The following is a 111,135-nucleotide window of genomic DNA, read 5'->3' as shown; positions in this document are numbered from 1 at the left end:
AGGACTTCCTGAAGGATGCCCGCACAGGTCTGATCCTTGTGCTTTTGGGGATCTTCCTGACGCTGGCTTGGAATCTTCTCAAGCTGGACACGGCCGTTGGTGGTGATGTCGATCATCCCCTTCGGATTGGTCGGCGCAATCTTCGGGCATGTGCAATGGGGCGTTCCGCTTTCCATGTTCTCGGTCGTGGGGCTGATCGGGATGACGGGGATCATCATCAACGATTCAATTGTGTTGGTTACAACAATTGACGAATACGCCCGCGAGCGAGGGATCATTCCAGCAATCATCGAAGGCGCAGCAGATCGGCTTCGCGCGGTGATGTTGACCACCATGACGACCGTGCTGGGTCTAATGCCGTTGCTTTATGAACAATCCCGTCAGGCGCAGTTTTTGAAACCCACAGTGATTACACTGATCTACGGGCTTGGATTCGGGATGGTGCTGGTGCTGTTGATCGTACCGTCGCTGATCGCCATTCAGACGGATATCGGGAAGATGTTGGCGACCCTACGGCGTTTGTGGCACGGCCGAACCCGTAAAGCGGCAAGGCCCGCCGTCCTTGTGACCGGGTTGGCTGCGGGCGCTATGCTGATTGCCTTTGGACTGTCATTGGCGCTTTGGGGGGCCAACGGCGGCGCAATTTTGCGAGCGGTCCTGATTTGTGCGGGGATCGCCGCTGCCAGCATGGCGATGGCCGTGGCGCTGAACAGAAAAGCTTCAGGCGTTTAGTCGAACGTCCCCGTGACGCGGCCCAGCAGCATGAAAGCACGTGCCGTGCGGGTATCCGCCATCGCGGCCAAATCCGCATCCGAAGCGTTCTTTTCAAACTGCGCGAAGGTCTGATCAAAGCGGCGCAAAAAGTGATGCGCCGTATCGCGGAAGATCGGATCCTTGCGCATGCGCCCCGCAGTTAGTGCCAGCGACGATCGATCACGCACGCCACCAAGTGCCGCAACCCCTTTTCCGCGTTCACCCGCGGCGAACTTTCGCCAAATCTCGGGACGTGCACGGTCGGGGCGCAGATCATCCATATAGATCCCGTCTTGCGACATCAGGGTCAGAATATCCTGAGCGGCCTGAATCAAACCGGCGACCTGCCGATCCTCAAGGGCACGACGCAGGGCACGGAAACCCTCGGCGTCTTCGGCGTGCTCGGGAAAATGCATCGCGCGGATAAAGTCTTCGACCGACAGGGGCGGGGTCATATCTTCGGCGGGGGTGCCAAGCGCCAGGCTGGTCTGATCATCCGGGTTCTTAGAAGGCTGATCAGCACCAAGTGCCGGGGCAATCGGGGCTGGATGCGGATTGGTCAGGCTTGGCATGCCCGGACGGATCGACACAAAAGTTGCCAGCGCGGTTTCTGTCCGGCGCGACACCTTGGCGATCTCTTCCAGTTTCTGTTCAACCTTCGAGACTTGCATCCCGTTGCCACTGACGCCTTGCTGTTGTTGCAGATAGGCGGTGCGCATACCGTCAATGGCCGCTTTCAACCGCGCGCTTTCCTGCCGCATGATCCGCGCCGAGCGCATGGCGGCAACGGCCACCCAGATCATCGCTACAGGCATGGCGATCGCCACAACAACCATCACGAAACGAAGGGGGTTAAATACACCATCCGACGGACCTGTGCCCAACACGATGAAGAACATCGCGCAGGCGGCCACCCAAACCAAGGACAGCGCCAATCCGATCACTTCGGCCGTGCTTAGCGACGGCACTTCATTCAGAAAACCCAAGGGCGATGCCCCTTTGGGTTCTGGTTTGACGTGCTTGTGCTGGGGCTTGTCTGCCACGATCAGATCCAGTCGATGTTCAGGATTTCATATGCTTTCTCGCCACCCGGCGTGCGCACTTCAACGCTGTCGCCTTCTTCTTTGCCAATCAGGGCACGGGCAAGGGGTGACTTGATGTTCAGCTTGCCGCTTTCGATGTCCGCTTCCGGCTCGCCCACGATCTGATAAGTCTTTTCTTCATCCGTGTCTTCATCAACGATGGTCACGGTGGCCGAAAACTTGACAGTGCCGGACATGTTGGCCGGATCGATCACCTCAGCCAGCGACAAGATTCCCTCAAGCTCTTTGATGCGACCTTCGATAAATCCCTGCTTTTCCCGTGCGGAATGATACTCGGCGTTTTCTTTCAGATCGCCCAATTCACGTGCGGATGCGATCGCCTCGATAATAGCGGGGCGCTCAACAGACTTAAGCTGTTTCAACTCGTCATTCAGCGCGGTGTGGCCCGCGCGGGTCAAAGGTATCTTGTCCATCAAACCTGTTCATCTTTTGTCGCCACGCGCAGCAACAACGCTACGGGGTGGTGTTTTCATTGCGGCTCGGTCGTGTCGAAAATCTAGCAATCTGGCGCGATTTGCAACGCCATTGTTTGACGGCTTGATTGTATCCAAAATCGACACCCTTTTGATACAAATCCTGCGTGTCAGCGCAAACAGAGCCATAGTTCGGCAATTTTGTCGGAAACCTTACGTCCAAACGTCGCGTCTTGATTGACCCGCCTTCTGTGCCAAGCTAACGATCTTGCGAAACGGACTATCCGGGGAAAAGATTATGAGCGACATCGAACGCGAAAGCATGGAATACGACGTGGTCATCGTGGGCGCAGGCCCAGCAGGCCTGTCAGCGGCCATTCGCCTGAAACAACAGGATCCAGACCTAGAAGTCGTGGTTCTGGAAAAAGGGTCGGAAGTTGGTGCGCATATCCTATCCGGCGCAGTGCTGGACACATGCGGGCTTGATAAGCTGATCCCCGATTGGAAAGACAAAGGCGCGCCGATCAAGACCGAGGTCAAGAAAGACAACTTCCTTGTGCTTGGACCAGCAGGTCACATTCGTGTGCCAAACTGGCCGATGCCGCCGCTGATGAACAACCACGGCAACTACATCGTTTCGATGGCGAATGTCTGCCGATGGATGGCGGAACAGGCCGAGGCACTGGGCGTCGAGATCTTCCCCGGCATGGCCGCATCCGAGCTTGTTTACGGCGAAAACGGCGAAGTGAAGGGCGTTGTCGCTGGCGTCTTCGGCTTGGAAGAAGACGGATCGATCGGTGAAAACACCGAGCCGGGCATGGAATTGCACGGCAAATACGTCTTTATCTCGGAAGGTGTGCGCGGGTCTCTTGCGAAAGAGATCATCGGCAAATACGACCTTCAAGCCGGCCGCGATGTTCAGAAGTTTGGCCTTGGCATGAAAGAGGTCTGGGAGATCGATCCTGCCAAACACCGCGAAGGCACTGTGACCCACACGATGGGCTGGCCCTTGGGCAAAAATGCAGGTGGCGGTTCGTTCATCTATCACTTGGAAAACAACCAAGTCTTTGTCGGTTTCGTGGTTCACCTGAACTACAAGAACCCGCACCTCTACCCCTACATGGAATTCCAACGTTTCAAGCATCACCCCGAGATTACGAAGCTTCTGGAAGGCGGCAAACGCGTGGCTTACGGCGCGCGCGCGATCACCGAAGGTGGCTATCAGTCGATGCCGAAAGCATCGTTCCCTGGTGGCGCCCTACTGGGTTGCTCGGTCGGTCTGGTGAACGTGCCGCGCATCAAAGGCAACCACAACGCCATGCTGTCAGGCATCGCGGCGGCTGATGCGGCTGTGAAAGCCCTTAAGGCAGGTCGTTCGGGCGATGAGCTGAATGATTACGAAGAAGAACTGCGCACCGGTGAGGTCGCCAAAGACCTGAAGAAGGTTCGCAACGTGAAACCGCTGTGGTCGAAGTTTGGCCTGACGGCATCGCTGATGCTGGGCGGTGTGGACATGTGGGTCCAGTCGATCTTCAAGTTCTCGCCTTTCGGCACCGTGAAACACGGAAAGAACGATGCACAAGCCACAGGCAAAGCCGCCGATTACCCGGAAATCGACTATCCGAAACCCGATGGCAAGATCAGCTTTGATCGCCTGACCAACGTGTCTTTTGCGGCCACCAACCACGAGGAAAGCCAGCCTTGCCACCTGAAGCTGGGCAATCCGGACTTGCCGATCTCGGTCAATCTGCCCGAGTTCGCCGAACCCGCGCAGCGTTACTGCCCCGCAGGTGTCTATGAAGTGGTCGAGGAAGACGGCAAAGATTCACGCTTTGTGATCAACTTCCAGAACTGCGTGCATTGCAAAACCTGCGATATCAAAGACCCAAGCCAAAACATCACCTGGACGGTTCCGCAGGGTGGCGACGGGCCAAACTATCCGAACATGTGATCACGTGTGATCAACAATTCTACAATCGGGGGTGGCCATGTGCTGCCCCTCATTGTTTTCGACCGTCAGGCACACTAGGTTTCTGAAAACCTGCGGCGACAAAAGGAATCCCTGCCCTTGTTCAGCCTTAAGACTTCTGCGGTTCGCCGCTTTGCTATACCTACCCTTCTGGCCGCACACTGCGCCATGGGAACTGCTGCATATGCAGACAATGCGGCAGGGGCCTACCTTGCTGCACGGCATGCCGATCTGACCCGCAACTTTCCGGAAATGGTCGACTACGGTACGCGTGCCATTGCGGAAGATCCCGAAAACCTGGACGTCATGGAAGGCTTAATCGTGGCACAGATCGCGTTGGGCAAGCTGGACGATGCACTTCCCTATGCCCGGCGGCTAAATGCGGTGAGCGAAGACAACCAAATCGCAGCCTTGGTACTTCTAGGGGACGCCTTGGCCAACGATGATTGGGAAACAGCGACTGGACTGGTTGGAGATAAAGTTTCGATCGCACCGATAATTGACCAGATGATCCAAGCGTGGATCAGAATCGGTCAGGGCAAAATGTCCGATGCGCTGAAAATCTTTGAAACCCTCGGGGAAGACGACACAAGCCTAGGGTTCACCTTGTATCAAAAGGCCCTTGCTTTGGCGTATGTCGGGGATTTTGAAGGGGCAGCCAGTATCTTGGGTGGAGATGACGGCGAGCTTCACCTTAACCGTTCAGGTTTGTTTGCTCACGTCCAAGCCCTCAGCCAGAGTGATCGACAGGATGAAGCGCTCGAGCTGATTAAAAGCGCCCAATCCGGCATGACCGACCCCGAGGTCGATCAGATAATCGCAGATCTTGAAGCGGGTAGAACACTTGAGTTCAACATTATCCGGACCCCGCGTGACGGCATAGCTGAGCTGCTTTTCGCTGTTGCCGAAACCGTTGGCCCCGAGGGTGATCAAACCGGCATATTGCTATACAATCGCGTAGCCGAACATCTTGCACCGACCCACGCAGGTGTTTTGATACTCTCAGCTCAACTTCTTGAACAAATGGAGCACCTTGATCTGGCAATCGAGACCTATGGTCGTGTTCCACAGGACAATTTTGCTTATCAGCATGCCGCGCTTGGGCGGACAGATGTGCTGCGCCGTGCAGACCGGCTAGAAGAGGCGGCAGGAGAGCTGCGCACCCTAGCCGAGACCTTTCCTGACACGTTGCGTTTCCGTGTCGCGCTTGGTGACACCCTTATGCAGCAGGACCGCTTTTCCGAAGCACGCGATGCCTATGACCACGTCATCGATCGATTTGAAGTCGACTTGGCTGCGCAATGGCCGACCTATTTCCAACGCGCCATCGCGGCTCACAAGCTGAAAGATTGGACATCCGCCGAAGCTGACTTCCGCAAAGCGTTAGAACTGAGCCCCGAACAACCCACTGTCTTGAATTACTTGGGGTATTCGCTGGTGGAACGGCGCGAAAAAATGGACGAAGCGCTCGGCATGATCGAACGCGCCGTCGCAGCGCAACCAAACCGCGGGTACATCGTTGATAGTTTGGGCTGGGTTCTGTACCGCCTTGGACGTTATGGTGAAGCCGTTCAGAAAATGGAACGTGCGGTCGAACTTGAGCCGATTGATCCGATCCTGAATGACCATTTGGGGGACACCTTTTGGGCTGTTGGTCGCGAACGCGAGGCCGAGTTCCAATGGAGCCGCGCGCTGAGCTTCATCACAGACGACACCGATCTGACCGAAATCGATCCAGACCGCATCCGACGCAAGCTTGAAGTTGGGCTGGACGTGGTGTTGGACGAAGAAGGGGCCGACCCCCTACACGCCTCGGAATGAGCATTGCCAAGGTTTTCGCCCCTGCCAAGGTGAACCTAACCCTGCATGTGACCGGGCAGAGGAAGGATGGGTATCACCTTCTGGACAGCCTTGTCGTGTTTGCCGATGTTGGTGACCGCATTACTGTCATGCCTGCCGCGCAAAACCGTCTGGAAGTGATTGGCCCACGTGCCGAAGGCGTCCCAACGGACGGAAGCAACCTTGTCGCACGCGCTGCGGATCTGTTTGGCGTTCCCGTACACATAATCCTGTCGAAACACCTGCCCGCCGCTGCGGGGATCGGGGGCGGAAGTTCGGATGCGGCCGCAACGATTCTGGCACTATCAGATATCGTCGGAGACACCCGGCTTCCCGAAGGAGTGGCTGAGCTTGGGGCAGATGTCCGCGTGTGTTTACTAAGGCAAGCGGCCCGCATGAAAGGGATTGGCGACGATGTTGTGCCTTGCCCCGGCTTGCCCCCTTTGTTCGCGGTTTTGGCAAATCCTGGCGTTGACGTCCCAACGCCCAGCGTTTTCAAGGCACTTGAAAACAAACAAAACTCACCGATGCCTAAGAAGTTGCCTCAGGGCCTGAAAACGGCGGCTTTCATCAACTGGTTGTCCACACAACGAAATGATCTGGAAGCCCCAGCCATCGCGTGCGCGCCAGTGATACAAGATGTGTTAACCGCATTGTCTGCTTTGAACGGCACACGCCTTGCACGCATGTCGGGTTCAGGGGCGACCTGCTTTGCCCTGTTCGAAACCGAAGCTGAGGCAAAAATCGCCGCGCAATTGCTGTCACAATCCCACCCGGATTGGTGGGTGGAAGCAGCAAAGCTGCAGTAAGCTTTTCTATTAAGCGCTGGAAGAGCTTCCCCTGAACAACCCAATGGGTCAGTTAAGGCGCGCCACAACGTAATCTGCGATGTCATGCAGCATATGGCGGATGGGTGCATCTGGCAGAGCGGTCAACGCAGCTTTGGCCTTGTCAGCCCAAGCGATGGCCTCGGCCCGCGTATCCTTAAGCGCGCCGTGTTTGTTCAAAAGCACCAACGCGTGTTCCAGATCGCCCTCTTCCTGCCGACCCTTTTCGATCGTGCGGACCCAGAAGGCGCGTTCTTCGTCATCAGCCTTTGCAACAGCTTTGATCAATGGAAGTGTCAGCTTGCGTTCACGGAAATCGTCGCCGATGTTTTTGCCTGTGGCATCACCGCCCCAGTAATCCAGCAGATCATCAACAATCTGGAATGAAATACCCAACGCATCGCCGTAATCGAACAAAGCCTTCACCTGTTCGGGGGGGGCATCAGCGATCACACCACCTACTTCAGTCGCCGCAGAGAACAGCGCGGCTGTTTTGCCACGTACTACTTGACGGTAGACATCCTCGTCCGTGGCCAAGTCCTGCGCTGCGGTCAGCTGAAGCACTTCGCCTTCTGCAATAGTTGCCGACGCGTTTGAAAGAATGCGCAGCACATCAAGTGACCCGGTATCGGTCATCAACTGGAACGAACGCGAGAATAGGTAGTCGCCCACCAGAACGCTTGATTTGTTATCCCACAAAAGATTTGCCGTCGGGCGCCCACGTCGTTGGGCGCTTTCATCGACCACGTCATCATGTAGCAGCGTTGCGGTGTGAATAAACTCAACAGTGGCTGCCAGATGGATGTGATACGGACCGTCATAGCCACATAGCCGGGCAGCCGCCAAGGTCAGCATCGGGCGCAGACGTTTCCCGCCCGCATCAACCAAATGTGCCGTAACCTCGGGAATACGGGGGGCGTGTTTCGACACCATCCGTTCGCGAATCAGCGTGTTCACAGCCTCCAGATCGTCGGCCAAATGTTGGCCCAAACGCTCATGGGGTTTATGTGCAGCTTCGATCAGCATCTTCACCTTCCCGTCAACCGGCTCGACAAATGGGCGAGGTTGCCCTTATGTCCGAAAGCATGAAAGAGCTTCTCAGGACCACGGATCCAACCATGATCCCCTTCGTAACCGCCCTTCTTACAGGCGAGGATATAGCTTGCTTTGCAATGGACGTCCATATGAGTGCGCTGGAAGGAAGCATTGGCATATTGCCGCGCCGCCTCATGGTACGTGATCAAGATTTGTTCATGGCGCAAGCGATCCTACGCGACCATGACATCGCATTTGAAAGCTAGGGAAGCCGATGGCGCATGATGGCCTGACACAGGATGATTTTCTAGGTGGACAGCTTGTGCTGTCTCAACCCAAGGACGGATACCGCGCAGGCGTGGATCCGGTTTTTCTGGCCAGTGCTGTACCCGCCAGTTCAGGGCAATCGGTGCTAGAGCTGGGCTGTGGAGTAGGCGCAGCGTCCTTGTGTCTGGGAACGCGGGTGCCGGGTTTGGAATTGCACGGGATCGAGCGACAGGCCAGCTATGCTGACCTTGCACGAAAGAATGCCGAGACAAACGAAGTGCCAATGACCGTCCATGTTGGGGATTTGGAGCAGATGCCCGAAGCCCTTCGCGCGCTCAACTTCGATCACGTGATCATGAACCCACCCTATTTTGATCGGTCGCGCGGCAGCATGTCTCCGGATGAAACACGTGAACAAGCGCTGGGGGAAGAGACGCCACTGTCAGTCTGGATTGATCAAGCCACACGCCGATTGAAGCCACGCGGGTTTCTGACTCTAATCCAGTCCGCCGAACGACTGCCGGATGTGTTGAAAGCGCTTGATGATCGTTTGGGCTCGGTCATCATTCAGCCTCTGTCACCTCGTAAGGGACGTCCTGCCAAGTTGGTTTTGATGCAAGCCCGTAAAGGCGGTCGCGGCGCATTTCGATTGGCTGCCCCGTTGATCTTGCACGAAGGGGACGAACATCCCGCGGACCGTGATCATTATACCAAGACAGTGCAGTCCATTTTGCGCGACGGGGCTAAGCTGCCCTTGAACTAAAGGGCGACGTCGCAAGGTTTGGTAAGGTGCGATCAACCACAGTGGCAATTCCCCGCAAAGTTTCACAACGTTTTCGTGACAACCCGATAAATATGTGGTGCACTCCTAGTATTCATTAAACCCATAGGAGGATCGCCATGAGCATGAGTTCGCATCTTGAAGAGCTGCGCAGGAAACACGAGGTCCTATCGGAGAAAGTGGAAGCCATCCAGCGCGCGCCCGGCACAAGCGATGCCGAGATTACCGAACTGAAAAAGCAAAAGCTTAAGCTCAAGGAAGAAATCGAACGCCTGACTGAAGCCTGACGCTATCGGCCGGGTCAGGTCTGTTCAGATGAACCAGCGCTGGCCCGCGCCGCCATCAAAGCGCCTGCCGTGATCAGCAGGCCTGCGATCAACAAAGACGGGTGCGGCTCTGCAATACCCGCGATGATCAGCACTAGCGTGGACAAAAGGGGCGCCCCATAACTGGCGACGCCCAACAATTGTATGTCGCCACGCTTCACCCCCACATCCCACACATAAAAAGCAAGCCCAACCGGACCCAGGCCAAGTCCTGCGACCGACGCCCAGCCAAGTGCGCCGTTGGGCCAGACTGTGTCTTCCCAGATCAAATGCGCAACCGTGGAAAGCGCCGCGGTCAGCAGGCAGAACACCACAACAGACGCGGTTGGCGTGTTGCCCAAGCGACGCGAAAGGACCGAATAGCCCGACCACGTCAGCGCACATAAAAATGCCAGCCCGAAACCGGGCAACGCACTGACATCAAAGCCCTTCGCACCCCCCAACACAATCAACGCGGCCCCTAGGAACGAAACCAGTGCTCCGATCACATGCATTGGGCGAAGGCTTTCCCCGGGAAGCAATCCCGAGAACAGCACGATGAACAAAGGCCACAGATAGGCGATGAGGCCCGCCTCGGCAGCGGGTGCCATGCGCAGGGCTGAGAAGTAGAGTGCGTGATAGCCAAAAAGACCCAATGTCCCGAACGCATAGACCCGCCAGCTGATCGTGCGAAGGATGCCAAGCCCTTCGGTCGAGGTAATCCATCCCACACCAAGCGCGCCGCCAATCAAAAAGGCCATCGCAGAAAGCTGGAATGGGGGCACGGGGGCCGTGCCGACCGTAAACAGCGCGAGCAAAGACCACAGAAGCACCGCGATGAACCCGACGAATGTGGCTGTTTTTCGCGTCATTTGGTTCCCTCGGGCGGAATGATTTTCAAACCTTCGGACACATGCGTGTTCTTTTCGATCTCAGCAAGCACCCAGTCACGAAATGCTGCAATCGCCGGACGGCTTTCCTGACCGTTTCGGCACAGAAACCTAAACCGCGCCTTTGTTGACAGGGCAAGGCCGTAGGGTGCAACAAGACGCCCTTCAGCCAGATATTTAATGACGAAAGCACGACGCCCCAGCACAATCCCCACCCCGGCCATGGCGGCGTCCAGCGCGTGATCCGGCTGGGAAAACACAGACTTGATACGCGGGGTGCCCTTTACCCCTGCAGCGCGCAACCATGCAGGCCAATCGCATGGTGGGTTCAAGAAGTCATCTGACGTGTTGTGGATCAATGGGGCCGACAACAGGTCTTTTGGATCGGGATATTTCTCAGCCATCGAAGGCAACATGACGGGGGTTAGCCATTCACTTGCAAGCGGATGAGAATACAGCCCGTCATCTGGACCATAGCCAAATCGGATGGCCACATCGACTTCGTCCCGGTTCAAATCAACGAATTTCAAACCTGCGGCAAATCGCAGCTCGATCTCGGGATGATCCTGCGCGAAGGCATAAAGACGCGGCGCAAGCCATTTGGATGTGAATGCGGGGCCGGCAGTTACGGTAAGAGTGTTGCTGTCCAGACTGCGCCGCGCCGCACGCCATGCGGTTGTGAGGGTCTCGAAGCCATCTGCTGTGCCAGGGGCCAAGATACGTCCAGCTTCCGTTAGCTCAACCGCGCGATTTAATCGGTGAAACAGAGGGGCACCAAAGTGATCTTCAAGCGACTTAATCTGAAACGACAAAGCCGCAGGGGTCACATTCAGTTCAGCCGCAGCTTTCTGAAACGACATGTGGCGTGCTGCGGCATCAAATGCACGTAGCGCTGTCAGTGGGGGCAAACGATCGCTCATTTCAGTTAAGTATCACTTGCCTGAAGCCTTTGAAAGTCTCGTTTGTCTGTTGGCAATCAATAGACCACATTCAATACAGGCAAACATAGCTTAACAGGAGTAAAGCCATGCTGGAAACAGCCACCACACAACCAGATCAGCGCGCAGCCTTTGATCGTGCGCACGCGGAACGAGCTCAGGCATTCAAGCATGCCACGATGTGGGTTCGCGGTTTTTTGGTTGGCTTGATTCCCAAGCCACAAACAAAAAGGGCTGACCAAACAGGCCAGCCCTTGAATTGTGATTGTCCTGCGTGATCAGACGAAGAACTGCGCACCATTGGCTGAGATGGTTGAGCCGTTGATGAAGCCCGCATCGTCAGACGCAAGGAATGCTACGCAGCGTGCAATCTCTTCCGGCTCACCCAGACGTCCCGCAGGGATACCTGCCACAATCGAATCACGTACTTTTTCCGGGATTGCCATAACCATTTCAGTCGCGATATAGCCCGGGCAGATTGCGTTGGCGGTGATGCCAGCGCGCGCACCTTCTTGAGCCAACGACTTCACGATGCCCAGATCGCCCGCTTTGGTCGCAGCATAGTTTACCTGAGCAAACTGACCTTTCTGACCATTGATCGAGCTGATCACAATGATACGGCCGAACTTGCGTTCGCGCATGCCGGGCCAGATCGGGTGAACAGTGTTGAACACGCCAGTCAGGTTGGTGTCGATCACCTCTTGCCACTGTCCGGGGGTCATTTTGTGGAACGGGGCGTCACGGGTGATGCCAGCATTCGCAACAACCACGTCGACTGGGCCAAGGTCTGCTTCGACCTGCGCAATACCAGCTTGGCTTTCCTCATAGCTGCCAACATTCCACTTGTAGGTTTTGATGCCGGTTTCGGCTGTGAAGGCTGCGGCTTTCTCTTCATTGCCGGCATAGGTCGCTGCGACCTCGTATCCTTCTGCCTTCAACTTTTTCGAAATTGATGCGCCAATCCCGCGCGATCCTCCGGTGACAAGTGCTACTCGGGCCATGTATTCCTCCATCTCGAATCTTTGGGTCTGAAACTCTATTACATTTTCAATATACCCTGCGCAATATTATTGCGCAAACATTTTGCCGCAATGCAGAGTTTATTTTGCAACTGCAACAAGATCGCGACAAAAATCATAACAAAAAAGGCGCCCGAAGGCGCCTTTTTGATCGATATCTGCGAACTTAGGGACGCTCAAGGCACATGGCCACGCCCATGCCGCCACCAATGCAAAGGGTCGCCAGACCCTTCTTGGCGTCGCGACGCTTCATCTCAAACAACAGCGTGTTCAGGATACGGCAACCAGAAGCGCCAATAGGGTGACCAATGGCGATGGCGCCGCCGTTCACGTTCACCACTTCCGGGTTCCAATCCATGTCCTTGTTCACCGCGCAGGCCTGTGCGGCGAAGGCTTCGTTGGCTTCAACAAGATTCCAGGATCCTGAGCTTTCCAGCCAGCCTTATCCAAGGCTTTACCCGATGCGTGGATCGGGCCAACGCCCATGATCGACGGGTCGAGACCGGCGGTGGCGTAGGACGCGATGCGCGCCAACGGTTCCAGCCCGCGTTTCTCGGCTTCATCTGCGCTCATCAGCAGCACGGCAGCAGCGCCATCGTTGATGCCCGAAGCGTTGGCTGCGGTGACCGAGCCGTCCTTGGCGAAGGCTGGGCGCAGCTTCTGCATGGCTTCCATTGTGGCGCCGTGCCGGATGTATTCGTCTTGGTCCACAACGGTCTCACCCTTACGGGTTTTAACAACAAACGGCATGATCTCATCCGCGAACTTGCCAGCTTTCTGCGCAGCTTCCGCCTTATTTTGCGAGGCTACGGCAAATTCATCCTGCATCTCACGCGTGATCTGCCATTGTTCGGCCACGTTCTCGGCGGTCTGGCCCATGTGGTAGCCGTTGAACGCATCCCACAGGCCGTCTTTGATCATGCAGTCGATAAACTTCATGTCACCCATTTTGTGCCCAGCGCGCAGGTGCGCGACATGGGGGCTGAGCGTCATGTTTTCCTGTCCACCGGCCGCAACGATTGCGGCGTCACCGAGCTGAACATGCTGTGCGCCCAGCGCGACAGTGCGCAGACCCGAACCACACACTTGGTTGATACCCCAAGCCGATGCTTCTTTGGCATAGCCCGCATTGATATGAGCCTGACGTGCCGGGTTCTGACCCTGTCCGGCCTGAAGCACCTGACCCAATATGGTCTCGCTGACCTCGGACGGGTCGATACCAGCACGGGCGACGATTTCGGCCAAAACAGCGGCACCCAGATCATGGGCCGGGGTGTTTGAAAACGCTCCCGAGAAACTGCCGACTGCGGTCCGTGCAGCCGATACGATTACGACATTGGTCATGATGCTTCCTTTTCCTCCAGACTGACGAGCTGCAGTAACCCGGGCGCTTCGGATGTTTCCGAAACGGCCGATTTACCGCAAGTTCATTGCTGGGCGCATCCTGTGCTGCATTGCAGAGAAAATCAAGCTTGGAGAGTGAGCCAACCCATTTCAGGGACCTAAGCCGCGGTCCGCCAATAGGGATCAAGCGTCGGAACACCGAAGTAGTAACCCTGCATGCAATCGACCCCGATCTGGGTCAAAAACGCTGCGTCCTCGGCGGTCTCAACGCTTTCGGCAACGGTGAACATGTCGAAATGTCGTGCGACCGACACCAAGGCCTGAGTAAGTATTTGATTGTCAGGATCACGATGGATTCCACGAACAAATTCGCCGTCGATCTTGATGATGTCGAAATAGAAATCCTTGAGATATTTGAATGACGTATAGCCTGCCCCAAAGTCATCAAGGGCAAAGCTGATCCCATGCCCCTGCATCTCAGCCATGAAGACCTGAACCAGCTCTGGCATGGTAATCGCTGTTCGCTCTGTGATCTCAAGAATAAGGCGCTCCCCTAGATGCGGGTCATCTTCCAGCCCGCGCTCAAGCACCTTCTTCCAACCGGGATATCCGATTGAACGGGCGGACATGTTAATGGACAGACGCAGGTTCGGTTCAGCCTGCAAAGCCTCAAGCCCCTTTTCCAGCGCCAAAGCATCCAAAATGCGCCCAAGCTCCTGATCCTCGACGGCACCAATAAAGTCTTTTGCGGGAATCACTCGGCCATTGCGATCAAGAACCCGAACCAGTCCTTCGAAGAACGCGCGGCGATCGGGTTGAGTGGTTTGAACCACTGGCTGAAACGCAAGCCTGACTCGTTTTTTGCGCAGTGCTTCGCGGACAAGACTGATTGCGTCTTTATCCTGAATCCCTAAGGCCGAGCTTAGGGGATCGCCCGCCGGGCCGGTGCCGGTATCGTCCGCTTGTTCGTCTGGTGATGTTTTGTTTTTGAAGTTAAACATAGCCTCGCCTTTGCTGCCACGGGTCCATGAGTGGCGATTCTATGCTAACGACAGGTAAACTAAATAAATTGCCTAAATTTCGATGGGATTGCCCTTTATGACCTCTTCCTCGCGCACAGAACCTGACCTTCGCAGCTGCCCCTGGCATTCATCCGAACCAATATATCAGGAATATCATGACCTTGAGTGGGGCGTACCCGAATGGGATGGGCGTGCGCTTTGGGAGAAGCTGATTCTTGACGGATTTCAAGCCGGGCTAAGCTGGCTCACAATCCTTAAAAAGCGAGACAACTTTCGGGCAGCTTTCGAGGGCTTCGATCCAGAACGTATCGCAACTTGGGGCGACGCCGAGGTTGAGCGTCTGCTTCTGGATAAGGGCATTATTCGCCACCGCGGCAAAATCGCTGCCACCATCACCAATGCACAGGCTTATCTCGATATCTGGGCGGGGCCGATGCGTTTCGTGATATGATGTGGGGGTATGTCGACGGGGCGCCTTTGAATGGCAAGTACAAGACACAGGCGGACGTGCCCACCATGTCCCCGTTGTCCACGCAGATTTCAAAAGACCTGAAGAAAGCAGGATTCAAGTTTTGCGGCCCGACCATCGTCTATGCATGGATGGAAGCCTGCGGGCTTTTCAACAACCATCTGATCAGTTGCCACCGCCACGATCAGGTTTAACGAAGTCCCGCCAGCAATTGGACACTGGGCACGCCGGTCACTGACATCCCCTGAGATTGCTCATAGGCGCGAATGGCTGCACGACCTTTTTCGCCGATGACACCATCGGGCCGCCCTGCTTTGAACCCAAGGTCATTCAATCGCTTTTGCAAAGCTTGTCGTTCCTTGGTGCTCATGCCCCACGGTTTTTTGGGATAGTCTGCCTGTATCGCACGACCGCCAGCCAAACGATCAGATAAGTGTCCCACTCCAATCACGTAGCTGTCCGCATAATTGTAGGTTTTCAGCACATGAAAGTTCTGGAATATCATGAAGACGGGGCCAGAGGGACCTGCTGGCAAAATCAACGCGCCGCTTTCGGACCCAGAAAAAGCACGTCCCTTCACATCCATAACGCCCAGCTTCCCCCAGTCGCGCAAACGGCGTGTGAAAACCCGACCTGTCAGCGCCAGATCAAACCCCTTCGGCAACCGAACCTCGATCGCCCAGGGCTGACCTTGCTGCCATCCCTTTGTCTGTAAATAGGCGGCGGTAGAGGCTAGCGCGTCCGTCGGATCATCCGACCAGATGTCACGCGCACCGTCCCGGTTAAAATCCTCGGCATGGAGCAAATAAGAGCTGGGCATAAACTGTGTATGCCCCATTGCGCCAGCGTATGATCCTTTCATACGCGACGGGGAAACATCGCCTGAAGACAGGTGATCTGAAGCGCGGCAATAAGCTCGGATTCGAACAAGTCCCGGCGGCGGCCTTCATAGGCAAGTGTCGCCAATGTGGACAGCACAGGAGTAGAGTCCACGCACCGCGCCAAAGCTGCTTTCCATACCCCAGATCGCAACGATGATTTCCTTCGGGACGCCATACTGACGCTCGATCTTCTTCAAAAGCGTCGGGTAACGCGAAAGAACCTTCTGTCCACCCTTAATACGCTGAGGGGACGCGGCCGAACTGATATAGTCCTGTAAACTGCGCGAGGTTTCAGCCGGGCGGCGGTCAGATTTGATCACCGAAGACAAGTACTTCGCCTTACCCAACGCCTTCAGTGCCTCATTACTAGCCCCCGCAGCTTGGGCCTTAGCAGAAAATTCTGTCAGCCATCGGTTAAAACCACTGTCAGCCAAAAGCCTGCTTGGCGCCAAAGTGGCGGCGGCCATCAAAGTCATGGCCATCCTGCGATCAAATCGGGCAGATGATCGGGGCATGTGGGCTCCTGTTCACGGCTATTCGCGCAGGTCACTCTAAGGACCGGGCGGCGTAGCTCAAAGCCAAACTACTGGGATCGGCAAATCCACGCCGTGTCGGGGCAATTGCACCCATCCGTCGGGCCGCGTATAGCATGCAGGAACTGAACTATGTCCTGAAAGGCAGATCATGAGCGACGACACGAAATCCGCGAATGAAATGTGGGGTGGCCGCTTCTCGGCTGGTCCCGATGCGATCATGGAAGCGATCAACGCCTCAATTGGCTATGATCAACGCATGGCGCGACAGGACATCGAAGGCTCGCGTGCGCACGCCGCCATGCTGGCAGCAACAGGTGTGATCACCGAAGACGATGCTAAGGTCATTCGCGAAGGTCTTTTGACCGTGCTGGCCGAGATCGAGGGCGGAAAATTCGCTTTCTCAACCGCGCTGGAAGACATTCACATGAATGTGGAAGCGCGTTTGAAAGAGATCGTCGGCGAACCCGCTGGCCGTCTGCACACCGCACGGTCACGCAACGACCAAGTTGCCACTGATTTCAAACTTTGGGTCCGCGACCAAATGGATGCGGCGATTGATGGGCTTGAAGCCTTGATCCGCGCCCTTTTGGGTCAGGCCGAAGCAGGGGCAGACTGGGTGATGCCCGGCTTCACGCACCTGCAAACCGCTCAACCCGTCACGTGGGGCCATCACATGATGGCCTATGTCGAGATGTTTGGCCGTGACATGTCGCGCTTTCGCGACGCACGCGCACGGATGAATGAAAGCCCGCTGGGCGCAGCTGCGCTAGCCGGCACGTCCTTCCCAATTGATCGTCACATGACCGCCGAAGCATTGGGCTTTGATCGCCCCGCTGCGAATTCTCTGGACGCTGTGGCAGATCGTGATTTCGCACTGGAATTCCTATCATCTGCCACCATCTGCGCCATGCACTTGTCGCGCTTTGCAGAAGAGCTGGTGATCTGGTCGTCCGCTCAGTTCCGCTTCGTGCGCATGTCGGACAAATGGTCGACCGGGTCGTCGATCATGCCACAAAAACGCAACCCGGATGCGGCCGAGCTGATCCGCGCCAAGATCGGACGGATAATGGGCGCTAATATTGGTCTGATGACCGTGATGAAGGGCCTTCCGCTGACCTATTCCAAGGACATGCAGGAAGACAAAGAGCAGGTTTTTGACGCCGCCGACAATCTGATGCTGGCGCTGGCTGCCATGTCAGGCATGGTGTCAGATATGACCGCGAATACTGAAAGCCTTGAGGCTGCGGCTTCGTCCGGGTTCTCGACCGCAACTGATCTGGCCGACTGGTGTGTGCGCGCGCTGAACATGCCGTTCCGTGACGCACATCATGTAACCGGGTCACTGGTTGCGATGGCCGAAAAACGCGGCTGCGACCTGCCCGACCTATCGCTTGAGGATATGCAGTCCGTAAACGCGCAGATCACCGACGAAGTCTTTGGTGTCTTGGGCGTTCACAACTCGGTTGCCTCGCGCACAAGCTATGGCGGCACCGCCCCATCCGAAGTACGCAAACAAATCGCACGTTGGAAAGAGGTGCTGGCATGATCCGCGCCCTTCTGATCACAGCGCTTCTGGGTCTCGCGGCCTGTGGGGCCGATGGCGAACCTATTCGTCCCGGCTCGCCCGAAGACACAAGCGCGCAGTAACGCTTAAGCACAAAACTTCAAAACGCCGGTCACAACGACCGGCGTTTCTTGTTTCCAACATGGGCCGAGGGTTGAGCGTCGGACGCAGTTCCGCTAGGGCAGTCAGAAAGCGCAGACAGACGAGGCCCAAAATGGACCATTTCCTTTACCGCGATGGCGTGTTGCACGCCGAAGATGTGTCGATTGAAGAGATCGCTGCCGATGTTGGCACACCGTTCTACGTCTATTCGGCGGCCACGCTGAAACGGCATATTGGCCTTTTCAACGAAGCGCTGGGCTGGGCTGATCACCTTGTCTGCTTTGCGGTTAAATCCAATTCCAACCTCGCCGTTCTGAAGCTGCTGGGTGAAATGGGCGCGGGCATGGATGTTGTGTCTGGCGGCGAATACCGCCGCGCGATTGCCGCCGGTGTGCCGGGCGAACGCATTGTCTTTTCCGGCGTCGGCAAGACCCGCGACGAAATGCGTCTGGCTCTGACGGGCGGCATCCGCCAGTTCAATCTGGAAAGTGAACCCGAAATGCGGGTGCTGTCCGAGGTCGCCACGGAACTGGGCGTCGAAGCCCCCGTGACCGTGCGTGTGAACCCTGATGTGGATGCCAAGACCCACGCCAAGATCTCAACCGGGAAGTCGGACAACAAGTTCGGCATCCCTATTGCCCGTGCGCGCGAAGTCTATGCCGAGATTGCCACCCTGCCCGGCCTGAAAGCTGTGGGGATCGACGTGCATATCGGCTCGCAATTGACCGAACTTCAGCCCTTCCGCGAGGCTTACGAGAAAGTCGCCGAACTGACCGAAGCCTTGCGCGAAGACGGTCACGAGATCACCCGACTTGATCTGGGCGGCGGTCTGGGCATTCCTTATGAGCGTTCCAACGACGCGCCACCCCTGCCGATTGAATATGGGCAGATGGTGAAGGAAACCGTAGGCCATCTGGGGTGCGAGATCGAGATTGAACCGGGCCGTCTGGTGTCGGGCAACGCAGGGATCATGGTCACCTCTGTCATCTATGTGAAAGAGGGCGAAGGGCAGGATTTCCTGATCGTGGATGCTGCGATGAACGACCTTGTGCGTCCCGCCATGTACGAAGCACATCACGACATCATCCCGGTCATTGAAAATGCCCCCGGCGAGGAAAAGTCGCGCTATGACATCGTCGGCCCGATCTGCGAAACCGGTGACACCTTCGCAAAAGGGCGCGATCTGGACAGCTTGAAACCCGATGATCTGATCGCCTTCCGATCGGCAGGGGCCTATGGCGCTGTGATGGCATCGGAATACAACTCGCGCCCCCTGATCCCTGAAGTGCTGGTGATGGATGATCAATATGCCGTCATCCGCGCACGTCCCACCTATGAAGAGATGCTAGGACGCGATACCATCCCCGCATGGCTGTGATCTTCCCACGGGTCCGGTGACCCGGCCCAACATACCTGACGGGGCGCGAAAGCGCCTTGCTAAGCCCTTGGCGCTGACAAGGGGCGGGATGATTCTGGAACGGCTCTGGCAAGCTGGCTGGCCCTTGGCAACAGTATTGCTTGCAGGTGTGGCAGTTGCAGGGTTCGGCGGGCTTCAAGGGATTGTACCCCGTGTTCTTCTGACGATTGCAGCGCTGATTTGCTTAGTCATTGCCGCACGGCGGTTTGATTGGCCGCAAACAGATCAGGCCCTACGTCGGCTTGATGACAGTCTGCCCGGCCACCCCATTTCCGCTATAAGCGATGATCAGGCAACTGGGCTGGATGATCCAGCCTCGTCCGAACTGTGGCAGGCTCATCAAAACCGAATGCTAAGGCGTTTGGAAAAGGTCGATGCTGTGGCGCCGAACCTTCGCGTAGCCCAGAAAGATCCATACGCCCTGCGGCTGATCGCCATAACAGCGGCCGTGATGGCGCTGGGATTTGGGTCTTGGCGCACCATCTCACCCCTTGGGGCTGGCGAGGCAACGGCCGCAATCGCGGCTGCCAGCTGGGAAGGCTGGATCGAGCCGCCTTCTTACACGGGTCAACCAAACCTGTACTTGGGTGACCAGCCGGATGGACTACTGTCTGTACCCAAGGACAGTCGCCTGACCCTTCGGCGATATGGCGATCTGCAAGCGCTGACGTTTGATGGCTCAATTCTGGGCGCTCAACCGGGTGATAGCCCAAGTGTCAGTCAACAGATTGAAACAAGTGGGTCCTTATCCATCGCCGGACCAAATCCGCGCAGCTGGTCGATCACGGCGATCGAGGATGCCCCCCCAGAGATTCGCACGAATGGGCCGCTGACCCGACAGCTTAGCGGAGAGTTCACTCTCGGCTTCATTGCCACCGATGACTATGGCTTGACCAACGGCGAAGTCGTCATGCAACTGGCGTTGGATCAGGTTCTCCGCGAACACGGACTGACTATCGCGCCAGAGCCGCGTGGCGACCTGACCGTGGACCTGCCCCTTCCTTATCGCGGGGCACGCACAATGGTCGAAGGAAACCTGCAAGAAACTCTTGTGGAACATCCGTTTGCGGGCCTGCCCATCATCCTGACATTGCAGGCACAAGATGGCGCTGGTCAGATCGGTGAAAGCGCCCCCTTTCATATGATCCTACCTGCGCGCCGCTTCCTTAACCCCGTTGCAAAAGCGCTGATCGAACAAAGGCGCGACTTACTATGGAACCGCGCCAATGCGCGCCGTGTCGCGCAAGTTTTGCGCGCAACACTTTTCTATCCAGAAGACTTGTCCCTGCCTGAAGGGATTTACCTGCAACTGCGTGGTGTGATCCGGCGGATCGAAGCGGGGGTCGCTTTTTCTGAGGTCTCGGACGGGATGCCAAGTGATTTGCGTGACGAGGTTGCACAGGTTCTTTGGGACGTTTCTGTAGAATTAGAAGACGGCCAACTGGACGATGCAAGGGACCGCATGCGCGAGGCACAACGCAGGCTGGAACAGGCCGTGCAGGATGGGGCCACGCCAGAAGAGCTGGCAGAACTGATGGAGGAGTTCCGCGAGGCAACGCGTGATTATCTGGATCAACTGGCCCAGCAGCAACCCCGCGAAGACGACCCAAACGCCCCGCAAAATGAAAACGTGATTGAGCTGAGCCAATCTGATCTGGACGAAATGATGGACCGGATTGAAGAGCTGATGCGCGAAGGGCGTCAGGATGAAGCGATGCAGATGCTCGATCAGATGCGGCAGATGATGGAAAACATGCAAATGGCGCAGGGCGGTGAAGGCCAGCAACCCGGTGACCAAGCGCGTGAAGAACTGCGCGAAACCATGCGTCAGCAACAAGGGCTTTCGGATCAGGCTTTTCGTGACCTGCAAGAGCAAGGTCAAGGCTCACAAGCCGGCGAGTCCCAAGAAAACGAAGGGCGCGATGGCGGTCAGGGTCGGGGGCAAAGCCATGATGGTACTGGCGGTGAACAGGGTAACTCTGGCGACGGCGGGGCACAGGATGATCCCTCTAGGCAACAGGGTGGCGATTTGGCTGGCCAACAGCGTGCATTGCAAAATCAGCTTGATGCCCAAAGGCGTAATTTGCCTGGTGCAGGCGATCCGTCCGGTCAAGCCGCACGCGACGCATTGGACGAGGCTGGGCGCGCCATGGGGCAAGCTGCAGATGCGCTGGAAGAAGGCGACGTTCCCGAAGCCCTAAACCAGCAAGCCGACGCAATGGAAGCTATGCGTGAAGGGCTGCGCCGCTTTGACGAAGCCATGACCAACGAACAAGCGCGTCAAGAGGGTGAACAAGGTGGCAATCCCGGTGAAAGCCAGAACGCAGGCAATCAAGATCCCTTGGGACGCAACCAATCGGGCGGGCGCGGCGCAAACGCCTCCGATAATCCGCTGGGTGACACAGAAGAAACTTATCGACGCGCCGAAGAACTTATGCAGGAACTACGCCGCCGGTCGGGCGAGTTTGACAGGCCGGAATTGGAGCGTGATTATCTGGAACGGCTGTTGGATCAGTTCTGATCCATGCGAGATGCCCTATGGCTACATCCGCTTGCGTGCAGCCAGTGCCGCGGAAATCGTGCCTTCGTCCAGATAATCCAGCTCGCCCCCAATTGGCACGCCTTGTGCCAGTGAGGATACCAGACACCTGTCTTCAAGTTCTTCTGCGATGTAATGCGCCGTGGTTTGTCCATCTACGGTAGCGTTCAGCGCTAAGATCACCTCGGTAACCTCTTCATCCACAACACGTTGGATCAGGCGCGGAATGCCAAGGTCTTCTGGCCCAACCGCATCCAGCGCGGACAGGGTGCCCCCCAGAACATGGTAACGCCCCTTGAAAAGACCGGCACGTTCCATCGCCCAAAGATCAGCCACATCCTCGACCACGCAAATCTCACCCACTGCGCGTTTTTCCGAGGTGCAAATATCACAGCGATCTGCGGTCGAGACATTGCCGCAAATCACGCATTCACGCGCAGTTTCAGCCACAGCCTGCATTGCGTCTGCCAAAGGCGTAAGGACAAGCGCCCGCTTTCGGATCAGGTAAAGCACAGCCCGACGCGCGGACCGAGGCCCCAGCCCCGGCATTTTCGCCATAAGCTCGATCAGGTTCTCGATGTCACGCGGGGCTTCACTCATCAGGGATCAGAACGGCAGGTTCATGTCTTTGGGCAAACCCAATTCTTCGGTCAGACGGGACATTTCACTTTCCGAACGGGCTTGCGCTTTGGATTGTGCATCTTTGATCGCCGCAAGGATTAGGTCTTCCACCACTTCTTTTTCATCCGGATTGAAAATGGTCGGGTCGATATCAAGGCTTGTCAGAACGCCTTTGGCGGTGGCGGTCGCTTTGACCAGACCTGCGCCGCTTTCGCCGACCACGGTCATGGTCTCGAGGCTTTCTTGCATCTCGGCCATTTTGGTCTGCATTTCCTGCGCTTTTTTCATCATCCCGGCCATGTCGCCAAGACCACCCAAACCCTTGAACATCTGATGCTCCTACTGTTTCAACTTGGGAATTAGATACGGGCGCATGCCGCGCGATACAAGATGCGGGTTAGTCTTCTTCGAACGGGTCCCATTCATCTTCGACCTCGGCAAGGCCCGCTTCTGCAGCTTCCTGCACCATATCCTCGGCCGATCGGATTTCAGTAATTTGCGCCTTTGGGAAGGTCGCAATTACGGCCTGCACCAGCGGGTGGGCGCGAGCCTCTTCCTCCAGCGCCAGCTTTTCGCCATCGCGGATTTCGGTGATGGTCGCGGCCTCACAGCCATTGACCAGTGTCACGCCCCAACGCACGCCGGTCCAACCATGCAAGCGCTGCGCCAGGCGGGCCGCCAAATCCTGCGGCGCAGAATCAGACGGGGTGAATTCGATCCGACCCGGTTGATACGACGCCAAACGAACGCCGCCTTCGACGTCGACCAACATCTTCACATCGCGGTTGGTGCGGATCAGCTCCACTACATCTTCAAACCGTGCATAGCGCGCCAACGAAGGTTCGGATTCCGTCGCGACGGCTAAAGCGGTGGCTCCGCCGGTTGGTCCTGACGGCATTGATTGCGTAGACACGGCGGAAGCACCCGTTGTGGCGCCGCCCCCAGCGGGCATCCCACCTCCGCCGCCCGGACCAGATGGGCCCGCAGGCGGAACAGGAGTGTCCTTCAGTTTGCGCACCAGCTCTTCGGGCGAAGGCAAGTCCGCCACATGTGTCAGGCGAATGACTGCCATCTCGGCCGCCATCATCGCGTTGGGCGCACGGCCCACTTCCTCGATCGAGGTCAGCAACATCTGCCACATCCGCGCCAGCACCCGCATTGGCAAAGCTTGCGCCATTTGCTGCCCGCGCGTGCGTTCGTCAGGCGAAACCGTTGGGTCTTCCACCGCCTCGGGCGTGATTTTGATGACGCTGACCCAGTGCGATACCTCGGCCAGATCACGCAATACCGCCATTGGGTCGGCACCATCAGCGTATTGCGCGCCAAGTTCGGTCAACGCACCAGCCGCGTCACCCTTCAGGATCATGTCAAACAGGTCGAGCACCCGCCCCCGATCCGCCAGCCCCAACATGGCGCGGACTTGGTCGGCGGTGGTTTCTCCGGCCCCGTGGGAAATGGCCTGATCCAGCAGAGACTGCGCATCACGTGCTGATCCTTCAGCCGCCCGCGTGATCAACGCCAGCGCGTCATCCGCAATCTCGGCCCCTTCGGCATCGGCAATCCGGCGCAGCATGGCCAACATGTCTTCGGGTTCGATCCGACGCAGGTCAAAGCGCTGACAGCGCGACAGCACCGTGACCGGCACTTTGCGAATTTCGGTCGTCGCAAAGATGAACTTTACATGCGCGGGGGGTTCTTCCAGCGTCTTCAGCAGTGCATTGAACGCACTGGTCGACAGCATGTGAACCTCATCGATGATATAGATTTTGTAACGCGCCGAGGCCGCCCGGTAATGCACGCTTTCAATGATCTCGCGGATATCACCCACACCAGTGCGCGAAGCCGCGTCCATCTCCATCACATCTACATGGCGCCCTTCGGCAATGGCCACGCAATGTTCACATTCGCCACAAGGCTCGACCGTCGGACCGCCCTGCCCATCTTTTCCGATGCAGTTCATGCCCTTGGCGATAATGCGTGCAGTCGTCGTCTTCCCGACCCCGCGAATGCCCGTCATGACAAATGCTTGCGCAATCCGGTCAGCCTCAAACGCGTTTTTCAGCGTGCGCACCATAGCCTCTTGCCCCACCAGATCGGCGAAAGTCTCGGGGCGGTATTTACGTGCCAATACCTGATAGGCAGGCGCGTCGGTCTGGGTGTCGGTCATGGAAAGCCTTCGGGCCGGATTCGTGTCCGGGTCAGACTAAGGCGATGTCGGCGCGGCGTCTACCGAAAGCCAATTGGTTCGCGCTGTTAGTCGTGCTAGGCCATGCTTATGGAACCACTATTTCCCATCGCCTCGCTTAACGCTGGAAACGGAACACTGGGCATCTGCCCTTTGCCCGGTCGAACTGGCGACTATCGCGAGGACCTTGAAACGCTGATCCAATGGGCACCCGATATGGTCTTGTCCATGACGACGCAAAGCGAAATGGACAGCTATGGCGCGGGGCATATGAGCGAAGACCTACATTCCAGTGGCGTGATTTGGCATCACCTGCCGATCCGTGATTTCGGTGCACCATCCGACAAAATCGCTGCGATGTGGCCAGCCATTTCGAATGAGGCGCGTGAAATTTTGGATCGCGGCGGAAAGGTTCTGGCCCACTGCAAAGGCGGGTGCGGGCGGTCTGGCATGGCCCTGCTTAGACTATTGTGTGAACAGGGGGAGACCCCGGATCAAGCTTTGACCCGCTTGCGTGATGTGCGCCCTTGCGCGGTGGAAACCGACGCGCAAGAGCTGTGGGCAAGCACAGTCGAAGCCACGACCTCGCCATCGTAACGAAGTAGCTTAACGCCCTTTGCGTTTACCCGCCCCACGTACATGTGTGTTGACCATCTTCGAGAATTTCTTCTCGCGTGAACGAGACTGAGCAACGGTTTCCGTGTTCTTCGCTTCGCCACGCCGAAGTTTCATCCAGCGATCCAACCGCTCTAGGTCCAACGATCCCTCGGCGATTGCAGCCTGAACGGCGCAACCGGGTTCGGTCTCGTGCGCGCAGTCTGAAAAGCGGCATTGCGCTTCCAGCTCGGCCAAATCGTCAAACACGTTGTCGATCCCTTCGCGGGTATCCAACAAACGCAAAGCGCGCATGCCCGGCATGTCGATAATCCAACCGCCAGCAAGCATTGGCCGCATCGATCGCGCGGTGGTCATATGCCGTCCCTTCGCGTCATCCTCGCGAATGGCGCTGGTGGCTGCGTCGCCCCCGGTGAGCGCGTTTGTCAGAGTGGTTTTCCCCACGCCTGACGACCCGATAAAGGCGGCGGTCTGGGGTGATTTGCACCAAGCCGCGACGGATGCAGCATCCTCAGGATCACGCGAATTTACCGATATGATCGACAGCATCGGGTCCAACGCCTGTGCCTCACGCTCGTATTCGCTTGGATCATCGCAAAGATCCGCTTTGGTCAGCACAACAACCGGATAACATCCAGCCTCATGCGCAAGCGCCAAAAACCGCTCTAGGCGGGCGATATTGAAGTCATCATTGCACGATGTGACGATGAAAAGCGTGTCCACGTTTGCTGCAATCAACTGTACATGCGCATCAGTTCCTGCACCGCGCCGCTGCAAAATAGACTGACGGTCAAGAATATGCTGAATGCGCATTTCCGGATCTGCCAGCACCCAATCGCCCACGGCCAGTTCGCCAGCCGAGTACTTAGGTGTGGTAAGGGTAACGACACCTTTTTCGCCCAGCGCGGTCATCTGCGCACGGTGAATTTCGGTCAACCGGTAAGGGGTCAGGGTATCGGGATGTTCGGCACGTGCTTGTTCGAAGGATGTCGACCATCCAAGGTCTATGAGAGTCTTTGTCATTGGTCTGCCTGATTTAGCATAAAATCTCACCCGTCGCGCAGACGCGGCGTTGGGTGCATGGGGTCAGGCAGGGCCGGATCAATCCGACGGGCGACAACCTGCCTGCAAGGCGGTGACGACACTCATAAAATCCCTCCGTTCAAATGCGTGGCCAATTGTTGGAAGGGCCGCGCGGGCTTGGTCCGACATTTTGAAACAGCGTTTCATGTGCCGGGTAAACTTTGATCCCTTGCGGGGAAAGGTTGTTTCCCCTGTCGGGTATTTCAAATCCATCGGGTTTGAAATCTGGTGAGAGGCTGAACACGACCCAAACGGGACTCGTTGTGGCTGCTTCCTTCCGGATCTGACCAGATTGGCGAGGCGCCTGCCCGCGCCAACCTCTCGACCCTCATATATGAGCCTGTGCGCGTGGATGCAAGCCTTACAGCGCAAGCTCGTAACAAGCGAAACCGCGGGCGTCTTTCGCCTCAAGTTCAGTTACCTTGAGCCAAGGATAGGTAACAGCGGCGCTCGCCCCATGGGGCGACGAGCGGAACCATATTGAGGCATCTTTCACCGGCGAAAAGCGCCAACTTGGATCGGAATCAACGTCGATCCGGTTCTGTTGCGCGACATAATCCGACAGAAGTTCGCGAATTTCGACTGGGACGACAGGCAGGATGTCTTCCGCATTTGGTATCGGATAATTTCCACCCCCCAGCACGCGGTAATCCGAGGTTGCCAGCAAAAACTTCTGATCGTCTTGCACTGCATGCCCATTGAAGCACAGGGACTGAATTCGGCCGCTTCCCGAACCAGTATGCACTCCGGCGGGGGAGAAGCGCGAAGGTTGGGTCAGATCAACTTCGTAGGTCAGCCCCAGAACGCTTTCATGAATATATCCCGGCACACCATCGTCTTTCAGCTGTATGGCACGCTGACCAGGCAGAACCTGATTAAAAATACTACATGACCGCTCTAACCAATTTCGCAGAAATGCCCCTGTGACTTTGACTAAGGCAAAGCTATTTGGAAACAAATACAGGTCCGCCAAAGATCGCTGTGTCATGCGCCCCGCGGGCAATGAGGTATAGTAGTCAGGCCCACCAAACCCCCCGGATTTGAACGCAGCACCTGCTGCCAGAACGGGAAGATTCTCTAACCCCAATGCCTTTTGACAATTGCGCGCATGATCCATCATGGCCAACTGAACCAAACGGGTTGCACTATCTGCACCAACCAGCGTAAAGAAATTATCCAGCGGCTTTGTGGTCTCACCCACACCTGCCTGCATGGCGGCGCGTGTCGCGTCATGGAGATCAGCGAATAGCGATTCCAGAGTCCCGGTCCGAGCTTTCGACGTTACCTGGGCGTCACGCGCAGATTGCTCCTCAACAGCTTTCAGACTGGCGGCTTTACTGCATACGTTCCAGCGCCCGTCGCCGAACTCGACCCCAAGGTCCACGATGCCCAAATGAGATCCCCAAAATCCAGGCATCACGGTTGGCACACCGTTCAGCAGCCCAGAGCTGTTGCCATCAGTTTCTGGGTGCGGTTTTTCGCCATCTTCGACAGGAAACACCTGATGCGTGTGGCCACCAATAATAGCGTCAATGCCGGGCACCCGTGACAGGGGCCGCAACACGTTCTCCATTCCCGGAACATGTGCGTCGGAACCCAACCCGCTATGCGCCAAAGCGATGATCACATCCGCCCCAAGCATCTTCATTTCGGGAATGTGGCGCTGTGCCGTTTCAACGATGTCGGCGGTTTGAATTTTGGCTTGCTGCAAAGAGTTCGGCGGTAAAAAACCAATCACCCCGATGCAAAGATCGTGCGTGGCACCAATCTCATCCATGACCTGACGTCGTAGCAACGTGTAAGGCTTGATCGTGGAATCGCTTCGGATTCTCGTGGATTCTGGCGTTTGCAGACAGAACCGGAAAGCTTGCGTTTCGTACCGCGTTGATGACTGCTTCGCGCCCGCGATCAAAGTCATGATTTCCCAAATTCACCGCATCATATTTTAAGTGATTCATTGCACGGATCATCGGATGAAAACTGGTTTCATTTTCAATACAAGGCGCAATGCCTTCACCCAAAGCCGATCCGTAAAGTGAATCCCCGTTGTCCAACAAGATCACATTAGTCGCTTCAGCCCGGGCGGCTTCAATCAACTTTTCCGTCCGCGCCAGACCCCATCCACCTGCCTTACGGTCGGAGTGGTAGTCATATGGCAGGATATTCATATGCAAATCGGTTGTTGCCAATATGCGCAAGTTCACCCGAGAGGTTTGCCCCCCCACAGGCTCCTGAACAAAGTGCCTCATTAAATTACTTTCCCCTTATACCAATCCTCACCCCCAACAGCCCCTTTTGGTGGTGATTGACCTTTGAACTCTTCCTATCGTTGTAAAATGTCAATTTAGTGGCGAATCTGTATCCAAACTGGACAGCGCGGCTCTCTCTGATAGCGTGCCGGCAGAGCATCAAAACAGGATCCCACCCAATGAAAATAGCCGAACAGGTCACGTTTGCTGCGGGCCAACTGAACCGGGATGCGGAAATCCGTTCTGATCTAGAGCAGCTGCACCAGCTGGCGCAGGCATCAAAGCTTTTGCCGCTTTGGCGTGGGAAGCCCTTGATGCGGCCTGACGCACATGGTTGGGTCTTGGCGTTTTTGCAGCAAGCCGAGTTGCCTGATGAATTTCAAGCTGCCCCACTAACATATCTGGGTCGTCTAAATGACGAGCCCATTTTCGCACTGGATGTTTCTAATTGGGATCAGAAGTGGCGACTTGCCAGATGCAACTCAGTTTGTAGATCAAAGCATCCAGCACCATCCAGCGTTCCCGTCAGACATGGGATTTGGCGAACTGCGCGCGATCATGGCAGGGTTAAGCCCCGACGATGCCGAAATAGCCGCAACAGCTCGGTCCATTCTTGAATGGCATCGTATTCATAGATTTTGCGCCAATTGTGGAGAAGAAACCGTTGCGACGATGGGGGGATGGCAACGCGATTGCGCGGCCTGCGGCCGATCCCATTTTCCGCGCACGGATCCCGTTGTCATTATGCTGATCACACATGGAAACTCGGTTCTGGTCGGGCGCGGCGTTGGCTGGCCAGAAGATATGTATTCACTGCTTGCCGGCTTTCTGGAGCCGGGCGAAACCATTGAAGCCGCCACCCGCCGCGAGGTTTTTGAAGAGTCTGGTGTACAGGTCGGACCCGTTGGATATCTGGCTTCTCAGCCTTGGCCCTACCCTTCGTCGCTGATGGTGGGCACTTGGGGGCAGGCTACATCGACCGAAATCACGCTGGATCCGAACGAACTTGCTGACGCGCGATGGATCACGCGTGAAGACATGCTGGATATATTCGCGGGCCGCAATCCGGACATCAAGCCAGCCAGAAAAGGGGCTATTGCCCAATTTCTGTTGGAAAACTGGCTTGCAGATCGACTGGACTAGCTTCATTTTGCAAACGAGGCGAACGGCAGGAGCGATCGATGAAGATCAAAACCCATGAAGATATCGAAGCGACCATTGATCAGGTGTTCGAAGCCGTGACCGATTTCGAAAGCTTTGAACTCGCTGCCTTGCGTCGCGGTGCTGAAGTGCAACGGACCGACGCTGTGCCCCAGCCGGGGCAAGGAATGGGCTGGCAGGCCAAATTCATCTACCGCAATCGCGAACGCTTGGCCGATATCACCGTGGACGAATTTGACCGCCCCAATCACCTGCGTGTCTGGGCGAAAGTTGCAGGCCTTAACGTCGATGTCGATGTCGAGTTGTTGTCACTATCGAGAAACCGCACGCGCATGACTATCAGTGTCGAAATGCGCCCAAAAACGATCCCGGCGCGATTGCTCATCCAGTCGCTGAAGCTTGCACGCAGTACGATGCTGCGCAGATTCCGCAAGCGCATTTCCGAGTTTGCGACAACAATCGAAGAGCGCCATCGCACTTGATCCATTGCACCGTTTCGCAGATCAGTCGCGGGCTGGATCGCGCGGGTAGACACCCAAAATCTCCAAAGTCGATGTGAAATAGGCCAGCTCTTCAAGCGCTAGCTGAACGTCCTGATCGTCAGGATGACCATCGATATCGGCATAAAAGCGCGTGGCGTTGAACGAGCCATCCACCATGTAGCTTTCCAGCTTGGTCATGTTCACACCGTTTGTCGCAAATCCACCCATCGCTTTGTAAAGCGCTGCGGGAATATTTCGGACTTCAAACACAAAGGTGGTGATCATCCCGTGGTCGCCACGTCGCTCAAGATTGGGCTCACGTCCCATAATCACAAAACGCGTGGTATTGTGGCCGTGGTCCTCAACATCTTCGGCCAACAGGTTCAGCCCATAAATCTCGGCCGCTAGCGCGGATGCCAACACACCTTCGCCAGTCACTTTCGACTTTGCCAGATTCGCGGCCGCCCCTGCACTGTCAGCGGCACCAACACCGCGCATACCGTGAAGTTTCAAGAAATTTGCAGATTGGGGCAGCAGCACCGGATGGGCGCGCACCAATTTGATATCTTCAATCGCAACTCCGGGCAGACCCATCAGGCTGATGCGCACCCGCACGAAGGCTTCGTCCAGTATGTGCAGTCCGCTTTCGGGCAGCAGACGGTGAATATCCGCAACACGGCCATAAGTCGTGTTTTCAATGGGCAACATGGCCTGTTCAGCCTTACCCGAACGCACCGCGGCGATGACCTCGTCAAAAGATTCGCAGGGCATAGCTTCCATATGCGGTCTGGCTGCCTGACAAGCCTCGTGCGAATAGGCACCTGGCTCTCCTTGAAAGGCGATTCGACTGGTCATTTTGCGGACCCTCCCTGCAGGTTAGCGTTAAAGGACGATTAGTCGCGCGTCATATCGCTTGAAAACATACAAGGGAAGCGGCTAGAAGGCTTCTGACTTTGGATGAGACGGAACGCGACATGTTCGACACAATGACAGTTACTAAAGCGAGCGGTGCCGTGATTGGCACGCTCTTGGTTCTTTTGCTGGGCAGCTGGGCCGCCAGTGCCCTGTTTGACACCAGCGGCGGGGGACATGGCGCAGGCCATGGCGACGATGCACATGCAGCCGCCACAGGTTATGTCATCGCCACCGAAAGCGATGATCACGCAGCGGAAGAAGCGGAAGAAGCCGTTCCCTTTGCTGATATGGTTGCTGCAGCCGACGTAGACAAAGGCGCGAAAGTTTGGGGCAAGTGTAAAGCCTGTCACAAATTGGAAGATGGCGCCAACGGAACCGGCCCGCACCTGTACGGTCTGGTTGACCGCCCGATCGCCAGCATTGATGGCTTCGGATACTCGGACGTTCTTGCCGGCATGAGCGCCGACGCTTGGACCATCGACACGCTGAACGAATGGCTGGCCAACCCGAAAGCCTTCGCACCAGGCAACAAAATGACCTTCTCGGGTCTGAAGAAAGATAAAGATCGCGCCAACTTGATCGCGTATCTTGCAACCATCGGCGGCTAATCGCCTCGATTGCAATTCTTAGAAAGGCCGCCCCACACCGGGCGGCCTTTTTCTATTTTGCAGACGGAAAACGTGAAAACAGGCAGCGAACGGGCGTTTAACACCTCGTTCACCAATTCGCGCCTTGAATGTTACTGGGCAGCGCCTTTTACTCGGTACAACGAATTTCGCACGGTTAACGGAGGTGACGCCATGAGAAACGCACAGACGAAAGCCCTTGCCCGGCCAGACAATCGCGCTTTGACGCTTGGGCTTGGACTGGCGACAGGCGTGTTTTTGGCGTTGGCTCCATTGGCGGCCAAAGGCGAAGCCACCGTCAGCCACGGCTATTCCAACTTCGGAGAGCTGAAGTATGGCCCGGATTTCACCCATCTGGACTATGTAAATCCGGATGCCCCCAAGGGGGGAGAGTTCTCCACCTGGGCGCAAGGAACCTTTGACAGCTTCAATCTTTTCACCCGCAAAGGCACCACGGTCACCATGTCGACCATTGGGTATGAACGTCTCCTCATAAGCACAGCGGACGACCCGTATGGCTCTTACTGCTTCCTCTGCACGACAATGGAGTACCCTGACGACCTATCTTGGGTGATTTTCAATTTGCGTGACGATGTGCGGTTCTGGGATGGCTCACCGCTGACCGCCGAAGACATCGCGTTCAGCCACAACCTTTTTGTGGAACAGGGCATTGCCGAATACCGCAACATTATCGGCACTGTCGTCGAGGGCGTCGAGGTAACCGGACCCTTGCAGGTGAAATACACATTTGTTGATGACGCCCCTATGCGCGACCGGATCGGTTTTGCGGGCAACAGTCTTGCTCTGTCCAAAGCATGGTTCGAAGAAACCGGCACGCGCATTGACGAAAAATCTGATGGTCTGTTCATGGCAACCGGCCCCTATAAACTTGGGGAATACGAGTATGGCCGCAATGTAAGCTATGTGCGTGACCCCAATTACTGGGGCGCAGAGCATCCCCTTTCAGTTGGGCAGAACAACTTCGACAGCATCTCGGCCATCTACTTTGCAGACGGAACGGCCGCGATGGAGGGGTTCAAAGCGGGCACCTATACGTTCCGCACCGAAAACTCGTCCCAAATCTGGGCCGAGGATTACGATTTCCCAAATCTGCGCGACGGCCACGCCATAAAAGCTGAATTTCCTGACGGAACGGTCGGCACAGCGCAAAGCTTCATCTTCAATCTCGACAAACCTGAATGGCAGGATTCCAAAGTGCGTGAAGCGCTTGGCCTGATGTTCAATTTCGAATGGTCGAACGATGCCCTGTTCCGCGGCCTTTACAGCCGTGTTGATAGCTTCTGGCCCGGCATCGACCTTGGTGCATCCGGAACTCCAAGCGACGGCGAAGTCGCCATCTTAACGCCTCTGGTTGAGCAAAACCTGCTGCCAGAGAGCATATTGACCGACGCGGCCGTCATGCCACCCGTACATGACGCCAAGGAAAACCAGCCCTCGCGCAAGTTCTACCGTCAGGCCAACAAGCTTCTGGAAGAGGCCGGTTGGGAAATCGGAAGCAGCGGGTTCCTTGAAAAAGACGGCGCACGCATGAGCGCCGTGTTCCTGGCCTATAGCCCGTCGTTTGATCGCGTTATCAATCCGCTGGTTGAGAACCTGAAACAGCTGGGCGTTGATGCAAAGCTCGATCGCGTAGACATCCCCCAATATATTGAACGCACGCGATCAGGCGATTTCGACCTTGTTACTCATTCCATCAGCATGGGATTTGAACCGGGGACCGGACTGGAACAGTGGTTCCATTCGAAAACTGCAGAGGACAGCTCGCGCAATCTGATGCGCCTGCGCGATCCGGCGGTGGACGCCCTGCTGCCCATCGTTGCGAAATCTGAGACGCTGGATGAACTTCGAACCTCAACCAATGCACTGGATCGTGTCTTACGCCAAATCGGCTTCACCATCCCGCAGTGGTACAAGAACAAACATACCGTGGCGTTCTATGATATGTTCGGCCACCCCGAGAACCTTCCCCCTCTGTCATTGGGTGAATTGGCTTTCTGGTGGATCGACGCAGACAAAGAAGCCGCGTTGAAAGAGGCAGGCGTGCTGAAGTAAACCCGGCACAGACCGGCAACAGCCAAACAAAACAAGGAACCCCCAATGGGCGCATATATTCTGCGTAGATTGCTTTTGATCATCCCGACCCTTTTCGGGATCATGGTGATCAATTTCACGCTGACGCAATTCGTGCCCGGTGGCCCGATTGAACAGATCATCGCCCAGATGGAAGGCGGCGGGGATGTGTTCGAAAGCATTTCAGGCGGGGGCGATCCCGGTGGTGAAGCCGCTGGTGGCGGCGATGAACGCTATCTGGGCGCGCGTGGTTTGCCCGAGGAATTCATTGCAGAGCTCGAGAAAGAGTTCGGCTTCGACAAGCCGCCACTTGAACGCTTTTTCACAATGATCTGGAACTATATGCGGCTGGATTTTGGGGAAAGCTATTTCAGATCTATTGGCGTGTTCGAATTGGTGGCTGAAAAGATGCCCGTGTCGATCACGCTTGGACTGTGGTCAACGGTCATCGCGTACATGATTTCGATCCCCTTGGGCATCCAGAAAGCCGTACGGGACGGGTCAAAGTTTGACACCTGGACTTCGGGCATCATCATCGTGGCCTATGCCATTCCCGGTTTCCTGTTTGCGATCCTTTTGCTGGTGCTGTTTGCGGGTGGATCATACCTACAATGGTTCCCGCTCAGGGGCCTGACATCAGACAACTGGTCCGAGCTTTCGCTTTGGGGCAAAATCGTTGATTACCTGTGGCACATCACCTTGCCAGTGCTGGCATCGACAATTGCCAGTTTCGCGACGCTTACGCTGCTGACAAAGAACAGCTTTCTGGACGAGATCAAGAAGCAATACGTGGTCACCGCCCGCGCCAAAGGTCTGGCCGAAAACAAAGTGCTTTACGGCCACGTCTTTCGCAATGCGATGCTGATCGTGATCGCAGGCTTTCCATCGGTTTTCCTTGGCGTCTTCTTCGGCGGCTCGGTGATCATCGAAACTCTGTTCTCGCTCGATGGACTTGGGCGTCTGGGGTATGAGGCTGCACTGGCACGAGACTACCCTGTCATCTTCGGAACGCTCTTCGTCTTTGGCCTTTTGGGACTGCTGATCGGCATCCTGTCTGACCTGATGTATGTGTTCGTCGACCCGCGCATCGACTTTGAAGGGAGGGAGGTCTGATCATGGCTCTTTCCCCCCTGAACCAACGCCGTTGGCGCAATTTCCGTCGGAATGGCCGCGCCTTCTGGTCGCTGATTATCTTCTCGATCCTGTTTGGCCTGTCGCTCTTTGCCGAGCTTCTGTCGAACGACAAGCCGATCTTGGTGAAATACGATGGCGGCTATTACATGCCCGTCTTAAAGTTCTACCCGGAGACTGCATTCGGAGGCGATTTCAAGACCGAGGCCGTCTATGGCGATATCGAGGTGAAATGCCTGATCATCGCGCAAGGGTCCGAAGCCTGCTGGGACAACCCCGAAGACGTGATTGCCGAGGCGAAATCAGGCACGCTTGATGGCGAACCAATCAACAAGGGCTGGATGGTCTGGCCGCCGATCCCCTATAGCTACACAACCATCAATGACATTGACGGGGCAGCCCCCAGCGCGCCTGATGCCAAACACGTTCTGGGCACCGACGATACCGCGCGCGACGTGTTGGCACGGGTGATCTATGGCTTCCGTCTGTCCGTGTTCTTTACGATAATCGTGACACTTCTCACGTCGATCATTGGTGTCGCGGCGGGTGCCATTCAGGGCTATTTTGGCGGTTGGATCGACTTGATTTTCCAACGGATACTCGAGATCTGGTCCTCAACCCCATCGCTTTACGTGATCATCATTCTATTCGCGATCCTTGGGCGAAGTTTCTGGCTTTTGGTCTTTGTCACCGTGCTGTTCGGTTGGCCTGCACTGGTCGGCGTGGTGCGTGCAGAATTCCTGCGCGCACGTAATTTCGAATACGTCCGTGCCGCCCGCGCTTTGGGGGTATCCAATCGCGTGATCATGTACCGTCACGTGCTGCCCAACGCCATGGTTGCCACTCTGACGATGCTGCCCTTTATCATCACCGGCACGATCTCAACCCTAGCCACGCTGGACTTCCTTGGCTTCGGCTTGCCGTCCTCTTCCCCATCACTGGGTGAACTAACCAGGCAAGCAAAGCAAAACCTGCAAGCGCCGTGGTTGGCCTTTACGGCCTTCATGACATTCTCAATCCTACTGTCGCTGCTCGTCTTCATCTTCGAAGGTGTGCGGGACGCGTTTGACCCAAGAAAGACCTTCCAATGAGCCTTTTGACCGTCAACAACCTAAGCGTCAGCTTCCGACAAGATGGACAATCACACCCGGCGGTACGTGGTATCAGCTTTAGTGTCGAAAAGGGTGAAACCGTTGCCTTGGTTGGCGAAAGTGGATCGGGGAAATCCGTATCCGCCTTGTCCACCGTGTCGCTTCTACCAGACAGCGCCGAAGTTACAGGCTCAATCACCTATGAAGGGCGCGAGATGATCGGCGCGTCAAAGTCTGACCTGCGCGATGTGCGCGGCAACGACATCAGCTTTATCTTTCAAGAACCGATGACGTCGTTGAACCCGCTGCACACGATCGAAAAGCAGATGGCGGAATCGATCCAGCTGCATCAGGGGCTGACCGGCGACGCCGTTCGGGTGCGCATTCTTGAGCTTTTGGAAAAGGTAGGCATTCGTGACGCAGAAACGCGGCTTATGCACTATCCGCACCAGCTATCGGGTGGACAAAGACAACGCGTGATGATCGCCATGGCGCTGGCCAATGGACCGGAACTTTTGATCGCAGATGAGCCCACCACAGCGCTGGACGTGACCATTCAGGCACAGATCCTTGATCTTCTGGCTGACCTGAAGCGAAGCGAGGATATGAGCCTTCTGTTCATCACACACGACCTTGGCATTGTGCGTCGGATTGCGGATCGAGTTTGCGTGATGAAAGATGGCGAGATTGTCGAGACCGGCCCGACCGCGGACGTGTTCGAGAACCCGCAGCACGACTATACAAAGATGCTTCTTGGAGCCGAGACACACGGCCAACCCGATCCAGTCCCTGCCGACGCGCCTGAGATCGCTTCGGCCAAAGACCTGCGCATCTGGTTCCCAATTCAACGTGGGTTGATGCGTCGCACTGTGGGACACATCAAAGCGGTGAACGCTGCATCCTTCAACGTACGTGCTGGCGAAACCGTCGGCATTGTCGGCGAAAGCGGGTCGGGCAAAACAACGCTCGCGCTTGCCGTGATGCGGCTGATCAGCTCGGACGGACCAATAGTCTTTATGGGCGACAGCATTCAGGGGCTTAAGTCGCGCCAATTGCAGCCGCTTAGACGTGACATGCAGATCGTGTTCCAAGACCCCTATGGCTCGCTTTCGCCGCGAATGACGGCCGAGGAGATCATCGCCGAAGGACTATCAGTTCATGGCCTAGAGCCCGGTCGGAATCGGCGTGAAATGGTGGCCGAAATCATGGAGGAGGTGGGCCTCGATCCATCCACAATGCATCGCTATCCGCACGAGTTTTCAGGCGGGCAACGCCAGCGCATCGCCATTGCGCGCGCCATGATCCTACGCCCCAAGTTGGTGGTTTTGGACGAACCGACCTCAGCGCTTGATATGACCGTACAGGTCCAGATTGTCGAGCTGTTGCGTGGACTACAGAAGAAACATGGGCTGGCGTATCTGTTTATCAGCCATGATCTTAGGGTGGTGCGCGCGCTAAGCCACAAAGTTTTGGTCATGCGTGCCGGTGACATCGTGGAAAGCGGTGACGCGGATCAAGTGTTTGACGCACCTGAAACGGACTACACGCGCGCACTGATGGCCGCTGCCTTTGATCTGAAAGCCAGCGACGCGGTATCTCAGTAATCAAGCTATCAGGACGGCCCCATCACCTTACAGCGTGTATTGCGCGCGTTTAGGCGACGGCAAGCCAAGTCGGCCTGTTCCTGCGTCATGCTGACAAAGTTCGCATGCCACCCGTCCGAACGCTTCACAACCTTGCGCAAAGCCTCGTCCAACGTGTCGATCTCGCGCAAGGCCGTTTTAAGCAACCGCCGTTCAGCTTGATAACGAGACCCCAGAACACCAACATTGATCGCATAGTGCCTGCCACCGGATGTGGACATCCGGGTTACAATTTCGGGCGCTGCATCTGCAGGTTTTGTGGCTGGTTCCAGCGACGTCAGGATGATCGCAGCAGGGCGCGGTGGCGGGGAAGCCATGGCTGCCTGCGCAATTGCGGGCTCATTCCCGAAGGGCTGAGAGGGCGTGGTTTCAATCGTAGGGACCAATGCGATGGCCTCGGCTTCAGGTGTCGTAGGCGCTGCGTCCGTAGCAGCGACAACAGCGTCTTTGATGCTGTCGGTCAGACTGGCCAATTGGGTATCAACGACGGGCTCTTGCGCTGCAACAGGCCGGGGCGCGGGGCGCGGGCTGCGTTTGACGGCAGTGATCAGGCGAATGGTCTTTCCTGCGGCACCCGGCTCAACCACCGGGGCGGCGCCTCCCACATTCCCCGCATATAGGGGTGGGGCAGGCTTGCGTACAGCGGCCCTGCTGGGTGCACGGCGAAAGCCCAAATTCATCAACTCGGCCACTTTAGCATTGCGCGAGGCGGTGGAACGTCCACCAAAAACGGTGGTGATGATCCGCTCTTGCCCACGCTCAGCAGACGCAACAAGGTTAAACCCTGCAGCATTGGTAAATCCGGTCTTGATACCATCCGCACCTTTATAGCTGTTCAAGAAACGGCGGTTGGTGTTGTTCACGGACTTCATCCCCGCATGGGTCGAGCGTCGCGAGAACAGGTTATAGTAGCCAGGATGATCATAAAACAGATGCCGACCAAGCGTCGTCATATCACGTGCCGTGGACAAGTGTCCGCTTTCTGTAAGACCGTGGGCGTTTTTGAAATGCGAACGTGTCATGCCCAGTGCTTTAGCGGTGCGGTTCATACGACGCGCAAAAGCAGCTTCGGAACCCGAGATCGCAATGCCGATCGCTGTGGCAGCATCGTTGGCGGATTTCACAGCGGCAGCGCGGATCAGATAGCGCATCTTAATTTTCTGCCCTTTGCGCAGACCCAGCTTCGACGGGGGCTCTGCCGCAGACTTGGCCGTGATGGTCACAACCGTATCGGCTGATATTTCACCATGCTTAATGGCTTCAAACGCAACATACAGCGTCATCATTTTGGTTAGTGAGGCCGGATGTAGACGGGTATCCGCATTGCGGGCGTGCAGCACTTTACCGGTACGCGCATCAATGACCATAGCCGCATAGGGCGCAGCTTGCGCACGCGCGGACATGGAGAAAACCATACAGCCAATAACTGCAAGAAATAGCCCGAAACGGGCCAACTGCTTTAAACGCGTCATCACGACGGTTACCTTTTCTGCCTCAATCGCCAGATCTTTTGTCCAGCTGATTTGTTTTTTTCAGGCTAGCATGCAGAAAACTTTTGGGAAACTGCTTATTTTCAAAGCTCTATAGCGTGGCTTGCGGGTCACGTCCCGCCACATAACGCCAGATGTAGGGGGGCCACTTCCCTGTGCTCACAACATCTGCCATAGCCTTGGGGTTCGATCGTCGAAGGACCGCCCAGAATTGCGCGCTTGATTTGCCACATCTTGCCGATGCAAAGAAACCAATTGTTGAGGCTTGCGCCCCCATTTTGTATGAGCCAACCCGAGTAGTTTGCCCCCTTCCCCTTTTCAGGGCGTAGGCAGAACATATATTGTGTGACCCGGATGCCTTTGACTGCAACCCAAGGAGCGATGTCTAGATGACAACATCCCCAATCATCCTGTCCTCGGGCCACCCCGATGATGACGGCGAGGCTGGCCTTGCAGTAGCGACAAAGCCAAAGACCAAACGCCCGCCGATGTATAAGGTGCTTTTGCTGAACGATGACTTCACCCCAATGGAGTTTGTCGTCATGGTTTTGGAACGATTTTTCGGCATGAACCATTCACAGGCGTTCGAGCTGATGTTGACTGTCCACAAAAAAGGTCTGGCTGTTGCCGGTGTCTTTTCGTACGAGATCGCCGAAACAAAGGTCACACAAGTCATGCAGCTGGCGCGGGAACACCAACACCCACTGCAATGCACCATGGAAAAGGAATGACCGCCGCGCGCGGGTTCTAAGATGCTTCAAACACGTTTGCCCATAGCCCTTGATGATGGGCTGATCACGCTGCCTTCGGACGGTCCAATTCTTGTTATTGGCCCTACGACCGAGCACGAATTCTATGCTCTTCCGAAAGATCGCGTTACGATCTACAGCCAGTTCTATCCCGATGTGACCTTTTGGCAGGCCCGCGGATACAACGTCGTCAGTGACTTTCCCGAAAATGGGTTCGCCGCAGCAGTGATTTGTGCCCCAAGGTCCAAAGCGTTGGCGCAAGCATGGTTGCATGCCGCCAATCTGGCGACAGAGGGTGGGTTGGTTGTTCTGGATGGCCAGAAGACTGACGGCTTGGACAGCCATCTGAAAGCACTTAAGAAACACGCAAGCAATCTAGGACACTTGTCGAAAGCTCATGGAAAGCTCGTTTGGTTTCAGGGGTTGGACGCACCTGAATGGAAGGCCGCTGACATTCATCTTCCAGAGGGATTTGTGACACGGCCAGGCGTGTTTTCGGCCGAGAAATTTGACAAAGGGTCTGAGGTTCTGGCTGCCGCCATGCCCGACGCCATTAACGGCCGCGTCGCGGATCTGGGTGCGGGCTGGGGCTATCTGTCCCGACACATCTTATCTCGCGAAGGTGTTGAAACGCTGGATCTGATTGAGGCCGACCGGTCCGCACTGGACTGCGCACGCCGCAACATTGACGATCCGCGCGTGCGTTTTATCTGGGACGATGCGACAAGTTTTACACCAGACCTGCCCTATGATGTCGTGATCTCGAACCCTCCGTTTCATACCAGCCGCGCTGGTCGTCCTGAGCTGGGGCAAGCGTTCATTAAATCAGCAGCCCGCATTCTGAAACCATCGGGCCGTTTCGTCATGGTCGCAAACCGCCACCTTCCATATGAAGATACGTTGGCCAAGCATTTCCGCGTGGTTGAAGACCTCGGCGGCACTGCGGGCTTCAAGCTTTTGGCGGGCCTGAAACCTCATCGCGTGACGCGCTAAGATCCGCTAGGCTCGCCCGAGGGAATCGCCTCACAGACAGGAGAAACAGATGTCCTTTTCCATTGCAGGCAAGACCGTCATTGTCACCGGGGCTGCCAACGGCATCGGTCTGTCGATCGCCCGGCACTTTGCCGATCATGGTGCCAATGTGATCTGCGCGGACATGGACGAAGCAGGTCTTCTGGATGAATGGGGTCCCAATCCTGATGGGGATGAGGACGACGCCGGAAACACGCGTATCTTTGCGGGTGATCTGCGTGAAAAGCTTACGATCGCCAATCTGCTATCTGCCACGATAGACGCGTTTGAGAGGGTCGATATTCTGATCAATGCATCCCGCCAAGTGGCGTTGGCAGACCCGTTGGACACCGATGATAAATCCGTCGCGACTCTGTTGGATCAAAACCTGATGACCAGCCTGCGTCTAAGCCAGCAGGTCGCAAAACGCATGATTTTGCAGGGGGAAGATTTAAGCGAAGATGATCACGAAACCCCATTGGGGGCGATCGTGAACTTGTCTTCAATAGCATCAACGCGCACGCAACCGGGTCTGATGGCTTATTCAATTGCTTCGGCAGCGGTGGATCAAATGACCCGGTCATTGGCGGTAGCACTGGCCCCAAATCGAATTCGCGTAAACGCTGTTTCCTTTGGCTCATTGATGAGCGCAAGCTTGCGCAACACGATCCGTGAAGAACCTGAAACCCGCGAAGACATCATCGAAGGTACCCCTTTGGGCCGGATTGCAGCCGCATCCGAAATCACCGAAGCGGTACAGTTCCTTGCCTCGGAAGGGTCAAGTTTCATGACCGGTCACATCTTAAACGTCGACGGCGGGCGCAGCCTATTGGATGTGGTCGGCAATCCAGCGCATTAAGCGCGATACCAAGCCTTATTTGCAGTTCGGGTTTGCAGAAAGCAGGGCTTCGCGTTCCGCTTCGCGCGCCTTCAAATCAGCTTTTGCCTGTTTGTACTCTTGAAAAGTCGGCAAAGTCGAATTGATCTGAGGTGTTGGCAGGCAAACACTGACAAATGGGACAACCCCTTTACAGAGCTTCAATGGGTTCGAAACTTTGACGGGCGAATTGGGAGTCTGATAGCCACGGTCGACCTCGGTTTGCAGGCGGGCGATCTCTTGGTTGAGCGTCTCAATCTTCTCAGCGACGGCCGAGCGGCACTGCGAAGGAACTTGCTTTGCAGACACCTGTTGTGTCGTGGTCGTTTGACAGCCAGCAAGGAAAGCAGCTGCAGTTGTCGCCATAATTAGAACACGCATGTTTAACCCTCGTTCGTTTTCGCGAATACCTTTTCGGATAACTCACTGTACAAAACTCCCCTCTTTGCCGCGGGGGGAAATGCTGATAGCTCCTCCCCAATAGAATTGGATGCAGCAAGCGGAGCCTTTCATGACCGACCAAATGACCGCCCAGAAGGAACAGGCCAGCGCGTGGTTCCGCACGCTACGCGACCAGATTGTTGCCGCATTCGAGGCACTGGAAGACAGTCAGATGGATAGTCCTTTTGCCACTGAACCTGCCGGACGGTTTGAAATCACTGAAACCACCCGACAATCCGACGACGGATCAGATGCAGGCGGCGGGCTGATGAGTGTCATGCGTGGTGGCCGGGTGTTTGAGAAGGTTGGCGTGAATGTCTCGACCGTATACGGCACGCTTGGCAAACCCGCTCAGCAAGCCATGGCGGCGCGCGGCGTGCCGGGGATCGAAGAGGATCCGCAGTTCTGGGCCTCGGGCATTTCGCTGGTGGCGCATATGCAAAACCCGCACTGCCCCGCCGTTCACATGAACACGCGCATGTTCTGGACGCCGGGCGCGTGGTGGTTCGGTGGTGGGTCCGACCTGAACCCGTGCATCGAATATGACGAAGACACCGCGCATTTCCATGACGTGCAAAAGCAGCATCTGGACCCGCATAGCGAGGCGCTTTACCCCGAGCTGAAGGCCTGGGCGGACGAGTATTTCTATATCCCCCATCGTGGCCGCGCGCGTGGTGTGGGTGGGATCTTCATGGATGACCGAAACACGGGGGACTGGGCTGCCGATTTCGCACTGACACAAGACATTGGCCGCGCCTTCTTGCCGGCCTTCGTTCCTATCACAGAAAAGCGCCGGAATACGCCTTGGGACGAAGCGGACAAAGACACGCAACTTGTGCATCGCGGCCTCTATGCCGAATACAATCTTGTCTATGACCGGGGCACAAAATTCGGGCTGGCCACTGGGCACGACGCCAACGCAGTATTGATGAGCCTGCCACCTTTGGCAAAGTGGGTTTAACCGTTGGCAATTGGGGACATAGTCCACATAAATGACAGCATGCAGTCTGGGTATGAGTATCGGCTGGAAGCACCTGAAGGCGAGGATTTCGATCCCAGCTTCACCCCGCACCACACCCCAGCAGAAATGCTGGCCATGGGGGTGTTCGAAGGCAAATACATGAACGATTGCCGGGAAGAGTTTCCCGCCAGTTGGTTCGATGATGCAAAGCTGACAGACAAACCGGATTCTTCGGTCAACTATTTTGGCATCAAAAGCCGTCAACCTTTGTCCATCTGGCGCGAGAAGGGCTGGATCATCGGACCGGACCCGCGTGGGTGGTTTCAGTGGTACTGCCGCTATCACTTAGGCCGTCGCTTGCCTGAAACAGATGCCGCCCAAATCAAACGTTGGCGCGCATTTTCGCGTCATGCTGGTCAGATCCGCGCCAATTGTTATCCGGGCGATATCTTTTGCAGACCACGCCAAAGACAGGCGCTTTTGCAATGGGCCTATGATCCCTTGATCTGATCGACTTGCCTTGCCGGCCTTCAAGAGGCAGATTGTTGGTAACGAAACGAAAGGCTAACCAGTGACAAGTTTCAAGCTCGACGATTTTTTGCCCTATCAACTGGCTGTTCTGTCCAGCCGTATCAGCGCTGGGTTCGCGAAACACTACCGTGACGCATACGGCATTTCTGTATCTGAATGGCGTGTGGTGGCGCATCTAAGCCAAGCCGACAGCGTCAGCGTGCGCGAAATCCACGCACGTGTGGATATGGACAAACCAAAGGTTAGCCGCGCGGCGTCTCGGCTAGAGGCAGCCGGGTATGTTACCAAAACGGTCAACCCGAAAGACCGAAGATTGATTGAGCTAAGCCTGACGCCCAAAGGGCGCAATATGATCGAGGCATTGGCCCCAATTGCTGAAGGATACGAAGCCCAAATCAGTGCGCTTCTGGATGGGGAAGACGCAGATTTTCGGTCGCGCGTAAAGCAATTGATCAATCGACTGGAACCCAGCGTAACTGAAGAAGACTGAAATTTCTGACGAAGCGTTACAGAAGACATACGCACGCCAATAAGGCACAGTTCCTCTAACCAAAAAGGGGAACACTCCATGTCCGATATTGTCATTCTCGACGGTGCCCGCACCGCCATTGGCGGCTTCGGCGGCAGCCTTGCCGCGATCCCGCCCAGCACATTAGGTGCAACTGTCACACGCGAAGCGATGGTACGCTCGGGCGTTGAACCGGGTCAGGTTGGGCAAGTTGTCTTTGGCCATGTCATCAACACTGAACCCCGCGACATGTATCTGTCGCGGGTCGCCATGATCGAGGCTGGCATCCCCGAAACCACCCCCGCAATGAACGTGAACCGCCTGTGTGGCTCCGGACTTCAGTCCGTGGTTTCGGCCACTCAAAACCTATTGCTCGGCGACGCCGATTTCGCGGTCGCTGGTGGCGCTGAAAACATGAGCCGTTCGCCCTACATCCTGCCTCAGGCACGTTGGGGTCAGAAGATGGGCGACACGGGTGCGCAAGACATGATGCTGGGCGCGTTGAACTGCCCGTTTGGCACCGGACACATGGGGATCACGGCGGAAAACGTGGCCTCGGAACATGATGTTAGCCGCGCGGATCAGGACGCCTTCGCGTTGGAAAGCCAAGCCCGTGCCGCTAAGGCGATCGAGGCCGGGTATTTCGACAGCCAGATTGTGCCCATCGAGGTAAAACAGCGTCGTGAGCTCGTTCAATTCGCGCGCGACGAACACCCAAAGCCCACCACGCCAGAAGCATTGGCCGGCTTGCGCACAGCGTTTCAGAAAGATGGAACCGTTACGGCAGGCAATGCGTCGGGCATCAATGACGGCGCTGCGGCGATGGTGCTGGCACGCGCTGATGCCGCCAAAGCTGCAGGGCTAAAGCCAAAGGCGCGGATCATCGGGTACGGACTTGCAGGTGTACGACCCGAGGTCATGGGCATCGGCCCAGTCCCCGCGGTCGAAAACCTGCTGGCTAAAACCGGGCTAACGGTCGCGGATTTCGACGTTATCGAATCCAACGAAGCCTTTGCGGCACAGGCCATTGCCGTGAACAAAGGGCTTGGCCTTGATCCTGCGAAGGTGAACCCGAATGGCGGCGCCATTGCCCTGGGTCACCCGGTCGGCGCGACAGGCGCGATCATCACTATCAAAGCACTTTACGAGCTGGATCGCATTGGCGGATCAAAGGCGTTGATCACCATGTGTATCGGTGGCGGGCAAGGCATCGCGCTGGCCATCGAGCGTTTGTAAGACACCAAAGGAATGGCCCGGTCGTTGTGCCGGGCCTTTTCTTATTTCCAATCGAAGAAGTCGTCATCAACGCGTGACAATAGCTCTTGCGCCAGTTCATGGCCCAGCTTGGCGCCATCAGCGATCTTGCCTGAAATCTCGCCACTTTCGCTTTCTGACCCATCTGTACGCAGGATTTCACCGCGTAAAGTCAGCGTATCGCCATCAAGTGTGGCCAGCGCCGCAATCGGCGTCTCACATGATCCATCAAGTGCACCAAGGAAAGACCGCTCTGCCGCCAACCGTTGACCGGTCTCGGCATTATGGATCGCGTCCAGCATATCCTTTGCGCGCATATCGTCGGCACGGCGCTCAATCCCAATAGCTCCCTGAGCGACTGCATTCAGCATCACGTCCGTTGGAATTGCGGTCTTAGGAACGCCTTCGATCGCCAAACGGTTCAGACCGGCCATGGCAAGGAACGTCGCCTCGGCAACGCCATCTTCAAGCTTTTTCAGACGGGTTTGAACATTTCCGCGGAACTCGACGATATTAAGATCGGGCCGGGTGTTTAGCAGCTGAGCTTTACGGCGCAGCGACGACGTACCTACGACCGCACCCTTTGGAAGGTCCGCGATGGAGCGATAGTTGATCGAAACAAACGCATCACGCGTATCTTCGCGCGGAAGGTAGCAATCCAGCACCAACCCCTCGGGTTGTTCAACCGGCATGTCCTTCATCGAATGCACTGCAATATCGATGCGGCTGTCCAACATCGCCTCTTCAATCTCTTTAGTGAAAAGGCCTTTATTGCCGATTTCCTTCAAAGCCCGGTCAGCGTCGATCATCGCGCGATCATCGCCCGTCGTGTGGATCACCACAATTTCAAATGCCGCTTCGGGCAAGTCAAAGGCGGCCATCAGGCGGCGGCGCGTTTCACGAGCCTGTGCCAGCGCCAAGGGGCTGCCGCGTGTGCCAATATTCAATGGTGCGTCGGGGGTCGGAAGTGCATATGTCATGGGGTTGGTTTACGCAGGATGGCCAGCGCTGTCCATGCCTGCGACACCCCCAGCGCTTGACATCCTGTCGCGGCTTTGGGACGAGGCATGTAACCAGACAGGAAAGGCCAGCCCAATGACCCAGCAAAAGACCATTCTGCGCGCACTTGCGGGCGAGACCCTTCCGACCCCTCCAATTTGGATGATGCGTCAGGCGGGACGTTACCTGCCCGAGTATCGCGCCACACGGGCGCAAGCGGGCGATTTCCTAAAGCTTTGCTATAATCCAGAGCTGGCAGCCGAAGTAACGCTGCAGCCCATTCGACGCTATGGCTTTGATGCGGCGATCTTGTTTGCCGACATCCTTTTGCTGCCGCAAGCCCTTGGTGCCGATCTATGGTTCGTGACCGGGGAAGGCCCGCGTCTGTCGACAATCACCCAACAAGCAGATTTCGATAAGCTGTCAGGCAAAGAAGACATTCACGAAACACTGAACCCGATTTACGAAACCATCCGCATTTTGCGTCGTGAGTTGCCAGAAGAGACCACTCTGATCGGGTTCGCCGGCATGCCGTGGACCGTCGCGACCTATATGATCGCAGGTCAGGGCACCAAGGATCAGGGTCCGGCCCACGCATTGAAGGCTGAAAACCGTCCGCTGTTCGAGGCCGTGATGGATCGCCTGACCGAAGGCACGATTGAATACCTGTCCAAGCAAATCGAGGCAGGTGCCGAGGTCGTAAAGCTTTTCGACAGCTGGGCTGGATCGCTGAAGGGCGAGGATTTCCAGAAATACGCGGTCGAACCTGCGCGGGTGATCACATCCGAACTTAAGAAACGTCACCCCGGCATTCCGGTCATCGGTTTCCCGCGCGAAGCGGGTGAAGGCTATATCGGGTTTGCAAAGGAAACTGGCGTGGACTGCGTCGCGCTGGACAACTCGGTCAGCCCGGAATGGGCGGCAGCCAATGTGCAAGTGGATGGCTGCGTGCAGGGCAACCTGAAATCCAGCCACATGGTCACCGGAGGCCAAGCGTTGGTTGACGAAACCCGCGCCATTGTCGACGCGTTCAAGAACGGTCCGCATATTTTCAACCTCGGTCACGGCATTACACCTGATGCGGATCCTGAAAATGTGCAGCTGATGATTGATACGGTTCGAAACGGCTGATCAGGTAGAACTACCAGCCTGCTTGCCAAACCTGCCGGACACGTGTCTTCTGCGCAAGTTGCCTTTAGGAGATCAACATGCGCATCGGTATCGTCACGCTGATCATTGCTTATGTTCTAAGCCAGTTTTACCGCGCCTTTCTGGCGGTGATGACGCCTGCGCTTAAGTTGGACTTGGGCGCTACGCCCGAAGATTTGGCGCGCGCGTCCGGCGCATGGTTTCTGGTCTTTGCGTTGATGCAGATCCCGGTCGGATGGGCTTTGGACAATATCGGGCCACGCAAAGTCGCGGCGGGCTTGTTGGCGGTCGGTGGCGCTGGCGGAGCCGCCGTTTTCGCCATGGCCTCAAGCCCTGACCACATTCTTTACGCCATGATCCTGATCGGGATTGGCTGTTCCCCCATTCTGATGGCCAGCTACTTCATCTTTGCGCGAATGTATTCCCCCAAGGTCTTTGGGACACTTGCAGGCATGGTCATTGGCATCGGGTCGCTTGGAAATATTGCGGGCGCTCTGCCGATGGCGCTGGCAGTCGAGCAGTTCGGTTGGCGCGCGTGCCTGTGGGCCTTGGCTGCGGTCACGCTGATTGTTGCCTCTTTGATCATGATCGCTGTGGACAACCCGCCAAAGGCCACTGCGGAAGATGGGGCGCAGAAGGGCTCTGTGCTGGATCTTCTGAAAATGCCAGCGCTATGGGCGATCTTCCCAATCATGTTTGTAAACTACACTGCCGCCGCTGGCCTTAGGGGCAGCTGGGCGGGGCCTTACTTGCGAGATGTTTACGGGTTGGACACCACCGGCATTGGATGGGTCACAATGGCCATCGCATTGGCGATGGTTATAGGCAGCTTCGCTTACGGCCCACTGGATCGCGTTTTTGGGACGCGCAAATGGGTGATCTTCTTCGGCAACCTGATTGCCGTTGCACTGGTCTTCTTGCTTTGGGCCGCTCCAGATGCGGGCCTATGGCGCGTGTCTTTGATCATGGCGTCCATTGGCCTGTTTGCCGCAAGCTTCCCTTTGATCATGGCCCATGCACGAAGCTTCTACCCGCCTCACTTGGTGGGCCGGGGTGTTACGCTTTTGAACATGTTTGGGATCGGCGGCGTTGGAGTCTTCCAATACGCCTCGGCCAGTGTCTTCAAATCAGCACAGGGCCCAGATGTGGCGGTCACGGCCCCCTATCAGGCCGTGTTCCTGTTTTTTGCAGTGCCCGGATTGATCGGCTGTCTGCTTTATCTGCTCAGTCAGGACCGAACAGATTAAAGCGTTTCGAGATAAACTTGAGAAACTAGTTTGTTTCGAAACGCCCACCATATTGATGTGTCATGCAGCGTTTCGGTTTTCCCTGTCTCAGGTTAAAACCGAAACGCTTTAAGCCGATTTCTTTGGCCTGCGACGACGGCGATTCTTAGGCGCGCCGCTCGGGTTCCCAGAAGGCTTCGGCCCCTGCCCTTGAGCGTTTCGTGGTTTGCGACCACCGCCACCTCCGGCACCACCGCCGCCTCCACCGCCACCGCGACGGCCTCCGCCACCGCCGCCTTGACCGCGCTGAGGGCGCTTTTCTTCCGCAGGGCGTTTCCCACCCAGAACCGGGATTTGGATCTTCATGACTTTTTCAATGTCACGCAGAAGGCCAAGTTCGACACCGGACACAAAAGAAATCGCGTCGCCATCTGCACCTGCACGGGCCGTCCGGCCGATACGGTGAACATAGTTGTCAGCGACCTCAGGCAGATCGAAGTTGTAAACGTGGCTCACGCCCGGGATGTCGATACCGCGCGCGGCCACATCGGTCGCCACCAAGATACGTGCCTCGCCGGCACGGAAAGCTGCAAGTGCGCGGTCGCGTTGACCTTGGCTTTTGTTGCCGTGGATCGAAACCGCCTTGAACCCTTTGGTCACAAGGTGCTTCATCAGTTTTTCAGCACCATGCTTGGTGCGCGAAAAGACCAACGACAATGCTTCTTCGTCATGTTCAAGAAGCTCGATCAGTTTGACAATCTTCTCGTTCCGGCCAGGGCTGTAGTACAGACCCTGCGTGACCTTGTCGGCGGCTTTGCCGGGAGGCGAGACCTGGACGCGGGCGGAATCTGTCAGATACGCCTTGGACAGCTCAGCCATCAACTTCGGCATGGTGGCCGAGAAAAGCATCGTCTGGCGCGGCGTGCCCAGCGCAGGCGCGATTTTGCGCAATGCATGGATGAACCCCATGTCGAGCATCTGGTCAGCCTCATCCAACACAAGGAAGGTTGCTGTGTCCAAGCGGATCGCCCGGCGATCCATCAGGTCGATCAAACGACCCGGTGTGGCCACAAGGATATCAATTCCCGGCGCCAGCATGTTGATCTGCTTGTTGATGGACATGCCACCAACAACAGTACGCACTTTCAGGTGGGTGCCCTGCACATAGGCACGCAGATTATCGGCAATCTGGTTGACCAGCTCGCGGGTAGGTGCCAGCACCAGCGCTTTCACCGATTTCGGCTGACGCTTGTCATGGTTGCCCAGCAACTGGTGGATCAGTGGCAGGCCGAACGCAGCCGTTTTACCGGTGCCGGTTTGGGCAAGACCCATCACATCGCGGCCTTCCAGCACCAAGGGAATGGCCTGAATTTGAATTGGAGTAGGTGTCTCATAGCCGGCTTCCGCCACGGCCGAGACCAGTTTCGGGTCCAACCCGAGATCTGCAAAATTTGTCATCATCGTCTTTCTGGCGCACGCAATGGCGCACCGCATACACGCGGGTGGGGCATCTTTGCCCGTCGCTTAGGTTTGCGACAGATGCTCGCACGCAGGCCGAATGCCCAAGCGCCGATCTGACCGCTAGAACCCCGCGTGATTTGGGAACTTGTAGAAGGGACTGTCTGCCTCACATTTGGGGCGGGTCGCTCACGCGTCGACCAGACAGTTAGCGCGCGTATCACAGCCAAAACCACACAAGTCAACGACAAATGATGGCAATTCAGCCGGAAAGCCCTTTCACGCATGATGATTCTGATCTAATGAACCCTCCGTCTTTGGGTGGTTCAAAGACGAACAAAAATAGGAGGCCGTAATGGGCTATAAAGTCGCCGTCGTAGGCGCCACGGGCAACGTGGGCCGCGAAATGCTGAACATCCTGGCGGAACGCCAGTTTCCTGTAGACGAGATTGCCGCGCTTGCATCGCGCCGTTCGCTTGGTACTGAAATCAGCTTTGGTGACAAGACCCTGACCACCCAGGATCTGGACACCTTTGACTTCACCGGCTGGGACATCGCGCTGTTTGCTGTGGGTTCGGAAGCGACCAAACAATACGCGCCCAAAGCAGCAAAATCGGGTTGTGTCGTGATCGATAACTCGTCGCTGTACCGTTACGACCCCGATATTCCGCTGATCGTGCCCGAGGTGAATCCTCAGGCGATCCATGATTATGCGAAGAAGAACATCATCGCGAACCCCAACTGCTCGACCGCGCAGATGGTTGTAGCGCTGAAGCCGCTTCACGACCGCGCCAAGGTCAAACGCGTTGTTGTGTCGACCTATCAGTCGGTGTCGGGCTCCGGCAAAGACGCGATTGACGAGCTGTGGAACCAGACCAAAGGCATGTATGTGCCGGGTCAGGAAGTCGCGCCGAAGGTCTATCCCAAGCAGATCGCATTCAACGTGATCCCGCATATCGATGTCTTCATGGACTCGGGCGACACGAAAGAAGAATGGAAGATGATCGCCGAGACGAAGAAGATCATCGACCCGTCGATCAAAGTCACCGCGACCTGCGTGCGCGTGCCGGTCTTCGTGGGACACTCGGAATCGGTCAATATCGAAACCGAAGACTTCCTGGACGAGGACGAAGCCCGCGACATCCTGCGCCAGTCCCCCGGCCTTCTGGTCGTCGATAAGCGCGAAGACGGTGGCTATGTCACCCCGGTTGAATGCGTAGGCGACTTCGCCACTTTCATCAGCCGTATCCGGCAGGACGTGACCATTGAGAACGGCCTAAACTTCTGGTGCGTCTCGGACAACCTGCGCAAGGGTGCTGCCCTGAACGCGGTACAAATCGCCGAGCTTCTGGGCCGAGAGGTTCTTAAGAAGGGCTGATTTGTCCGCCTCAAATTACAGAGAAAGCCCTGCCAATTGGTGGGGCTTTTTTGTGGGAGCAATGTCTGCGGTGAGCCCAAGTGAATGATGTTGCGGGACGCACAAATGCCTGCTTGCGCCCCGCATCAGTTTCTTCCTACGACACGTTCTTCAACAGCGTTTCCGCTGCCAGCCGGCCAAAAGCATTTGCGGCCTTGGGGCTTGCTCCCGTGATCAGACGACGATCAACATGGCATGAGGCATCTGCTTTTGTGTTGGTAATCTGCGCGCCTAGAGCCGTCAGCTTCTCACACACCCACCACGGCATCGGACCTGGCAGGTAGCCGATCATGGGGGTTTGTTTGTCGACCGAATCCGGGAACACGGTCATCTTGTACCCTTCGTACAAGAACCCTTTTTCAGTCTTCGCGGCCAATAGCGCAGCGGGGCCGTGACAAAGTGCCAGTGTGAATAGGTCCTGTTCATGGGCCCAATGCAGCACTTTCCCGACATCGGCATTTTCGGGCAACCCGAGCATCGCCCCATGACCTCCGGGAATGTACACAGCGGCATAAGGCACTGCATCATCCATCTTACGGGCAACAAAGTCCGCAAGGCTGCCAGGGTTTGCAAAGGTATCCGCATGATCGCGATAGAGCCGCTTGACGTCTGCATCATCCGCAGGCATCGCCCATTCTTCGATGGCGACGGGCGCGCCAGTTGGTGTGACAACGTCAATCTCGAACCCTGCGTTCATCAGATGCAGCATCGGCAGGCCCATCTCGACAGGATGGTTTCCCGTCGAGAATTTCTTGCCGTTAGCCATCGTCATGTTGCGTTCTTCGGTGCAGATCATCAGAACGCGGTTTTTGCCGCCCGTGTATGGGGTCGCGTAAGACCCGCCATCATAGTCCGTGGTGGGCGATGTGCCCAACTTGATCGCCAAGGGGGACGGGCTAAACGCGCCGTCGATTGTGGGTATCGGTGTCGCGCGGAACAGTTTGCGTAGGATGCCCATATCAGTTGACCTCAGTAACGATGGTATCGCGGGATTTGCGGACTTTACCCATAGGGGCCAGCCAATCGCCGCTTTCGTCGCGATAGCCCAATGGCATCAACACGACTGACCGCAAGCCGCGATCCTTCAGGCCAAGAATTGCGTCCACGGCATCGGGGTCAAAGCCTTCCATAGGCGTGCTGTCGACCTCTTGCTCGGCAGCTGCGACCAGTGCAATGCCGAGCGCGATATAGGCTTGGCGTGCAGCGTGGGCGTAATTGATCTCGGCGTCGCGCGGCAAGTAGTTGGATTTCAGATTGTCGTAGTAGGCGTGCAGCATCGGCAGTTCGCCACGTTCCGCAACATTCAGATCAACAACGTGGTCGATCCGTTCGGCCGTGTAGTTATCCCACGCTGCAAAGACCAGCAGGTGAGAGCCATCGGTGATCTGTGCCTGATCCCAAGCGACTTTTCGTATTTCACCCAAGACGTCAGGGTTGGTCACAACAAACACCTCGAACGGCTGAGTGCCGCTGGATGTAGGAGCCATACGTATCGCCTCAACAATGGCATCAACCTTATCCTGCGGCACAGCTTTTGACGGGTCCATTTTTTTGGTGGCGTAGCGCCAGTTCAAAAGATCATTCAGAGGCTTCGCGGTCATGGGTTCGGTCCTATTGTCAGCGCCCCGGAAGGGCAGTATACATTTGTGACTGACTACCTATGGGGAACCGCTCTGTGCCGCAAGAAGGCAAATGCCTGACCCTCGGTTACATAAAGGGAACCACCATGCTGGACGATAAACAATGCCCCGAATGCAAACGCATCAATGAGGTGCTGTCGCGTGTCGGTGATAGGTGGAGCGTGCTTGTCGTGATCTCTTTGGCCGAATACGGGACGCTGAGGTTTAATGAACTCAAGCGCAACCTTGGCATCTCGCAACGCATGCTAAGTCTGACGCTGAAAGAGTTGGAGCGTGACGGGCTTGTGAACCGAACCTATCACCCAACAATCCCGCCCAAAGTCGAATACAACCTGACCGAAATGGGCCAGTCATTCCGAGAGCCAGTCAGTGCGTTGGGCTATTGGGCACTGGGAAACCTATCCAAGATCGATGCCGCGCGCGAAAACTATGACGCGGCTGCCGCGAAGTAAGCTCCTCTCCGATTAGCCGTTGTCGCGCACCTTCAGTGCCGCGACCATTCCTCGTCCGCGACGAAGGGCGGTAAACCCTGTGCCCAGCGCGATGATCCACAGGGCGAGGGCCAATGCCGGCAATCCGGCAATCACAGGCACAAAGATCGACAGCGCGGCTGCAACCGTCGCCAAGGCCATCCGGTGTTGTTTGGCCATTGGTCCGCCGAAGTCCGGTTCCAATCCTTGTGCAGCCCCAGCCTCGCGCGTGTAGGCGGTCAGAACGGCCATCGTGGCAGCCGCCCAGCCCAGCGCTGGGCTGCCCGCGCCCAAGCCCATCCCGATAAGGATCAGGATATCTGCATAACGGTCAGGCGCCTCGTTCCAAAAGGGGCCATCTGCTTCGGCCTTGCCGCCTTCGACTGCGACCATTCCGTCAAAGAGATTGCACAGCAGTCGACCCTGAACGCCCAGCGCAGCGAGGATCAACCAAAATGGGTTGCTGCCCCCGGACATCCAGAATGCGCCCCCCGCGATCAAGGCAAACAGGATCGATCCCTTGCTGATCTGATTGGGCGTGACACTCTTTGTGACCAGCCAGCTTGCGGCGCGTTTGGCCCAGTTTCGGTCTCGGCTGGCGATGGGGCGACGTTGCATGGAAACCTCCTAGGCCACGGACCAGAAATAGCGGGTCAGGTGGAAGAAAATCGGGGCCGAGAAGACGACGCTGTCCAGCCGGTCAATGAAGCCGCCATGCCCCGCAATCAAGTGGCCCCAATCCTTGACGCCTTTGTCGCGTTTGATGGCGGACATCACAAGGCCTCCGAAAAAGCCCATAAGCGTGATGACCAGCGCCATTCCTGCTGCCTGTAAGGGTGTGAAAGGAGTAAGCCACCAAAGCCCTGCCCCAACCAGACAGGCCGACGCGACGCCTCCTAGGAAACCCTCCCACGTCTTGGAAGGTGACAATCGCGGCGCAATCTTGTGCTTCCCGGCAAGCTTGCCCCAGACGTATTGCAACACGTCCGACAACTGCACCACGACCACAAGAAACGCGACCAGAAGGACGTTCTTGCCTTCGTATCCCGGGATGTTCAGCGTCAAAAGCGCGGGGACATGGCTGGCTGCAAAGACACAGATCATCAAGCCCCACTGCGTTTCGGCAACGCGCGTCAGATATCCATCTGTATCCCCGTTCAAAGCCATTACGATCGGCAGTAGCAAGAAGGCGTAAACCGGGATGAAGATGGCATACATCCCATACCAATTGTCCCAGACCAACAGATACTGCACAGGCAGGATCACAAAGAAGCTGATCACCAGCGCCCAATGATCGGCGCGGCGCTTGGCGGTCAGGGTCAAAAACTCGCGCAGCCCTGCGAAACTTAGCAAAGCAAACAGGATCACCACACCCGCCTTACCACCCAACATGGCAAGCGCCAAAAGCGCGACCATGCCCCACCACGCATTGATCCGCGCTATCAGGTTTTCGATGACGTCGTTTTCAGCACCCAGCTTAAGTTTCAGAAGCTGCGCAATCACGGTGGCCACGATCAAGATGGCCAACACGGCCATCATCAAGGTTGAAAACTCTGCAGGAGCACTCATGACGCGACCTCAATTGCCAAATCAGCCAAGGCAGTTTGCGCGCGGGCCAGAAATACTTTTTTGTCTTCACCGTCTTTGATGTTCAGCGGGGTGCCAAAGGTGACAGAACACAACAGCGGAACCGGGATCACTTTTCCCTTCGGCATGACCGAGGTCAGATTGTCGATCCATGTGGGCACCAGTTCAACATCAGGGCGGGCTTTGGCCAGATGATAAAGGCCGGGCTTGAAGGGCAGAAGCGGATCGTCCGTCACGTTGCGCGTGCCTTCCGGAAACAGGATTAGGCTGGCCCCCCCGTCCAAAGCCTCGACCATCTGTGCAATCGGGTCTTTTGTTCGAGTTTCACTGTTGCGATCAATGAGCACCGCATTGAACACATCACGCCCGATGAACGATTTCAGTTTCGAGGTCAGCCAGTAATCTGACCCCGCAACTGGCCGCGTCCGCGACCGAAGCGCAGGCGGCAGCACGGTCCAGATCAGGACAAAATCACCGTTTGAACCATGATTGGCGAAATAGACGCGCTGTCGACCGACCGGATCAACCCCGTCCCAAACACCGCGCACAGCGGTGACCAGTCGCGCGAACAGCACAATGGCATTGGCCGTCAGCTGTGCAAGAAGCCGCCGTAGTAAATTTGATTTCTCATTCATCAAGCTGGCACAAACCCACCAGCTTCATGGTCATAGAACTCCAACCCACCTTCACCGATATCGGTCCAAAGACCGTGCAATGACAGCTCTTCCGCTTCGACTGCATCGCGCACGAACGGGAAGGTCATCAGGTTTTCCAGCGAGACAAGCACGCCTTCTTTTTCCAGTGTCGAATCCTCGATATCTGCGTCGTTTCCGCCAAGTCGTTCGTAGCCCGGTTTCAAAATGTCGATCCAACGCCCAACAAACGAAGTGTTCTCGGCAAGTTCGGGTGCGTTCCCTAGGCATTTCTCATGAAAGCCCTTCACGCCACCGCATTTGGAATGACCCAGCACGATCAGATGGGACACTTTAAGCGCAGTGACGGCATATTCTACTGCCGCGGATGTGCCGTGATAATCACCATCTGGTGCGAAAGGCGGGACAAGGTTGGCAATGTTACGGTGCAAGAAAATCTCGCCCTGATCCGCGCCAAACATCTGGGTCACATGAACACGGCTGTCACAACACGAAATAATCATTGCGCGCGGGCGCTGGCCTTCATCTGCCAGTCGGCGATACCACGCCTTGTTTTCAGAAAACGTCGTGGCATTCCAGCCATGATAGCGTTGCACAAGATATGCGGGAAGGGGGCGGGCATTTTTCATGGACGTCTCCTGTAAATCATTCACTGAGTTTTACGCCGCAATTACACGAAATTCGAGCAAATTTTGCATCATCGATATACGATTTCTTGAGACGCCGCGTTCATCCTGCCCATGAGGGACTAATGACAACCGGGGTGCTGCAATGACTGAAATAACAAAACTTACCTATATGGAAGAGATACAGCTGGATCGGGACCAGCTTCACACGCTTTACGTGCGTTTCGGCCCCGTTCAGGCTGATCGGGACCTGAACCAATCGCTTGAAGATCTGGCGCTTTGGCTGGCTCGGCTTCAGAAGGCGCGAAAACTGGGGAAACACGAAGATCTTCGTTCTGGTGCTGATGAGCTTAAAAAGATCGCAAGGCGATTGGGCATGACAACATTGGCCCGCGTGGCGCGTGATGTCGCGGAACTTTGCCTGACACATGATGCAGCTGCGCTATCTGCCACAATGGGACGCCTGACCCGTGTGGGGGAACGCAGCCTGATTGCGGTTTGGGATCTGCAGGATATGTCGCTTTAGGGGTCGACGCGAAGAACAGGGATTGCCCCCAGACATGAGGGCGCTACTCTGCAGGGCAACACGGGACACCAACAGACCGAGGCCCCCATGACCCTGACTTTCGCTGCGAACACCAAACACGCAATCCCTCTTCACCTGATCGAAAAGGGCGATAAAGCAGCTTTGAAGAAGTTGCCCGAGCAGGCCCAAAACTGGGCTGATGCCAACGGGTTTGATGGAACCCTTGGTGAATGCCTGATTGTGCCCAATGCGTCCGGTGATATTGAGATGGCGCTGGCAGGGCTTGGCACCACAAACACACGGGCGCGCAAACGCTTTGGTGCGGTGGCAGCACGGGCCAAGCTTCCTGAAGGTGTCTATCGGCTGGACAGTGATCATTCGGAGTTGATCACGCAGGAATTCGCCCTGGGCTGGCTTCTGGAAGGGTATCGCTTTGACCGCTATGCCAAGCAATCCGCCCCTAAAGCACAGCTTGTTGCGCCCAAAGGTGTCGATGCTTCGCGCCTTGAAGCCATCACCGCTGGCGAAAAAACAACACGTGATCTGATCAACATCCCGGCCGAGGATATGGGGCCGGATGAACTGGAAATGGCTGTCCGTGATCTGGCCAAAGAATTTGATGCCAAGGTCAAGACAACAACAGGCGAGGTCCTGTTGGATGATAACCTACCCATGATCCATACCGTCGGACGTGCCGCCTTGCGCGCGCCACGACTGATCGACTTGCGGTGGGGTAACGATGGTCCGTCGCTTACTCTGGTGGGCAAAGGCGTGTGTTTCGACACAGGCGGGCTGAACCTGAAGCCCGGTGCCTCGATGGGGTTGATGAAGAAAGACATGGGTGGTGCTGCCAACACTCTGGGGCTGGCACAAATGATCATGGCGCTTGGTCTGAAACTGCGCTTGCGCGTATTGATCCCCGCCGTAGAAAATGCGGTTGCTGGCAATGCGTTTCGACCGGGAGACATCTTAACTTCGCGCAAGGGCCTAACAGTCGAGATCAACAATACCGACGCCGAGGGTCGCCTTGTTCTGGCCGACGCGCTGGCGCTGGCGGATGAAGAAAAGCCAGACCTCATCGTGTCGATGGCGACGCTGACAGGCGCCGCACGTGTCGCGGTCGGCCCCGACCTGTCGCCGTTCTATGCAACCGAAACAACAGACGCCGACGCCTTGCGCCAAGGTGCAAAATCCAGTGCTGATCCGGTCTGGGAAATGCCCTTCTGGGACCCCTACGAAACCATGATCGAACCCGGAATTGCTGATCTGGACAACGCACCGAAAGGCGGGTTCGCGGGTTCGATCACTGCGGCGCTCTTTCTGAAGCGCTTTGTGACGGATACGCCGCGCTACATGCATTTTGATATTTACGGTTGGAACCCCACCGCCGCGCCGGGCCGCCCAAAAGGTGGCGTGGGAATGGGCGCGCGGGCGCTTTTGGACGCTTTACCTGATATGTTGGACCTATGATGGATCGTCGCCTTACCCCCGCCAACGAAAACGTCGCGCATGAAAGTCTGCGTGGTAAAGTCAACGCCCCCCGTTTTTCCGAAGGTGAGCTGAAGCAGGTTGTCGGTGACAGCTTTCTGCTGGATGCACCCAGCGGGAGCCGCGATCGGCAGGTCCTGTCGGGTGATCAGTTCAACATTCTGGATGGCGACGATCACATGGTCTTCGGCCAGTCGTTGAAAGACGGTTATGTTGGGTATCTTGAGGCATGGGGTCTGGGCGACCCCCAAACCCTGACCCATCGGGTGACGCATCGCACTACACACATGTATCCCGAACCGAATTTCAAAACGCCGCACAACAGTGTGTTTCATATGAACAGCCAGGTGCAGGTGGTGGCCACTGAAGGCAAATGGGCCGAAGTGAAACTGCCCAAAACCCCGATGTCGGCCCCGAAACATGGCTATATCCCGATGTCCCACCTGTGCCCAATCGACGAGTACTCCTCGGATCCTGTTTCGATTGCCGAGCAATTTTTGGACACGCCTTACGTCTGGGCTGGAAATTCTGGCTTTGGCATCGATTGTTCCGGTCTTGTTCAAGCTGCTCTGCTGGCCTGTGGGATCGGCTGCCCTGCGGATAGCGATCTGCAAGAGGCCGCGTTGGGTCTGAACATTCCCAAGGACGCACCGCTTCAACGTGGTGATTTGCTGTTCTGGAAAGGCCATGTGGCAATGGTGGTGGACGACACGCGGATGATCCACGCGAATGCGCATGATATGTCTGTGGTGTACGAGGATATGGCATCCGCCGTTGCGCGGATCGAAGCCCAGGGCGATGGCCCGGTTACATCACGTAAGCGGCTGTAAGGATTAATCGACCGCGCGGATCAGCTTACGTTCCAGCACCCGTAGCACAGCGCGCAGATCGCTACCGCGTTTCAGGATACGCCCGTCCATACCAATCACAGAATACTGCCCCTGCTTACCGCGCAGCTTGGGCCGTTTCTCGATTCGATAGATTGGATGCTCTGCCGTGCGCCGGAAGATCGAGAATATCGCAACATCGCTTAGAAAGCTCATCCCGTAGTCGCGCCATTCTCCGGCGGCAACCATTTGACCGTAGAGCCCCATAATCGCACCAAGCTCGATACGGTTGAAGGCGACCTTCTCGGCCGGTTTGCCTGCCCCTTGAAAGGGCGTCGCTGTTTGCCAGTTCATAACTTCAGACTGGACCGCCATGGTTAACAAATCAATACCTGCCCCATTTTTGCCCTGAAAACTTCAGCAAGTTTTCATCCGGTGACCGTTTTGACGCCCCGATCACAATGGATAGTTAACGAATAGCGAGCGAAAGCTCTTACCGGTGCCGCATGAACAGCCCCCACCCAGTATGCGGCACCGGGGCTATTGTTAACCTCTCCAATCGTCAACACTATTGACCACGCGGTCGGTTTTATGCATCCTACTTAAGAGTGATCTTTGGGGGGACCATATGACGCCGCAGGAAATTGCCGAACGAAGTGCCGAAATTATGTGGGCAGACGATCCGGCCAGCCAAGAATTGGGAATGCGGATGGACCGTGTTGGCCCCGGGCGCGCTGTCCTGTCCATGGTCGTGCGCAAAGATATGGTGAACGGACACGGCACCTGCCATGGCGGGTTTTCCTATGCGCTGGCGGACAGTGCTTTCGCCTTTGCATGTAACAGCTACAATGACCGCGTGGTTGGGCAGCATTGCTCGGTCACGTATCTAAGCCCCGGCAAACTGGGTGAACAGCTGACCGCAACCGCAACCGAGGTCAGCCGCGCAGGCCGTTCTGGCATCTATGACGTGACAGTCACCGGTGATGACGGTCGCGTTGTGGTGATCTTCCGCGGCCATTCACGGCAAGTATCCGGCACCCATTTCGACGAAAAAGACTGATGACGTGAGGCGGGACTGATCCCCGCCGGAGGAGAGATATGAAAGACCTGACACCCCGCAAGGAAGACCTTGATCCGATTGAAATCGCATCACGTGATGAAATTGCCGCCACGCAACTGGAACGCATGAAGTGGTCGCTGAAACACGCCTATGACAACGTGCCTTTCTATAAGAAAAGCTTTGATGATGCGGGCGTACACCCAGATGATCTGAAAAGCCTCTCGGATCTGGCAAAGTTTCCGTTCACAGTGAAGCAAGATTTGCGTGACAACTATCCTTTCGGTCTGTTCGCAGTCCCCCGCGAGCAAATCTCGCGTATCCACGCGAGTTCAGGCACCACGGGGCAGCCAACCGTCGTTGGTTATACGAAGAACGACCTTAAAATGTGGTCGAGCGTTGTTGCGCGTTGTATGCGGGCCTCGGGTCTGCGTCCGGGTGATGTGCTGCACAACGCCTATGGTTACGGCCTGTTCACAGGTGGTTTGGGTGTGCATGGCGGCGCTGAAGCAGCCGGTTTGACCGTGGTGCCGGTGTCGGGCGGGATGACCCAACGCCAAGTCCGCCTGATCGAAGATTTCCGCGCCGATGGCATCACCGTGACGCCATCCTATGCGCTGTCCATTCTGGACGAATACGCAAAGCAAGGCATGGATCCACGCAAAAGCCCCTTGAAGGTTGGCATTTTTGGTGCCGAGCCTTGGACCAACAACATGCGCCGCGAAATCGAAGACGCCTTCGACATGCACGCAGTCGACATCTACGGCCTGTCCGAGGTGATCGGACCGGGCGTCGCCAACGAATGTGTTGAAACCAAAGACGGGCTCCACATCTGGGAAGATCATTTCTATCCCGAGATTATCAACCCCGACACTGGCGAAGTGGTCGAGGATGGCGAGCTGGGCGAGCTCGTCTTCACCTCGTTGACCAAAGAAGGCTTCCCGATCATCCGCTATCGCACACGCGACCTGACCCGTCTTCTGCCGGGCACTGCACGGTCCATGCGCCGGATGGAGAAGATCACCGGGCGCTCAGATGACATGATCATCCTGCGCGGTGTGAACGTCTTCCCGACCCAAATTGAAGAACAGCTGATGGACGTGCCCGCGCTTAGCCCGCACTTCCAGATCGAACTTGTGCGCCCTGGCCGTATGGACGAAATGCATATTCATGTGGAAATGGCCGATGGTCAGTCGCAAGAAGGTGCCGAAGCCGCCGCACGCGCTTTGTCCGGCAAAATCAAATCCAATGTCGGCGTCAGCGCCAAAGTGCATGTTGCAGACGGTGGTAAGGTTGCACGAAGTGAGGGTAAGGCTGTAAGGGTCGTCGACAGCCGACCAAAGGAGTAATCCATGCCACGTGGGATCGCCCGTGATCATGAAGAAAAACGCGCTGCCATCCGCAAGGGGGCAGCGGCCTATTTCGCAGAGCACGGGTTCGATAGGGCGTCGATGACGGCGGCCGCCAAGCATTGCGGTGTGTCCAAAGCGCTTATCTATCACTACTACGATAGCAAAGAGGCACTGTTGTACGATATTCTGGATCACCATTTGTCAGGATTGGTCGCCGAAGTCGAAGCAGCACCTGAAACCGACGGGCTGCGTGGCCTCGTCCGGGCGATCTTGATTGCCTATAAAGGCGCCGATGCAGAGCATAAGCTTCAGCTGGACAGCCTGAATGTTCTTGAGCCGGACCAACAAGTTCCCTTGTACGAGCTTCAGAGACGGATGATCGACATGATGGGGGCTGCTTTGAAGAAAGAAGCCCCAGATCGGTTCGAAAACGGTGCCAATCTGCGTGCAGTGACCATGTCAGTCTTTGGTATTTTGAACTGGTACTACATGTGGAACCGACCAGGGAAAGGTCTGAACCGCGAGGATTATGCAGACCTCGTCACAGACATTATCACCGGCGGCATCCACAACCTGTAACCACAGGGCTGGACGGGAAATCGCCGATCACGATCCTGTCAATTCTCTTTCACAAGGTTTCGGCTAAGCTTGGAGTGAATCACTTCCAGCCCTAAGAGGATGCCCGATGAAAATTGTAAAACAGCTTAGCATTGCCGCCGTTGCCCTGACCATTTCGGTTGCCGGTGTAGCCGCTCATGCGGACGCAACCAATCCCACCGTAATTAAACGGATGGAAGCCATGAAGGCCATTGGGGGGTCGATGAAAACCCTGTCAGGCATGGCAAAAGGTGAAATGGAATTTGACGCGACCAAAGCAAATGCTGCCGTCGCAACCATTGCGGAAAAAGGTATGACGGTGCCTGCCTTGTTCGAAGCCAACGAAGCCGATCCCGCCACCGAAGCGCTGCCAGCGATTTGGGAAAACTGGGATGACTTCGTCAAGAAATCCGAAAATATGGTGATGGCGGCCAAAGGTGTGGCTGAGATCTCGGATCAAGGTGCGATTGGTGCCGCGCTTGGACAGATTGGCGGAACTTGCAAAGCCTGCCACGACGATTATCGCGTGAAAAAGTAATCTCAGAGTTTGCGAAAGGCGCGGCTGTTAACGCGGCGCCTTTCTTAACTTGTCAGCCGCACCAGATGCGGTCGATCAGACCCTTCTCATCGATACTGATGTTCAAGCGGTCAAGCTGATAGTCCTGCGTATAAGCCATACCTGGTCGGACCAAGCGATGGTTGCTGGGCAGGTTCAAGTCCAGCAAAGCGGCCGCGTCTTCACCCTTCAGATGCATAAACTTACCCGCCCCGCAGTCTTCCTGCGGAACGTCTGTTGGCGGGGGCATCTCGGCGGACACACATCCACCCAACGCGACGGCGATAGGAATAAGATATCGTAGTTTCATGCACCTAAAATCCTGCCAATGTCGTCCCAAGGCAAGTGCTGGTCGCTACCTTGTTGATAATTGCGCGGGTTTCGCCCACCTTTGGGTCAACTGATTACTAGGAGGAATCCCATGCGCACCCGTGCTGCTGTTGCCGTAGAGGCTGGCAAACCACTTGAAATAATGGAAGTGAACCTTGAGGGCCCGCGTGCCGGCGAGGTGCTTGTTGAAATCAAGGCCACTGGCCTGTGCCACACCGACGAATTCACCCGATCCGGAGATGACCCCGAGGGGATCTTCCCGGCCATTCTGGGCCACGAAGGCGCAGGCGTCGTGATTGAGGTGGGCGAAGGTGTTACCTCGCTTGAGGTCGGCGATCACGTGATCCCGCTTTACACGCCCGAGTGTCGCGAGTGCGACTATTGCCTGAACCCGAAAACCAACCTCTGCCAGTCGATCCGATCAACCCAAGGGGCTGGACTGCTGCCCGATGGCTCGACCCGGTTCTCGATGCTGGATGGCACGCCGATCCACCATTACATGGGCTGCTCGACCTTCGCCAACCACACCGTTGTGCCCGAGATCGCGCTGGCAAAGGTGCGCAAGGACGCTCCGTTTGATAAGATCTGCTACATCGGCTGCGGCGTCACCACCGGCATTGGTGCCGTGATCAACACCGCCAAAGTCGAAATCGGTTCGACCGCCGTCGTGTTCGGTCTGGGCGGCATTGGCCTGAACGTGATCCAAGGCCTGCGTATGGCAGGTGCGGATCAGATCGTTGGCGTCGACCTGAATGACAGCAAAGAAGAAATGGGCCGCCACTTTGGCATGACCGATTTCGTAAACCCATCGAAGGTGGACGGCGATATCGTTGCCCATTTGGTCGAGCTAACGGGCGGCGGTGCGGATTACAGCTTTGATGCCACGGGCAACGTGAACGTGATGCGTACCGCGCTGGAATGCGCCCACAAAGGCTGGGGGGAATCGATCATCATCGGTGTCGCACCTGCAGGGGCCGAAGATCTCAACCCGCCCCTTCCAGCTGGTCACCGGCCGCGTCTGGCGTGGCACGGCATTTGGTGGGGCTTCGGGCCGGACCGACGTGCCCAAGATCGTCGACTGGTACATGGATGGCAAAATCGAGATCGACCCGATGATCACTCACAAGCTGAGCCTTGATCAAATCAACGAAGGGTTTGATCTGATGCACAAAGGTGAAAGCATCCGCGCCGTGGTCGAATACTGATCCACATGCAAAATCTGACAAACCAAGGGGGCTTCGGCCCCCTTTTTCTTTCTTGCGCGACAGAATGTAGACTTGCCTTCCCGTGTCAAATCCATAAATTAGAACCATTCTAATTCAGGAGCTTTCCATGCTGTCCGCCACCCTTCACCGTCGCCGTTTCTCGGATCTGTCTGAGCAGGAAATTCTGGCGCTTGCCATTTCGAACGAAGAAGACGACGCGCGGATTTATCGGCAGTATGGCGAACATTTGCGCGAGGAGTTTCCATCCTCGGCCAAGGTCTTTGACGGCATGGCCGAAGAAGAGGATGAACACCGTCGGCTGCTGATCGAAGCGCATCAGGCTCGGTTTGGGGATGTGATCCCTTTGATCCGGCGCGAACATGTGGCCGGTTTCTACGCACGCCGCCCGGTCTGGCTTGTCGAAAACCTTGGCCTTGAAACCATCCGCGCAGAAGCGCGCGAGATGGAGCGTCAGGCGGAGCAGTTTTATCGAAAAGCAGCGGATCGTACGTCGGATGCAAATACGCGCAAACTTTTGGGTGATTTGGCGGCCGCAGAAGCAGAACATGTCCATCTTGCCGGTGATTTGGAGGCCAAACATCTGGGTGAAGAAGACCGTCAATCCGAGGATGAAGCAGCACATCGCCAATTCATCCTGACTTGGGTGCAACCGGGTTTGGCAGGGTTGATGGACGGGTCTGTTTCAACGCTCGCTCCGATTTTTGCAGCGGCCTTTGCCACACAAAACACACACACCACGTTCCTTGTTGGTCTTGCAGCCAGTGTGGGTGCCGGGGATCTCGATGGGCTTCACCGAAGCCGCGTCGGATGACGGAGAGCTTTCGGGGCGCGGCAGCCCGGTCAAGCGCGGCTTTTCATCGGGCATCATGACCACCATCGGCGGTTTGGGGCACGCCCTGCCCTATTTGATCACCGATTTCTGGACAGCAACCACCATTGCCATCCTCGTCGTGTTTGTCGAGCTTTGGGCCATCGTCTGGATTCAGAACAGGTTTATGCAAACCCCGTTCATGCGCGCAACGTTGCAAGTTGTGGTTGGGGGCGCGCTGGTCTTTGCGGCGGGTGCTTTGATCGGCGGCGGCTAGGCTGGACCATCATCGTCCCTAGTCTGGAGATACCTTCAGCCACTTCCCCGTCGCAAGCTGACCTCAAAATGGAGGTCTTATGTGTGATGCAAATGGAACGGCTGTCGGCACGGTCTTACTTGAAAACACCCGTATGCGCGTGACCGAGTGGCGGTTTGCCAAGCGTGGCGACAACACGGGCTGGCATAAGCATGCTTATGACTATCTGGTCATCCCAATGTTTGACGGCATTCTGCAGATCGATCAGCCCGATGGAGCACGCGTTGAAGCGAAGCTTCAGAACGGTGTTCCATATGATCGCAAGGCTGGTGTTGAGCACGATGTGATCAACGGCAACGACTTTGAATGCGCCTTTATCGAGGTCGAACTTCTTGAGGATGCACCTTCGTCCTAACCGTCGCATAGCCAAGCGAAATATTGCGTGTTAGGGCTTGGCACATGATCGATGTGCTGTTGCAAACTCTGCCCTTCTTTGCCCTGATCGGACTGGGCTATGGCGCTGCGGCGCGTGGCTTCTTTCCGCCCGAAGCAACCGCCTATCTGACCCGCTTTGTCTTTTACTTTGCACTTTCAGCAATGCTGTTTCGCTTTTCCTCGAACCTGACTTTGTCCGAGGTGATCAACTGGCCGTTCATCTGGGCCTATGCGCTGGGTGGTTTGGCGGTCTACATCCTTGCGACAGTCGTCGCGTTGCTGCGCAAACGCGGTGCGCAGGAAGCCGCAGTCGAGGCCCAATGCGCCGTGATCGGCAACACCGGCTTTCTGGGCGTACCCATGCTTGCCCTTCTGTTGGGCGAGGCCGCAATTCCCGCGGTCATGCTGGTCCTGGCCATCGATCTGTTCTTATTCAGCAGCCTTATCGTCATCATCATCACAGGCACCCGCGATGGCCGCCTCAGCCCAGCAGTCTTGGGAACTGTCGGCAAAGGGTTGATCTCGAACCCGATGATCGTATCGATGGCGCTTGGTTTCGCGTGGTCGGCAACCGGTGTTTCACTGGCCGAGCCGATCAGCCGTTTTCTTGACCTCTTGGCCGGAGCCTCAACCCCTTGTGCGCTTTTTGCCATTGGCGCTTCACTGGCCACAAAATCGGCCGAACGAATGTCAGTCGCTGGCTGGTTAAGCTTTGCCAAGCTTGTCCTGCATCCACTGGCCGTCGGTACGTTGGCCCTGTTGGTGTTCGATGTTGAGCCCTTCATGGCAGGTGTGATGATTGCCGCCGCCGGTCTGCCCGTCGCAGGGAATGTATACATGCTTGCCCAGCACTATGGCGTGGCACCTCAGCGGGTTTCGTCAGCGATCCTTCTGTCGACAAGCCTATCGATTTTCACCGTGTCCGCCATCATCGCCTGGGTAACATCATGACTATTCTGACCGGCGCGTATCGCCTATTTTTCCCGGCCGCCCTACTGTTCGCCAGCGCCGCTATACCGCTGTGGATCATAAGTTTTGCGGGGGCAGCCTCACCAAACAGCGACCCGATGCTTTGGCACCAACACGAGATGCTGTGGGGCTATCTTCCCGCAGCGCTTGCCGGGTTCCTTTTTACCGCAATCCCAAACTGGACCGGGCGGCCCGCGATTGGCCCAGCTGTCTTGCTGGCTTTGTTTCTTCTATGGTTCGCGGGGCGCGCAGCCATGTTCAGTGCACCAGATGCGTTGTGGGCGCAAATCGTTACCACGGGGTTCCTGCCTGCAGTTGCCGTGCTTGCCGCGCGTGACATCGTGCTTGCGGACAATCGCCGCAATCTGGTTGTCGTCGGCATGATTTTTGCACTGAGCCTTTCTCAGATCCTATTTCTTTGGATGGACCGCGACACCGGCCTAACCGCTGGGTTTTCGGTGGCACTGTTGATGCTGGTTCATATCGGCGGTCGCGTCACGCCAGCCTTCAGCCGAAATTGGTTGAAGAAACGAGGTGCGACCAAGCTACCGCCTGAATTTGGGCTCATCGATCGCACGGCGTTGATCGCGACCGTGGTGACGGTGGCGCTTTGGATCGTGTTGGGAAACGGCATTGCAACTGGGCTGAGCGCAGGTTTGGCGACAATCGCATTAAGCCTGCGCCTTTCGCGTTGGGGCGGTTGGTCCGTGCAGACCGAGCCGCTTTTGCTTGCCCTTCATGTGGCTTACTTCTGGCTGGTCCTTTCCACAGCGCTTCTTTCGGCAGCTTGTTTAAGCGATTTCGCCACCATCGGGCAGGTGCATCATGCACTGGGCGCTGGAGCGGTTGGAACCATGACAGTGATCGTCATGCTGCGCGCGTTGTTGGGGCATTCTGGCAGACCAATCCAAGGAAATCTGTTCGACTGGTTCTTGTTGGCGACCCTGCATGCAGGCGCTGCTTTAAGGGTCGCGGCGGATTGGGCATCTGATCCCACCGTATTTTACCACGCAGGTGGCACGTTGTGGGCAGTTGGCATGTTGGCTGCCGCGATCCGCGCTTTCCCCATTGCCATCACGCCCCGGCTCTAGTTAGGTCGGTTCAAACCTATTGAAGGAGCCCACCATGGAAGTGATTTCGGAAAACGCCTGCTTCGGCGGCACGCAGGGTGTCTACAAACATGCCTCTGACGCGACTGGCACCGACATGACCTTTGGTCTTTTCCAACCGACTGAGGCGCAAGATGGTCCGGTTCCGGTGTTGTGGTATCTGTCTGGCCTGACCTGCACGCACGAGAATGCGATGACCAAAGCCGGAGCACAGGCTTGGGCCGCAGAACAGGGTATTGCGCTGATCTTCCCCGACACCAGCCCGCGTGGCGACGGTGTCGCTGATGACGAAGCTTATGACCTTGGTCAGGGGGCGGGCTTTTATGTGAACGCCACCCAAGACCCATGGGCCCCGCATTTCCAGATGTGGGATTATGTGACCGAAGACTCTTCCGGACCTTGTCTTCAACCACTTCGCACTCGACGCAGAACGTCAGGGCATCACGGGCCATTCGATGGGTGGTCACGGCGCGTTGACCATCGCGATGAGCCTGCCTGAGCGCTTCCGTTCGGTGTCTGCGTTCTCTCCCATCTGCAATCCGACCGGATCGGACTGGGGCAAGAAACAGCTGGGCGCGTACCTTGGCGAGGATACCGCGAAGTGGGAAGCCCACGACGCCTCGCTTTTGATGAAATCCACCGGGTTTGACGGGCCGATGCTAATCGACACGGGGACCAAGGATCAGTTCTTGGACCTGTTGAAGCCCGAAACTCTGGCCGAAGCCATTGCTGTTCGCCGACAAGAAGCAACTTTCCGCATGCAACCGGGCTATGATCACAGCTACTTCTTCGTTTCGACCTTCATGGAAGATCATGTGGGCTTCCATGCCGAAGCGCTCTGGTCCTAACACACCATGGCCGTCTATATCGACGCAGATGCCTGCCCAGTGAAAGCCGAGGCTGAAGCGGTCGCCACCCGCCACAAGGCAACCATGTATGTGGTGTCAAATGGCGGGCTGCGCCCTTCGCCCAATCCTTTGGTCGAGATGATTTATGTGCCTGATGGTCCTGACGTGGCCGACATGTGGATCGCCGATCGCGCTGGCCCCGGCGATGTGGTCGTCACAGGGGACATTCCACTGGCGGCAAAATGCGTCGAATCCGGTGCCGAGGTGATCCGCCACAGTGGCGAGCGCTTCACGCAGGCCAACGTACGTGAACAGCTGGCAATGCGTGACTTGATGACTGATTTGCGGGCGGCAGACCCATTCCGACAAGGCGGCGGAAAGCCCTTCTCGAAAGCTGATCGCGCACGTTTCCGGCAGGCTCTGGACACCGCCCTGCGCCGGGCCAGCGCATCCGGCCCGTAAAAAGTCACCGGCACTTTCACTCAGTTTTTCCCCTTAACCGGCCACGCCGGTTCGTGGTTCCATTCGCCCAGTGAAAAATTTGGGGCAGCTGCCCTGAACTTGAAAGGGACGTAAATGGAATCTCTTCTTATTAATCTCGTTTCGGGCGCAGTCGGCGGCAACGTTGCTGGTGGCCTTTTGAAAAATTTGAACCAAGGTACTCTGATCAACTCGATCGCAGGTATTGCTGGCGGTGGTCTTGGCGGATCGCTTCTTTCGATGCTTGGTGCTGGCGGTGTTGCTGATGCAGCCGGCGGCGGTGGCTTGGACATTGCATCCATCTTGGGCCAAGTGGCTTCGGGTGGTGTAGGCGGAGGCGTGTTGCTTGCTGTGGTAGGCGTTGTGCGCAACATGCTGGCGAAATAAGCCGAAAGACTTTTTTAGCGAGTGGTGGGGAAGGCTTAGGCCTTCCCCTTTTTCTTGGCCAAAACGACGCATTCGCTTGCCTATCCGACCTACGAGGACTAGTCAGTAAACGACACTGACCGGAGGGCAAGCCATGCCGCATAGCGACCCGAAAACGCTGGTATCGACCGATTGGCTGGCGAAACATCTGAAAGACCCGGATCTGCGCATCCTTGATGCCAGTTGGTACATGCCGGACATGGGTCGGGACGCGAAGGCCGAATACAACGCGGCCCACATTCCCGGCGCACGCTATTTCGACATCGATGAAATCGCCGACCTGCGATCCGACCTGCCGCATACGATGCCGCCGGTCGAGAAATTCATGTCCCGCGTACGCGCCATGGGCGTGGGCGATGGTCATCAGATTGTTGTCTACGATGGCATGGGGCTGTTTTCCGCTGCCCGCGTCTGGTGGATGTTCCGCTTGATGGGCCACAAGGACATCGCCGTTCTGGATGGCGGGTTGCCAAAATGGCAAACCGAAGGCCACCCTATCGAAGACATGCCGCCGGTCATTCGCGATCGTCATATGACGGTCAGCCGTCAGGCCCACATGATCAAAGACGTGACGCAAGTGGCTGCGGCCTCGAAGCTTGGCGACTATGAGATCATCGATGCCCGATCCACCGAACGCTTCCGCGGCGAGGTGGACGAGCCGCGTGAAGGATTGCGTTCCGGCCATATCCCGAACTCGAAAAACCTGCCATTTGGCGACCTTCTGAACGCAGATGGCACGATGAAATCCCCAGACCAGATGCGCGCCCAGTTTGAGGCCGCAAAAGTCGACCTGAAAAAGCCCGCGATCCTCAGCTGCGGCTCGGGCGTGACAGCCGCGATCCTTGCCTTGGCGTTGGAGCGTATGGGCCATGACCGCCACGCAGTTTATGACGGCAGCTGGTCCGAATGGGGCATGTATTCCGACCTGAAAGTCGAAACCGGAGAGTAGACGATGTTCACAAACCTGAAAGCCCAGCCCAAAGACAAAATCATGGCGCTGATGCAGCAGTATCGCGAAGACCCGCGTGATGGAAAAATCGACCTTGGCGTTGGCGTTTATAAGAACGCACTGGGTGTGACCCCAGTAATGCGCGCCGTTAAGGCCGCAGAAAAGGTACTCTGGGACATTGAAGGCACCAAAGCCTATACTGGTCTGGCAGGAGACCCGGCTTACGGCCGCGCTCTGACCAAGCTGGTACTGGGCGATGTGATCCCGTCTGAACGTCTGTCGATGGCTGCCCAACCCGGCGGCACAGGCGCGATCCACCAAGCGGTCGAGCTGATCAAGATGGCGTCACCCGATGCCACGATCTGGCTGTCGGCGCCGACGTGGCCAAACCACCCGTCGATCATCAAACATCTTGAGATGAAGATGGCCGAATACCGCTATTTCGACAATGAAAGCCGCGCGGTTGATTTCGACGGGATGATGGAAGACCTGAAGGGCATCAAGGCAGGCGACGCTGTTCTGCTGCACGGCTGCTGCCACAACCCGACCGGCGCGAACCTGACCTTGCCCCAGTGGAAAGAGGTCGCCGCGCTGATCGTCGAAAAAGGTGCAACCCCACTGATCGACATCGCCTATCAGGGCTTTGGCGACGGTCTGGAAGAGGACGCCGCTGGCGTGCGCCTGATCGCGCAAGCCGTGCCAGAAGCGCTGATCGCGGCCAGTTGTTCGAAAAACTTCGGCATCTATCGCGAACGTACCGGGTTGCTGGTTGGCATCTCGGAAAATGCCGAACAGGCTGGCATCACCCAGCAGAACCTGACCCACCTGAACCGTCAGAACTTCAGCTTCCCCCCGATCACGGCGCCCGTCTGGTGACCATGATCCTTGAGGATGAGGGCCTGAAAGCCGACTGGATGGCCGAACTGGAAGAAGTCCGCACCGGGATGCTGGGTCTGCGTGAGAAACTGGCAAACGAGTTGCGTGCTCGCACCGGATCAGACCGCTTCGGCTTCATCGCCGACCACCGCGGCATGTTCTCGCGCCTCGGCGCCACGCCCGAACAGGTCGAGGCGCTGCGTGTGGATCACGGCATCTACATGGTCGGTGACTCGCGGATGAACATCGCGGGTCTGAATGAGGAGACCGTGCCGCTGTTGGCGGAAGCGATTTCGAAGGTTGGGGTTTAGGTCTCAGGCCCGATTAAAGACTGACGGCTCTCGGTTTGCTGACCGGGGGCCGTTTTTATTTTAGGCTTTGGTGCCGGAAGGGCGGCGGAGACCCGTCTACGCAGAAACGTCCCGGCTGATCCCCTTGCTCAGTCATTCCCGCCGACTGAACTAAGGGCACCTATTCCTAGCTAGCTTTTCACAGCAAAGAAACATCGAACTCAGATCACGATTCCCACTCGGACCGGATCTTTTTGTTCGCTTGGTCAACAGATCCATCAGCGTCATCGCAAGAAAAATACACAATGTTGAGCGCCGCAAAGTTGCCTTTGAAGCATGATATCTGATCCATGTGTATCAGTGCATCCTCAACCGAGCAGAGTTTATCATGCGCCATTGCTCGCGCCACTTTAGCCATTGAAGAAACCAACGGGTGATTGGTCCGCTCTCTCCATTCTTGGATCAACTCTAACCTAGTCTCTTTGGAAACCTCTGCAGAAACTGCAGGACGAGCTATCTCTTCGAGCACCATGAAGGCTGCGTTTGACGAGATTGCGTTTGCACGATCCATCAGCGCAATTGACGCGTCGCGATCATTGTAGGGAAATCTGCAATCGATGAAGCCGGCGAAATCTGCCTCGGTCATATTAGACAACCTCTTATCAAATCCATGACGCATCGCGCCTTCAATCAACCGAGTGTAGAAAAAGAAAAGGGAGCCTTCCAGCCCCCTTTCCACCCTGTTGGCCTTGGCATTTGCTCGGCCAATCTGCGTCGGGGGTTGATCCCCCTGGCGCTCTGTATTCACCCGTTGGTGAATTCCGGGTAGGCCTCCATGCCCAGTTCGGCCATGTCCAATCCGTTGACCTCTTCCTCTTCGCTGACACGCAGGCCCATTGTGGCCTTGATGATCCAGAAGAAGATGAAACTTACGACGAAGACGAAGATACCGATGGCAAGGAAACCCATGATCTGGGTACCAAAGCTGGCATCCGCGTTCGTCCAAGCCACGATGAACGTGCCCCAGAAGCCTGCAACCAGATGAACCGGGATGGCACCGACCACATCGTCGATCTTCAGCTTGTCCAGCAGCGGCACCACGAAGACCACGATTGCGCCACCCACACCGCCGATGATCAGCGACTGGAACAGCGTCGGAGCGAGCGGTTCAGCGGTGATAGACACCAGACCAGCCAGCGCGCCGTTCAGGGTCATCGTCAGGTCGACCTTTTTGAACATCAACTGCGTCATGATCATCGCGACAACAGCACCGGCAGCTGCAGCCATGTTGGTGTTGGCGAAAATACGCGCCACGTCCGAGACATCGCTGATCGTGCCCATGGCCAACTGTGAGCCGCCGTTGAAGCCGAACCAGCCGAGCCACAGGATGAATGTCCCTAGCGTTGCCAGCGGCAGGTTAGAACCCGGCATCGGGATCGTGCGGCCATCTTTGTACTTGCCGATACGCGGTCCCAAGATCAGGACACCAGCCAAAGCAGCGAAACCACCTGCTGCATGCACCAGAGTCGAACCCGCGAAGTCCGAGAAGCCAGCTTCCGACAACCAGCCGCCGCCCCACTGCCAGCTTGCCTCAATTGGATAGATGAAGCCGGTCAGAACGACCACGAAGGCCAGGAAGGGCCACAGCTTGATACGCTCGGCCAGCGTGCCCGACACGATAGACGCAGTGGTGGCGCAGAACATCAGCTGAAAGAAGAAGTCCGAAGCGCCGGATGCATAGCCTACGTCCACCGCCTCGGCAGCAACGCCAACCGGGTCAAGCGAAGTGACGGCGAAGAACGGGCCCAGCCAGCCTTCGACCAGCCAGTCGCCGGGATACATGATGCCGTAACCTGCGAGCCAGTACATGATGGCGGCAATTGAAAAGAGCGCGATGTTCTTGGTCAGCTGCATGGTCACGTTTTTGGAACGCACCAAACCAGCCTCAAGCATGGCGAAACCTGCCGCCATCCAGAACACAAGCATGCCACCCAGCAGGAAAAGCACAGACGTCAGAATGAACCCGGTATGTGGGGCGGCTTCTCCACCCGTCTCTTGCGCCAAGGCAAGCCCCGGCAATGAGGCCAAAATGGCCGTCGAAATTAGAAGTTTGCGTGTCATAGTCCGTCCTTTCACGCTTAAACGGCGTCGATGCCAGTTTCGCCGGTGCGCACGCGCATGGCGTCCGACACGTCGAGGGTGAAGATTTTGCCGTCTCCGATTTTTCCGGTGTGCGCGGATTTGGAAATCGTCTCGACCACCTCGGCGGCCAAATCGTCATTCACGACGATCTCAAGCTTGATTTTCGGCAAAAAGTTCACGGCATACTCTGCGCCGCGATAGATCTCGGTGTGCCCTGACTGGGCACCAAAGCCCTTAACCTCAGATACCATCATGCCGGTGACACCCACGGCGGTCAGCGCCTCGCGTACGTCGTCCAACTTGAACGGTTTGATCGCTGCTATGATCAGTTTCACGGTCTTTCCTTTCCTTCTTCGGCATGGCTCGTTGACCATGCGCCTGCAGAAAGTCAGCCGCTGCAGCGCAGAAATTGCACGCGATTGAGCTCATAAAAGGGTCTGAAAACCCGGCCTGCGTAGAATTTGGTACTGGTGCCTAGAGCAGTGCTGAAAAAGCGGGCAGCGCGAAAAGTCGCGCCCCGACGGGCTTGGGGCTACACTTGTCTGAAACGAATCGCTAAGTCATAGCGACAGGCCCCGAGCAGACCCGGACGAGTATTATGAGCCAATCTGGCCAAAAGCGCCCCAAACTGGTGGCAGACAAGCGTTACCCGACAAAAAAGGCAGCGCCCAAGAAACCTGCGCGCACGACTAAGCGCAAGGCAGCACCGAAACCACGCAAAGGCGGAGGTGGCGGTGGCCCACGCAAACCACGTTCGGTTTTGGCGTGGCCATTTGTCATGATCGGGTGGCTGCTACGGATGCTCTGGCGCCTGATGTGGAAAGGGGCCGTTGTCGTGGCCCTGATCATCGGGGGGGCAGTGTTCTACTTCGCGTCGACAATGCCCGAACTGAACGCAATGCTGGATGGGCGCGCCAAAGGGTCTGTGACCATTCTGGACCGCTATGGTGAAGTTTACGCATGGCGCGGGGACCAGCGCGGACGCACCATTACAACCGAGACCGTCAGCCCCCATCTGAAAAATGCTGTCGTTGCCACCGAAGACAAGCGGTTCTATCGCCACCTCGGCCTAAGCCCGCGCGGGATCGCCAGTGCGGTGAAGATCAACCTGAATGAAGGTCGCGGACCGCTTTCGGGTCATGGTGGGTCAACTCTGACGCAGCAGGTCGCGAAGCTTCTGTGCCTTGGCGTTCCCTATGACCCCGATGTCTGGAAAACCGAAGCCGCATACGAGGCTGATTGTCGTCAGGGTTCGCTGCGACGCAAAATGAAAGAAGCCATCTATGCGATGGCGCTGGAAACCAAGTTCACCAAAGACGAGATTCTGACGATCTATATGAACCGCGCCTATCTTGGGGCCGGTTCGTTCGGGTTCGATGCAGCGGCCCAGCGCTATTTCGCAATTCCAGCGTCCGAGCTTAACCCGGCACAAGCTGCGATGCTGTCGGGCATGTTGACGGCTCCTTCCCGTTACGCACCGACTAACAACCTAAAGCGTTCGCAAGACCGCGCCGCGACCGTGCTGCGCCTGATGAACGAACAAGGGTATCTTAGTGACAAGGAAACCGCGCAGTTCCAACAGAGCCCCGCTGTTCTGTCAAAAGCTGCCAAAGCTCAGGCTGGCGGTTACTTTGCGGATTGGATCATGGGCGACTTGCCGGCTTTCTTGACCCGCAAAACAACCGAAGACGTTATCATCAAGACCACGCTTGATCCGCGCATCCAGAAAGCCGCTGAAAATGCGGTGGAGAAGATCTTTGCTGAAAAGGTTTCCTCTGGATCGAAGGCACAGGCCGCCGTCGTTGTGATGAGCGCCGATGGGGCTGTTCGTGGTTTGGTTGGCGGGCGGGAATCTCGTGTTACCGGAGCGTTCAACCGCGCGACACAGGCCAAACGCCAGACAGGTTCAGCGTTCAAACCCTTTGTCTATGCCGCCGCGCTGGACATGGGGTATCAGTGGGACGACTTTGTCGTTGACGAACCCTATTGCCTGAACATCCCGGGATCAGGCGAATGGTGCCCTAAGAACTATACCAAGAAGTATTACGGCACGGTCAGCTTCACCGAGGCACTTGCCAAATCGTTGAACATTCCCGCCGTTAAAGTGTCCGAAGAAGTTGGGCGCGAGGCTGTTCGATCGGTTGCCTCCATGTTCGGGATCGAAAGCGATCTGGCAGCCGGTCCTGCACTGGCCTTGGGCGCGTCCGATGGCACATTACTGGAAACCACTGGAGCCTATGCAGGCATTCTGAACGGCGGGTCGTCCGTGACACCTTACGGTTTGACCGAGCTGCGCCTTGTCGGTGACCGAGATCCCTTGATGACCCAATCCGGCGGTATCGGAGAACGCGTAATCTCGCGCGAGGCGGCTGCGCAGCTGACCTATATGATGAACCGTGTTGTAGAAGCAGGAACCGGCACCCGCGCCCGGATCGACGGGCTTGAGATTGCCGGCAAGACTGGCACCAGCCAGTCAGCACGCGACGCTTGGTTCATCGCCTTTACTGCGGACTACGTGATGGGCATCTGGATGGGGTATGACGACAACACACCCTTGAAAGGCGTGACCGGTGGCGGGCTGCCTGCTGAAATGTGGCGCGAAGCTATGGTTGAAATCCAATCGCAACTTGTGCCGACCCCATTGCCAATGATCCGTCCACGGTCGACCCCTCAGTTCGATGGGCGATTGATGACGTCTGATGATCAACAAGGATTTGGCGCTCCGCAGCAAGGCGGTGGCAACCAGGGCGGACAATCCGTGGGGGAGGCCGTCGAAGATGCGCTGATCGGCGTGTTACGGTCTATATTCGGCCAGGGTAACTGATCCCATTCATCAGAGTGAAAACAAAAAAAGCCCCGGCAAAACCGCCGGGGCTTTTTGAATTCAAGTTGGTTGCGATCAACCCTTTTGCAAATCGGCAATCAAGCGATTCAGATCACCCTTGCGACGGTCAAGCATCGCACCGATCTCTTTACGCTCGGATTTCACAATCGAGATACCTTCGACCTGCATGTCGATAAATTTGCCGTTCTTCGCGGACACAACAAACACAACATCAAAGGGTGAATGCCCCTTAAGTGTTGTCTTGGTCAGAACTTCGAAGCGGGTTTTCACTGGCTTCGAGCTGACAACATCAATGCGTCCACCTTGGAATTCGCGAAAGCGGCTACCATAGCGACGCGCAATATAGACGCGGAACGCTTTAACAAAGGCGCTTTTCTGCGCCGCGCTTGCGGAACGGCCATCAGGGCCCAATGCCGACAACGCGATAAAGTTCACGTCAGCATATTTCGCGAACACACCTTCGAATTTCTTGATCATCGATGCTTCAGACGCACCCGAATTGATGATCGAATTGATGTCACCGACAACTTTGGTAATCAGTGCTTCGGCCTGAGACGCTGAAACCGCAGCCATGGCGCGTCCCGGCATCATCGCCAAAACACCCAGTCCAGCCAGACCACCAACAAAGGCGCGGCGTGTCATAGAGGTCTCGTTACCCATCATACGCATCATAAATATCCTCAAGCTCATCGTCTTCTACTTCTATGCCCAGCTCATAACGACGGGAGTCCAGATAATAGAGCTTCATCAGGTCATAGCCCTCTTCGCTCTCATAGAACTCATTAATCGTGTCGCTGAACTGATAGCGATCACCGAACTTAGATAGGACCCAGGCAGCTTTTGGAAGGTGTTTCACATCGGTCGGCAAAACCAAGCTTAGTGGGTTCAACGCGAAATCGACCAGGATACCGAAACCATCACGTTCCGTTGACGGGCCGAAGAAAGGTAGAACCACATAGTCACCTTCCGGCGCACCCCAAACATGAAGTGTTTCACCAAAATCGCTTTCACGCTCTTCCAGACCAATATCGGTGGCCACGTCGAAAAGACCAAGAAGACCTAACGTAGAATTGAACGCAAAACGCACAGTATTGTGCACAGCGTCTTCGACATTGCCCTGAAGCAGATTGTTCACAACAACACCCGGCAAGGATGCATTGTCCGAGAAATACGAGACAGAGTTTCGCACCGGTTCAGGCAAAATGGTGCCATATGCATTTGATGCAGGCGATACCAAAGCGCGGTCCAACTTGATGTTGGCACCATGTGTGCGCCGGTTTTGATCCTCATGCGGGTCTACGTAACCATTAGGCGCAGGCGCAGTTGCGCAGGCGCTAAGCCCCATAAGAGCCAATCCGGTCAGTGCCGCTACTAATTTCGAATATCTTTTCGTCACGTGAACAATCGCTGAATCTGGTGTTTTTTTGCTTATCCGCGCCACACATAATAGATGCGGTCGTGTTTCACAGATGTTAAGGCTTCTGCAGCTATTAGATGTGACTATTTGGCGACAGTTGCAAGCAGAAACCCGCCGAAGGTTCGCGACGACAGGGTTGCAGGCAATTGACCCGCAGAGCAAGCAGGTAAGCATGAAACAAAACCAGCTGATACAAGGCTTGGAAGAACTACGCGATCAGCGCCGCAAGTTGCGTGGGTTGTTGTGGAGCGTCGCTCTCTTCTCGGTCTTCGTGAATTTGCTGATGCTGACCGCACCGATTTACATGCTGCAACTGTATGACAGGGTTCTGGGCAGCCGGTCAGAGGCAACCTTGATTGCCCTTACTTTGCTGATGGCGTTCCTGTTCCTTATGATGGGCGTCTTGGACTACGCACGGGCACGCATCCTTGCACGGGCCGGGGCGCAGTTTCAGGCATCACTTGATAAAAGGGTTTTCTCGGCGGTGATGCGTCAACCAAGTGGTGGTGGCGGCACAACAGCCGGGTTGAAGGATCTGGAAGCGCTTCAGAAGCTTCTGTCCAGCCCTGTGATCACTGCTGCCTTTGATATTCCTTGGACACCGGTCTTCTTATTCGCCATCAGCGTCTTCCACCCGTGGCTTGGTGTTCTTGCCGTCGTGGGCGGGGGGCTGTTGATCGCGATCACCGTGTTGAATCAGGTTTTCACCAAAGGGCCACTTACCCAAGCAACAATGGCAACCATTCGCGCCGATCAGATGGCCGAACAAATGCGCACAGAATCCGAAATGGTACGCGCCCTTGGCATGTCCAGCGGCGCCTATCAGCGCTGGCATCAATCGCGTGCGGTGTCGCTTCTCGAAAACCTGCGCGCATCGGATCGATTGGGGCAGTTTTCGGCGATGTCGAAAACGTTCCGCCAGTTTCTGCAATCAGCAATGCTGGGATTAGGGGCTTATCTGGCCTTGAAAGGCGAGATTTCGCCCGGAGCGATGATCGCCGGTTCAATTCTGCTGGGCCGCGCACTTGCACCGGTCGATGCTGCGGTCAATCAGTGGCAGCTCGTCCAACGTGCGCGGTTGGGTTGGCAGGCACTTGCTGAACTTCTGGCGGATACCCGGCCCGAACAAGAGCGCACCAGCCTGCCTCGTCCCGCAGCGAAGCTGCGCGTTGACCAGCTAACCGTCATTCCGCGTGGTGCAAATCGCGCAGTCTTGCGGCAAATCAGTTTTGAAATGAAACCAGGCGAAGCCCTTGGTGTCATCGGGCCGTCTGGGGCTGGTAAGTCGACGCTTGCTCGCGTTCTGACGGGTGTTGTTACTCCGGATGGGGGAACCGTGCGCTTGGACGGGGCTTCCCTTGATAACTACTCTCCCGAAGCATTGGGGCGCTACGTTGGATATCTACCTCAGCGTGTTCAAATGTTCGAGGGGACTATAGCCGAGAACATCGCCGGTCTTGATCTGCAACCAGATTCCGCAGCCGTAGTAGCCGCCGCCCAAATGGCAGGAGCCCACGAATTGATCCTGTCACTTGCCGAAGGATATGACACGCCCATCACACCAGGCGGCAACACTCTGTCTGGCGGCCAGATGCAGCGCGTTGGATTAGCACGCGCTCTTTATGAAGATCCCGTTATTCTTGTGCTGGATGAACCAAACTCGAACCTGGACAATGACGGCACAAAAGCGCTGAACACGGCCATCCGCTCAGTCAAAGCGCGTGGTGGAGCTGTGATGATCATGGCGCATCGCCCCGCTGCCATCAAAGAATGCGAAATACTCTTGATTATTGAAGACGGGGCTGCGCGCAGTTTCGGTCCGCGCGACGAGGTTCTGAAAGCTCATGTTCGGAACGCAGAGCAGATACAATCCTCGCAATCAAACGGGGGGGCTCAGTGATGCAAGATATCCCGAACTTCTCGGCTCGACGACCGCTAATCATAGGTTTCGTCGCGTTGCTGATCTTGGTCGGCGGCTTTGGCACGTGGTCGGTCGCCAGCAAGCTGTCCGGTGCGGTTATTGCGGAAGGTCAGGTTCAGATTGAGCAAAACCGAAAGGTCGTCCAACATCTTGACGGTGGTGTCGTCACAGAAATCCTAATCGACGAAGGGGATACGGTGCAGGCCGGGGATGTGTTGGTCCGGTTGGATGAGGGACAGTTGGCCTCGCAACTTACGATTATTGAAGGGCAGTATTTTGAACTTCTTGCACGTCAAGCGCGGTTTGAAGCCGAACGTGACGGCGCAAAGGCGCTGCAGTTTATTGAAGAGTTGACCAAAGCGGCAAACGACAACCCCGAAATTGAGAGCCTTATGCAGGGCCAAACACGCCTGTTCAATTCGCGTGTAGAGGGGATGGCGACACAGCTTGAACAGCTGGACAAACGCAAGACCCAGATCTCGCGCCAATTGGATGGTCTATCGGCGCAGGTTACAGCATCGAACGAACAGCTGATCCTGATCCGAGAAGAGCTCACCAATCAACAAGCCCTTCTGGACAAAGGGCTCTCGCAGGCATCACGCGTATTGGCACTAAAGCGGGAAGAAGCGGCAATTCTTGGCCGGTTAGGAGAGCTAACCGCGGCGCAGGCCGAAGCTGAACTTCGGATCACCGAGACCGAACTGCAAAGCATCGCTTTGCAAACGGATTTGCGCGAGCACGCCATCACCGAACTGCGAGACGGTCGCGCAACCACGCGCGATTTGGCAGAGCAGCGTAGAAACACTTTGGAACAACTTGAGCGGCTTGAAATCCGTGCGCCTGTATCGGGCGTCATCCACGGGCTGCAGGTTTTCGCCGAACAAGCCGTTATCCAACCTGCCCAACCAGTTCTGTATGTCGTCCCGCAAGACCGCGACTTGGTGATCATGTCACGTGTCGATCCGTTGCACATTGACCAAATCTTTGTGGGTCAGACGGTGTATCTTAAGTTTCCGGCCTTCAACAGCCGCCAGACCCCAGATCTTTTAGGTCGCGTGACACGCATGTCAGCAGATTCATTCGTCGATGACGGGACCGGACAATCATTTTATCAAGCGGAAGTGCAGTTGGAAGAAGGCGAAATTGAACGCCTTCCAAACGGTGCGGTTCTAATCCCTGGCATGCCGGTTTCAGCCTTCATTCGGACCACCGACCGCAGCCCGATGCTTTATCTGGTTGAACCGCTGTGGGACTACTTCACCAAAGCGTTCCGCGAATCCTAACCCCCGCGGCGATAATTGTTGCCGCATGTCGGTTTCCAGCTTTCCCTAAACCCTGACGCAAGATAGCGTCCGGGCAACGCCTGATAGTCAGGTTTGACATCTAGAAAGGACCGTTCGATGAGCGCATTTGAAACCCGCCTTGAAGAACTGGGCATCACATTGCCTGACGCCCCTGCACCCGCCGCGAACTATGTACCCTATGTGCAGGTTGGTGATCTTGTGCATGTTTCGGGTCAAATCTCGACCAAAGAAGGTGCGTTTTTGACTGGAAAACTGGGCGACATCATGACCGCCGAAGAAGGTGCCGACGCCGCGCGAAGCTGCGCAATCGCACTTCTGGCTCAAGTAAAAGCAGCCTGCGGGGGTGATCTGGATCGCCTCCAGCGCGTTGTAAAGCTGGTTGGCTTCGTGAACTCGACTGCAGACTTTGGGGACCAACCGAAAGTGATCAATGGCGCTTCGGACTTCATGGTCGAAGCCTTGGGGGACGCCGGACGCCACGCGCGTTCAGCCGTGTCTGCAGCAAGCCTTCCCTTTGGTGTCGCTGTTGAAATCGAAGGTATCTTTCAGATCAAATGACGCGCAGACCTGTCCCCTTGCCGCAAAGCTTCTTTGACCGGCCCATAGCTCATCGTGCGTTGCACGATCTGGCTGCGGGTCGGCCAGAAAACTCGCGCGCGGCCATTCGGGCAGCGGTCGAGGCAGGATATGGGATAGAAATTGACCTGCAGATGTCCCACGACGGCCAAGCGATGGTTTTCCACGACTATGATCTTGCCCGACTGACGGCTGCCTCGGGTCCCGTCCGTCAGCGAAACGCGATCGAGTTGGGTCAGATCAACCTGACCGGCGGAGAAGAGGGCATTCCCAGCTTTGCAGAGGTTCTGGACATCGTTGCAGGTCGCGTGCCGCTTTTGGTCGAATTGAAAGACCAGCACGGCGCGATGGGCCCGCATGAAGGAGTGATGGAAAAAGCGACTGCCGAAGCACTCTCCGGGTATGAGGGGGACGTGGCGGTCATGTCTTTCAACCCACATTCCGTCAAAGCATTTGGCATGTACAATTCCAGCCTGCCACTTGGCCTGACCACCGAAGCTTACAAACAAGAAGACACGCCCCTTCTACCCGCAGCAACACGCCGTTATTTGCGTGACATCCCTGATTTCGACGATGTCGGGGCCAGTTTCATCAGCCATGATGTACGTGATTTGAACAATCCGGCCGTGACGCGCCTTAAACAGCGCGGCGTGCCGGTTTTGTGCTGGACCGTTCGGTCAGCAGAGGTTGAAGCCCAAGCACGCAAGGTGGCTGACAACGTAACTTTTGAGGGCTATCTGGCTTGACCAGACATCCCTGCTGCCGCTGAATAGACTCGTGAGCGAATCCCAAGTTGATATCCGCACCCACACGTCCATCGACGCCATCCGCGCCGAGGATTGGGATGCATGTGCATGCCCGGAACGCGCAGCTGGTGGGCGGGCGTTTGATCCCTTCACAACCCACGGCTTCCTATCAGCACTCGAAACTTCTGGTTCGGTTGGTGAAGGCACGGGGTGGCATCCACAGCATCTGACCGTCCAGCAAGGCAAACAGATCATCGCTGTGATGCCGCTTTATGTGAAAACCCACAGTCAGGGTGAATACGTGTTCGATCACGGCTGGGCGGAGGCATATGAACGCGCCGGTGGACAGTACTATCCCAAACTGCAAGCTGCCGTTCCATTTACGCCCGTGGCTGGACGCCGATTTCTGACCCGCCCGGAATATGTGCAGATTGGGCAGGCGGCCTTAGTTCAGGGCATGGTGCAGATCGCTGCCGACAATCAGATGAGCTCGGCGCACGTTACTTTTTGCACCAAGGATGAAGCCGCAGCGGGTAATGCGATGGGGCTGCTGACACGCGAAGGGCTGCAGTATCACTGGCAGAACAATGACTACGCGAATTTTGATGCTTTCCTGACAGCGCTTAGTTCACGAAAGCGCAAACAAATCCGCAAAGAGCGTCGGCTGGCACAAGCATTCGGCGGAACCATTCACAGTCTGAGCGGAGCTGAAATTCAACCCGCGCACTGGGATGCCTTTTGGCACTTTTATCAAGACACTGGTGCACGAAAATGGGGGCGACCTTATCTGACGCGCGCATTCTTTGATCAGGTTCACGAAGTAATGGCTGACGATTTGTTGCTGGTTTTGGCCGAGAGGAATGGCCAACCTATCGCCGGGGCGTTGAACGTGATTGGACGCGACGCACTGTTTGGCCGCTATTGGGGCTGTGTCGAAGACCACCCGTATCTACATTTCGAGCTATGTTATTATCAGGCCATCGACCATGCCATTCGCCATGGATTGAAACGGGTCGAGGCTGGCGCGCAAGGTGAACACAAACTGGCCCGCGGCTACCTGCCGGTCATCACGCATTCGCTTCACTGGATCAACGACCCCGGCTTTCGCGAAGCCGTTGACCAGTATTTACAGTCCGAACGTAAGGCTGTGGCGCAAGACATCGACGTTCTGACCTCGTACGGGCCGTTCAAAACAGTCGATGTGGCTGAGCACGACTGAACCGTCTTAGCCCTGGATCGCTTCCAGCATTGCTTCCCCGGCCGAGGTTTCGCACATGCCCGGGTTTTCCTCGACATGCAGGATCTTAACCTCGCCATCGACCACATAGGCGCCATAGCGCTGCGACCGTTCGATCAAACCAGCTGGCGGGGCTGTGAAATCCATTCCAACGGCCTTGGTAAATTCGGCCTGCGAATCCCCCAAGAATTTTAGCCCAGCTTCCGCCGCACCTGTGCTGTCGGCCCAAGCGCCCATCACGAAGGGATCGTTGACCGCGATGCAGATCACATCGTCCACTCCTGCTGCGTCCAATGCGGACTTGGTGCGGATGTAGCTGGGAACGTGGGCCGTCGTGCAAGTGCCGGTATAAGCACCTGGCAGTGCAAAGATCACGACTTTACGTCCGTCCAGCAGCGACGACAGGCTGACAGATTCCGGGCCTTCTGCACCCATCCGCAGCAGGTTTGCATCGGGGAGTTTGTCTCCAACTTTCAGGGTCATTCGCGCGTTCCTTGTAATTGCTTCTATCAGTTGAATCTCGCGCGCTTCCGCGCCACTGTCCAGCCAACTTTCTTGTGATGTCATGAGATGCCGATCGTTGCCAAAGCAACCATTTTCGTCCTAACGTGACGCGCAACCAAATGCGGAGCAAAATATGTCTCATATCGTCGTAATCGGGGCCGGACAGGCTGGGGCCTCGTTGGTCGCAAAACTGCGCAATTCTGGCTTTGACGGGGACGTCACACTGATCGGGGCGGAAAGTGCGCCGCCCTATCAGCGCCCACCTCTTTCCAAAGCATACCTGCTGGGGGATATGGAGCTTGAGCGGCTGTATCTTCGGCCAAAGGAATTCTATGCGGATCAAAACATTACACTGCGCCTAAGCACGCGCGTTGATGCCATTGATGCCCAGTCGAAAGAAATTGTGATTGGCGATGAACGCATCGCCTATGACCAGCTAGCGATCACGACCGGCTCGACCCCTCGTTATCTACCTGCTGCAATTGGGGGCACGCTGGATGGCGTCCATGTTGTACGCACCTTGGCGGATGTGGACGGGATGGAACCCGAGTTTGCCGATGGGCGTAGCGTCCTGATCATTGGGGGTGGCTATATTGGGCTGGAAGCCGCCGCCGTTGCAGCCAAGAAGGGCCTTCGGGTAACATTGGTCGAGATGGCCGACCGCATTCTACAGCGTGTCGCCGCGCCCGAGACATCGAACTATTTCCGCGCTCTACACACGTCACATGGCGTGGACATTCGCGAAGGCGTTGGGCTGGACCGTCTCACCGGCGAAGGCCGTGTTACAGGCGCGATTTTGTCGGACGGCACCAAGTTGGACATTGATTTTGCCATTGTTGGCGTCGGCATTGCTCCCGACAGCGCGCTGGCAGAAAGCGCCGGACTTGATCTGGACAATGGCATCAAAACTGACGCCAAAGGCCGCACGTCGGACCCGTCCATCTGGGCTGCCGGAGATTGCGCATCTTTCCCCTATCGTGGCGACCGCATCCGGTTGGAAAGCGTTCCAAACGCCATTGATCAAGCCGAAATCGTCGCCCGAAATATACTGAGCGAGGATGTGGACTATGTCGCGAAGCCTTGGTTTTGGTCAGACCAGTATGACGTGAAGCTGCAAATTGCAGGGCTGAATACGGGCTACGACAACATCGTCACCCGTCCTGGCGAGAAGGATGGCAGCGTCAGCTTCTGGTACTATCAGGGCGACACGCTTTTGGCGGTCGACGCGATGAACGAGCCGCGCGCCTATATGGTCGGTAAGCGGCTTGTTGAAGGGGGCAAATCGCCGGACAAAGTTGCCGTGGCCGATCCCGGAACCGAACTGAAATCTCTGCTGGCATGAGGATTATCGCGGGGCGCTTTCGCGGATTGGCGCTGGCAAGTGTTGGCAAAGGGGATGCAGGCGCACATCTACGACCAACCACAGACCGCGTGCGCGAAAGCTTGTTTTCCATGCTAACCGGCGGGCGTTTCGGAGACCCGATTGAAGACACCCGCGTGCTTGACCTGTTTGCGGGCACTGGCGCATTGGGGCTTGAGGCCCTGTCGCGCGGCGCTTCCCATGTCACTTTGGTGGATGATGGTCGGAAGGCCTTGTCTCTGATCAAAGAAAACGTGACCAAATGCCGGTGTGCAGACGAAGTGACGGTCGTGAAACGTGATGCGACACGACTGCCCGAAGGCACGCCTCATGACCTGATATTTCTGGACCCTCCCTACGGTAAAGGGCTGGGTGAAAAAGCATTGGCCGCCGCCATCAAAGGCGGCTGGATCGCCGATGGCGCGCTTATTGTTTGGGAAGACAACGTGCCAGTGATCCCGCCCGAAGGCGTCACCCAACTGGACAACCGACGCTATGGCGACACGGTGATCACGATCTGTGAGGCATCACTGTGACCCCTGCAATGGTCATTTTCGATTGTGATGGCGTGCTGGTCGACAGCGAACCCGTCGCGAATGACCAACTGTTCAAGTTTTTAGAAAATCGTGGGTGGCCTGTAGCAACCGACTGCGACATGCATCGGTTCGTTGGCAGGCCGCTTTCCGATATTATCGCCGAAGCCCGCGCGGCCGGAGCGACGATTGAAGAAGGTTGGCGCGATAGCTTTTATCGCGAGATGGACGCGGCCCTTGCATCAGGCGTGCCGCTTATCGAGGGCGTCGTAGAGTTACTGGACCAAATTGATCAGGCAGGTCTTAAAACCGCCGTTGTGTCAAACGGGCGATTTGCGAAGATAAAGCTGACACTTGGGCCGCATGGGCTGTGGGAACGGTTGGAAGGAAAGCTCTATTCTCCGCAGAAACATGGCCGCATGAAACCAGCGCCTGACATGTTCTTCATTGCGGCGAAGGATGCTGGTGTCGCGCCCGCAGATTGCGTGGTGATTGATGACAGCCCCACCGGAGTAACAGCGGCTTTGGCTGCTGGGATGCAATGCATTGGTTATGCGCAGCACACGCCGCGTGACATGCTTGAAACGCTTGGGGTCATAACCGCAACTTCGATGGAAGAAGTGACCCGCCTTCTTGGCCTAGATCGCGATTAAACGAAAAAAGCCGCCCAGTTACGGGCGGCTTTCGCAAATTTGCAGAACTTACTTCGCGCGAGTTACGGACACGGCAGCGCGGGCGTCTTCAACCATTCCGGTGCCGTCCAAACCCTTGTCGTTCATATCCGCGATCCACTCGGCGATGACTTCATCACCCAGATCGCGAATCTTAGCGGTCTCATCTTCCGAAAGCTCTGCCAGCGCGTTGCCACTGGCCGCCATCTTTTCACGGCCAACTACATCGCCTGTGTCATGGGCACGACCAGCCCAAGCCGATGCATAGAAGCCCGAGTTCGCATCGATCACCGCCTTCAGATCATCGGGCAGGCCGTCGTAGACGTCCTTGTTCATCGCCCAGATGAAATAGAGGTTATAAAGCGACTTTTCACCCGCAATGTCGGTGTGGCTGTCGGTCAACTCGTCCAGTTTTAGCGACGGTGACATCTCCCACGTGATCACGCCGCCATCCACGACACCCTTTGACAGGGCTTCGGGAAAGGCGGGAACGGGCATGCCGATGGGTGTCGCCCCCAGCTTGTCCAACAGGCGCGTGGCCGTGCGCGACGGGCCGCGCAGTTTCAACCCCGTGAAGTCGGCGACCGAGGCAACGGGATCGCCTTTCTTGTGAACAATCCCGCGGCCATGCATGTGTGCTGCGATAACCTTTACGTCAGCAAAGTCGTCCATCAGATATTTCTGCGTATAGACCCACGCGGCCTTAGACGCCTCTTCGCCAGATTTCGTCACCATGAAAGGCAACTCCATGGCTTCGGCCTCGGGGAAGCGACCGGGTTGATAGCCGGGGATCACCCAGCCACCGTCAATCGCGCCATCACGGATCAGGTCATACTGACTGGTGGCTTTGCCGCCCAGCTGCATTGCCGGGTAAAGCTCTACCTTAATGCGGCCACCTGAATCTTTCTCGATCTTTTCTGCCCATGGGGCCATGAAATAGGTCGGGTTGGCCGACAGGGGCGACACAAAATGCTGGAAACGCAGGGTGACCTCCTGCGCGGCAGCTGTGCTGGCAGCCACAGCCAGTGCGGCGGCAGCAGTCAGGGTCGAGAAGGTGGATTTCAGGGTGAAAGTGCGGAAGCTGGTCATTGGCCCCTCCGTATTTCTTTTAAACAGCCGCGCGCGCGAAGTCGCGGAAGCCCAAGCACCTTTTGTGTCTGAGCAGTTAGAACTTAGGAACTGAATGCTGCGGGTGCAAACGCAAAATGGCAAGATTCCTGACCTAAAGAACATCAGGCCGAATGCGCGGCGGATTCAAAAGGAAATTTTGGTGACTAGGGGGAAACTTGAAAAAGTTTCCCCTAAGTAAACTTGCGGATTATCCCCAAGTCGGATGGAATTTTCCTGCTGGGGACAACGTGAAGATTTCACAGCCATCAGCGGTCACTCCGACCGAGTGTTCGAACTGGGCGGAAAGAGATTTGTCGCGCGTAATCGCCGTCCAATCATCCGACAGGATTTTCGTTTCCGGACGGCCCAGATTGATCATCGGTTCGATGGTGAAGAACATGCCTTCTTCCAACACAGCACCCGTGCCGGGTCGGCCATAGTGCAGCACATTCGGCGGTGAGTGGAAAACACGACCCAAACCATGCCCACAGAAATCGCGCACGACAGACATACGCTGCGCTTCAGCGTACTTCTGGATGGCGTGGCCAATGTCACCAAACGTATTGCCGGGCTTCACAGCTGCGATGCCTTCCATCAATGCGTCATGGGTCACTTGAATAAGGCGATCGGCAAAGGATTTGATTTTGCCAACCTTGTACATGCGACTGGTGTCGCCGTACCAACCGTCCACAACGACCGTCACGTCGATATTCAGGATATCACCTTCGACAAGTTCGTCATGTTTACGGCCGGTTTTGTCATTCTTCATCTTCGGCGTTTTTGAGCCGGGAATGCCGTGACAGACAACGTGGTTAAGCGAAATACACGACGCATGCTTGTAGCCCTTATATCCGATCGTGGCCGAAACAGCGCTTGCTTCATCCACCATCGCCTCGATCGCGGCATCCAGTTCTTCTGTGGTGACACCGGGCGCGATCATAGGGGCTACGCGGTCCAAAATTTCGGCGGCAAGCTTGCCGGCCGCGTGCATTCCAGCGAAATCCGCTGAATCGTACAGGCGAATGCCTTCTTTGGTTACGCGCATCTTGTCGTCCATCTTGGTTTCCTTCTTCTGTCCCTTAGATAGGGCCTTCAGACCAAAGACGCCAGAGGGGCTGCGACCTCTACCCCAATCGGTGAAATTGTCGTACCCAAGACGATGACCTCAACCCCGGCGGCGCGGGCCGCATCAAAGGCCTGCCCATAGGTCGGATCGATATCTCGGGCCAAGTCAAACCGGTCACAATCGGTGCGCTGCACCAGATACAGCATCACTGCGCGATGGCCTTCGGCCACCATCTTGGTCAGCTCGCCCAGATGCTTGGTTCCGCGTGCTGTGACACTGTCTGGAAACTCGGCCAGACCGGGCTGGCGGCAGAGGGTCACTGACTTTACCTCGACATAGGTCAGACCATCGCCTTCAAGCAGGAAATCAATGCGGCTTTTCTCACCATACTTCACCTCGGCTCGAACGGTGTGATAGTCGCCCAACTCCGGCACATTCCGCGCCTCCAAAGCAGCCCGCAAAGCCCGATTGGGCACCGAGGTGTCCACACCTGTGAAATGCCCATCTGCGTGTTCAACCAGCCGCCACCCGAACTTCAGCTTTTTCTTCGGGTCGTCATTTGGCTCCAACCAGATTTTCATGCCCGGATCAGCCAAACCCATCATCGAGCCGGGATTGGCACAATGCGCTGTGACTTCGCGCCCATCTTCCAACTGACAGTCTGCCAGAAAACGCTTGTAGCGACGAATAAGCACTGCGGGCACAAGAGGGCTGGGAAATTCCATATCTCGGGCCTATACCGGAATAAGGAAAGGAACAAGCAATGCCCAATCCTTCAGCCGCAATGTTGGTGATCGGAGATGAAATCCTGTCCGGACGGACACGGGATGCGAACATGCATCATCTTGCCGGAAAGCTGACCGAACACGGTATTGACCTGAAAGAAGTTCGGGTGGTCTCGGATGATGCTCAGGCCATTGTTGCTGCTGTCAAAGCCCTTTCTGGCAGCTTCGATCAAGTCTTCACATCTGGCGGGATCGGTCCGACACATGATGACATAACTGCGGATTGCATTGCGCGTGCCTTTGGTGATCACATCGACATCCGCAAAGACGCATACGATCTTTTGGCGGCGCATTACGCGGCATCCGGTCGTGAATTCAACGAAGCGCGCCAGCGCATGGCGCGCATTCCGGACCGCGCTGTTCTGATTGATAATCCCGTGTCGATTGCCCCGGGGTTTACGCTTGAAAATGTACATGTGATGGCCGGAGTGCCGTCCGTCTTTCAGGCAATGGTGGACAGTGTTCTGCCGACCCTCACCGGCGGTGCGCCGCTGGTCTCACGCTCGGTTCGGATCAATCGGGGGGAAGGCGACATTGCAGGCCCTCTTGGCCGCTTGGCGCAGCAACATGACACGCTTAGCTTCGGGTCATACCCCTTTATCGAAAACGGCGCTTACGGTGCGAATATCGTTATTCGCGGCACAGATTTAACCCAGCTGGATCACGCCACCCGCGCGCTTCAAGACCTGTTTAAGGAGGCAACATGACAACGCCACACCTTCCCACCCCCGAACAACTTATCGAGGCCAGCGAAGCCACATGGCCACCGGCAGCCACCCATCGCGTCGGCGCTTGGGTGTTGCGGGATGGTGCAGGCGGGGGCAAACGCGTCTCTGCTGCAACCGAGAACTGGCCGACCACCGAAGCCGATTTGCCTGCCGCCGAAAAAGCAATGCGCGACATGGGCATGGAGCCGTTGTTTCAAATTCGCGCGGGCGACGAGCATCTGGATGATATGCTTGAACAGCACGGCTATGACATCATCGACCCCGTGAACATCTGGGTTATCCCGGTGTCTGAACTGACCCGCGATCCGCTTCCACCTGTTTCGGCCTTTGCCATCTGGCCAATGCTGTCGATCATGACTGAGTTGTGGGATGAGGGTGACATTCATGAAAAACGCCGTGCCGTGATGGAACGTGCCGACTGCCCTAAAACGGCATTACTGGCGCGGACGGATGACAAACCTGCTGGGGTAGGATTTGTTGGCATTCATGACGGCATTGCTATGGCGCATGCGCTCCATGTTGATCAAGATCTACGCCGTATGGGGACAGGACAGAACCTGTTGAAACAGGCTGCAAAATGGGCCGAAGAACAGGGCGCTGAATATCTGTCGCTGATCGTGACCCAAGGAAATCACGCGGCCAATCCGCTATATGCAAATCTTGGTATGCACCTTGTCGGTCACTACCATTACCGCGTGAAACGATAGAAAGGACCCAGAATGGCGCACAACTCAAAGGGTGTCACTGCACTTGACCTACCAATGGCCAACCCGCTGCCCGAAGACATCCAGAAGTATTTCGACATCTGCGACGACAAGTTGGGGCTCGTTCCAAATGTGCTGAAGGCCTACGCCTTCGACATGGCGAAGCTGCGCCCTTTCATGGACATGTATAACGAGGTGATGCTGGACGACAGCGGCCTGTCCAAACTGGAACGCGAGATGATTGCGGTCGTCGTAAGTTCGATTAATCGGTGCTGGTATTGTCAGGTGGCGCATGGGGCTGCCGTTCGTCAGCTTTCGGGCAACCCGCAATTGGGTGAGGCTATGGTGATGAACTGGCGCATGGCTGATCTGGATGCGCGTCAAACGGCCATGCTTACATTCTCGGAAAAGATCACCAAAGCTTCATCCGAGACATCGGAAGAAGACCGTCAAATATTGCGGGATGTTGGGTTCTCGGATCGGGATATTTGGGACATTGCGGCGACCGTTGGGTTCTTCTCGATGTCCAATCGCATGGCATCAGCCGTGGGCATGAAGCCGAACGATGAATATCACGCCCAAAACCGATGATCCCAATCCAACGCCTTCTGACCTCTGCACTACTTGTCTGCGCGTTTCCTTTGGCTGCGTGGTCTTTGGACCTTCCAGCGGGCGCTGAGCTTCAAGCCACACATGCCGGTGAGGGCCAAGCCGAAATCGCCTTGGGCCGTTTTGACGGCGAGAAAGTCCCATCCATCACTGCTGTAGGTTATGTGGAACGTCAAGCATGGCGATCCGAGGGTCTGGCAGCGCGAAGCTATCAAATCCTGACCACAATTCGTGACCAGCTTTTGCAGGATGGCTATCAGCTGGTTTTTCAGTGCCAGGCCGTGTCGTGCGGCGGGTTCGATTTCCGCTTTCAAACCGGGCACTTTCAGGCGCCGGATATGTTTGTCGATCTGGGGGATTATCATTTCCTAAGTGCTCGCAAGGGGGAAAGCTTCGCGCAGCTTCTTGTCAGCCAAAGCGCAAAAGATGCCTTCGTCGAGCTGACCTTTGTTTCGCCCTCGAAAGACGATGTCCCGGAACTGGCAACGACAACAGCAGGACCGTCGACGTCCATCCCTCAATCAACGGGCCCACTAGACCTGCAGCTCAAAGACATCGGGCGTGTCGTCCTATCTGGTCTCACCTTTGCAACAGGCTCATCAGAGCTGGAAGAAGGTGAGGTTCCTGCCCTGTCCGATCTGGCAGCGTTTCTTGCCCAATCGCCTGACCGACGCATTGTGTTGGTTGGACACACAGATGCCGAAGGAAGCCTTGAGGGGAACGTAGCCCTTTCACGCAAGCGGGCTGCATCCGTGATGAAACGCCTGATCAGCCGCTATGGCGTCGATGCCAGTCAGTTGACAGCCGACGGGGTGGGATATCTGTCACCCCTTGCCGGAAACCTAACCGCAGAAGGTCGCGATCTGAATCGCCGGGTCGAGGCGGTTTTGCTGAACACAAACTGACAAAAAAGGGCGGGGTTTCCCCCGCCGACAGTTCTCTCCACGTTAATGCTGCTTTGCTGCTACCAGACATCTGGCCCTTTGTTTGCAAAGGAATGCACCAGAAAATCAATGAACGCACGCACCTTAGGCTGTGTAAATCTGCCTGGGGGGTAGATGGCGTAAATACCCTGTATGTCTGGCGGCAAGTCTGGAATGGCGTCGACAACCAGTCCTTGCTCAAGCGCATCGGCAAAAAGGAAGCTGGGCAGATAGGCAATGCCTAAACCAGATATAGCCGCGTTCAACAAAGACTGCCCGTCATTTACACTTAGCCATCCCGCCGACCGTACTTGTCGAACTTCGCCGGACGGAGCCGGGATTTTCCATACGTTCCCAGAACTCTGGCTGGAATAATGCAAAAGCTTGTGTTCGTTCAGATCGTCAATGCGTTTCGGGCGGCCATACTGTTCAAAGTAAGCAGGGCTGCCAACCATACGGCGCGTTGTGTCGGCGATCTTACGTGCCCGAAGCGAGCTGTCTTCAAGCTCACCCACACGGATCGCCATGTCGAACCCTTCTGAAATTAGCTCAACATAGCGGTTGGCAAGCTCCATCGTGACATTGACGTCTGGAAAATCTTTCAAGAATTCGCCCAAGACCGGGCTAAGGTGGTTTACACCGAAATCTGTTGCGACTGATATGCGGAGCATCCCGGCAGGCGCAGATTGCATGGAGGTGACCAAGGCGTCCGCTTCGCCTGCATCATTCAGGACGCGGCGCGCGCGGTCATAATAGGCCAACCCAATTTCAGTTGGGCTAACCCGGCGCGTGGTGCGATTCAGAAGGCGTGCGCCCAAACGCGCCTCAAGACTTGAGACGTGTTTCGATACAGCCGATTTCGAAATTCCCATTTTCTTGGCTGCATCGGTGAACCCCCCTTGGTCCACTACGGTCGCAAATGCCTCCATTTCGGTCAAACGATCCATCAGATACTCTCTACAATTGTCCCCCAACTCCATTTGTATCGCTACGAATTGGGGCAAGACTGTGAAGAGCAGCCGACATTACAGGGGTAATCGAGCTTATGTTTCTGAAATGGAAACGCGAATACTTGAATGAATACTTATACTTCACAATCATTGCGCGAGCTTTGAGTGCGCTTAGCCGCTAGAAGCATCACTGGAACCCTGTTTTTACTGACCCATTCGCACATCGCCACACAACTAGTGTGTTGCAAACACAATCTCAGCGAGAGTTATCCAAACTGGCAGCGTCAGTGCAGACAGAAGCGTCGTTTGAGCGATTAATGTGGCGACCAACCGTCGATCTGCCCCAAATGCCGATGCAAGAACATGCGCAGCCGACGCAGTGGGTAGTGCTGCAAACACAACAAGAACCGAAGCGATTCCCGATTCCAAACCCAGTACAACCCCGATGGTCAGTGCGAATGCGGGCATTGCTACCAGTTTGATCGCAGAGATTGCGGCATTGAAACCGTTAAGCCTTGCCAGTGCCTTCCAATCCATCGTTGCTCCAATTGAAAGCAATGCGATAGGAATGGCCGCTTTTGCCAAAAGCTCAAGCGGCGCCATGACCGGAGATGGAAGTTGCACTTGAAGCAGTCCAACGCAAAGGCCGGATAAGCTGGCCAACAAGAAAGGGTTCAACGCGATTTTCTTTAGGGTTGCTTTTAAACCGAAAGAACCACCGCGCGACAACACGCTGACTGCCATCAGGTTGGCGACCGGAACGCCCATCCCAACGGCCACTGCCATTTCACCAAGCCCCCCATTTTGCAGAAGGGACACCGCGACCAGACCTAGCGCTGTGTTGAAGCGCCACGCCACTTGCCATGCCCCTGCGAAATTCAGAAACCGGTCAGGTCCGTGACGACGGGTAATCCACCCCAATCCCAATCCAACGCCCATAATCGCCCAGACAAGAGGCGCCATGGTCGCGACCTGCGAGATCTCGATCGGGCGACTGGCGGCTGCGACAAACAGTAGGGCTGGAAACAAGATCTCGAAATTCAGACGGTCGAGGCCTTGCCAAGCGTTTTCAGACAGCCTTCCACGCACCAGCCCGCCCAGCCCAACCAGCAAAAAGCTGGGCAGAAGTCCCAGAAAGATCGAGCTGAAAAGCATTCGGCCTCCTTCTAGGCCTCATACAAGATCAGAGAGAGGCCGCCAGACGCGATCCTTGGTCAATCGCACGTTTGGCGTCAAGCTCGGCCGCGACATCGGCCCCACCAATTATGTGTGCGTTGATGCCTTTTTCAGCAAGCTGATCAAAAACTGAGCGTTCGGGAATCTGTCCGGCGCAAAGAATGATATTGTCGGCCTCAATCAAGCTTGGGTTTTCACGCGCTTCACCGGACGAAACCATCAAACCTTCATCGGTAATGCGTTCGTAGTTTACGCCACCCTGCATCTCAACGCCTTTCATCTTCAAGGTCGCACGATGAATCCAGCCGGTGGTTTTACCCAGCTTCTTGCCCAGCGCCTGTGCCTTGCGTTGCAAAAGGACAACCTGACGCGCAGGGGCTTCGGGTTTCGGTCCTTCTGGTGACAGACCGCCGCGCGCGATACCGGGATCGGTGACGCCCCATTCCGCAAGCCATTCCTCAAGGTTCTCGGTCGGGCTTTCACCTGCCTGCGTCAGGAATTCGGCAATATCAAAGCCAATCCCGCCCGCGCCAATGATTGCTACCTTGTCGCCCACAGGCGCGCCGTGACGCAGCACATCAATATAGGAAAGCACTTTATCGCCGTCTTGTCCCTCGATACCGGGATCGCGTGGGATTACGCCTGTGGCGATGATCACCTCATCAAAGCCGATCAGGTCATCGGCGTTCACTTCGCGACCCAACTGCAAGTCGATATCGGACGCCCGGACCATCCGGTCATACCATTCGACTAGCCCAATGAATTCCTCTTTGCCGGGGACCATCTTGGCCATGTTGAGCTGACCACCGACCTCATCCGCGCGATCAAACAGGGTGACCTTATGACCGCGTTCATCGGCCACCAATGCGGTGGCCAATCCTGCTGGCCCAGCGCCAACGATGGCGATGGATTTCGGCGTGTCAGTCATTTCGTAGCTAAGCTCCGTCTCGAAGCATGCACGCGGGTTCACCAGACACGTCGAGGTTTTGCCGCCGAATGTGTGGTCCAAACAGGCTTGGTTACAGGCGATGCACGGTGCAATTTCGCCCGCTCGATCCTCGGCCGCTTTCACCACAAAGTCCGGATCAGCCAAGAACGGGCGCGCCATCGACACCATGTCGGCTGCTCCGCCGGAAAGAACCTCTTCCCCCACATCAGGTGTATTGATGCGGTTCGAGGTGATGATCGGGATCGACACCTGTCCCATCAGTTTTTTGGTGACCCATGTGAAGGCAGCGCGGGGGACGGATGTGGCAATCGTCGGAATGCGTGCTTCGTGCCAACCGATGCCAGTGTTGATGATCGTCGCACCTGCTGCCTCGACTTCTTTGGCCAGTTGGACCACTTCGTCAAATGTAGATCCATTGGGCACAAGATCGATCATCGACAGACGGTAGATTAAAATGAACTCTGGCCCAACGGCCGCACGTACGGCTTTGACCACCTCAATCGGCAGGCGCATCCGGTTTTCATAAGACCCACCCCAGCGATCCTCGCGTTTGTTGGTGTGGGTCACAAGAAACTGGTTCAGGAAATACCCCTCTGAGCCCATGACCTCGACCCCGTCGTAGCCAGCCTGTTTGGCACGGGCGGCGGCGGTGGCAAAATCTGCAATCTGCTTCTGTATCCCCTCCTCATCCAACTCTTTCGGTGGAAAGGGTGAGATGGGGGATTTCACCGGGCTGGCAGAGACGCAATTCTGCCCATAGGCATAGCGACCAGCGTGCAAGATCTGCATAGCAATCTTGCCACCTTCCGCGTGCACCCGATCCGTGACCGACTTGTGGTTGGCAATGTCGTCGTCCGAGAAAAGCCCAGCCGCGCCGGGGAACACGCCCCCTTCTTCATTCGGAGACATCCCGCCGGTAACAATAAGCGCTGCGCCCCCACGGGCACGCGCTGCGTAGAACTCTGCAACCCGATTCCAATCGCCACGCTCTTCCAAACCAGTGTGCATTGATCCCATCAACACACGGTTCTTCAATGTAGTAAAACCAAGATCGAGCGGGGCAAGAAGATTAGGGTAGCGGGTCATAACGGTCCTCGGGCTGCCAATTTCCATAAGTATTGACGCGCACGTAAAGCACTGTCACTTGAAACGCTGCGTAACCCTTTGGTCGCGTCAATCGACCAAGGCGGCCAGTTCCCCGATCCGTTCAGAAGAAAACACCTGAACGCCAGCCTGCCGCAACGCCGCTGTGACCACGCCCATGCCCGTACGCCGCGCACCATCGTGAAGACCGCTATAGATCACATAAGTACCACAAGAGGGGCTTGCTTCGGTCAGCAACGCGTATTTGCATGCATGCTTCTTGGCCGCGGCCACAGCATGTTCTGCACCAAGCAGATAGGCCTTGGTCACATCCTGTCCTGACACGTCCAGAATACGACCCTGCCCGGCCATTACGGATGCACCATCGCAATTGGGCTCGATCTCTGCTGGCAATCGCGGAACTGACAGGCCACCCAGAAGCTCGGGACAAATGGGGTGCAGCCAGCCTTCGTTGGCCCAAGCACTCAGACGATCGTCACGAAGTGTTTTTGCCGCCCCGTCATAGCGTACCTTCTGGCCAAGTAAGCAGGCACTGACGAGGATGCCCGTCATCCTTCGGTCACATCATGACAATGGCGTCGAAAGGCCCGCTTGAGCATATCCAGCTCTGACCGAAGAAGATCCATCTCAGCGCGGATATCCTCATCCAATGGTTGCCCTGTGACGATGGTGAAGCTGTCCAAGGTCTCGCCGTTTGATCTGTCTTGGATCAAGAAGGTCTGAACGCCATCGCTAAGTAGCTCAACAGGGATCGGAACACGCACGCTATACTGGCCTTTGCCCCCAGGCACGGCGGCAACTTCGACACCTGGCACAGAATTTGACTGATGCGTCACTTCAAGATCAGGCGCATTTGGCCCCATGGAAGTCAGTATGCCTTCCCAAATACCCGCGTGAATGCGAGCAGATTTAAACGACATGTCAGCCATGAGATCTCCTTAACAGGTCTTGCCCTTACATCTCGGCGCGAGGATGTCGGCACAACGTCAAATCGCACAACGACACCTTGTTCATCTTGGGATTCTCAAACACAAGATCCACCCACATTTTGTCGACTCGCTTCTCATTTATGTCTGAGTAGGCCAAATCGAATTCGAAAACTGCGTCACCGGATTGCAGGGTTTGCTGCTGTCGCAATTGTTCGCTGTTCGGGCCGTGCTGGATGTTCAAACGTGCGAAAAGACCGACCGGTCTTTCAACTTCGGCAGAAATCGACAAACGGATGATATGGTTCCGGTGCAGACCTTCGGTCGCCGAAGATGGGACATCCACAACCAACGACAAGAACGATCCATTGAAACCCAAAACTTCCAGCGTCATCCCAAAAGGGGCAAGATCAGTTTCACGTGTATTGCGCACCTGTCGGAATGTCAGTTCTGCCAAAGGGCAGTCATGAAACAGTTTAACCTCGTCACCAAATGGCGTGCCGTTTGGCACCGAAGCAACGCCCGAGGGTTCAAGCGGGCCACGCCAAACTTGAGGACGAGAGGCCCAATCAGAATGAAGTGGCTTTTGGATGACATTCGAACCCAATGCGGGCAAGGCCAGGCGGCTGTCAGCTTCGAACAACACCTGATCAATATGCTGGCGCAACTGACGTGCTTTTCCCCGCAGTTGACGCAAGGCCAACTTATCCATTCCTTCGGCGTCATGCGCCATACGCGCCCAACGACGCAGGGCCCTGCGGTCATTCAAACGATCCGAAAGGGTGGTAATCCAGCTTTGCATAGTGGTTGCGATGCCCGTTCCAGTGGTGATCAGGTGTCAGGATGGCTGCACTTAATCAGATATTCCCTAGTTTCGCAATTTGCCAAAAATCGACGCCAAACCACCTTTGCCGCTTTCGCCATTTGGATTTGCAGCCGTGATGGCATTCACGAAGCCATTCAGCTGCGTAAGCCCATTGCGCCGGTCAATCGCGTGATCTTTGAACCCGGTTACGCTGGCCACAACCAGCTTGTCCCCAAGGGGCAAAAAGGCACGCCAAGTCGTGTCGGACAGAGATTTCGGACGATTTGAGGAACTGTCACGCGTAAGAACTTTCACAACGCCAGAAGCCGTTTTCAGATCCAGAACCTCGACGGTTTCTGCGTCCCCAGACCGGCTAAGTGCCGCACGCCCAGCAGGGCTTTCCAGAAAAGCGCGCGCTTGCGCCATAAGCGGCTCGGATTCATCCGCGCTTGCGGCCACATCTTGCGGCATGGGCGAAACACTGGCCACAAGGAAGGCTGGGTTCTTGGGGCTTGGGTCGGCCGGATTGCGTGTGAGCGCTGCGCAGGCTCCAAGCGGCACGAACGCGCCCGATGACTGATCGCGAAGCGAGCTTACATCAACGCAGTAGCCCTTTGGCGCTGCAATCGTTACCGCGCCAGACATAACGATCCGCGTCTGCACCAAATTGTCCGAAGCAGTCGGTGCCTGTTTCGAAAACAACGGGCTGTCGCGCACATCGTCAGGCTTTGCGCCCCCGAAGCACCCGGCCAACAGGCCGGTCATCAAACAGATTGCACCCCATTGTGTGGCCCATTTAGCCACTCTGGTTTCTCTAACTAAGTACACAAACTCACCTAACTCTGTACATGCGCGGGTCGTTGCCCAGCATCATCCCTTCCGTCTTAAGTTCGGAATAGCAACTCTAAGGGGCATGGCGCAAGTCAGCTAAAAGCGGATTGTCCTTTGTGTTCTTTCACGACACAGTTGGGGCAAATCACCAGTTTATGTGTTCTGGAGCGTTAATAGTGACATCCGATCCCCAACTTTCCTTCTGGTCCCCCGCGCGGCCTTATTGCCAGATTTGGCGTTCGGTTCTTGGGTTCTTTCTGATCCATGTGGCCTTTTTTGCGGCGACCTTTGCGATCTTCGTGGCTGGGGGATGGTTGATCGGAGAGCATCCGGCAAACATCCTGAATGCCACCACAGCCGTGCACGCGGGTATCTTCTTTCTTACTTTCCTAGGGTATCATTTGGGCCTTTGGCTGGTGCTGCGGTTTTTACACAAACGCAGTTTCTCAAGCTTGTTTGGCGCACAACACCACGTGCTGTGGCGTCATTTTCGGACCGGTATTCTGATCGCGCTTGCAATCAGCTTGGCGGCAACCCTTCTGCAAATGCTTGAACCACTTTTCGTTGTTCCACAGGACCAAACAGAACTTCTACGCAATTTGCCCACCAGCGAATGGGCTTTGATCCTTATCCCCGCGTTGGTTCTGATTTTCATCCAAATCTTTGCCGAAGAATTGGTGTTCCGCGGCTACATGCTTCAACAACTTCGCGCGCGCTTCCAATCACCTTGGATATGGGCAATCCTGCCTTCTGTGGCATTCGGCCTGCTGCACGCCGACCCGGCTTCGTGGGGTGTGAATGCAATTTTCTATGTCATCCACACAAGTGTCGTCGGCATCGTTCTAAGCTTTGTAACGGTGCGCACCGGGAATATCGGCGCTGCTGCTGGTCTTCATTTTGGAAATAACGCATCGATGGTGTTGGTGGGAAATGCGGGGAACTTGGATGGTTTTTCCCTTTTTACTGCCGAGGTAAATCTGATGGGATCAACAATGACCGCTTCGATGATCCTGCAAACCACACTGGTTGTGGTCGCGTTTGCGATTTGGTGGCGCCTGTCCCAACGTAACCGCCCAATTGCAAATACCGTCGAGGCAGATTAACTAAGGCCAAACGCAACAAGGAAGTCTGGCGATGAACTGGATCTCGAACTACGTCCGCCCCCGCATCAACTCGCTTTTCTCGCGCCGCGAAGTGCCCGAGAACCTGTGGACCAAGTGCGGCGAGTGCGGCACCATGCTGTTCCACCGTGAATTCTCCGAGAACTTTAACGTCTGCACCAACTGCGACCATCACATGGCCATCACGCCTCGTGAGCGATTTATCACATTGTTTGATGGCGGCATCTTCACCGAAGTCGACGTCCCTGCCCCCATCGATGATCCGCTTCACTTCAAGGATCAGAAAAAATACCCAGAACGCATGAAGTCCGCCCGCAAAGGCACGGGCGAACGCGAGGCCATGTTGGTGGCCGAAGGCGAAATCGGTCGCACTCCGATCGTTGCGGCTGCGCAGGATTTCAGCTTCATGGGTGGCTCTATGGGCATGTATGTTGGCAATGCTATCATTGCTGCCGCCGAACGTGCCGTTGCGCTGAAACGCCCGCTGGTCCTGTTCTCAGCCGCAGGTGGCGCGCGTATGCAGGAAGGCATCCTAAGCCTGATGCAAATGCCGCGAACGACTGTTGCCGTTCAAATGCTGAAAGAAGCAAACCTGCCTTATATCGTCGTGTTGACCCACCCGACCACGGGCGGGGTCACCGCGTCTTATGCCATGCTTGGGGATGTGCACATCGCCGAACCCAACGCTCTGATCTGTTTTGCGGGGCCGCGCGTGATTGAACAAACAATCCGCGAAAAACTGCCCGAAGGCTTCCAGCGCGCTGAATATCTTCTGGATCACGGAATGCTGGACCGGGTGACGCACCGCAAGGACATGAAAGACGAGCTGGTAACGATCCTGCGCATGCTGACGGGTCAACCGCCAGCGGTCAAAGGTGACCTTCCCAAACCGGAACCAGAACCTGAAGCGGAAGCCGCACCGACCGAAGAAGCGTCCACTGACGCCAGTAAGGCCGACAAGGCGTGAGCGCCCAAGGCTCGGACATCATCCTTGAACGGATGATGTCGTTGCATCCGAAGATCATCGATCTGACCCTGGATCGCGTCTGGCGCTTGCTGGAAGCTGTGGACAGTCCACAAGACAAGCTGCCTGCAGTCATCCACCTTGCGGGGACCAACGGCAAGGGTTCGACTCAGGCGATGATCCGTGCCGGGCTTGAAGGCGCCGGAAAGCGTGTACATGCCTATACCAGCCCACATCTGGCACGGTTTCACGAACGTATTCGTCTGGCAGGTACGCTGATCAACGAAGACGCCCTGACCGAGGTTCTGGACCGCTGCTATGCCGCCAATGGCGGTGAGAACATCACCTATTTCGAGATCACCACCGTCGCAGCCTTGATGGCCTTTGCGGAAACCCCAGCTGATTTCACTTTGCTGGAAACTGGGTTGGGTGGACGGTTGGATGCGACCAACGTCGTCGAAAAACCCGCCCTGACGGTGATCACCCCGGTTTCAATCGACCACACCCAGTTCCTTGGCGAAACCCTGCCCGAAATCGCAGGCGAGAAGGCGGGCATTCTGAAGCGGGGCGTCCCGTGTGTGGTAGGCCCGCAAAAAGATGAAGCGCTGGACGTGATCGAGGCGCGCGCGGCCAAACTGGGATGTCCCCTGTTCGTGCATGGCCAGCATTGGCATTTTTGGGAAGAACGCGGGCGTTTGATTTTCCAAGATGAAAACGGACTTCTGGATCTGCCCTTGCCCGCCCTGATCGGTCCGCATCAAATCGAAAACGCTGGCGCTGCGATCGCTGCGCTGCGTGTGCTGGGCTTCGGCGAAAATGCCTGCGAGGCTGCGATGCGCGATGTAACGTGGCCCGCACGTATGCAGCGCCTGCGTCACGGTCCATTGATCGATGCAGCAGGTGAAGCCGAGCTTTGGTTGGATGGCGGCCATAACCCCGCCGCTGGTGAAATGTTGGCAACCGTCTTGGCAGACCTACCGAAGCGCCAGACCCATCTGATCTGCGGAATGCTGAACACCAAAGATATCGCTGGTTATCTACGTCCCATGGCAGATGTGTCAGCTAGCCTGACCGCGGTTTCGATCCCGGATGAACCCAACACCTTGCCCGCAGACACAACAGCCGAGGTCGCCAAGAGCGTCGGCATGAATGCCAGCACCGCTGAAAGTGTTGAGGCCGCAATCCACGCGATCAAGGCACGCGACCCACAGGCACGTATCCTGATTTGCGGTTCCCTTTATCTTGCGGGCGCAATTTTGCGAGAAAACGGCTAAATCATCCGTTTTAGCAATCGTGATCACAAAATTAATTTTTGCTGGCACCACACATCCGCATCAACAACACGATTCAAGCCCTGGAAAAGAATCACTTTTTTGCCCGTTTTTCGAATCACCAGTGATTCTATGTAAAATGTTGACGGTTTAAGGGGTTAGCGCCTATAAATAGGGTATTCTATAGGTAAAGTCCGCATCAAGTGGACGGCTTATCGAGCAGTACATTACGCTAGGGCGGCAAGGTGATTCGAAAGGGGCAGAGTTTAATAGCCTCTATGTGATCACAAATTACATCGTGACCCTTTGCCTAACCCAGTGGCACTTCGGGGAGCTTAGCTTCCCATATCCGAGTTAGGCAGGCAGGTGAAAACCTGAGGGGTCGCAGACGGCGGCCCCTCTTCAATCCTGCGCAGCACCCCAATCCTTGTCTTGCATCTCACGCAACCGGCTGGCGGTACGTTCAAACTCAAACGACCCTTCACCTTCGATATAAAGCATCTCGGGTTGTGCAGCGGCAGAGGCAATCAAACGCACCTTTGCCTCGTACAAAGCATCTATCAACGTCACAAAGCGCTTTGCCTCGTTGAAGTTGGATCGCCCAAGGCGCGGAATATCTTCCAACACCAAAAGCTTCACGGCGTTGGCCACGGCAAGATAATCCCCCGGCCCCAGCATCGCACCGCAAAGGTCATGAAACTGCGCCCGCGCAGCACCATTGCGATAGGCCGGCAAGACGACCTCGCGCCCCTTTACGGTCAAGGTCAGCGGCTCTGTTTCTCCTCCAGTTAGGTCTTTCCACAAAGCGTCAATTGCACCACGCGCTTCTGCGCCCGAAGGGGTGAAATAGACCTGCTCTCCTGACAGCCGATCCTGACGGTAGTCGTTAGGGCTGATCAGTTCATGCACGACCATCTGGTCTTTCAAAAGCGCGATGAACGGTAGGAACAACTGTCGGTTCAGGCCGTCTTTATACAACTCATCTGGATGACGGTTCGACGTGGTAACAACCACAACGCCCGCGTCAAAAAGCTTTTCAAACAAGCGACCCACAAGCATTGCATCAGTGATGTCAGTGATCTGCATCTCATCGAAGGCAAACAGTCTCACGTCTGCAGCGATCTTTGCAGCCACCGGCTCCAGCGGGTCATCAACGCCTGTTTTGCGCGCCTCGGTCATGCCCTCATGCACCTCTTGCATGAACGCATGGAAATGCACGCGCCGCTTCGCTGACGTCTCAAGACTGTCCACGAAAAGGTCCATCAGCATCGACTTGCCGCGCCCGACACCACCCCAAAGGTAAAGACCCTGCGGGACCTCTTCTGGTTTCGAATGAAACAGTCCACCCAGAATGCCGCGCTTGCGTGTCGGCGCTGCGTCAATGTGGGCACGGATGTCTTCAAGCGCGGGCAGGCAGGCCTCCTGCGCTGGGTCGCGGGTAATCTCGCCTTTGGCGGCCAGAGCGTCATAGATCTTAATCAGATTTGCCATGAGTTCTGATAAAACGGCACGTCACATAAGGAAAGGTGAACTGTCCCATCAAAAAGCAGGAATTGACGAGGCGTGGTCGTTACCTGACACTGCCGGGATGACAGAAACGCGCGCGCCCCTTATCACACCCGTCCTCGTGGCCGGGTGCCTTATCATCCTCGTCAGCTTCGCGATCCGCGCCAGCTTTGGCGTGTTCCAGATCCCGATTGCGACCGAATTCAACTGGCCGCGGGCCGAGTTTTCGTTGGCGATTGCCATTCAAAACCTCGCCTGGGGGATCGGGCAGCCGATCTTTGGCGCAATTGCCGAAAAGATGGGCGACCGCAAAGCGATCATCATGGGCGCGCTGATCTACGCGGTAGGACTGGTTGCCAGTTCGGCAGCAGTCACGCCAGAAGCCCATCAGATGCTAGAAGTGCTGGTTGGCTTCGGCATCGCAGGGACAGGGTTTGGCGTCATTCTGGCCGTTGTGGGCCGTGCCGCGAGCGACGAAAACCGCTCAATGGCGCTGGCGATTGCTACAGCAGCGGGGTCAGCCGGACAGGTCTTTGGCGCGCCATTGGCCGAGTACTTGCTTAGCATCATGAGCTGGCAGAACGTATTTTTGATCTTTGCCGCCGCGATTATCGCGACGCTGGCATTGCTGCCTTTGATGAAAACCGAAAGCTTTGCGTCGAAATCCGAGCTTGAGGAAAGCATGGGTCAGATTCTTGTGAAGGCGTTCAAAGACCCAAGCTATACGCTGATCTTTCTGGGCTTCTTTTCCTGTGGCTACCAGCTGGCCTTTATCACTGCACACTTCCCTGCCTTCGTAACCGAGATGTGCGGGGCTATTGATCCGTCAGGCACATTGGCCGCCGTGGGTGTGTCGTCCACTTCGGCGCTTGGGGCGATTTCAATCTCGCTCATCGGGCTTGCGAACATCGCGGGTACGCTTTTTGCGGGCTATCTGGGCAAGACCTATTCCAAGAAATACCTATTGGCAGCGATCTACACGGGCCGCACTATCGTGGCGGCCTTGTTCATCCTGATGCCAATCACGCCGACCTCGGTCATCGTGTTCTCAATCGCGATGGGATCCTTGTGGCTGGCCACAGTGCCCCTGACTTCGGGTCTGGTCGCTCACATCTACGGTCTGCGCTATATGGGCACGCTTTATGGCATCGTCTTCTTCTCGCACCAATTGGGCAGCTTCCTTGGCGTCTGGTTGGGCGGTCGGATGTATGACGCCTTTGGCGACTACACCATGGTATGGTGGATTGGCGTCGGCGTCGGTGCATTCTCGGCCATCGTGCACTTGCCTGTTAAGGAGCAGCCACTGGCCGCTCGGGCAGCGTAAAAAAGCTTCAGACTGGAAGAGCGGTGGTTTTGAAAACCGTGCGCAGCGCAAAGCTGGATTGCATACCCTGCACCCCAGGTAAGCGCGCAAGATACTGGCGGTGAATACGGGCGAAATCCTCGGTGTCCTGCGCGACAACTTTCAGCAGGTAATCCGCTGTTCCGGCCATCAGATGGCATTCAAGCACGTCCGGCACACGGGCAACTTCACGCTCAAACGCATCCAACACTTCGTCTGCCTGTCCTGACAATGTAATCTCAACAAATACAGTTGTTGGGCAGTCCAGCTTCCGGGCATCCAAAAGCGCCACGTAGTTCTTAATAAAGCCCTCAGCCTCTAACCTCTGCACGCGCCGATGACAGGCAGAGGGGGACAAGTTCACCTTTTCTGACAGCTCCGCGTTGGAAATGCGTCCGGTGCGTTGCAATGCCCGCAAGATGCGGCGATCTACACTATCAAGTTCCAATTTCGATCACATTCCTTGCGTATTTTTCATCAAAAGCGCGGTTTTCTTCGATAAACTATACTCACTGCGCCACATCTTTTCAAAGCAATTGCGTCGCCTCCCCCCAAGATCAAGGCAATAGATACATTTTTTCCCTGAAACAGGGACAAGGAGGAACCCATGCTGATCGGATGCCCAAAAGAGATCAAGCCCCAGGAATTTCGCGTTGGCCTGACGCCTGCCGCTGCCGGTGAGGCCATCGGTCGCGGTCATTCCGTGATTGTCGAAACCAATGCCGGTACAGGCGCAGGTTTCTCGGACGAAGATTACACCGCAATTGGTGCCACCATCCTTGGCACGGCAGAAGAGGTCTTCGCCAAAGCCGACATGATCGTGAAGGTAAAAGAACCTCAGGCGGGCGAACGCAAGATGCTGCGCGAAGGCCAGCTTCTGTTCACCTATTTGCACCTTGCACCCGATCCCGACCAGACGCACGACCTGATCGCGTCCGGAGCGACCTGCATCGCCTATGAGACCGTGACCGACAACAATGGCGGCCTGCCATTGCTTGCGCCGATGTCAGAAGTTGCTGGCCGTTTGGCCCCGCAAGTTGGTTCGTGGACACTGCAAAAGGCCAATGGCGGCCGTGGCGTTCTGATGGGCGGCGTTCCCGGTGTTGGACCGGCCAAGGTTGTTGTGATCGGCGGCGGCGTTGTGGGTACACATGCGGCCAAGATCGCAGCTGGTATGGGCGCGGATGTGACCATTCTGGATCGCTCGTTGCCACGTCTTCGTTATTTGGATGATGCCTTTGGTGGCACGTTCAAAAACCAGTATTCGACCGCAGCGGCCACTGCCGAGCTGATCACCACCGCCGATATGGTCATTGGTGCGGTTCTGATCCCGGGTGCTGCTGCCCCCAAGCTGATCAGCAAGGCCCAGCTGTCGACCATGAAGCCAGGCGCGGTTCTGGTGGACGTGGCCATCGACCAAGGTGGGTGTTTTGAGACCTCGAAAGCCACCACCCATGCCGACCCTATCTATGAAGTCGACAACGTGATGCATTACTGCGTGGCCAACATGCCGGGCGCCGTTGCGCGTACCTCGACCATCGCATTGGGCAACGCCACCCTGCCCTTCATGCTGTCGCTTGCAGACAAGGGCTGGAAAGAGGCATGTGCAGCCGATCCGCACCTGCTGAACGGCCTGAACGTGCATGCTGGCAAACTGACTTATGCAGCTGTCGGCGAGGCGCTTGGGCTCGATTACATCTCAGGACAAGATGCGCTGAAGATCTGAACCTCCCTTCAGATTTAATCGTGACGAAAGCCCCGCCATTGAGCGGGGCTTTTATTTGACACCCTACCCATCCCACGATTGAGTAGGGATATGCCAAGGCCCCAGAATATCCCGGACCCGCTTGTCCAGAAAGCCTTTCAGGACTTCCCTGACAACGTGCGGGCAGATTTGCTTGGGCTGCGCGACCTGATCCTTAATACGGCCGCTGAGCTACCCGAAATCGGCACCCTGCATGAGACCCTGAAATGGGGGCAGCCCGCTTATCTAACCCCAGAAACGGGCTCTGCGACCACGATACGGTTGGGCATCCCAAAATCGGGTGGGTACGCGCTCTATACCCATTGCCAGACCAGCGTGATGTCCGAGTTTCAAGCGCTTTTCCGTGACGAGCTGAGCTTTGAAGGCAATCGCGCTGTGCTGTTCAAAGCAGGGGAAGAACTGCCCGAAGGTCCGATGACAGCGTTGATCACACGCGCACTGACCTACCATTTGAAAAAGAGTTGAAACGAAAGAAGCCCCACCATTTGGCAGGGCCTTCTTTCGACATGCGTCGAACCGGATGTGGTAGCGTGGGGCGGACTTGAACCGCCGACCCCAGCATTATGAGTGCTGTGCTCTAACCAGCTGAGCTACCACGCCATCTCACATCGGGGGTCCGAATATTCTGGCCCGTCGCAAGTGTCAAACGAAAAACGCGTTAAAACCAAAAACCCGCGTAGAAAACCATAGAAAAAGGGCGCTGAAAAACTCAACGCCCTTTCCGGAACTTTTGCGTTCTTACGACTTCTTCAAAGCGTCGCGGATTCTTCGGTCAGAATATCCAGCTCGCTGGGGCCAGCGGGGGCTTCTTCCGCGGCTTCTTCTTCCTTGGCGGCCGATTCTTTGGCTTTGTTTACATAGCGCACCAGCATGAACACCACATAAGCGATGATCAGGAAGTTGATGATAGCCATGATGAACGAACCATAGGCGAAGACAGCAGCACCACCTTCACGAGCGGCTTCAAGCGAAGCACCTTCGGCGACTTCACCGGACAGAACAGCATACATGTTAGTAAAGTCGATGCCGCCCATAAACAGGCCGATGATCGGGTTGATCAGGTCTGCAACCAACGATCCAACGATCGCGGTGAACGCGGCGCCGATGATGATACCAACGGCCATGTCCATGACATTACCTTTGGCGATGAAATCTTTGAATTCTGAAAGCATGGTGTCCCTATCTGTTGTTTGGTCAGGCAAAATGCGTGATCCTGTTCGCATTGAGCCAATCCTGACACAAAAAGCCGACAATTTGTGGGGGAAAAATCTCGCCGTCGTCACCGCATAATGACGTAAGGGTTAACTTGGCAGTTTTCCGGTCAGGACATACCCCAAAATCTCGACCACTTGGGCAGGTTCGCGGGCTACGGCCAGTGCAGCTGCATCAACCTCTTTCAACGCGTGGTCATGTTCTGGCAGCTGTAGAACGATCAGGGATTTGCCCTTTGCAGCAGCATATCCTGCATCAAACGCAGCATTCCACTGGCGGTATTTCTCGCCGAAGCGGACGACGACGACGTCTGCGTCCTTGATCCCTTTACGGGTGCGGATAGCGTTGATCATCGCACCTTTGTGGTCATGCCAATACTTGTTGGGTTCATCGCCAAGGATCGCAACACCGCAATCGTCTGACGCATCATGATCCGTCACGGGGGCGCTGAAGGTCACATCCAGCCCTTTGGCACCTTCGATGATTTGCTCGCGCCAATCGGTGTGGATTTCGCCAGAAAGGTAAACGTTCAGGGTCATGAGGTGTGCTCCTATAAAAAACGCGACCCCGAAGGACCGCGCTTTGAATTATCCGCGCAGGCTGCCGCCCGTCGCCTTTTCGACCTTCTGGACGATCTTGGCGCTGACGGCCTCGATATCCTTATCGGTCAGGGTCGCGTCACGCGGCTGCAAGCGCACGGTGATGGCCAGAGACTTCTTGCCCTCGCCCAGCGATCCGCCGATGAATTCGTCAAAGACGTTCACGTCGGTGATCAGCGCTTTGTCGGCTCCGGCGGCTGCGTTCACCAGATTGATGGCTTCCACATCTGCGTCCACCACAAAGGCGAAATCGCGTTCGACCGGCTGAAGATCAGACGCACCCATCGCGCCGCGTCCCGTGCCTTTGGCTTTCGGGAACGGCACTTTGGCCAGATGCACGGCGAAGGCCACAACGGGGCCCTTCACGTCCATCTCGGCGATGGTTTTCGGGTGCAGCTCTCCAAACGCGCCAAGGATGTTCTTTGGACCCAGCCCCAGCTTGGCCGAACGTCCCGGATGCCACCACGCGTTCATATCGCGCACAAAGGTCAGCTTGGCGGGGGCGCCGATGGCGCTCAGCACAGCCTCCACATCTGCCTTGGCGTCATAGGTGTCGACAGGGCGACGTGCGCCGAAACGATCACGCGGGCCGGTGTTACCAACCAAGATACCCGTGACCATCTGTTCGTATTCTTCCGGCTCGCCGCCGCTGAATACGGGGCCAACTTCGAACAGCGCCAGATCCATGAATCCACGCGCCTGATTGCGCGCTGCAGCCTGCAAAAGACCGGGCAACAAAGACGGGCGCATATGGCTCATTTCCGACGAGATCGGGTTTGCCAGCGCGACGTTATCACCACCAGTGCCAAAACGCGCAGCGCTTGCCTGATCAATAAAGCTATAGGTCACACATTCGTTGTACCCCAGCGCCGCCACGGTGCGCCGCGCGATGCCTTCACGCTTTTGCATCGGTGACAGGATCGCCTTGGGCACGCCCACATGGGTGCGCGGCAGCGGCTTGCCCACCAGCTTGGTCAGGGATGCCACACGCGCGACTTCCTCGACCAGATCAGCAGACCCGAGCACGTCGGGACGCCATGACGGCACATGGGCCATATCGCCGTCGATGGTGAAG

At 56.3% G+C, this 111,135-nt stretch carries 109 protein-coding genes, 1 tRNA gene, 1 other RNA gene and 8 pseudogenes (2 of these 119 only partly in view); 66 read left to right on the top strand and 53 right to left on the bottom strand.

Annotated features, from left to right (window positions below; genetic code table 11):
- Positions 1–732: pseudogene (locus AC0L6A_RS03400) on the top strand (efflux RND transporter permease subunit) (it extends 2,598 nt beyond the left edge of the window).
- Here the strand turns inward: AC0L6A_RS03400 and AC0L6A_RS03395 are convergent.
- Both AC0L6A_RS03395 and greA read right to left on the bottom strand, forming a co-directional pair.
- Positions 729–1,796 (bottom strand): hypothetical protein, encoded by a 1,068-nt coding sequence (locus tag AC0L6A_RS03395; RefSeq protein ID WP_473292207.1) that lies wholly within the window; start codon positions 1,794–1,796, stop codon positions 729–731. The pseudogene AC0L6A_RS03400 and the gene AC0L6A_RS03395 sit on opposite strands and share 4 nt — an antisense overlap.
- 2 nt (positions 1,797–1,798) lie before the next feature.
- On the bottom strand, positions 1,799–2,269 hold the full coding sequence (gene greA / locus AC0L6A_RS03390) for a transcription elongation factor GreA (RefSeq protein WP_246928066.1): 471 nt from the start codon (positions 2,267–2,269) through the stop codon (positions 1,799–1,801).
- Positions 2,270–2,567: 298 nt separating this feature from the next.
- On the opposite strand from greA, the gene AC0L6A_RS03385 reads away from it, so the two are divergent.
- The 3 genes from AC0L6A_RS03385 to AC0L6A_RS03375 all read left to right on the top strand — a co-directional run bounded on the left by AC0L6A_RS03385 (position 2,568) and on the right by AC0L6A_RS03375 (position 6,886).
- The gene (locus AC0L6A_RS03385; RefSeq protein ID WP_473292206.1) at positions 2,568–4,220 is read left to right on the top strand and encodes an electron transfer flavoprotein-ubiquinone oxidoreductase; all 1,653 of its coding nucleotides are present in this window, start codon (positions 2,568–2,570) and stop codon (positions 4,218–4,220) included.
- A gap of 186 nt (positions 4,221–4,406) precedes the next feature.
- Positions 4,407–6,059 (top strand): tetratricopeptide repeat protein, encoded by a 1,653-nt coding sequence (locus tag AC0L6A_RS03380; protein WP_473292205.1) that lies wholly within the window; start codon positions 4,407–4,409, stop codon positions 6,057–6,059.
- On the top strand, positions 6,056–6,886 hold the full coding sequence (locus AC0L6A_RS03375) for a 4-(cytidine 5'-diphospho)-2-C-methyl-D-erythritol kinase (RefSeq protein ID WP_473292203.1): 831 nt from the start codon (positions 6,056–6,058) through the stop codon (positions 6,884–6,886). The genes AC0L6A_RS03380 and AC0L6A_RS03375 overlap by 4 nt, the downstream gene beginning before the upstream one ends.
- A gap of 48 nt (positions 6,887–6,934) precedes the next feature.
- On the opposite strand, the gene AC0L6A_RS03370 is transcribed toward AC0L6A_RS03375, so the two are convergent.
- Positions 6,935–7,930 carry a polyprenyl synthetase family protein gene (locus tag AC0L6A_RS03370; RefSeq protein WP_473292202.1) on the bottom strand — a complete coding sequence of 332 codons (996 nt, stop codon included), beginning with the start codon at positions 7,928–7,930 and terminating at the stop codon, positions 6,935–6,937.
- Between the two features lie 59 nt (positions 7,931–7,989).
- On the opposite strand from AC0L6A_RS03370, the gene AC0L6A_RS03365 reads away from it, so the two are divergent.
- The 3 genes from AC0L6A_RS03365 (at position 7,990) to AC0L6A_RS03355 (ending at position 9,274) form a co-directional block, all read left to right on the top strand.
- Positions 7,990–8,205 carry a putative signal transducing protein gene (locus tag AC0L6A_RS03365; protein ID WP_246928071.1) on the top strand — a complete coding sequence of 72 codons (216 nt, stop codon included), beginning with the start codon at positions 7,990–7,992 and terminating at the stop codon, positions 8,203–8,205.
- Positions 8,206–8,213: 8 nt separating this feature from the next.
- On the top strand, positions 8,214–8,969 hold the full coding sequence (locus AC0L6A_RS03360) for a tRNA1(Val) (adenine(37)-N6)-methyltransferase (protein ID WP_473292201.1): 756 nt from the start codon (positions 8,214–8,216) through the stop codon (positions 8,967–8,969).
- A gap of 137 nt (positions 8,970–9,106) precedes the next feature.
- Complete coding sequence (locus AC0L6A_RS03355; RefSeq protein ID WP_246933625.1) at positions 9,107–9,274, top strand: DUF465 domain-containing protein; 168 nt, start codon at positions 9,107–9,109, stop codon at positions 9,272–9,274.
- 14 nt (positions 9,275–9,288) lie between these two features.
- Here the strand turns inward: AC0L6A_RS03355 and yddG are convergent, their stop codons facing one another.
- The 5 genes and pseudogenes from yddG to AC0L6A_RS03330 form a co-directional block, all read right to left on the bottom strand.
- On the bottom strand, positions 9,289–10,164 hold the full coding sequence (gene yddG / locus AC0L6A_RS03350) for an aromatic amino acid exporter YddG (protein WP_473292199.1): 876 nt from the start codon (positions 10,162–10,164) through the stop codon (positions 9,289–9,291).
- Positions 10,161–11,102, bottom strand: coding sequence for a transcriptional regulator GcvA (locus AC0L6A_RS03345; protein WP_473292197.1), 942 nt, complete (start codon positions 11,100–11,102; stop codon positions 10,161–10,163). The genes yddG and AC0L6A_RS03345 overlap by 4 nt, the downstream gene beginning before the upstream one ends.
- A gap of 296 nt (positions 11,103–11,398) precedes the next feature.
- Positions 11,399–12,121, bottom strand: coding sequence for an acetoacetyl-CoA reductase (gene phbB, locus AC0L6A_RS03340; RefSeq protein ID WP_473292195.1), 723 nt, complete (start codon positions 12,119–12,121; stop codon positions 11,399–11,401).
- Positions 12,122–12,305: 184 nt separating this feature from the next.
- Positions 12,306–13,483 (bottom strand): annotated as a pseudogene (locus AC0L6A_RS03335) (acetyl-CoA C-acetyltransferase).
- A 158-nt stretch (positions 13,484–13,641) separates the two neighbouring features.
- The gene (locus AC0L6A_RS03330) at positions 13,642–14,484 is read right to left on the bottom strand and encodes an EAL domain-containing protein (RefSeq protein WP_473292194.1); all 843 of its coding nucleotides are present in this window, start codon (positions 14,482–14,484) and stop codon (positions 13,642–13,644) included.
- Between the two features lie 97 nt (positions 14,485–14,581).
- On the opposite strand from AC0L6A_RS03330, the pseudogene AC0L6A_RS03325 reads away from it, so the two are divergent.
- A pseudogene (locus AC0L6A_RS03325) lies at positions 14,582–15,168 on the top strand (DNA-3-methyladenine glycosylase I).
- Here AC0L6A_RS03325 and AC0L6A_RS03320 read toward each other — a convergent pair.
- Genes AC0L6A_RS03320 through AC0L6A_RS03310 form a run of 3 tightly spaced genes read right to left on the bottom strand, consistent with a single transcriptional unit; the run spans position 15,165 to position 16,370 of the window.
- A complete protein-coding gene (locus AC0L6A_RS03320) occupies positions 15,165–15,836 on the bottom strand; it encodes a lytic murein transglycosylase (protein WP_473292192.1) in 672 nt (223 codons plus the stop codon). The pseudogene AC0L6A_RS03325 and the gene AC0L6A_RS03320 overlap by 4 nt on opposite strands.
- Complete coding sequence (locus AC0L6A_RS03315; RefSeq protein ID WP_473292191.1) at positions 15,833–15,952, bottom strand: lytic murein transglycosylase; 120 nt, start codon at positions 15,950–15,952, stop codon at positions 15,833–15,835. The genes AC0L6A_RS03320 and AC0L6A_RS03315 overlap by 4 nt, the downstream gene beginning before the upstream one ends.
- The gene (locus AC0L6A_RS03310; RefSeq protein ID WP_473292189.1) at positions 15,921–16,370 is read right to left on the bottom strand and encodes a lytic murein transglycosylase; all 450 of its coding nucleotides are present in this window, start codon (positions 16,368–16,370) and stop codon (positions 15,921–15,923) included. The genes AC0L6A_RS03315 and AC0L6A_RS03310 overlap by 32 nt, the downstream gene beginning before the upstream one ends.
- Positions 16,371–16,539: 169 nt before the next feature.
- On the opposite strand from AC0L6A_RS03310, the gene argH reads away from it, so the two are divergent.
- From argH to AC0L6A_RS03295, 3 genes are all read left to right on the top strand, one after another.
- Positions 16,540–17,937: an argininosuccinate lyase gene (gene argH, locus AC0L6A_RS03305; protein ID WP_473292187.1), complete on the top strand. Its 1,398-nt coding sequence runs from the start codon at positions 16,540–16,542 to the stop codon at positions 17,935–17,937.
- A 232-nt stretch (positions 17,938–18,169) separates the two neighbouring features.
- The gene (lysA, locus tag AC0L6A_RS03300) at positions 18,170–19,435 is read left to right on the top strand and encodes a diaminopimelate decarboxylase (protein ID WP_473292185.1); all 1,266 of its coding nucleotides are present in this window, start codon (positions 18,170–18,172) and stop codon (positions 19,433–19,435) included.
- 16 nt (positions 19,436–19,451) lie between these two features.
- Positions 19,452–21,995 (top strand): TIGR02302 family protein, encoded by a 2,544-nt coding sequence (locus tag AC0L6A_RS03295; RefSeq protein WP_473292183.1) that lies wholly within the window; start codon positions 19,452–19,454, stop codon positions 21,993–21,995.
- A 21-nt stretch (positions 21,996–22,016) separates the two neighbouring features.
- Here AC0L6A_RS03295 and recR read toward each other — a convergent pair whose 3' ends face one another.
- The 3 genes from recR to AC0L6A_RS03280 form a co-directional block, all read right to left on the bottom strand.
- Positions 22,017–22,613 (bottom strand): recombination mediator RecR, encoded by a 597-nt coding sequence (recR, locus tag AC0L6A_RS03290; RefSeq protein WP_473292182.1) that lies wholly within the window; start codon positions 22,611–22,613, stop codon positions 22,017–22,019.
- A gap of 6 nt (positions 22,614–22,619) precedes the next feature.
- Entirely contained in the window at positions 22,620–22,964 is a 345-nt protein-coding gene (locus AC0L6A_RS03285) for a YbaB/EbfC family nucleoid-associated protein (protein ID WP_246928790.1), read from the bottom strand.
- A gap of 67 nt (positions 22,965–23,031) precedes the next feature.
- On the bottom strand, positions 23,032–24,801 hold the full coding sequence (locus AC0L6A_RS03280; protein WP_473292180.1) for a DNA polymerase III subunit gamma/tau: 1,770 nt from the start codon (positions 24,799–24,801) through the stop codon (positions 23,032–23,034).
- A 108-nt stretch (positions 24,802–24,909) separates the two neighbouring features.
- Here AC0L6A_RS03280 and AC0L6A_RS03275 point away from each other — a divergent pair, with 108 nt between their 5' ends.
- Positions 24,910–25,416, top strand: a complete 507-nt coding sequence (locus AC0L6A_RS03275; protein WP_473292179.1) for a phosphatase domain-containing putative toxin — start codon at positions 24,910–24,912, stop codon at positions 25,414–25,416.
- Positions 25,417–25,425: 9 nt separating this feature from the next.
- Here the strand turns inward: AC0L6A_RS03275 and rsgA are convergent, their stop codons facing one another.
- From rsgA to AC0L6A_RS03255, 4 genes are all read right to left on the bottom strand, one after another.
- Entirely contained in the window at positions 25,426–26,457 is a 1,032-nt protein-coding gene (gene rsgA, locus AC0L6A_RS03270; protein ID WP_473292177.1) for a ribosome small subunit-dependent GTPase A, read from the bottom strand.
- Positions 26,458–26,743: 286 nt separating this feature from the next.
- Positions 26,744–26,841: signal recognition particle sRNA small type (ffs, locus tag AC0L6A_RS03265), an RNA gene on the bottom strand.
- A 37-nt stretch (positions 26,842–26,878) separates the two neighbouring features.
- Positions 26,879–28,294, bottom strand: coding sequence for a 5'-nucleotidase C-terminal domain-containing protein (locus tag AC0L6A_RS03260; protein ID WP_473292175.1), 1,416 nt, complete (start codon positions 28,292–28,294; stop codon positions 26,879–26,881).
- Entirely contained in the window at positions 28,287–28,766 is a 480-nt protein-coding gene (locus AC0L6A_RS03255; RefSeq protein WP_473292173.1) for a metallophosphoesterase, read from the bottom strand. The genes AC0L6A_RS03260 and AC0L6A_RS03255 overlap by 8 nt, the downstream gene beginning before the upstream one ends.
- A gap of 179 nt (positions 28,767–28,945) precedes the next feature.
- On the opposite strand from AC0L6A_RS03255, the pseudogene nudC reads away from it, so the two are divergent.
- Both nudC and AC0L6A_RS03245 read left to right on the top strand, forming a co-directional pair.
- A pseudogene (gene nudC, locus AC0L6A_RS03250) lies at positions 28,946–29,909 on the top strand (NAD(+) diphosphatase).
- Positions 29,910–29,947: 38 nt separating this feature from the next.
- Complete coding sequence (locus tag AC0L6A_RS03245; protein WP_473292172.1) at positions 29,948–30,409, top strand: SRPBCC family protein; 462 nt, start codon at positions 29,948–29,950, stop codon at positions 30,407–30,409.
- Between the two features lie 21 nt (positions 30,410–30,430).
- Here AC0L6A_RS03245 and AC0L6A_RS03240 read toward each other — a convergent pair whose 3' ends face one another.
- Positions 30,431–31,264 (bottom strand): prephenate dehydratase, encoded by an 834-nt coding sequence (locus tag AC0L6A_RS03240; RefSeq protein ID WP_473292171.1) that lies wholly within the window; start codon positions 31,262–31,264, stop codon positions 30,431–30,433.
- A 119-nt stretch (positions 31,265–31,383) separates the two neighbouring features.
- Between AC0L6A_RS03240 and AC0L6A_RS03235 the strand changes: the two genes are divergently transcribed.
- The 5 genes from AC0L6A_RS03235 (at position 31,384) to AC0L6A_RS03215 (ending at position 37,867) form a co-directional block, all read left to right on the top strand.
- Positions 31,384–31,932: a c-type cytochrome gene (locus tag AC0L6A_RS03235; protein WP_473292169.1), complete on the top strand. Its 549-nt coding sequence runs from the start codon at positions 31,384–31,386 to the stop codon at positions 31,930–31,932.
- A gap of 192 nt (positions 31,933–32,124) precedes the next feature.
- On the top strand, positions 32,125–34,023 hold the full coding sequence (locus AC0L6A_RS03230; RefSeq protein ID WP_473292168.1) for an extracellular solute-binding protein: 1,899 nt from the start codon (positions 32,125–32,127) through the stop codon (positions 34,021–34,023).
- A gap of 45 nt (positions 34,024–34,068) precedes the next feature.
- Positions 34,069–35,154: a microcin C ABC transporter permease YejB gene (locus AC0L6A_RS03225; protein ID WP_473292166.1), complete on the top strand. Its 1,086-nt coding sequence runs from the start codon at positions 34,069–34,071 to the stop codon at positions 35,152–35,154.
- Between the two features lie 2 nt (positions 35,155–35,156).
- Entirely contained in the window at positions 35,157–36,263 is a 1,107-nt protein-coding gene (locus AC0L6A_RS03220; RefSeq protein WP_473292165.1) for an ABC transporter permease, read from the top strand.
- Positions 36,260–37,867 carry an ABC transporter ATP-binding protein gene (locus tag AC0L6A_RS03215; protein WP_473292164.1) on the top strand — a complete coding sequence of 536 codons (1,608 nt, stop codon included), beginning with the start codon at positions 36,260–36,262 and terminating at the stop codon, positions 37,865–37,867. The genes AC0L6A_RS03220 and AC0L6A_RS03215 overlap by 4 nt, the downstream gene beginning before the upstream one ends.
- 8 nt (positions 37,868–37,875) lie before the next feature.
- Here AC0L6A_RS03215 and AC0L6A_RS03210 read toward each other — a convergent pair whose 3' ends face one another.
- Positions 37,876–39,378, bottom strand: a complete 1,503-nt coding sequence (locus AC0L6A_RS03210) for a D-alanyl-D-alanine carboxypeptidase family protein (protein WP_473292163.1) — start codon at positions 39,376–39,378, stop codon at positions 37,876–37,878.
- A gap of 407 nt (positions 39,379–39,785) precedes the next feature.
- Here AC0L6A_RS03210 and clpS point away from each other — a divergent pair, with 407 nt between their 5' ends.
- Genes clpS through AC0L6A_RS03195 form a run of 3 tightly spaced genes read left to right on the top strand, consistent with a single transcriptional unit; the run spans position 39,786 to position 42,015 of the window.
- Positions 39,786–40,127, top strand: coding sequence for an ATP-dependent Clp protease adapter ClpS (gene clpS / locus AC0L6A_RS03205; protein WP_473292162.1), 342 nt, complete (start codon positions 39,786–39,788; stop codon positions 40,125–40,127).
- 21 nt (positions 40,128–40,148) lie between these two features.
- Entirely contained in the window at positions 40,149–41,138 is a 990-nt protein-coding gene (locus AC0L6A_RS03200; protein ID WP_473292161.1) for a class I SAM-dependent methyltransferase, read from the top strand.
- A gap of 49 nt (positions 41,139–41,187) precedes the next feature.
- Positions 41,188–42,015: an SDR family NAD(P)-dependent oxidoreductase gene (locus tag AC0L6A_RS03195; protein WP_473292159.1), complete on the top strand. Its 828-nt coding sequence runs from the start codon at positions 41,188–41,190 to the stop codon at positions 42,013–42,015.
- A gap of 15 nt (positions 42,016–42,030) precedes the next feature.
- Here AC0L6A_RS03195 and AC0L6A_RS03190 read toward each other — a convergent pair whose 3' ends face one another.
- On the bottom strand, positions 42,031–42,414 hold the full coding sequence (locus AC0L6A_RS03190; protein ID WP_473292158.1) for a hypothetical protein: 384 nt from the start codon (positions 42,412–42,414) through the stop codon (positions 42,031–42,033).
- 130 nt (positions 42,415–42,544) lie between these two features.
- Between AC0L6A_RS03190 and hemF the strand changes: the two genes are divergently transcribed.
- The 4 genes from hemF to AC0L6A_RS03170 all read left to right on the top strand — a co-directional run bounded on the left by hemF (position 42,545) and on the right by AC0L6A_RS03170 (position 45,710).
- Positions 42,545–43,435, top strand: a complete 891-nt coding sequence (gene hemF, locus AC0L6A_RS03185; protein WP_473292156.1) for an oxygen-dependent coproporphyrinogen oxidase — start codon at positions 42,545–42,547, stop codon at positions 43,433–43,435.
- A 39-nt stretch (positions 43,436–43,474) separates the two neighbouring features.
- Entirely contained in the window at positions 43,475–43,945 is a 471-nt protein-coding gene (locus AC0L6A_RS03180; RefSeq protein ID WP_473292155.1) for a hypothetical protein, read from the top strand.
- A gap of 61 nt (positions 43,946–44,006) precedes the next feature.
- Positions 44,007–44,456 carry a MarR family winged helix-turn-helix transcriptional regulator gene (locus AC0L6A_RS03175; protein ID WP_473292154.1) on the top strand — a complete coding sequence of 150 codons (450 nt, stop codon included), beginning with the start codon at positions 44,007–44,009 and terminating at the stop codon, positions 44,454–44,456.
- A gap of 78 nt (positions 44,457–44,534) precedes the next feature.
- Positions 44,535–45,710: an acetyl-CoA C-acyltransferase family protein gene (locus tag AC0L6A_RS03170; RefSeq protein WP_473292152.1), complete on the top strand. Its 1,176-nt coding sequence runs from the start codon at positions 44,535–44,537 to the stop codon at positions 45,708–45,710.
- Positions 45,711–45,751: 41 nt separating this feature from the next.
- Here AC0L6A_RS03170 and hemC read toward each other — a convergent pair whose 3' ends face one another.
- On the bottom strand, positions 45,752–46,708 hold the full coding sequence (hemC, locus tag AC0L6A_RS03165; protein WP_473292150.1) for a hydroxymethylbilane synthase: 957 nt from the start codon (positions 46,706–46,708) through the stop codon (positions 45,752–45,754).
- Between the two features lie 115 nt (positions 46,709–46,823).
- Here hemC and hemE point away from each other — a divergent pair, with 115 nt between their 5' ends.
- Entirely contained in the window at positions 46,824–47,858 is a 1,035-nt protein-coding gene (gene hemE, locus AC0L6A_RS03160) for a uroporphyrinogen decarboxylase (RefSeq protein ID WP_473293365.1), read from the top strand.
- A 77-nt stretch (positions 47,859–47,935) separates the two neighbouring features.
- Complete coding sequence (locus tag AC0L6A_RS03155; RefSeq protein ID WP_473292148.1) at positions 47,936–49,123, top strand: MFS transporter; 1,188 nt, start codon at positions 47,936–47,938, stop codon at positions 49,121–49,123.
- 108 nt (positions 49,124–49,231) lie between these two features.
- Here the strand turns inward: AC0L6A_RS03155 and AC0L6A_RS03150 are convergent, their stop codons facing one another.
- Complete coding sequence (locus AC0L6A_RS03150; RefSeq protein ID WP_473293363.1) at positions 49,232–50,560, bottom strand: DEAD/DEAH box helicase; 1,329 nt, start codon at positions 50,558–50,560, stop codon at positions 49,232–49,234.
- Between the two features lie 355 nt (positions 50,561–50,915).
- On the opposite strand from AC0L6A_RS03150, the gene AC0L6A_RS03145 reads away from it, so the two are divergent.
- On the top strand, positions 50,916–51,938 hold the full coding sequence (locus AC0L6A_RS03145) for an aspartate-semialdehyde dehydrogenase (RefSeq protein ID WP_473292146.1): 1,023 nt from the start codon (positions 50,916–50,918) through the stop codon (positions 51,936–51,938).
- A 136-nt stretch (positions 51,939–52,074) separates the two neighbouring features.
- On the opposite strand, the gene hchA is transcribed toward AC0L6A_RS03145, so the two are convergent.
- Positions 52,075–52,935 carry a glyoxalase III HchA gene (hchA, locus tag AC0L6A_RS03140; RefSeq protein WP_473292144.1) on the bottom strand — a complete coding sequence of 287 codons (861 nt, stop codon included), beginning with the start codon at positions 52,933–52,935 and terminating at the stop codon, positions 52,075–52,077.
- Position 52,936: 1 nt separating this feature from the next.
- Complete coding sequence (locus AC0L6A_RS03135; protein WP_473292142.1) at positions 52,937–53,578, bottom strand: NAD(P)H-dependent oxidoreductase; 642 nt, start codon at positions 53,576–53,578, stop codon at positions 52,937–52,939.
- A 125-nt stretch (positions 53,579–53,703) separates the two neighbouring features.
- Here AC0L6A_RS03135 and AC0L6A_RS03130 point away from each other — a divergent pair, with 125 nt between their 5' ends.
- Positions 53,704–54,069, top strand: a complete 366-nt coding sequence (locus AC0L6A_RS03130; RefSeq protein ID WP_473292141.1) for a winged helix-turn-helix transcriptional regulator — start codon at positions 53,704–53,706, stop codon at positions 54,067–54,069.
- Positions 54,070–54,081: 12 nt separating this feature from the next.
- Here AC0L6A_RS03130 and AC0L6A_RS03125 read toward each other — a convergent pair whose 3' ends face one another.
- The 4 genes from AC0L6A_RS03125 to AC0L6A_RS03110 are packed head-to-tail and all read right to left on the bottom strand — an operon-like array spanning position 54,082 to position 56,956.
- Positions 54,082–54,705: a CDP-alcohol phosphatidyltransferase family protein gene (locus AC0L6A_RS03125; RefSeq protein ID WP_473292140.1), complete on the bottom strand. Its 624-nt coding sequence runs from the start codon at positions 54,703–54,705 to the stop codon at positions 54,082–54,084.
- Positions 54,706–54,714: 9 nt separating this feature from the next.
- Positions 54,715–55,656, bottom strand: a complete 942-nt coding sequence (locus AC0L6A_RS03120; protein WP_473292138.1) for a phosphatidate cytidylyltransferase — start codon at positions 55,654–55,656, stop codon at positions 54,715–54,717.
- Positions 55,653–56,309, bottom strand: a complete 657-nt coding sequence (locus AC0L6A_RS03115; RefSeq protein WP_473292136.1) for a lysophospholipid acyltransferase family protein — start codon at positions 56,307–56,309, stop codon at positions 55,653–55,655. Before AC0L6A_RS03115 ends, AC0L6A_RS03120 begins: the two co-directional genes overlap by 4 nt.
- Positions 56,309–56,956 (bottom strand): carbonic anhydrase, encoded by a 648-nt coding sequence (locus AC0L6A_RS03110; RefSeq protein ID WP_473292134.1) that lies wholly within the window; start codon positions 56,954–56,956, stop codon positions 56,309–56,311. Before AC0L6A_RS03110 ends, AC0L6A_RS03115 begins: the two co-directional genes overlap by 1 nt.
- A 142-nt stretch (positions 56,957–57,098) precedes the next feature.
- On the opposite strand from AC0L6A_RS03110, the gene AC0L6A_RS03105 reads away from it, so the two are divergent.
- From AC0L6A_RS03105 to AC0L6A_RS03095, 3 genes are all read left to right on the top strand, one after another.
- Positions 57,099–57,479 (top strand): hypothetical protein, encoded by a 381-nt coding sequence (locus AC0L6A_RS03105; RefSeq protein WP_473292133.1) that lies wholly within the window; start codon positions 57,099–57,101, stop codon positions 57,477–57,479.
- Between the two features lie 87 nt (positions 57,480–57,566).
- Positions 57,567–58,949 (top strand): leucyl aminopeptidase family protein, encoded by a 1,383-nt coding sequence (locus tag AC0L6A_RS03100; protein ID WP_473292131.1) that lies wholly within the window; start codon positions 57,567–57,569, stop codon positions 58,947–58,949.
- A complete protein-coding gene (locus tag AC0L6A_RS03095) occupies positions 58,946–59,797 on the top strand; it encodes a C40 family peptidase (protein ID WP_473292129.1) in 852 nt (283 codons plus the stop codon). Before AC0L6A_RS03100 ends, AC0L6A_RS03095 begins: the two co-directional genes overlap by 4 nt.
- 3 nt (positions 59,798–59,800) lie before the next feature.
- On the opposite strand, the gene AC0L6A_RS03090 is transcribed toward AC0L6A_RS03095, so the two are convergent.
- The gene (locus AC0L6A_RS03090) at positions 59,801–60,148 is read right to left on the bottom strand and encodes a DUF2794 domain-containing protein (RefSeq protein ID WP_473292127.1); all 348 of its coding nucleotides are present in this window, start codon (positions 60,146–60,148) and stop codon (positions 59,801–59,803) included.
- A 274-nt stretch (positions 60,149–60,422) separates the two neighbouring features.
- Between AC0L6A_RS03090 and paaI the strand changes: the two genes are divergently transcribed.
- The 4 genes from paaI (at position 60,423) to AC0L6A_RS03070 (ending at position 63,338) form a co-directional block, all read left to right on the top strand.
- A complete protein-coding gene (paaI, locus tag AC0L6A_RS03085) occupies positions 60,423–60,854 on the top strand; it encodes a hydroxyphenylacetyl-CoA thioesterase PaaI (protein ID WP_473292126.1) in 432 nt (143 codons plus the stop codon).
- Positions 60,855–60,892: 38 nt separating this feature from the next.
- A complete protein-coding gene (gene paaK / locus AC0L6A_RS03080) occupies positions 60,893–62,200 on the top strand; it encodes a phenylacetate--CoA ligase PaaK (protein ID WP_473292124.1) in 1,308 nt (435 codons plus the stop codon).
- Between the two features lie 3 nt (positions 62,201–62,203).
- Positions 62,204–62,782, top strand: coding sequence for a TetR/AcrR family transcriptional regulator (locus tag AC0L6A_RS03075; RefSeq protein WP_246927559.1), 579 nt, complete (start codon positions 62,204–62,206; stop codon positions 62,780–62,782).
- A gap of 106 nt (positions 62,783–62,888) precedes the next feature.
- Positions 62,889–63,338: a cytochrome c gene (locus tag AC0L6A_RS03070; RefSeq protein ID WP_246927560.1), complete on the top strand. Its 450-nt coding sequence runs from the start codon at positions 62,889–62,891 to the stop codon at positions 63,336–63,338.
- A gap of 52 nt (positions 63,339–63,390) precedes the next feature.
- On the opposite strand, the gene AC0L6A_RS03065 is transcribed toward AC0L6A_RS03070, so the two are convergent.
- Positions 63,391–63,666: an I78 family peptidase inhibitor gene (locus tag AC0L6A_RS03065; RefSeq protein WP_246927561.1), complete on the bottom strand. Its 276-nt coding sequence runs from the start codon at positions 63,664–63,666 to the stop codon at positions 63,391–63,393.
- Positions 63,667–63,777: 111 nt separating this feature from the next.
- Between AC0L6A_RS03065 and AC0L6A_RS03060 the strand changes: the two genes are divergently transcribed.
- The 10 genes and pseudogenes from AC0L6A_RS03060 to AC0L6A_RS03015 all read left to right on the top strand — a co-directional run bounded on the left by AC0L6A_RS03060 (position 63,778) and on the right by AC0L6A_RS03015 (position 72,379).
- Positions 63,778–64,824: an alcohol dehydrogenase catalytic domain-containing protein gene (locus AC0L6A_RS03060; RefSeq protein WP_473292123.1), complete on the top strand. Its 1,047-nt coding sequence runs from the start codon at positions 63,778–63,780 to the stop codon at positions 64,822–64,824.
- A 194-nt stretch (positions 64,825–65,018) separates the two neighbouring features.
- Positions 65,019–65,997 (top strand): annotated as a pseudogene (mbfA, locus tag AC0L6A_RS03055) (iron exporter MbfA).
- 79 nt (positions 65,998–66,076) lie between these two features.
- On the top strand, positions 66,077–66,391 hold the full coding sequence (locus tag AC0L6A_RS03050) for a cupin domain-containing protein (RefSeq protein WP_473292121.1): 315 nt from the start codon (positions 66,077–66,079) through the stop codon (positions 66,389–66,391).
- 44 nt (positions 66,392–66,435) lie between these two features.
- Entirely contained in the window at positions 66,436–67,362 is a 927-nt protein-coding gene (locus AC0L6A_RS03045; protein ID WP_473292119.1) for an AEC family transporter, read from the top strand.
- A complete protein-coding gene (locus AC0L6A_RS03040) occupies positions 67,359–68,471 on the top strand; it encodes an NnrS family protein (RefSeq protein ID WP_473292117.1) in 1,113 nt (370 codons plus the stop codon). Before AC0L6A_RS03045 ends, AC0L6A_RS03040 begins: the two co-directional genes overlap by 4 nt.
- Positions 68,472–68,505: 34 nt before the next feature.
- Positions 68,506–69,337: pseudogene (gene fghA / locus AC0L6A_RS03035) on the top strand (S-formylglutathione hydrolase).
- A 6-nt stretch (positions 69,338–69,343) separates the two neighbouring features.
- Positions 69,344–69,799, top strand: coding sequence for a YaiI/YqxD family protein (locus AC0L6A_RS03030; RefSeq protein ID WP_473292115.1), 456 nt, complete (start codon positions 69,344–69,346; stop codon positions 69,797–69,799).
- A 114-nt stretch (positions 69,800–69,913) separates the two neighbouring features.
- The gene (locus AC0L6A_RS03025) at positions 69,914–70,204 is read left to right on the top strand and encodes a hypothetical protein (RefSeq protein ID WP_473292113.1); all 291 of its coding nucleotides are present in this window, start codon (positions 69,914–69,916) and stop codon (positions 70,202–70,204) included.
- A gap of 133 nt (positions 70,205–70,337) precedes the next feature.
- Positions 70,338–71,192, top strand: coding sequence for a 3-mercaptopyruvate sulfurtransferase (gene sseA / locus AC0L6A_RS03020; protein ID WP_473292112.1), 855 nt, complete (start codon positions 70,338–70,340; stop codon positions 71,190–71,192).
- Between the two features lie 3 nt (positions 71,193–71,195).
- Positions 71,196–72,379: pseudogene (locus tag AC0L6A_RS03015) on the top strand (amino acid aminotransferase).
- A gap of 205 nt (positions 72,380–72,584) precedes the next feature.
- Here the strand turns inward: AC0L6A_RS03015 and AC0L6A_RS03010 are convergent.
- From AC0L6A_RS03010 to AC0L6A_RS03000, 3 genes are read right to left on the bottom strand one after another with little or no spacing between them, the layout of a single operon-like run.
- Entirely contained in the window at positions 72,585–73,166 is a 582-nt protein-coding gene (locus AC0L6A_RS03010; protein ID WP_473292111.1) for a hypothetical protein, read from the bottom strand.
- Positions 73,163–74,479 carry an ammonium transporter gene (gene amt, locus AC0L6A_RS03005; RefSeq protein ID WP_473292109.1) on the bottom strand — a complete coding sequence of 439 codons (1,317 nt, stop codon included), beginning with the start codon at positions 74,477–74,479 and terminating at the stop codon, positions 73,163–73,165. The genes AC0L6A_RS03010 and amt overlap by 4 nt, the downstream gene beginning before the upstream one ends.
- Positions 74,480–74,496: 17 nt before the next feature.
- Entirely contained in the window at positions 74,497–74,835 is a 339-nt protein-coding gene (locus tag AC0L6A_RS03000) for a P-II family nitrogen regulator (protein WP_473292108.1), read from the bottom strand.
- Positions 74,836–75,098: 263 nt separating this feature from the next.
- On the opposite strand from AC0L6A_RS03000, the gene AC0L6A_RS02995 reads away from it, so the two are divergent.
- Positions 75,099–77,324: a transglycosylase domain-containing protein gene (locus tag AC0L6A_RS02995; protein WP_473292107.1), complete on the top strand. Its 2,226-nt coding sequence runs from the start codon at positions 75,099–75,101 to the stop codon at positions 77,322–77,324.
- A 75-nt stretch (positions 77,325–77,399) separates the two neighbouring features.
- On the opposite strand, the gene AC0L6A_RS02990 is transcribed toward AC0L6A_RS02995, so the two are convergent.
- Both AC0L6A_RS02990 and AC0L6A_RS02985 read right to left on the bottom strand, forming a co-directional pair.
- Positions 77,400–77,987, bottom strand: coding sequence for an MlaC/ttg2D family ABC transporter substrate-binding protein (locus tag AC0L6A_RS02990; protein WP_473292105.1), 588 nt, complete (start codon positions 77,985–77,987; stop codon positions 77,400–77,402).
- A gap of 10 nt (positions 77,988–77,997) precedes the next feature.
- Positions 77,998–78,741 (bottom strand): MlaA family lipoprotein, encoded by a 744-nt coding sequence (locus AC0L6A_RS02985; RefSeq protein WP_473292104.1) that lies wholly within the window; start codon positions 78,739–78,741, stop codon positions 77,998–78,000.
- A gap of 193 nt (positions 78,742–78,934) precedes the next feature.
- On the opposite strand from AC0L6A_RS02985, the gene AC0L6A_RS02980 reads away from it, so the two are divergent.
- The 5 genes from AC0L6A_RS02980 (at position 78,935) to AC0L6A_RS02960 (ending at position 84,528) form a co-directional block, all read left to right on the top strand.
- The gene (locus AC0L6A_RS02980) at positions 78,935–80,662 is read left to right on the top strand and encodes a type I secretion system permease/ATPase (protein WP_473292102.1); all 1,728 of its coding nucleotides are present in this window, start codon (positions 78,935–78,937) and stop codon (positions 80,660–80,662) included.
- Complete coding sequence (locus AC0L6A_RS02975; RefSeq protein ID WP_473292101.1) at positions 80,662–81,966, top strand: HlyD family type I secretion periplasmic adaptor subunit; 1,305 nt, start codon at positions 80,662–80,664, stop codon at positions 81,964–81,966. Before AC0L6A_RS02980 ends, AC0L6A_RS02975 begins: the two co-directional genes overlap by 1 nt.
- Before the next feature lie 117 nt (positions 81,967–82,083).
- Positions 82,084–82,545 (top strand): RidA family protein, encoded by a 462-nt coding sequence (locus tag AC0L6A_RS02970; protein WP_473292100.1) that lies wholly within the window; start codon positions 82,084–82,086, stop codon positions 82,543–82,545.
- Positions 82,542–83,309 carry a glycerophosphodiester phosphodiesterase family protein gene (locus tag AC0L6A_RS02965; protein WP_473292098.1) on the top strand — a complete coding sequence of 256 codons (768 nt, stop codon included), beginning with the start codon at positions 82,542–82,544 and terminating at the stop codon, positions 83,307–83,309. The genes AC0L6A_RS02970 and AC0L6A_RS02965 overlap by 4 nt, the downstream gene beginning before the upstream one ends.
- 31 nt (positions 83,310–83,340) lie before the next feature.
- Positions 83,341–84,528 (top strand): GNAT family N-acetyltransferase, encoded by a 1,188-nt coding sequence (locus AC0L6A_RS02960; protein WP_473292097.1) that lies wholly within the window; start codon positions 83,341–83,343, stop codon positions 84,526–84,528.
- A 6-nt stretch (positions 84,529–84,534) separates the two neighbouring features.
- On the opposite strand, the gene AC0L6A_RS02955 is transcribed toward AC0L6A_RS02960, so the two are convergent.
- Positions 84,535–85,029, bottom strand: a complete 495-nt coding sequence (locus tag AC0L6A_RS02955) for a redoxin family protein (RefSeq protein WP_473292095.1) — start codon at positions 85,027–85,029, stop codon at positions 84,535–84,537.
- 154 nt (positions 85,030–85,183) lie between these two features.
- Between AC0L6A_RS02955 and AC0L6A_RS02950 the strand changes: the two genes are divergently transcribed.
- Genes AC0L6A_RS02950 through AC0L6A_RS02940 form a run of 3 tightly spaced genes read left to right on the top strand, consistent with a single transcriptional unit; the run spans position 85,184 to position 87,596 of the window.
- Positions 85,184–86,392, top strand: coding sequence for an NAD(P)/FAD-dependent oxidoreductase (locus AC0L6A_RS02950; protein WP_473292094.1), 1,209 nt, complete (start codon positions 85,184–85,186; stop codon positions 86,390–86,392).
- On the top strand, positions 86,389–86,946 hold the full coding sequence (rsmD, locus tag AC0L6A_RS02945) for a 16S rRNA (guanine(966)-N(2))-methyltransferase RsmD (RefSeq protein WP_473292092.1): 558 nt from the start codon (positions 86,389–86,391) through the stop codon (positions 86,944–86,946). Before AC0L6A_RS02950 ends, rsmD begins: the two co-directional genes overlap by 4 nt.
- Positions 86,943–87,596 carry an HAD family hydrolase gene (locus AC0L6A_RS02940; protein WP_473292091.1) on the top strand — a complete coding sequence of 218 codons (654 nt, stop codon included), beginning with the start codon at positions 86,943–86,945 and terminating at the stop codon, positions 87,594–87,596. Before rsmD ends, AC0L6A_RS02940 begins: the two co-directional genes overlap by 4 nt.
- Positions 87,597–87,644: 48 nt before the next feature.
- Here the strand turns inward: AC0L6A_RS02940 and AC0L6A_RS02935 are convergent, their stop codons facing one another.
- The 3 genes from AC0L6A_RS02935 to sfsA all read right to left on the bottom strand — a co-directional run bounded on the left by AC0L6A_RS02935 (position 87,645) and on the right by sfsA (position 90,515).
- Positions 87,645–88,703 (bottom strand): TRAP transporter substrate-binding protein, encoded by a 1,059-nt coding sequence (locus AC0L6A_RS02935; protein WP_473292089.1) that lies wholly within the window; start codon positions 88,701–88,703, stop codon positions 87,645–87,647.
- Positions 88,704–88,932: 229 nt separating this feature from the next.
- Positions 88,933–89,781 carry a type I methionyl aminopeptidase gene (gene map, locus AC0L6A_RS02930; protein WP_473292088.1) on the bottom strand — a complete coding sequence of 283 codons (849 nt, stop codon included), beginning with the start codon at positions 89,779–89,781 and terminating at the stop codon, positions 88,933–88,935.
- 35 nt (positions 89,782–89,816) lie between these two features.
- Complete coding sequence (gene sfsA, locus AC0L6A_RS02925) at positions 89,817–90,515, bottom strand: DNA/RNA nuclease SfsA (RefSeq protein WP_473292086.1); 699 nt, start codon at positions 90,513–90,515, stop codon at positions 89,817–89,819.
- Between the two features lie 38 nt (positions 90,516–90,553).
- Here sfsA and AC0L6A_RS02920 point away from each other — a divergent pair, with 38 nt between their 5' ends.
- The 4 genes from AC0L6A_RS02920 to AC0L6A_RS02905 are packed head-to-tail and all read left to right on the top strand — an operon-like array spanning position 90,554 to position 93,521.
- The gene (locus AC0L6A_RS02920) at positions 90,554–91,282 is read left to right on the top strand and encodes a competence/damage-inducible protein A (RefSeq protein WP_473292085.1); all 729 of its coding nucleotides are present in this window, start codon (positions 90,554–90,556) and stop codon (positions 91,280–91,282) included.
- A complete protein-coding gene (locus AC0L6A_RS02915; protein ID WP_473292083.1) occupies positions 91,279–92,010 on the top strand; it encodes a GNAT family N-acetyltransferase in 732 nt (243 codons plus the stop codon). The genes AC0L6A_RS02920 and AC0L6A_RS02915 overlap by 4 nt, the downstream gene beginning before the upstream one ends.
- Positions 92,011–92,022: 12 nt before the next feature.
- Entirely contained in the window at positions 92,023–92,598 is a 576-nt protein-coding gene (locus AC0L6A_RS02910) for a peroxidase-related enzyme (protein WP_473292082.1), read from the top strand.
- Positions 92,595–93,521 (top strand): OmpA family protein, encoded by a 927-nt coding sequence (locus AC0L6A_RS02905; protein ID WP_473292080.1) that lies wholly within the window; start codon positions 92,595–92,597, stop codon positions 93,519–93,521. The genes AC0L6A_RS02910 and AC0L6A_RS02905 overlap by 4 nt, the downstream gene beginning before the upstream one ends.
- Positions 93,522–93,580: 59 nt before the next feature.
- Here AC0L6A_RS02905 and AC0L6A_RS02900 read toward each other — a convergent pair whose 3' ends face one another.
- The 7 genes from AC0L6A_RS02900 to AC0L6A_RS02870 form a co-directional block, all read right to left on the bottom strand.
- Entirely contained in the window at positions 93,581–94,486 is a 906-nt protein-coding gene (locus AC0L6A_RS02900; protein ID WP_473292079.1) for a LysR family transcriptional regulator, read from the bottom strand.
- A 237-nt stretch (positions 94,487–94,723) separates the two neighbouring features.
- Positions 94,724–95,644 (bottom strand): AEC family transporter, encoded by a 921-nt coding sequence (locus AC0L6A_RS02895; RefSeq protein ID WP_473292077.1) that lies wholly within the window; start codon positions 95,642–95,644, stop codon positions 94,724–94,726.
- Positions 95,645–95,672: 28 nt separating this feature from the next.
- On the bottom strand, positions 95,673–97,700 hold the full coding sequence (locus AC0L6A_RS02890) for an FAD-dependent oxidoreductase (protein WP_473292076.1): 2,028 nt from the start codon (positions 97,698–97,700) through the stop codon (positions 95,673–95,675).
- A gap of 87 nt (positions 97,701–97,787) precedes the next feature.
- A complete protein-coding gene (locus AC0L6A_RS02885; protein WP_473292074.1) occupies positions 97,788–98,270 on the bottom strand; it encodes a 2-thiouracil desulfurase family protein in 483 nt (160 codons plus the stop codon).
- Positions 98,267–98,647: a hypothetical protein gene (locus AC0L6A_RS02880; protein ID WP_473292072.1), complete on the bottom strand. Its 381-nt coding sequence runs from the start codon at positions 98,645–98,647 to the stop codon at positions 98,267–98,269. Before AC0L6A_RS02880 ends, AC0L6A_RS02885 begins: the two co-directional genes overlap by 4 nt.
- A gap of 25 nt (positions 98,648–98,672) precedes the next feature.
- Complete coding sequence (locus tag AC0L6A_RS02875) at positions 98,673–99,446, bottom strand: DUF6478 family protein (RefSeq protein WP_473292071.1); 774 nt, start codon at positions 99,444–99,446, stop codon at positions 98,673–98,675.
- A gap of 66 nt (positions 99,447–99,512) precedes the next feature.
- Complete coding sequence (locus AC0L6A_RS02870; RefSeq protein WP_473292070.1) at positions 99,513–100,214, bottom strand: hypothetical protein; 702 nt, start codon at positions 100,212–100,214, stop codon at positions 99,513–99,515.
- Between the two features lie 242 nt (positions 100,215–100,456).
- Between AC0L6A_RS02870 and AC0L6A_RS02865 the strand changes: the two genes are divergently transcribed.
- The 3 genes from AC0L6A_RS02865 to AC0L6A_RS02855 are packed head-to-tail and all read left to right on the top strand — an operon-like array spanning position 100,457 to position 103,639.
- A complete protein-coding gene (locus tag AC0L6A_RS02865; RefSeq protein ID WP_473292068.1) occupies positions 100,457–101,383 on the top strand; it encodes a lysostaphin resistance A-like protein in 927 nt (308 codons plus the stop codon).
- Positions 101,384–101,414: 31 nt separating this feature from the next.
- Entirely contained in the window at positions 101,415–102,368 is a 954-nt protein-coding gene (accD, locus tag AC0L6A_RS02860; protein ID WP_473292066.1) for an acetyl-CoA carboxylase, carboxyltransferase subunit beta, read from the top strand.
- A 32-nt stretch (positions 102,369–102,400) separates the two neighbouring features.
- Positions 102,401–103,639, top strand: coding sequence for a bifunctional folylpolyglutamate synthase/dihydrofolate synthase (locus tag AC0L6A_RS02855; protein WP_473293361.1), 1,239 nt, complete (start codon positions 102,401–102,403; stop codon positions 103,637–103,639).
- Positions 103,640–104,038: 399 nt separating this feature from the next.
- On the opposite strand, the gene zapE is transcribed toward AC0L6A_RS02855, so the two are convergent.
- A complete protein-coding gene (gene zapE / locus AC0L6A_RS02850) occupies positions 104,039–105,127 on the bottom strand; it encodes a cell division protein ZapE (protein ID WP_473292064.1) in 1,089 nt (362 codons plus the stop codon).
- A 97-nt stretch (positions 105,128–105,224) separates the two neighbouring features.
- Here zapE and AC0L6A_RS02845 point away from each other — a divergent pair, with 97 nt between their 5' ends.
- Positions 105,225–106,466, top strand: coding sequence for an MFS transporter (locus tag AC0L6A_RS02845; RefSeq protein ID WP_473292063.1), 1,242 nt, complete (start codon positions 105,225–105,227; stop codon positions 106,464–106,466).
- Positions 106,467–106,473: 7 nt separating this feature from the next.
- On the opposite strand, the gene AC0L6A_RS02840 is transcribed toward AC0L6A_RS02845, so the two are convergent.
- Positions 106,474–106,932 carry an Lrp/AsnC family transcriptional regulator gene (locus AC0L6A_RS02840; protein WP_473292061.1) on the bottom strand — a complete coding sequence of 153 codons (459 nt, stop codon included), beginning with the start codon at positions 106,930–106,932 and terminating at the stop codon, positions 106,474–106,476.
- Positions 106,933–107,091: 159 nt separating this feature from the next.
- Between AC0L6A_RS02840 and ald the strand changes: the two genes are divergently transcribed.
- Complete coding sequence (gene ald / locus AC0L6A_RS02835; protein ID WP_473292060.1) at positions 107,092–108,210, top strand: alanine dehydrogenase; 1,119 nt, start codon at positions 107,092–107,094, stop codon at positions 108,208–108,210.
- A gap of 90 nt (positions 108,211–108,300) precedes the next feature.
- Positions 108,301–108,714: a DUF1801 domain-containing protein gene (locus tag AC0L6A_RS02830; RefSeq protein WP_473292059.1), complete on the top strand. Its 414-nt coding sequence runs from the start codon at positions 108,301–108,303 to the stop codon at positions 108,712–108,714.
- A 58-nt stretch (positions 108,715–108,772) separates the two neighbouring features.
- Here the strand turns inward: AC0L6A_RS02830 and AC0L6A_RS02825 are convergent.
- The 4 genes and pseudogenes from AC0L6A_RS02825 to pheT all read right to left on the bottom strand — a co-directional run.
- Positions 108,773–108,849: transfer RNA gene (locus AC0L6A_RS02825), tRNA-Met, on the bottom strand.
- Positions 108,850–108,987: 138 nt separating this feature from the next.
- A pseudogene (mscL, locus tag AC0L6A_RS02820) lies at positions 108,988–109,421 on the bottom strand (large conductance mechanosensitive channel protein MscL).
- Positions 109,422–109,550: 129 nt separating this feature from the next.
- Positions 109,551–110,000: a YtoQ family protein gene (locus AC0L6A_RS02815; protein WP_473292058.1), complete on the bottom strand. Its 450-nt coding sequence runs from the start codon at positions 109,998–110,000 to the stop codon at positions 109,551–109,553.
- A gap of 48 nt (positions 110,001–110,048) precedes the next feature.
- Positions 110,049–111,135: the 3' portion of a phenylalanine--tRNA ligase subunit beta gene (pheT, locus tag AC0L6A_RS02810; protein ID WP_473292056.1), read on the bottom strand. It continues 1,310 nt past the right edge of the window; the window shows 1,087 of its 2,397 coding nt (coding positions 1,311–2,397); the start codon falls outside the window, past its right edge; the stop codon is at positions 110,049–110,051.

It is taken from the genome of Aliiroseovarius sp. D2-2 (assembly GCF_055809455.1).
The sequence above is the reverse complement of the archived record's forward strand: the minus strand, read 5'-3'. Positions and strand labels throughout refer to the sequence as shown.

What these genes read in the sequence shown, in the direction of transcription:
- AC0L6A_RS03260 (WP_473292175.1), bottom strand. Translation starts at nt 28,294, where the DNA reads ATGGATGAGATTGGTGCCACGCACGATCTTTGCATCGGGGTGATTGGT.
- AC0L6A_RS03240 (WP_473292171.1), bottom strand. Translation starts at nt 31,264, where the DNA reads ATGACCAGTCGAATCGCCTTTCAAGGAGAGCCAGGTGCCTATTCGCAC.
- AC0L6A_RS03125 (WP_473292140.1), bottom strand. Translation starts at nt 54,705, where the DNA reads ATGCAACGTCGCCCCATCGCCAGCCGAGACCGAAACTGGGCCAAACGC.
- zapE (WP_473292064.1), bottom strand. Translation starts at nt 105,127, where the DNA reads ATGGCAAATCTGATTAAGATCTATGACGCTCTGGCCGCCAAAGGCGAG.
- AC0L6A_RS02950 (WP_473292094.1), top strand. Translation starts at nt 85,184, where the DNA reads ATGTCTCATATCGTCGTAATCGGGGCCGGACAGGCTGGGGCCTCGTTG.
- AC0L6A_RS03060 (WP_473292123.1), top strand. Translation starts at nt 63,778, where the DNA reads ATGCGCACCCGTGCTGCTGTTGCCGTAGAGGCTGGCAAACCACTTGAA.
- AC0L6A_RS03230 (WP_473292168.1), top strand. Translation starts at nt 32,125, where the DNA reads ATGAGAAACGCACAGACGAAAGCCCTTGCCCGGCCAGACAATCGCGCT.
- AC0L6A_RS02915 (WP_473292083.1), top strand. Translation starts at nt 91,279, where the DNA reads ATGACAACGCCACACCTTCCCACCCCCGAACAACTTATCGAGGCCAGC.
- AC0L6A_RS03120 (WP_473292138.1), bottom strand. Translation starts at nt 55,656, where the DNA reads ATGAGTGCTCCTGCAGAGTTTTCAACCTTGATGATGGCCGTGTTGGCC.
- AC0L6A_RS02885 (WP_473292074.1), bottom strand. Translation starts at nt 98,270, where the DNA reads ATGACGGGCATCCTCGTCAGTGCCTGCTTACTTGGCCAGAAGGTACGC.
- AC0L6A_RS03285 (WP_246928790.1), bottom strand. Translation starts at nt 22,964, where the DNA reads ATGTTCAAGGGTTTGGGTGGTCTTGGCGACATGGCCGGGATGATGAAA.
- sfsA (WP_473292086.1), bottom strand. Translation starts at nt 90,515, where the DNA reads ATGGAATTTCCCAGCCCTCTTGTGCCCGCAGTGCTTATTCGTCGCTAC.
- amt (WP_473292109.1), bottom strand. Translation starts at nt 74,479, where the DNA reads ATGACACGCAAACTTCTAATTTCGACGGCCATTTTGGCCTCATTGCCG.
- AC0L6A_RS03330 (WP_473292194.1), bottom strand. Translation starts at nt 14,484, where the DNA reads ATGTTTAACTTCAAAAACAAAACATCACCAGACGAACAAGCGGACGAT.
- AC0L6A_RS03385 (WP_473292206.1), top strand. Translation starts at nt 2,568, where the DNA reads ATGAGCGACATCGAACGCGAAAGCATGGAATACGACGTGGTCATCGTG.
- AC0L6A_RS02965 (WP_473292098.1), top strand. Translation starts at nt 82,542, where the DNA reads ATGACGCGCAGACCTGTCCCCTTGCCGCAAAGCTTCTTTGACCGGCCC.
- AC0L6A_RS03075 (WP_246927559.1), top strand. Translation starts at nt 62,204, where the DNA reads ATGCCACGTGGGATCGCCCGTGATCATGAAGAAAAACGCGCTGCCATC.
- AC0L6A_RS03360 (WP_473292201.1), top strand. Translation starts at nt 8,214, where the DNA reads ATGGCGCATGATGGCCTGACACAGGATGATTTTCTAGGTGGACAGCTT.
- AC0L6A_RS03355 (WP_246933625.1), top strand. Translation starts at nt 9,107, where the DNA reads ATGAGCATGAGTTCGCATCTTGAAGAGCTGCGCAGGAAACACGAGGTC.
- AC0L6A_RS03045 (WP_473292119.1), top strand. Translation starts at nt 66,436, where the DNA reads ATGATCGATGTGCTGTTGCAAACTCTGCCCTTCTTTGCCCTGATCGGA.
- AC0L6A_RS03310 (WP_473292189.1), bottom strand. Translation starts at nt 16,370, where the DNA reads ATGCCCCGATCATCTGCCCGATTTGATCGCAGGATGGCCATGACTTTG.
- AC0L6A_RS02845 (WP_473292063.1), top strand. Translation starts at nt 105,225, where the DNA reads ATGACAGAAACGCGCGCGCCCCTTATCACACCCGTCCTCGTGGCCGGG.
- AC0L6A_RS03320 (WP_473292192.1), bottom strand. Translation starts at nt 15,836, where the DNA reads ATGAAAGGATCATACGCTGGCGCAATGGGGCATACACAGTTTATGCCC.
- AC0L6A_RS03370 (WP_473292202.1), bottom strand. Translation starts at nt 7,930, where the DNA reads ATGCTGATCGAAGCTGCACATAAACCCCATGAGCGTTTGGGCCAACAT.
- paaK (WP_473292124.1), top strand. Translation starts at nt 60,893, where the DNA reads ATGAAAGACCTGACACCCCGCAAGGAAGACCTTGATCCGATTGAAATC.
- AC0L6A_RS02995 (WP_473292107.1), top strand. Translation starts at nt 75,099, where the DNA reads ATGAGCCAATCTGGCCAAAAGCGCCCCAAACTGGTGGCAGACAAGCGT.
- AC0L6A_RS03375 (WP_473292203.1), top strand. Translation starts at nt 6,056, where the DNA reads ATGAGCATTGCCAAGGTTTTCGCCCCTGCCAAGGTGAACCTAACCCTG.
- hemF (WP_473292156.1), top strand. Translation starts at nt 42,545, where the DNA reads ATGACCGACCAAATGACCGCCCAGAAGGAACAGGCCAGCGCGTGGTTC.
- AC0L6A_RS03195 (WP_473292159.1), top strand. Translation starts at nt 41,188, where the DNA reads ATGTCCTTTTCCATTGCAGGCAAGACCGTCATTGTCACCGGGGCTGCC.
- AC0L6A_RS02975 (WP_473292101.1), top strand. Translation starts at nt 80,662, where the DNA reads ATGCAAGATATCCCGAACTTCTCGGCTCGACGACCGCTAATCATAGGT.
- AC0L6A_RS02875 (WP_473292071.1), bottom strand. Translation starts at nt 99,446, where the DNA reads ATGCAAAGCTGGATTACCACCCTTTCGGATCGTTTGAATGACCGCAGG.
- AC0L6A_RS03135 (WP_473292142.1), bottom strand. Translation starts at nt 53,578, where the DNA reads ATGACCGCGAAGCCTCTGAATGATCTTTTGAACTGGCGCTACGCCACC.
- AC0L6A_RS03070 (WP_246927560.1), top strand. Translation starts at nt 62,889, where the DNA reads ATGAAAATTGTAAAACAGCTTAGCATTGCCGCCGTTGCCCTGACCATT.
- rsgA (WP_473292177.1), bottom strand. Translation starts at nt 26,457, where the DNA reads ATGACAAAGACTCTCATAGACCTTGGATGGTCGACATCCTTCGAACAA.
- AC0L6A_RS03100 (WP_473292131.1), top strand. Translation starts at nt 57,567, where the DNA reads ATGACCCTGACTTTCGCTGCGAACACCAAACACGCAATCCCTCTTCAC.
- AC0L6A_RS02935 (WP_473292089.1), bottom strand. Translation starts at nt 88,703, where the DNA reads ATGACCAGCTTCCGCACTTTCACCCTGAAATCCACCTTCTCGACCCTG.
- yddG (WP_473292199.1), bottom strand. Translation starts at nt 10,164, where the DNA reads ATGACGCGAAAAACAGCCACATTCGTCGGGTTCATCGCGGTGCTTCTG.
- AC0L6A_RS03105 (WP_473292133.1), top strand. Translation starts at nt 57,099, where the DNA reads ATGACTGAAATAACAAAACTTACCTATATGGAAGAGATACAGCTGGAT.
- accD (WP_473292066.1), top strand. Translation starts at nt 101,415, where the DNA reads ATGAACTGGATCTCGAACTACGTCCGCCCCCGCATCAACTCGCTTTTC.
- AC0L6A_RS03345 (WP_473292197.1), bottom strand. Translation starts at nt 11,102, where the DNA reads ATGAGCGATCGTTTGCCCCCACTGACAGCGCTACGTGCATTTGATGCC.
- AC0L6A_RS03025 (WP_473292113.1), top strand. Translation starts at nt 69,914, where the DNA reads ATGGAATCTCTTCTTATTAATCTCGTTTCGGGCGCAGTCGGCGGCAAC.
- AC0L6A_RS03065 (WP_246927561.1), bottom strand. Translation starts at nt 63,666, where the DNA reads ATGAAACTACGATATCTTATTCCTATCGCCGTCGCGTTGGGTGGATGT.
- AC0L6A_RS03215 (WP_473292164.1), top strand. Translation starts at nt 36,260, where the DNA reads ATGAGCCTTTTGACCGTCAACAACCTAAGCGTCAGCTTCCGACAAGAT.
- hchA (WP_473292144.1), bottom strand. Translation starts at nt 52,935, where the DNA reads ATGGGCATCCTACGCAAACTGTTCCGCGCGACACCGATACCCACAATC.
- map (WP_473292088.1), bottom strand. Translation starts at nt 89,781, where the DNA reads ATGGACGACAAGATGCGCGTAACCAAAGAAGGCATTCGCCTGTACGAT.
- paaI (WP_473292126.1), top strand. Translation starts at nt 60,423, where the DNA reads ATGACGCCGCAGGAAATTGCCGAACGAAGTGCCGAAATTATGTGGGCA.
- AC0L6A_RS03245 (WP_473292172.1), top strand. Translation starts at nt 29,948, where the DNA reads ATGAAGATCAAAACCCATGAAGATATCGAAGCGACCATTGATCAGGTG.
- AC0L6A_RS03150 (WP_473293363.1), bottom strand. Translation starts at nt 50,560, where the DNA reads ATGACAAATTTTGCAGATCTCGGGTTGGACCCGAAACTGGTCTCGGCC.
- hemC (WP_473292150.1), bottom strand. Translation starts at nt 46,708, where the DNA reads ATGACATATGCACTTCCGACCCCCGACGCACCATTGAATATTGGCACA.
- AC0L6A_RS02920 (WP_473292085.1), top strand. Translation starts at nt 90,554, where the DNA reads ATGCCCAATCCTTCAGCCGCAATGTTGGTGATCGGAGATGAAATCCTG.
- AC0L6A_RS03180 (WP_473292155.1), top strand. Translation starts at nt 43,475, where the DNA reads ATGCAGTCTGGGTATGAGTATCGGCTGGAAGCACCTGAAGGCGAGGAT.
- hemE (WP_473293365.1), top strand. Translation starts at nt 46,824, where the DNA reads ATGACCCAGCAAAAGACCATTCTGCGCGCACTTGCGGGCGAGACCCTT.
- AC0L6A_RS03050 (WP_473292121.1), top strand. Translation starts at nt 66,077, where the DNA reads ATGTGTGATGCAAATGGAACGGCTGTCGGCACGGTCTTACTTGAAAAC.
- AC0L6A_RS03155 (WP_473292148.1), top strand. Translation starts at nt 47,936, where the DNA reads ATGCGCATCGGTATCGTCACGCTGATCATTGCTTATGTTCTAAGCCAG.
- AC0L6A_RS02955 (WP_473292095.1), bottom strand. Translation starts at nt 85,029, where the DNA reads ATGACCCTGAAAGTTGGAGACAAACTCCCCGATGCAAACCTGCTGCGG.
- AC0L6A_RS02970 (WP_473292100.1), top strand. Translation starts at nt 82,084, where the DNA reads ATGAGCGCATTTGAAACCCGCCTTGAAGAACTGGGCATCACATTGCCT.
- AC0L6A_RS03040 (WP_473292117.1), top strand. Translation starts at nt 67,359, where the DNA reads ATGACTATTCTGACCGGCGCGTATCGCCTATTTTTCCCGGCCGCCCTA.
- AC0L6A_RS02895 (WP_473292077.1), bottom strand. Translation starts at nt 95,644, where the DNA reads ATGCTTTTCAGCTCGATCTTTCTGGGACTTCTGCCCAGCTTTTTGCTG.
- rsmD (WP_473292092.1), top strand. Translation starts at nt 86,389, where the DNA reads ATGAGGATTATCGCGGGGCGCTTTCGCGGATTGGCGCTGGCAAGTGTT.
- AC0L6A_RS03115 (WP_473292136.1), bottom strand. Translation starts at nt 56,309, where the DNA reads ATGAATGAGAAATCAAATTTACTACGGCGGCTTCTTGCACAGCTGACG.
- AC0L6A_RS02815 (WP_473292058.1), bottom strand. Translation starts at nt 110,000, where the DNA reads ATGACCCTGAACGTTTACCTTTCTGGCGAAATCCACACCGATTGGCGC.
- AC0L6A_RS03280 (WP_473292180.1), bottom strand. Translation starts at nt 24,801, where the DNA reads ATGACCGACACCCAGACCGACGCGCCTGCCTATCAGGTATTGGCACGT.
- AC0L6A_RS03110 (WP_473292134.1), bottom strand. Translation starts at nt 56,956, where the DNA reads ATGAAAAATGCCCGCCCCCTTCCCGCATATCTTGTGCAACGCTATCAT.
- lysA (WP_473292185.1), top strand. Translation starts at nt 18,170, where the DNA reads ATGGACCATTTCCTTTACCGCGATGGCGTGTTGCACGCCGAAGATGTG.
- AC0L6A_RS03210 (WP_473292163.1), bottom strand. Translation starts at nt 39,378, where the DNA reads ATGACGCGTTTAAAGCAGTTGGCCCGTTTCGGGCTATTTCTTGCAGTT.
- AC0L6A_RS03255 (WP_473292173.1), bottom strand. Translation starts at nt 28,766, where the DNA reads ATGAGGCACTTTGTTCAGGAGCCTGTGGGGGGGCAAACCTCTCGGGTG.
- ald (WP_473292060.1), top strand. Translation starts at nt 107,092, where the DNA reads ATGCTGATCGGATGCCCAAAAGAGATCAAGCCCCAGGAATTTCGCGTT.
- AC0L6A_RS03190 (WP_473292158.1), bottom strand. Translation starts at nt 42,414, where the DNA reads ATGCGTGTTCTAATTATGGCGACAACTGCAGCTGCTTTCCTTGCTGGC.
- AC0L6A_RS02990 (WP_473292105.1), bottom strand. Translation starts at nt 77,987, where the DNA reads ATGACACGCCGCGCCTTTGTTGGTGGTCTGGCTGGACTGGGTGTTTTG.
- AC0L6A_RS02830 (WP_473292059.1), top strand. Translation starts at nt 108,301, where the DNA reads ATGCCAAGGCCCCAGAATATCCCGGACCCGCTTGTCCAGAAAGCCTTT.
- phbB (WP_473292195.1), bottom strand. Translation starts at nt 12,121, where the DNA reads ATGGCCCGAGTAGCACTTGTCACCGGAGGATCGCGCGGGATTGGCGCA.
- AC0L6A_RS02900 (WP_473292079.1), bottom strand. Translation starts at nt 94,486, where the DNA reads ATGGATCGTTTGACCGAAATGGAGGCATTTGCGACCGTAGTGGACCAA.
- AC0L6A_RS02855 (WP_473293361.1), top strand. Translation starts at nt 102,401, where the DNA reads ATGATGTCGTTGCATCCGAAGATCATCGATCTGACCCTGGATCGCGTC.
- AC0L6A_RS02890 (WP_473292076.1), bottom strand. Translation starts at nt 97,700, where the DNA reads ATGACCCGCTACCCTAATCTTCTTGCCCCGCTCGATCTTGGTTTTACT.
- greA (WP_246928066.1), bottom strand. Translation starts at nt 2,269, where the DNA reads ATGGACAAGATACCTTTGACCCGCGCGGGCCACACCGCGCTGAATGAC.
- AC0L6A_RS02910 (WP_473292082.1), top strand. Translation starts at nt 92,023, where the DNA reads ATGGCGCACAACTCAAAGGGTGTCACTGCACTTGACCTACCAATGGCC.
- AC0L6A_RS03365 (WP_246928071.1), top strand. Translation starts at nt 7,990, where the DNA reads ATGAAAGAGCTTCTCAGGACCACGGATCCAACCATGATCCCCTTCGTA.
- AC0L6A_RS03275 (WP_473292179.1), top strand. Translation starts at nt 24,910, where the DNA reads ATGGAACCACTATTTCCCATCGCCTCGCTTAACGCTGGAAACGGAACA.
- AC0L6A_RS03200 (WP_473292161.1), top strand. Translation starts at nt 40,149, where the DNA reads ATGCTTCAAACACGTTTGCCCATAGCCCTTGATGATGGGCTGATCACG.
- AC0L6A_RS03170 (WP_473292152.1), top strand. Translation starts at nt 44,535, where the DNA reads ATGTCCGATATTGTCATTCTCGACGGTGCCCGCACCGCCATTGGCGGC.
- recR (WP_473292182.1), bottom strand. Translation starts at nt 22,613, where the DNA reads ATGAGTGAAGCCCCGCGTGACATCGAGAACCTGATCGAGCTTATGGCG.
- AC0L6A_RS03225 (WP_473292166.1), top strand. Translation starts at nt 34,069, where the DNA reads ATGGGCGCATATATTCTGCGTAGATTGCTTTTGATCATCCCGACCCTT.
- AC0L6A_RS03145 (WP_473292146.1), top strand. Translation starts at nt 50,916, where the DNA reads ATGGGCTATAAAGTCGCCGTCGTAGGCGCCACGGGCAACGTGGGCCGC.
- AC0L6A_RS03030 (WP_473292115.1), top strand. Translation starts at nt 69,344, where the DNA reads ATGGCCGTCTATATCGACGCAGATGCCTGCCCAGTGAAAGCCGAGGCT.
- sseA (WP_473292112.1), top strand. Translation starts at nt 70,338, where the DNA reads ATGCCGCATAGCGACCCGAAAACGCTGGTATCGACCGATTGGCTGGCG.
- AC0L6A_RS03130 (WP_473292141.1), top strand. Translation starts at nt 53,704, where the DNA reads ATGCTGGACGATAAACAATGCCCCGAATGCAAACGCATCAATGAGGTG.
- AC0L6A_RS02880 (WP_473292072.1), bottom strand. Translation starts at nt 98,647, where the DNA reads ATGGCTGACATGTCGTTTAAATCTGCTCGCATTCACGCGGGTATTTGG.
- AC0L6A_RS03235 (WP_473292169.1), top strand. Translation starts at nt 31,384, where the DNA reads ATGTTCGACACAATGACAGTTACTAAAGCGAGCGGTGCCGTGATTGGC.
- clpS (WP_473292162.1), top strand. Translation starts at nt 39,786, where the DNA reads ATGACAACATCCCCAATCATCCTGTCCTCGGGCCACCCCGATGATGAC.
- AC0L6A_RS03090 (WP_473292127.1), bottom strand. Translation starts at nt 60,148, where the DNA reads ATGAACTGGCAAACAGCGACGCCCTTTCAAGGGGCAGGCAAACCGGCC.
- AC0L6A_RS03220 (WP_473292165.1), top strand. Translation starts at nt 35,157, where the DNA reads ATGGCTCTTTCCCCCCTGAACCAACGCCGTTGGCGCAATTTCCGTCGG.
- AC0L6A_RS03380 (WP_473292205.1), top strand. Translation starts at nt 4,407, where the DNA reads ATGGGAACTGCTGCATATGCAGACAATGCGGCAGGGGCCTACCTTGCT.
- AC0L6A_RS02905 (WP_473292080.1), top strand. Translation starts at nt 92,595, where the DNA reads ATGATCCCAATCCAACGCCTTCTGACCTCTGCACTACTTGTCTGCGCG.
- argH (WP_473292187.1), top strand. Translation starts at nt 16,540, where the DNA reads ATGAGCGACGACACGAAATCCGCGAATGAAATGTGGGGTGGCCGCTTC.
- AC0L6A_RS03095 (WP_473292129.1), top strand. Translation starts at nt 58,946, where the DNA reads ATGATGGATCGTCGCCTTACCCCCGCCAACGAAAACGTCGCGCATGAA.
- AC0L6A_RS02980 (WP_473292102.1), top strand. Translation starts at nt 78,935, where the DNA reads ATGAAACAAAACCAGCTGATACAAGGCTTGGAAGAACTACGCGATCAG.
- AC0L6A_RS02870 (WP_473292070.1), bottom strand. Translation starts at nt 100,214, where the DNA reads ATGACCGGCCTGTTGGCCGGGTGCTTCGGGGGCGCAAAGCCTGACGAT.